Annotated in this window: 99 protein-coding genes and 1 pseudogene (1 of these 100 cut by a window edge); 54 read left to right on the plus strand and 46 right to left on the minus strand. The window is 63.0% G+C overall.

What is annotated here, in order from left to right; all coding sequences use genetic code 11:
* Window positions 1-330 precede the first annotated feature (330 nt).
* The 9 genes from mnhG to ACVNHC_RS00045 all read right to left on the minus strand — a co-directional run bounded on the left by mnhG (window position 331) and on the right by ACVNHC_RS00045 (window position 7,695).
* Window positions 331-687 (minus strand): monovalent cation/H(+) antiporter subunit G, encoded by a 357-nt coding sequence (gene mnhG / locus ACVNHC_RS00005; RefSeq protein ID WP_050471099.1) that lies wholly within the window; start codon window positions 685-687, stop codon window positions 331-333.
* Window positions 684-1,040, minus strand: a complete 357-nt coding sequence (locus ACVNHC_RS00010) for a cation:proton antiporter (RefSeq protein ID WP_050471098.1) — start codon at window positions 1,038-1,040, stop codon at window positions 684-686. The genes mnhG and ACVNHC_RS00010 overlap by 4 nt, the downstream gene beginning before the upstream one ends.
* Window positions 1,037-1,513, minus strand: a complete 477-nt coding sequence (locus tag ACVNHC_RS00015) for a Na+/H+ antiporter subunit E (protein ID WP_050471097.1) — start codon at window positions 1,511-1,513, stop codon at window positions 1,037-1,039. Before ACVNHC_RS00015 ends, ACVNHC_RS00010 begins: the two co-directional genes overlap by 4 nt.
* Entirely contained in the window at window positions 1,510-3,114 is a 1,605-nt protein-coding gene (locus tag ACVNHC_RS00020; RefSeq protein ID WP_457166106.1) for a Na+/H+ antiporter subunit D, read from the minus strand. Before ACVNHC_RS00020 ends, ACVNHC_RS00015 begins: the two co-directional genes overlap by 4 nt.
* 3 nt (window positions 3,115-3,117) lie before the next feature.
* Window positions 3,118-3,495: a Na+/H+ antiporter subunit C gene (locus ACVNHC_RS00025; RefSeq protein ID WP_050471095.1), complete on the minus strand. Its 378-nt coding sequence runs from the start codon at window positions 3,493-3,495 to the stop codon at window positions 3,118-3,120.
* Window positions 3,495-3,914: a Na+/H+ antiporter subunit B gene (locus ACVNHC_RS00030; RefSeq protein WP_050471094.1), complete on the minus strand. Its 420-nt coding sequence runs from the start codon at window positions 3,912-3,914 to the stop codon at window positions 3,495-3,497. Before ACVNHC_RS00030 ends, ACVNHC_RS00025 begins: the two co-directional genes overlap by 1 nt.
* Window positions 3,914-6,292 (minus strand): putative monovalent cation/H+ antiporter subunit A, encoded by a 2,379-nt coding sequence (locus tag ACVNHC_RS00035; protein ID WP_457166107.1) that lies wholly within the window; start codon window positions 6,290-6,292, stop codon window positions 3,914-3,916. Before ACVNHC_RS00035 ends, ACVNHC_RS00030 begins: the two co-directional genes overlap by 1 nt.
* A 298-nt stretch (window positions 6,293-6,590) precedes the next feature.
* A complete protein-coding gene (locus ACVNHC_RS00040; RefSeq protein WP_457166108.1) occupies window positions 6,591-7,025 on the minus strand; it encodes a DUF1284 domain-containing protein in 435 nt (144 codons plus the stop codon).
* Window positions 7,026-7,092: 67 nt separating this feature from the next.
* Window positions 7,093-7,695 carry a superoxide dismutase gene (locus ACVNHC_RS00045; RefSeq protein WP_050471091.1) on the minus strand — a complete coding sequence of 201 codons (603 nt, stop codon included), beginning with the start codon at window positions 7,693-7,695 and terminating at the stop codon, window positions 7,093-7,095.
* Window positions 7,696-8,169: 474 nt separating this feature from the next.
* Between ACVNHC_RS00045 and ACVNHC_RS00050 the strand changes: the two are divergent.
* A pseudogene (locus tag ACVNHC_RS00050) lies at window positions 8,170-8,475 on the plus strand (thermonuclease family protein); the annotation flags it as partial.
* Window positions 8,476-8,607: 132 nt separating this feature from the next.
* A complete protein-coding gene (locus ACVNHC_RS00055) occupies window positions 8,608-8,751 on the plus strand; it encodes a sunset domain-containing protein (protein ID WP_457166481.1) in 144 nt (47 codons plus the stop codon).
* Here the strand turns inward: ACVNHC_RS00055 and ACVNHC_RS00060 are convergent, their stop codons facing one another.
* A complete protein-coding gene (locus ACVNHC_RS00060; RefSeq protein WP_457166482.1) occupies window positions 8,752-9,114 on the minus strand; it encodes a winged helix-turn-helix transcriptional regulator in 363 nt (120 codons plus the stop codon). It abuts the gene before it with no gap.
* A gap of 255 nt (window positions 9,115-9,369) precedes the next feature.
* Between ACVNHC_RS00060 and ACVNHC_RS00065 the strand changes: the two genes are divergently transcribed.
* A complete protein-coding gene (locus tag ACVNHC_RS00065; protein WP_457166109.1) occupies window positions 9,370-10,224 on the plus strand; it encodes an SDR family oxidoreductase in 855 nt (284 codons plus the stop codon).
* A gap of 70 nt (window positions 10,225-10,294) precedes the next feature.
* On the opposite strand, the gene ACVNHC_RS00070 is transcribed toward ACVNHC_RS00065, so the two are convergent.
* From ACVNHC_RS00070 to ACVNHC_RS00085, 4 genes are all read right to left on the minus strand, one after another.
* Window positions 10,295-11,920 (minus strand): ABC transporter ATP-binding protein, encoded by a 1,626-nt coding sequence (locus ACVNHC_RS00070; RefSeq protein ID WP_457166110.1) that lies wholly within the window; start codon window positions 11,918-11,920, stop codon window positions 10,295-10,297.
* A 1-nt stretch (window position 11,921) separates the two neighbouring features.
* Window positions 11,922-13,049 (minus strand): ABC transporter permease subunit, encoded by a 1,128-nt coding sequence (locus tag ACVNHC_RS00075; RefSeq protein ID WP_058900381.1) that lies wholly within the window; start codon window positions 13,047-13,049, stop codon window positions 11,922-11,924.
* Window positions 13,050-13,058: 9 nt separating this feature from the next.
* Entirely contained in the window at window positions 13,059-13,982 is a 924-nt protein-coding gene (gene oppB / locus ACVNHC_RS00080; RefSeq protein WP_058900382.1) for an oligopeptide ABC transporter permease OppB, read from the minus strand.
* A gap of 128 nt (window positions 13,983-14,110) precedes the next feature.
* A complete protein-coding gene (locus ACVNHC_RS00085; protein ID WP_058900383.1) occupies window positions 14,111-15,697 on the minus strand; it encodes a peptide ABC transporter substrate-binding protein in 1,587 nt (528 codons plus the stop codon).
* 406 nt (window positions 15,698-16,103) lie between these two features.
* Between ACVNHC_RS00085 and ACVNHC_RS00090 the strand changes: the two genes are divergently transcribed.
* Window positions 16,104-17,915, plus strand: coding sequence for an ABC-F family ATP-binding cassette domain-containing protein (locus ACVNHC_RS00090; protein ID WP_457166111.1), 1,812 nt, complete (start codon window positions 16,104-16,106; stop codon window positions 17,913-17,915).
* Window positions 17,916-17,976: 61 nt separating this feature from the next.
* Here ACVNHC_RS00090 and ACVNHC_RS00095 read toward each other — a convergent pair whose 3' ends face one another.
* Window positions 17,977-19,980, minus strand: coding sequence for a methyl-accepting chemotaxis protein (locus ACVNHC_RS00095; RefSeq protein ID WP_457166112.1), 2,004 nt, complete (start codon window positions 19,978-19,980; stop codon window positions 17,977-17,979).
* 668 nt (window positions 19,981-20,648) lie between these two features.
* Window positions 20,649-22,652: a HAMP domain-containing methyl-accepting chemotaxis protein gene (locus tag ACVNHC_RS00100; RefSeq protein WP_457166113.1), complete on the minus strand. Its 2,004-nt coding sequence runs from the start codon at window positions 22,650-22,652 to the stop codon at window positions 20,649-20,651.
* A 121-nt stretch (window positions 22,653-22,773) separates the two neighbouring features.
* On the opposite strand from ACVNHC_RS00100, the gene mobA reads away from it, so the two are divergent.
* The 6 genes from mobA to ACVNHC_RS00130 all read left to right on the plus strand — a co-directional run bounded on the left by mobA (window position 22,774) and on the right by ACVNHC_RS00130 (window position 28,596).
* Window positions 22,774-23,400, plus strand: coding sequence for a molybdenum cofactor guanylyltransferase MobA (gene mobA / locus ACVNHC_RS00105; protein ID WP_457166114.1), 627 nt, complete (start codon window positions 22,774-22,776; stop codon window positions 23,398-23,400).
* Window positions 23,401-23,501: 101 nt separating this feature from the next.
* Entirely contained in the window at window positions 23,502-24,764 is a 1,263-nt protein-coding gene (locus ACVNHC_RS00110) for a molybdopterin molybdotransferase MoeA (RefSeq protein ID WP_457166115.1), read from the plus strand.
* Window positions 24,765-25,026: 262 nt separating this feature from the next.
* Complete coding sequence (locus ACVNHC_RS00115; RefSeq protein WP_050471080.1) at window positions 25,027-25,803, plus strand: ABC transporter substrate-binding protein; 777 nt, start codon at window positions 25,027-25,029, stop codon at window positions 25,801-25,803.
* 194 nt (window positions 25,804-25,997) lie between these two features.
* Window positions 25,998-26,711, plus strand: a complete 714-nt coding sequence (locus tag ACVNHC_RS00120) for an ABC transporter permease (protein ID WP_050471079.1) — start codon at window positions 25,998-26,000, stop codon at window positions 26,709-26,711.
* Window positions 26,708-27,541 (plus strand): ABC transporter permease, encoded by an 834-nt coding sequence (locus tag ACVNHC_RS00125; protein WP_457166116.1) that lies wholly within the window; start codon window positions 26,708-26,710, stop codon window positions 27,539-27,541. Before ACVNHC_RS00120 ends, ACVNHC_RS00125 begins: the two co-directional genes overlap by 4 nt.
* A 173-nt stretch (window positions 27,542-27,714) precedes the next feature.
* Window positions 27,715-28,596: an NAD(P)-dependent oxidoreductase gene (locus ACVNHC_RS00130; RefSeq protein ID WP_122519629.1), complete on the plus strand. Its 882-nt coding sequence runs from the start codon at window positions 27,715-27,717 to the stop codon at window positions 28,594-28,596.
* Between the two features lie 46 nt (window positions 28,597-28,642).
* On the opposite strand, the gene ACVNHC_RS00135 is transcribed toward ACVNHC_RS00130, so the two are convergent.
* Entirely contained in the window at window positions 28,643-29,032 is a 390-nt protein-coding gene (locus ACVNHC_RS00135; RefSeq protein ID WP_050471076.1) for a hypothetical protein, read from the minus strand.
* 194 nt (window positions 29,033-29,226) lie between these two features.
* On the opposite strand from ACVNHC_RS00135, the gene ACVNHC_RS00140 reads away from it, so the two are divergent.
* The 7 genes from ACVNHC_RS00140 to ACVNHC_RS00170 all read left to right on the plus strand — a co-directional run bounded on the left by ACVNHC_RS00140 (window position 29,227) and on the right by ACVNHC_RS00170 (window position 37,239).
* Window positions 29,227-31,308: a S9 family peptidase gene (locus ACVNHC_RS00140; RefSeq protein WP_457166117.1), complete on the plus strand. Its 2,082-nt coding sequence runs from the start codon at window positions 29,227-29,229 to the stop codon at window positions 31,306-31,308.
* Between the two features lie 143 nt (window positions 31,309-31,451).
* Window positions 31,452-32,507 (plus strand): helix-turn-helix domain-containing protein, encoded by a 1,056-nt coding sequence (locus tag ACVNHC_RS00145; RefSeq protein ID WP_457166118.1) that lies wholly within the window; start codon window positions 31,452-31,454, stop codon window positions 32,505-32,507.
* Between the two features lie 91 nt (window positions 32,508-32,598).
* Window positions 32,599-33,663 carry an efflux RND transporter periplasmic adaptor subunit gene (locus ACVNHC_RS00150; protein WP_457166119.1) on the plus strand — a complete coding sequence of 355 codons (1,065 nt, stop codon included), beginning with the start codon at window positions 32,599-32,601 and terminating at the stop codon, window positions 33,661-33,663.
* Window positions 33,660-34,373: an ABC transporter ATP-binding protein gene (locus tag ACVNHC_RS00155; protein ID WP_457166120.1), complete on the plus strand. Its 714-nt coding sequence runs from the start codon at window positions 33,660-33,662 to the stop codon at window positions 34,371-34,373. Before ACVNHC_RS00150 ends, ACVNHC_RS00155 begins: the two co-directional genes overlap by 4 nt.
* Window positions 34,373-35,515: an ABC transporter permease gene (locus tag ACVNHC_RS00160; protein WP_457166483.1), complete on the plus strand. Its 1,143-nt coding sequence runs from the start codon at window positions 34,373-34,375 to the stop codon at window positions 35,513-35,515. Before ACVNHC_RS00155 ends, ACVNHC_RS00160 begins: the two co-directional genes overlap by 1 nt.
* 3 nt (window positions 35,516-35,518) lie before the next feature.
* The gene (locus tag ACVNHC_RS00165; RefSeq protein ID WP_457166121.1) at window positions 35,519-36,727 is read left to right on the plus strand and encodes an ABC transporter permease; all 1,209 of its coding nucleotides are present in this window, start codon (window positions 35,519-35,521) and stop codon (window positions 36,725-36,727) included.
* 164 nt (window positions 36,728-36,891) lie between these two features.
* On the plus strand, window positions 36,892-37,239 hold the full coding sequence (locus ACVNHC_RS00170; protein ID WP_157757193.1) for a hypothetical protein: 348 nt from the start codon (window positions 36,892-36,894) through the stop codon (window positions 37,237-37,239).
* Window positions 37,240-37,314: 75 nt separating this feature from the next.
* Here the strand turns inward: ACVNHC_RS00170 and ACVNHC_RS00175 are convergent, their stop codons facing one another.
* The 4 genes from ACVNHC_RS00175 to ACVNHC_RS00190 form a co-directional block, all read right to left on the minus strand.
* Complete coding sequence (locus ACVNHC_RS00175) at window positions 37,315-37,515, minus strand: YgaP family membrane protein (RefSeq protein WP_050471068.1); 201 nt, start codon at window positions 37,513-37,515, stop codon at window positions 37,315-37,317.
* A gap of 135 nt (window positions 37,516-37,650) precedes the next feature.
* Window positions 37,651-38,334 carry a Crp/Fnr family transcriptional regulator gene (locus ACVNHC_RS00180; RefSeq protein ID WP_058900395.1) on the minus strand — a complete coding sequence of 228 codons (684 nt, stop codon included), beginning with the start codon at window positions 38,332-38,334 and terminating at the stop codon, window positions 37,651-37,653.
* 84 nt (window positions 38,335-38,418) lie between these two features.
* Window positions 38,419-39,336 carry a cytochrome c gene (locus ACVNHC_RS00185; RefSeq protein ID WP_058900396.1) on the minus strand — a complete coding sequence of 306 codons (918 nt, stop codon included), beginning with the start codon at window positions 39,334-39,336 and terminating at the stop codon, window positions 38,419-38,421.
* Window positions 39,337-39,367: 31 nt separating this feature from the next.
* Entirely contained in the window at window positions 39,368-39,817 is a 450-nt protein-coding gene (locus ACVNHC_RS00190) for a c-type cytochrome (protein WP_050471065.1), read from the minus strand.
* 201 nt (window positions 39,818-40,018) lie between these two features.
* Here ACVNHC_RS00190 and ACVNHC_RS00195 point away from each other — a divergent pair, with 201 nt between their 5' ends.
* The 5 genes from ACVNHC_RS00195 (at window position 40,019) to ACVNHC_RS00215 (ending at window position 44,775) form a co-directional block, all read left to right on the plus strand.
* Complete coding sequence (locus ACVNHC_RS00195; protein ID WP_457166122.1) at window positions 40,019-41,143, plus strand: ABC transporter substrate-binding protein; 1,125 nt, start codon at window positions 40,019-40,021, stop codon at window positions 41,141-41,143.
* A gap of 83 nt (window positions 41,144-41,226) precedes the next feature.
* Window positions 41,227-42,270 carry a FecCD family ABC transporter permease gene (locus tag ACVNHC_RS00200; protein ID WP_457166123.1) on the plus strand — a complete coding sequence of 348 codons (1,044 nt, stop codon included), beginning with the start codon at window positions 41,227-41,229 and terminating at the stop codon, window positions 42,268-42,270.
* Window positions 42,267-43,058, plus strand: a complete 792-nt coding sequence (locus ACVNHC_RS00205) for an ABC transporter ATP-binding protein (protein ID WP_123193841.1) — start codon at window positions 42,267-42,269, stop codon at window positions 43,056-43,058. The genes ACVNHC_RS00200 and ACVNHC_RS00205 overlap by 4 nt, the downstream gene beginning before the upstream one ends.
* A gap of 25 nt (window positions 43,059-43,083) precedes the next feature.
* Complete coding sequence (locus ACVNHC_RS00210; protein WP_457166124.1) at window positions 43,084-43,530, plus strand: pseudoazurin; 447 nt, start codon at window positions 43,084-43,086, stop codon at window positions 43,528-43,530.
* Window positions 43,531-43,605: 75 nt separating this feature from the next.
* Window positions 43,606-44,775, plus strand: a complete 1,170-nt coding sequence (locus ACVNHC_RS00215) for a YbfB/YjiJ family MFS transporter (RefSeq protein ID WP_244274414.1) — start codon at window positions 43,606-43,608, stop codon at window positions 44,773-44,775.
* A 12-nt stretch (window positions 44,776-44,787) separates the two neighbouring features.
* On the opposite strand, the gene ACVNHC_RS00220 is transcribed toward ACVNHC_RS00215, so the two are convergent.
* Complete coding sequence (locus ACVNHC_RS00220; protein ID WP_058900401.1) at window positions 44,788-45,645, minus strand: branched-chain amino acid aminotransferase; 858 nt, start codon at window positions 45,643-45,645, stop codon at window positions 44,788-44,790.
* A 281-nt stretch (window positions 45,646-45,926) separates the two neighbouring features.
* Between ACVNHC_RS00220 and ACVNHC_RS00225 the strand changes: the two genes are divergently transcribed.
* From ACVNHC_RS00225 to ACVNHC_RS00250, 6 genes are all read left to right on the plus strand, one after another.
* Complete coding sequence (locus tag ACVNHC_RS00225) at window positions 45,927-46,538, plus strand: LysE family translocator (RefSeq protein WP_457166125.1); 612 nt, start codon at window positions 45,927-45,929, stop codon at window positions 46,536-46,538.
* 26 nt (window positions 46,539-46,564) lie between these two features.
* Window positions 46,565-46,990: a VOC family protein gene (locus tag ACVNHC_RS00230; protein WP_457166126.1), complete on the plus strand. Its 426-nt coding sequence runs from the start codon at window positions 46,565-46,567 to the stop codon at window positions 46,988-46,990.
* A gap of 148 nt (window positions 46,991-47,138) precedes the next feature.
* Window positions 47,139-47,492, plus strand: a complete 354-nt coding sequence (locus tag ACVNHC_RS00235; protein WP_082205737.1) for a TM2 domain-containing protein — start codon at window positions 47,139-47,141, stop codon at window positions 47,490-47,492.
* On the plus strand, window positions 47,489-47,914 hold the full coding sequence (locus tag ACVNHC_RS00240) for an NINE protein (RefSeq protein WP_457166127.1): 426 nt from the start codon (window positions 47,489-47,491) through the stop codon (window positions 47,912-47,914). Before ACVNHC_RS00235 ends, ACVNHC_RS00240 begins: the two co-directional genes overlap by 4 nt.
* Before the next feature lie 255 nt (window positions 47,915-48,169).
* Window positions 48,170-48,832, plus strand: coding sequence for a haloacid dehalogenase type II (locus ACVNHC_RS00245; RefSeq protein WP_019962823.1), 663 nt, complete (start codon window positions 48,170-48,172; stop codon window positions 48,830-48,832).
* Window positions 48,833-48,942: 110 nt separating this feature from the next.
* Window positions 48,943-49,272, plus strand: a complete 330-nt coding sequence (locus ACVNHC_RS00250; RefSeq protein WP_152967445.1) for a hypothetical protein — start codon at window positions 48,943-48,945, stop codon at window positions 49,270-49,272.
* Window positions 49,273-49,276: 4 nt separating this feature from the next.
* On the opposite strand, the gene ACVNHC_RS00255 is transcribed toward ACVNHC_RS00250, so the two are convergent.
* Entirely contained in the window at window positions 49,277-49,924 is a 648-nt protein-coding gene (locus ACVNHC_RS00255; protein WP_457166128.1) for a TetR/AcrR family transcriptional regulator, read from the minus strand.
* A 219-nt stretch (window positions 49,925-50,143) separates the two neighbouring features.
* Here ACVNHC_RS00255 and ACVNHC_RS00260 point away from each other — a divergent pair, with 219 nt between their 5' ends.
* On the plus strand, window positions 50,144-50,617 hold the full coding sequence (locus ACVNHC_RS00260; RefSeq protein WP_058900406.1) for a DUF2214 family protein: 474 nt from the start codon (window positions 50,144-50,146) through the stop codon (window positions 50,615-50,617).
* Between the two features lie 74 nt (window positions 50,618-50,691).
* On the opposite strand, the gene katG is transcribed toward ACVNHC_RS00260, so the two are convergent.
* The 3 genes from katG to ACVNHC_RS00275 form a co-directional block, all read right to left on the minus strand.
* Window positions 50,692-52,869 carry a catalase/peroxidase HPI gene (gene katG / locus ACVNHC_RS00265; protein WP_050471054.1) on the minus strand — a complete coding sequence of 726 codons (2,178 nt, stop codon included), beginning with the start codon at window positions 52,867-52,869 and terminating at the stop codon, window positions 50,692-50,694.
* Between the two features lie 579 nt (window positions 52,870-53,448).
* On the minus strand, window positions 53,449-54,933 hold the full coding sequence (locus ACVNHC_RS00270) for an aldehyde dehydrogenase family protein (protein WP_457166129.1): 1,485 nt from the start codon (window positions 54,931-54,933) through the stop codon (window positions 53,449-53,451).
* A 33-nt stretch (window positions 54,934-54,966) separates the two neighbouring features.
* Entirely contained in the window at window positions 54,967-56,136 is a 1,170-nt protein-coding gene (locus ACVNHC_RS00275; protein ID WP_457166130.1) for an alanine racemase, read from the minus strand.
* A 361-nt stretch (window positions 56,137-56,497) separates the two neighbouring features.
* On the opposite strand from ACVNHC_RS00275, the gene ACVNHC_RS00280 reads away from it, so the two are divergent.
* Window positions 56,498-57,436: an ornithine cyclodeaminase family protein gene (locus tag ACVNHC_RS00280; protein WP_457166131.1), complete on the plus strand. Its 939-nt coding sequence runs from the start codon at window positions 56,498-56,500 to the stop codon at window positions 57,434-57,436.
* A 102-nt stretch (window positions 57,437-57,538) separates the two neighbouring features.
* On the opposite strand, the gene ACVNHC_RS00285 is transcribed toward ACVNHC_RS00280, so the two are convergent.
* Window positions 57,539-58,861, minus strand: a complete 1,323-nt coding sequence (locus tag ACVNHC_RS00285; RefSeq protein WP_457166132.1) for an NAD(P)/FAD-dependent oxidoreductase — start codon at window positions 58,859-58,861, stop codon at window positions 57,539-57,541.
* A gap of 355 nt (window positions 58,862-59,216) precedes the next feature.
* Between ACVNHC_RS00285 and ACVNHC_RS00290 the strand changes: the two genes are divergently transcribed.
* Window positions 59,217-59,465 carry a helix-turn-helix domain-containing protein gene (locus tag ACVNHC_RS00290; protein ID WP_019962830.1) on the plus strand — a complete coding sequence of 83 codons (249 nt, stop codon included), beginning with the start codon at window positions 59,217-59,219 and terminating at the stop codon, window positions 59,463-59,465.
* A gap of 318 nt (window positions 59,466-59,783) precedes the next feature.
* Here ACVNHC_RS00290 and ACVNHC_RS00295 read toward each other — a convergent pair whose 3' ends face one another.
* The 3 genes from ACVNHC_RS00295 to ACVNHC_RS00305 form a co-directional block, all read right to left on the minus strand.
* Entirely contained in the window at window positions 59,784-60,995 is a 1,212-nt protein-coding gene (locus ACVNHC_RS00295; protein ID WP_457166133.1) for a DUF3644 domain-containing protein, read from the minus strand.
* A 94-nt stretch (window positions 60,996-61,089) separates the two neighbouring features.
* Complete coding sequence (scpA, locus tag ACVNHC_RS00300) at window positions 61,090-63,255, minus strand: methylmalonyl-CoA mutase (protein ID WP_457166134.1); 2,166 nt, start codon at window positions 63,253-63,255, stop codon at window positions 61,090-61,092.
* Entirely contained in the window at window positions 63,252-65,240 is a 1,989-nt protein-coding gene (locus tag ACVNHC_RS00305; protein WP_457166135.1) for a methylmalonyl-CoA mutase subunit beta, read from the minus strand. Before ACVNHC_RS00305 ends, scpA begins: the two co-directional genes overlap by 4 nt.
* A 103-nt stretch (window positions 65,241-65,343) precedes the next feature.
* Between ACVNHC_RS00305 and ACVNHC_RS00310 the strand changes: the two genes are divergently transcribed.
* Together ACVNHC_RS00310 and ACVNHC_RS00315 are read left to right on the plus strand one after the other, a co-directional pair.
* Window positions 65,344-65,577 (plus strand): hypothetical protein, encoded by a 234-nt coding sequence (locus ACVNHC_RS00310; protein WP_152967442.1) that lies wholly within the window; start codon window positions 65,344-65,346, stop codon window positions 65,575-65,577.
* Window positions 65,578-65,646: 69 nt separating this feature from the next.
* Window positions 65,647-66,348 carry a LuxR C-terminal-related transcriptional regulator gene (locus tag ACVNHC_RS00315; protein ID WP_457166136.1) on the plus strand — a complete coding sequence of 234 codons (702 nt, stop codon included), beginning with the start codon at window positions 65,647-65,649 and terminating at the stop codon, window positions 66,346-66,348.
* A 92-nt stretch (window positions 66,349-66,440) separates the two neighbouring features.
* On the opposite strand, the gene ACVNHC_RS00320 is transcribed toward ACVNHC_RS00315, so the two are convergent.
* The gene (locus ACVNHC_RS00320) at window positions 66,441-66,848 is read right to left on the minus strand and encodes a DUF4332 domain-containing protein (protein ID WP_457166137.1); all 408 of its coding nucleotides are present in this window, start codon (window positions 66,846-66,848) and stop codon (window positions 66,441-66,443) included.
* 187 nt (window positions 66,849-67,035) lie between these two features.
* Here ACVNHC_RS00320 and ACVNHC_RS00325 point away from each other — a divergent pair, with 187 nt between their 5' ends.
* The 3 genes from ACVNHC_RS00325 (at window position 67,036) to panC (ending at window position 70,766) form a co-directional block, all read left to right on the plus strand.
* Window positions 67,036-68,595: a helicase HerA-like domain-containing protein gene (locus tag ACVNHC_RS00325; RefSeq protein WP_457166138.1), complete on the plus strand. Its 1,560-nt coding sequence runs from the start codon at window positions 67,036-67,038 to the stop codon at window positions 68,593-68,595.
* A gap of 148 nt (window positions 68,596-68,743) precedes the next feature.
* Window positions 68,744-69,580 (plus strand): 3-methyl-2-oxobutanoate hydroxymethyltransferase, encoded by an 837-nt coding sequence (gene panB, locus ACVNHC_RS00330; RefSeq protein ID WP_457166139.1) that lies wholly within the window; start codon window positions 68,744-68,746, stop codon window positions 69,578-69,580.
* Window positions 69,581-69,911: 331 nt separating this feature from the next.
* Entirely contained in the window at window positions 69,912-70,766 is an 855-nt protein-coding gene (gene panC, locus ACVNHC_RS00335; RefSeq protein ID WP_457166140.1) for a pantoate--beta-alanine ligase, read from the plus strand.
* A 12-nt stretch (window positions 70,767-70,778) separates the two neighbouring features.
* Here the strand turns inward: panC and ACVNHC_RS00340 are convergent, their stop codons facing one another.
* A complete protein-coding gene (locus ACVNHC_RS00340; protein ID WP_457166141.1) occupies window positions 70,779-72,164 on the minus strand; it encodes a multicopper oxidase family protein in 1,386 nt (461 codons plus the stop codon).
* Between the two features lie 264 nt (window positions 72,165-72,428).
* Here ACVNHC_RS00340 and ACVNHC_RS00345 point away from each other — a divergent pair, with 264 nt between their 5' ends.
* A complete protein-coding gene (locus tag ACVNHC_RS00345) occupies window positions 72,429-73,817 on the plus strand; it encodes a dipeptidase (protein ID WP_457166142.1) in 1,389 nt (462 codons plus the stop codon).
* 45 nt (window positions 73,818-73,862) lie between these two features.
* Here the strand turns inward: ACVNHC_RS00345 and ACVNHC_RS00350 are convergent, their stop codons facing one another.
* Both ACVNHC_RS00350 and ACVNHC_RS00355 read right to left on the minus strand, forming a co-directional pair.
* Window positions 73,863-74,609, minus strand: coding sequence for a YoaK family protein (locus ACVNHC_RS00350; RefSeq protein WP_122519600.1), 747 nt, complete (start codon window positions 74,607-74,609; stop codon window positions 73,863-73,865).
* 629 nt (window positions 74,610-75,238) lie between these two features.
* Window positions 75,239-77,401: a malate synthase G gene (locus ACVNHC_RS00355; protein WP_457166143.1), complete on the minus strand. Its 2,163-nt coding sequence runs from the start codon at window positions 77,399-77,401 to the stop codon at window positions 75,239-75,241.
* A 339-nt stretch (window positions 77,402-77,740) separates the two neighbouring features.
* Between ACVNHC_RS00355 and ACVNHC_RS00360 the strand changes: the two genes are divergently transcribed.
* From ACVNHC_RS00360 to ACVNHC_RS00370, 3 genes are all read left to right on the plus strand, one after another.
* Window positions 77,741-78,682 carry a DMT family transporter gene (locus tag ACVNHC_RS00360; RefSeq protein ID WP_122519598.1) on the plus strand — a complete coding sequence of 314 codons (942 nt, stop codon included), beginning with the start codon at window positions 77,741-77,743 and terminating at the stop codon, window positions 78,680-78,682.
* Window positions 78,683-78,763: 81 nt separating this feature from the next.
* Entirely contained in the window at window positions 78,764-81,274 is a 2,511-nt protein-coding gene (locus ACVNHC_RS00365; protein WP_050471039.1) for a cation:proton antiporter, read from the plus strand.
* Window positions 81,275-81,403: 129 nt separating this feature from the next.
* Entirely contained in the window at window positions 81,404-82,162 is a 759-nt protein-coding gene (locus ACVNHC_RS00370) for an SDR family oxidoreductase (RefSeq protein ID WP_122519597.1), read from the plus strand.
* Between the two features lie 355 nt (window positions 82,163-82,517).
* Here the strand turns inward: ACVNHC_RS00370 and ACVNHC_RS00375 are convergent, their stop codons facing one another.
* A complete protein-coding gene (locus ACVNHC_RS00375) occupies window positions 82,518-83,048 on the minus strand; it encodes a hypothetical protein (protein ID WP_457166144.1) in 531 nt (176 codons plus the stop codon).
* Window positions 83,049-83,083: 35 nt separating this feature from the next.
* Here ACVNHC_RS00375 and ACVNHC_RS00380 point away from each other — a divergent pair, with 35 nt between their 5' ends.
* Window positions 83,084-83,320, plus strand: coding sequence for a hypothetical protein (locus ACVNHC_RS00380; protein ID WP_457166145.1), 237 nt, complete (start codon window positions 83,084-83,086; stop codon window positions 83,318-83,320).
* 141 nt (window positions 83,321-83,461) lie between these two features.
* Window positions 83,462-84,946, plus strand: a complete 1,485-nt coding sequence (locus tag ACVNHC_RS00385) for an autotransporter outer membrane beta-barrel domain-containing protein (protein ID WP_122519596.1) — start codon at window positions 83,462-83,464, stop codon at window positions 84,944-84,946.
* Window positions 84,947-85,016: 70 nt separating this feature from the next.
* Here ACVNHC_RS00385 and mnmD read toward each other — a convergent pair whose 3' ends face one another.
* Entirely contained in the window at window positions 85,017-85,763 is a 747-nt protein-coding gene (gene mnmD / locus ACVNHC_RS00390; RefSeq protein ID WP_457166146.1) for a tRNA (5-methylaminomethyl-2-thiouridine)(34)-methyltransferase MnmD, read from the minus strand.
* Window positions 85,764-85,912: 149 nt separating this feature from the next.
* On the opposite strand from mnmD, the gene ACVNHC_RS00395 reads away from it, so the two are divergent.
* The 3 genes from ACVNHC_RS00395 to ACVNHC_RS00405 all read left to right on the plus strand — a co-directional run bounded on the left by ACVNHC_RS00395 (window position 85,913) and on the right by ACVNHC_RS00405 (window position 89,044).
* On the plus strand, window positions 85,913-87,061 hold the full coding sequence (locus ACVNHC_RS00395) for an NAD(P)/FAD-dependent oxidoreductase (protein ID WP_457166147.1): 1,149 nt from the start codon (window positions 85,913-85,915) through the stop codon (window positions 87,059-87,061).
* A gap of 231 nt (window positions 87,062-87,292) precedes the next feature.
* A complete protein-coding gene (locus tag ACVNHC_RS00400; RefSeq protein WP_058900423.1) occupies window positions 87,293-87,778 on the plus strand; it encodes a YbaK/EbsC family protein in 486 nt (161 codons plus the stop codon).
* Between the two features lie 81 nt (window positions 87,779-87,859).
* A complete protein-coding gene (locus ACVNHC_RS00405; protein WP_457166148.1) occupies window positions 87,860-89,044 on the plus strand; it encodes an OmpA family protein in 1,185 nt (394 codons plus the stop codon).
* A 178-nt stretch (window positions 89,045-89,222) separates the two neighbouring features.
* Here the strand turns inward: ACVNHC_RS00405 and ACVNHC_RS00410 are convergent, their stop codons facing one another.
* The 3 genes from ACVNHC_RS00410 to ACVNHC_RS00420 all read right to left on the minus strand — a co-directional run bounded on the left by ACVNHC_RS00410 (window position 89,223) and on the right by ACVNHC_RS00420 (window position 91,812).
* A complete protein-coding gene (locus ACVNHC_RS00410; protein WP_019962851.1) occupies window positions 89,223-90,530 on the minus strand; it encodes a UDP-glucose dehydrogenase family protein in 1,308 nt (435 codons plus the stop codon).
* An 18-nt stretch (window positions 90,531-90,548) separates the two neighbouring features.
* A complete protein-coding gene (cysQ, locus tag ACVNHC_RS00415; protein WP_209004791.1) occupies window positions 90,549-91,358 on the minus strand; it encodes a 3'(2'),5'-bisphosphate nucleotidase CysQ in 810 nt (269 codons plus the stop codon).
* A 178-nt stretch (window positions 91,359-91,536) separates the two neighbouring features.
* On the minus strand, window positions 91,537-91,812 hold the full coding sequence (locus tag ACVNHC_RS00420; RefSeq protein ID WP_457166149.1) for a hypothetical protein: 276 nt from the start codon (window positions 91,810-91,812) through the stop codon (window positions 91,537-91,539).
* A 320-nt stretch (window positions 91,813-92,132) separates the two neighbouring features.
* Here ACVNHC_RS00420 and ACVNHC_RS00425 point away from each other — a divergent pair, with 320 nt between their 5' ends.
* The gene (locus ACVNHC_RS00425) at window positions 92,133-92,714 is read left to right on the plus strand and encodes a transglutaminase-like cysteine peptidase (protein ID WP_050471029.1); all 582 of its coding nucleotides are present in this window, start codon (window positions 92,133-92,135) and stop codon (window positions 92,712-92,714) included.
* A 283-nt stretch (window positions 92,715-92,997) separates the two neighbouring features.
* Here the strand turns inward: ACVNHC_RS00425 and ACVNHC_RS00430 are convergent, their stop codons facing one another.
* A complete protein-coding gene (locus tag ACVNHC_RS00430; RefSeq protein WP_163001220.1) occupies window positions 92,998-93,372 on the minus strand; it encodes a hypothetical protein in 375 nt (124 codons plus the stop codon).
* A 400-nt stretch (window positions 93,373-93,772) separates the two neighbouring features.
* On the opposite strand from ACVNHC_RS00430, the gene ACVNHC_RS00435 reads away from it, so the two are divergent.
* The 5 genes from ACVNHC_RS00435 to ACVNHC_RS00455 all read left to right on the plus strand — a co-directional run bounded on the left by ACVNHC_RS00435 (window position 93,773) and on the right by ACVNHC_RS00455 (window position 100,361).
* Complete coding sequence (locus ACVNHC_RS00435) at window positions 93,773-94,429, plus strand: hypothetical protein (protein ID WP_122519587.1); 657 nt, start codon at window positions 93,773-93,775, stop codon at window positions 94,427-94,429.
* Window positions 94,430-94,467: 38 nt separating this feature from the next.
* Window positions 94,468-95,913, plus strand: coding sequence for an O-antigen ligase family protein (locus tag ACVNHC_RS00440; protein ID WP_457166150.1), 1,446 nt, complete (start codon window positions 94,468-94,470; stop codon window positions 95,911-95,913).
* A complete protein-coding gene (locus ACVNHC_RS00445; protein ID WP_457166151.1) occupies window positions 95,910-96,734 on the plus strand; it encodes a metallophosphoesterase in 825 nt (274 codons plus the stop codon). The genes ACVNHC_RS00440 and ACVNHC_RS00445 overlap by 4 nt, the downstream gene beginning before the upstream one ends.
* An 82-nt stretch (window positions 96,735-96,816) precedes the next feature.
* Window positions 96,817-98,955: a GumC family protein gene (locus tag ACVNHC_RS00450; protein WP_094462166.1), complete on the plus strand. Its 2,139-nt coding sequence runs from the start codon at window positions 96,817-96,819 to the stop codon at window positions 98,953-98,955.
* A gap of 500 nt (window positions 98,956-99,455) precedes the next feature.
* Window positions 99,456-100,361: a sugar transferase gene (locus ACVNHC_RS00455; protein WP_457166152.1), complete on the plus strand. Its 906-nt coding sequence runs from the start codon at window positions 99,456-99,458 to the stop codon at window positions 100,359-100,361.
* A 120-nt stretch (window positions 100,362-100,481) separates the two neighbouring features.
* Here ACVNHC_RS00455 and ACVNHC_RS00460 read toward each other — a convergent pair whose 3' ends face one another.
* Window positions 100,482-101,390 (minus strand): DMT family transporter, encoded by a 909-nt coding sequence (locus tag ACVNHC_RS00460; protein ID WP_457166153.1) that lies wholly within the window; start codon window positions 101,388-101,390, stop codon window positions 100,482-100,484.
* A gap of 131 nt (window positions 101,391-101,521) precedes the next feature.
* Between ACVNHC_RS00460 and ACVNHC_RS00465 the strand changes: the two genes are divergently transcribed.
* Window positions 101,522-101,959 carry an Lrp/AsnC family transcriptional regulator gene (locus tag ACVNHC_RS00465; RefSeq protein WP_457166154.1) on the plus strand — a complete coding sequence of 146 codons (438 nt, stop codon included), beginning with the start codon at window positions 101,522-101,524 and terminating at the stop codon, window positions 101,957-101,959.
* Window positions 101,960-102,100: 141 nt separating this feature from the next.
* Here the strand turns inward: ACVNHC_RS00465 and ACVNHC_RS00470 are convergent, their stop codons facing one another.
* Both ACVNHC_RS00470 and ACVNHC_RS00475 read right to left on the minus strand, forming a co-directional pair.
* Window positions 102,101-104,533 carry a methyl-accepting chemotaxis protein gene (locus ACVNHC_RS00470; RefSeq protein WP_119396610.1) on the minus strand — a complete coding sequence of 811 codons (2,433 nt, stop codon included), beginning with the start codon at window positions 104,531-104,533 and terminating at the stop codon, window positions 102,101-102,103.
* Between the two features lie 274 nt (window positions 104,534-104,807).
* Window positions 104,808-105,323 carry a hypothetical protein gene (locus ACVNHC_RS00475; RefSeq protein ID WP_050471020.1) on the minus strand — a complete coding sequence of 172 codons (516 nt, stop codon included), beginning with the start codon at window positions 105,321-105,323 and terminating at the stop codon, window positions 104,808-104,810.
* 274 nt (window positions 105,324-105,597) lie between these two features.
* Between ACVNHC_RS00475 and ACVNHC_RS00480 the strand changes: the two genes are divergently transcribed.
* Window positions 105,598-105,849, plus strand: coding sequence for a hypothetical protein (locus ACVNHC_RS00480; RefSeq protein WP_457166155.1), 252 nt, complete (start codon window positions 105,598-105,600; stop codon window positions 105,847-105,849).
* Between the two features lie 149 nt (window positions 105,850-105,998).
* Entirely contained in the window at window positions 105,999-108,032 is a 2,034-nt protein-coding gene (locus tag ACVNHC_RS00485) for a methyl-accepting chemotaxis protein (RefSeq protein WP_457166156.1), read from the plus strand.
* Between the two features lie 99 nt (window positions 108,033-108,131).
* On the opposite strand, the gene ACVNHC_RS00490 is transcribed toward ACVNHC_RS00485, so the two are convergent.
* From ACVNHC_RS00490 to uca, 3 genes are all read right to left on the minus strand, one after another.
* The gene (locus ACVNHC_RS00490; protein ID WP_050471017.1) at window positions 108,132-109,619 is read right to left on the minus strand and encodes an ATP-binding protein; all 1,488 of its coding nucleotides are present in this window, start codon (window positions 109,617-109,619) and stop codon (window positions 108,132-108,134) included.
* Between the two features lie 243 nt (window positions 109,620-109,862).
* Window positions 109,863-111,662, minus strand: coding sequence for an allophanate hydrolase (atzF, locus tag ACVNHC_RS00495; RefSeq protein WP_457166157.1), 1,800 nt, complete (start codon window positions 111,660-111,662; stop codon window positions 109,863-109,865).
* Window positions 111,659-114,034, minus strand: partial view of an urea carboxylase gene (uca, locus tag ACVNHC_RS00500; RefSeq protein ID WP_457166158.1) — the 3' portion only. It continues 1,164 nt past the right edge of the window; the window shows 2,376 of its 3,540 coding nt (coding positions 1,165-3,540); its start codon lies off the right edge, out of view; its stop codon occupies window positions 111,659-111,661. The genes atzF and uca overlap by 4 nt, the downstream gene beginning before the upstream one ends.

Genomic DNA, 114,034 nt, shown 5'->3' on the forward strand with positions numbered 1-114,034 from the left:
GCCAATCTCGTCAGCGTCCTGCAAAACTGGTGGTTCAAGTAAAACTGAAAACGCTATCTATGTCAGCCCCAAAAGTAAAACGGCCTGTTTTCAACGAAACACCTCCGTCATCTGTAGTCCAAATTTGTCCATATTGTGGTAAAAACCCGCTGTAGTGCCGTCAAGTTGCGGCTTTCCCGCATCCCGCGCGCAACCAGCCTTTGGCCGCGCCCTGCCCGGCCCTGCAAGCTTTCACAGAGCCGAAACTTGTCCCGACAAAAGTAAGGCCCGGTGTCTGACACCAGGCCTTGCAACAAGCACTTTCCTCTCCTGACCGGAAGGGCAACCCTGTCAGGTCTTCTGCTTCTTCTTCCGGTCGAGAAGCGGTGCGAGGACGTCCATTTTTGTCACCGCGCAAGGGCGGTATCCGGCAGCAAGAGCCGCCTTGGCCACAAGATGCGCAGAGATCGGAGCGGTCAGCAGAAAGAAAACAACGCCAGCGATCGCTCTGGTGATCACATCCAGTTCCCTCGCGTGCAGAGCCAGCGCGATCAGCATCAGCCCGGACCCCAGGGTCCCGGCCTTTGACGCGGCATGCATGCGCGAGAACACGTCGGGAAAGCGGATGAGGCCAAGTGCGGCAGCTGCCGCAAACAGCGCTCCGGCAACCAGGAAGAGCCCACTGGCGATTTCGATTGCAGCGTTCATTTTCCAGCCTTTCTGCGGGCGAGATCTTCCTTCACTTCCGCGGAAATGGTCGGATCGCCGACCTGCCCCCGGTTCAGAATGAAGCGCGCCAGCGCCACTGTGCTGAGGAACCCGACAAGGCCAAGCGTAATGGCGATGTCCACGTAGAGATAGAACTCGGTTGCAATGCCGATCACGGCAATGAAGCCGATCGCCGTCGCCACCAGCATGTCGAGGGCCACCACCCGGTCCGGAAGGCTCGGTCCGAGCACTGTGCGCACCACCGTCACGGCGAAGGTGAAGACCAGCAGCACCAGAGAAATCTGGATGCAGACCTCAAGGAAGTTTTCGGCAAACAGGTCAAGCGGGCTCAATGGAAGGCCTCCATGATCTTGCGTTCGAACCCATTGCGGATGTCCGCAATGGTCCCTTCCGGATCAGGAACGTCGATGCAGTGGATGTAGAGCACCTTCCGGTCCTCTGAGACATCCACGGACAGCGTTCCCGGCGTCAGCGTGATCAGATTGGCCAGAAGCGCTATCTCGAAGTCGCTTTCAACCGTCAGGGGGAACGCGATGAACCCCGGATTGAGGTCAAGTTTCGGGCGGATCACGATCCGTGCCACGCGCCAGGCCGACATGACCAACTCGTAGAGGAAGAGCAGGATCAGCCCGGTGACGCGCGAGGCACGGCGGAAATAGCCGCCGGTGTTGATCTGCTCGCGGATCAGATACAGCGCTCCCAGTCCGAGCACGAAGCCGAAAGCAAGATTGACCACCGAGAAGGAGCCAGTCACCGCCCCCCATGCGGCAGCCAGCAGGATATTGACGAGGAACAGGCCGCTCATGCTGCACCTCCGAAGACAGACAGGAAGTAACCGGCCGGATCAATCAGGCCGCCGGCACCGCGCATGGCGATGTTCATCAGCCATTCCGGCGCAAGTCCGAACAGGATGACCAGTGCCGTCAGCGCGCCAACCGGGATCCAGAGCGCCGGAGAAGCAAGGCCTGAGGCCTGCAAGGCAACCGCTGCAGAACCACCGCCTTGCAGCGCCACCTGGCCGCCGTCAGCCGTTCCCTCGGGCCCGCCGCGCCAGAACGCATAGATCCACACCCGGCCAACGGCCATTGAGGTCAGGAACCCTGTCACGAGGATGGCGGCCGCCAGCCAGGACCAGCCGGTCTCCAGCGCGGCATCGACGAGGATCAGCTTGGGCCAGAAGCCCGAGAAGGGCGGCAGGCCGGCCACGGCAAAGGCAAGGATCAGGAACACGGCTGCAAGGGCCGGGCTCTCGCCGTAAAGGCCGCCCAGCTTGCGCAGATCATTGCTGCCGCACATCGAAGCCATCACACCGGCGGCCAGATAGAGCGCCGTCATGACGATGATCGAATGCACCGCATAGAAAATGGTGCCGGAAATCGCCGCGGGCGTGCCCATGGCGATGCCCGCCAGCATCGAGCCGATGCCGGAAATGACCAGATAGCCGAGCAGACGCCGGAGATCGGACTGCGCCAGCGCACCGATAACCCCCACCAGCATGGTCAGAGCCGCCACCCAGGCAATCACTTCACTCATTTCGGCGCGGGCCACCGGCATCAGCATCACCATGACGCGCAGCAGCGCATAGACGCCAACCTTGGTCAGAAGCCCGGCAAAGATCGCCGAAACCGCGACACTCGGGGTGTGATAGGACGCCGGAAGCCAGGCATTCACCGGGAAGGCTGCCGCCTTCATCGCAAAGGCCAGCAGATACAGGGCACCGATGGTCATCACCGGGCCGGAGGGTTCTGCATTCGCCAGCTTCATGGCGGCATCCGCCATGTTCAACGTGCCCAGATGGCCATAGAGCAGGCCGGTGGCGATCAGAAAAAGGTTTGTGCCGATCAGGTTCAGCACACCGTATTTCACGGCGCCGTCCAGCTGCGCCCTGCCGTTGCCCAGCACAAGAAGACCGTAGGACGAGATCAGCAGCACCTCGAACCAGACATACATGTTGAAAATGTCGCCGGTCAGGAAGGCGCCGCAGGCACCCGTCATCAGGAACAGCAGGAACGGATAGAACCCGTAACGCCGCCCGGAGGTGTCAATGGTCCCTGCTCCGTAGATGCCCGCACACAGCGCCACCACCGAGGCAATGAAGGCAAGGACTGCGCCCAGAGGATCGGCCGTGAAGGCGATGCCAAAAGGCGGCAGCCAGTTGCCCATTACCATGGTCACGACGCCGGCCTTCAGCACATGCACCAGCAGGGCTCCGGTCGCCAGAACCAGCAGACCGAGGAAGGCCAGCGCCAGCTTCGGCTGCAGGGACGTGTTCTTGCGCAGCAGCAGGCAGAGTGAACCGCCGATGAGGGTGAGAATCGAGGGCACAACGATGAGCCAGTCCGCCGCCGTCACCGGCGCGGTGGTCATAGCCTGAGAAATATCAACCGAATAGGAAGGTCCGGCCATGGATCAGTACCCCTGCGGAGGACCGGCTTCACCCTTGGGCTCGGCGATGCGCATGTCGTTCACGTCATCGGTGCCCAGTTCCTGATAGGTGCGGTAGGCCAGCACCAGCAGGAAGGCGAAGAAGGAGAAGGAAATCACGATGGCCGTCAGCACGAGAGCCTGCGGCAGCGGATTGGCGGTTGCCTGCGTGACAGTCGCCTGATCCAGCGGGATCAGCGGCGGCACTTCACGGGTCAGGCGCCCATTGACGAAGATCAGCATGTTGACCGCGTTGCCGAGGATGACGACACCGATCAGCATCCGCACGAACATGCGCGACAGCATCAGATAGACGGCCACGGTGAAGAACAGGCCGATGAGGATGGACAGTCCGGCTTCCATCAGTCGCTCTCCCTTTCCTCAAGCGCGAGCGCGATGGAGCCGAAGGCTCCCACCACGACGAGATAAACCCCGATATCGAAGAACATCGGCGTGGACAGATCCACATCCGTGCCGAAAATATGCACGACAGCCCACTGGCTGGTCATGTAGGCCTGCCCCGTGAAAGCCGACAGCAGCCCGGCAACGGCAGCCAGCAGCAGACCGATACCGGCGAGCGTCATCGGATGCACGCCGATGGCCCTGCGGACACCCTCCACACCGCAGGCGATGCCGTAGATGGCCAGGGCGGAAGCAGCAATCAGGCCGCCAATGAAACCGCCTCCGGGCTCATTGTGGCCGCGCAGCAGTACGAAGATGGAAAACAGCACCATCAGGGCCGCGATATAGGGCGCAAAGGTGCGGAAGATGATCGTGCGCATCAGCGTGCCTCCGCAGGCTTGGTCTTCGTGGTTTTGCCGCCCTTGGCCGTCTCGGGTTCCGGCTTGGTGCGGACCCGGATCAGCGCCAGCACGGCAAGCCCGGTGAGAACCACCACCGCGATTTCGCCCAGCGTATCGAAACCGCGGAAGTCGACGATGATCACGTTGACGATGTTGCGGCCATGAGCAATCACCCGGCTGTACTGGGTGAAGAACTCGGACAGACGCGCGTCGAAGGGCTGCTGCGTGATGGCCAGCAGCACCAGCGTGAAGCCGAGGCCGACGGCACCCGCAATGCCAAGGCTGACGATCCGCGCAAGCATCGGGCGGTGGTCGCGGGGTGACAGATTGAGCCGGGTCATGACGAGGGCCAGGATCACCACAGACAGGGTTTCCACCATGAACTGGGTGAAGCTGAGATCCGGTGCACCAAACAGCATGAAGATCAGCGCCACCGCGAAGCCCTGGATGCCGAGTGTCACGATGGCCGTCAGGCGGGTGTTGGCAAACAGAACCGCCCCCAGGCCAGCCACAGCGATCAGGATCACGGCCCATTCATAGAAGCGGAACTCGGGCCATTCCGGCACCTGCGGCATGCCATTGGCAAAGACTGCCGGCAACAGCAGCGCGGCCCCCGTGGCAAGGAAGACGACGGCCATATAGGTCTGCATCGAACCGCCCTGCAGCAGGCGGGTGACGCCGGTGGAGAGCTTGACGATGGCAGCCACAAACTGGTCGAACCCCTTGTCCGGTCCCCAGCCGATGGCCTTCAGCACACCGGCCACCGCCGCACGCAGGCGGTCCAGCATCAGAAACAGCCCGATCCCCAGCGCCACGGTAATGATCGACAGGATCAGCGGTGCGGAGATGTAGCCGGGGATGAGATGCAGTTCCACGGCCGTCTGCGCGCCCATCAGGGAGGACAGCATCGGCCCGATGAACAGTTCGCCCGTCGAATGGGCCAGCAGAGCGGCGGCAAGACCGGTCAGCGACAGCACGACAGGTCCGGCCCACAGCAATGCGGGGCCTTCATGGGCATGCTTGGGCGTATGCACCTCGGGCCCGAAGAACGGCTTGATGGCGACAGCTGCCGCAATCACCAGCATCAGCGCATTGCCCGCCATAGCCACGGCGGTGATCAGCAGAGCGCCACTGGAGAGCCCCCAGGTGCCGTAATACAGCACTTCCTTGGCGATGAAGCCGATGAAGGGCGGCAGGCCGGCCATGGAAAGCCCGGCGAGCGCGGCAGCTGCAAAGGTGATGGGCATCGCCTTGCGCAACCCGCCCAGCTTCGTCACGTCGCGCGTGCCCGTCTCATGGTCGATGATACCGGCCACCATGAACAGAGCGCCCTTGAACAGGGAGTGCGCCAGCAGATAGAGCACAGCGCCCTCCAGCGCCTTCTGCGAACTGGTGCCCGTCAGCATGACGAGAAGGCCGAGCGAGGCAACCGTCGTATAGGCCAGCATCAGCTTCAGGTCGGTCTGGCGCACGGCCAGGACCGTGCCCACCAGCAGCGTGATGCCGCCAAACAGCGGCAGTACGGTCATCCAGACTTCGGTGCCGCCCAGAGCCGGATGCATGCGCATCAGCAGGTAGACACCCGCCTTGACCATGGTGGCCGAGTGCAGGAAGGCCGACACCGGGGTCGGCGCTTCCATGGCGTTGGGAAGCCAGAAGTGGAACGGGAACTGCGCCGACTTGGTGAAGGCGCCGCCCAGAACGAGGATCAGGATCGGCAGATAGAGGCCGCTGTTGCGCAGCACATCGCCGCCCGCCAGCACCTGCGACATCTGCGACATACCGGTTACCTGCATGATCAGCAGGAAACCGGCCAGCAGCGCCAGTCCGCCGCCGCCGGTCACCAGCAGCGCCTGCAGCGCAGCACGGCGCGAGGCAGCCCTCAGATGATCAAAGCCGATCAGCAGGAAGGACGTGATCGAGGTCAATTCCCAGAAGATGAACAGCGACAGCAGGTTATCGCTCGTCACCAGTCCCAGCATCGCCCCCATGAACATGAACAGGAACGAGAAGAACCGGCCCTGCTGCGGATGTCCCTTCAGATAGCCGCCCGCGTAGAGAATGATGAAGGTGCCGATCCCGGAGATCAGCATCGCAAACAGCGTCGAAAGCCCGTCCAGATAAAAAGAAAGGGTGACGCCATAGGCGGGCACCCATTCTTTTGCGACGGTATAGACTTCGCCCTCGGACACACCCGGTACGAACCGGGTGAAGTGCAGGAAGATCAGCAGCGGCACGATGGCAAGCAGCCAGGCCGCATTGTGCTTCAGCACTTTCGTGGCGAATGGCGCGATGATTGCAGCCGCGAAGGGCGCAAGCACGGCGAGAATGGTCGTGTCGAGTGCGGCGGGTGTCATGCTCACTCTTCGGCTAGGGCAAATTGCCAGTACATGCAAATCGGGACTCTCAGTGTAGCCGCCGAGAGTTAAGAATCTTGATCGAGTTAGGCTCTGTCGAGGTGCTGCACAAGGGCGCGAAGACCACTTTTCGCCATAATCGCAAGACCGCGCGCCTTCACGCTGCGGCAATTCGGAAAGGAGCACCCCGGGACGAAAATCTCCGGGTAGAAAAGCTGCCTGAACGGCACGTTTACCTGGCACTGCCCACCGAGATCTTGCCCCGCATCGCAAGGGGCCGAATCAGATGTTTGCCGGGTCAGTCCCCCGTCCCTGCCCTAAGCCGGGTCCCTTCAAACCCCGTCTCGGCAACCTTGTCGCACAGGCCGGACCACTCGCAGCCACTGCAGGCCGGGCGGAGTTCGCCCGAAACAAAGCCACGCTGCATCCGGTTCAGCATGTCCCCGTCCACGATCACCTCGCCGCCAGCTTCCAGCCGCCGTCCGAGCAGTGTTCCGGCACTTTCGAGAGCCAGCCGGTCACGTTCCACAACGCTGTCGCGGTGACAATGGGGAGCGTCACCAGCCAGAAGCGGCGCACAGATGTCGTCCGGCCCCTGAACGATCACCACAGGCTCCCCTGCCCTCATCCGCCGGATCACCCTCGCATAATTGGCGACAAAGCGGGGGGAATAGCCCTCCCCGACGAAGGTCAGCATGCACAACAGGTGATGTCCGCGAAGCCGGATGGTCATGCCTTCTACCTCCCCTTCAATGCCAAAAGGCCCGGCGCGAGGCCGGGCCTTTCAACGAAACGGAAGCTTACTTGGCCGCAGCTTCGTACATTTCCAGGACGTAGTCCCAGTTGATCAGGTTGTCGACGAAGGCCTCGAGGTACTTCGGACGGGCGTTACGGTAGTCGATGTAGTAGGAGTGCTCCCACACGTCGACGCCGAGGATCGGAGACGCACCCTGCACCAGCGGGCTTTCGCCGTTGGCGGTCTTGGAGATGATCAGCTTGCCATCCTTGACGGCAACCCAGGCCCAGCCGGAGCCGAACTGGGTGGTGCCGGCGGCGATGAAGTCGGCGCGGAACTTGTCATAGCCGCCCAGATCGCTGTCGATGGCCTTGGCCAGAGCGCCCGGGATGGACTTGCCGCCGCCATTCGGCTTCATCCACTTCCAGAAATGGATGTGGTTGTAGTGCTGACCGGCGTTGTTGAAGAGACCGGCATTCTTGCCGAAGCTCTCCTTGACGATCTCTTCCAGCGTCTTGCCTTCGAGGCCGCTGTCCTTCAGCAGGTTGTTGCCGTTGGTCACATAGGCCTGATGGTGCTTGTCGTGGTGATACTCAAGCGTCTCCTTGGACATGTAGGGGCCAAGGGCGTCATAGGCATACGGCAGTTCGGGAAGTTCGAAAGACATGGCAAATCCTCCTTCAGGAAAGCTGTGGTGCGGCCCGGCTGCATGCGTTCATGCTGGCCCGGCCCTTCCGGAGCTGCGGGGAAGCAGCTCGCGCCGGGATGCAAAATAGGCGTCTTCTCGCTCGTGGGCAATGCGTCCGGGCAAATAAAAAAATATTTTTCTTGGTTTATTAGCTGGAACCATTTCCGGCGCGCCGCGTTCAGCGCCTCCCGCCTTTCACAAGCGGCCAATCCGCGCGTCCCTTAAAACCGGAAGCAAGATCTTAACAGCCCGTTAATCCTTGCTCCCCACACTTCCCGGCGCGCCACCTCGGCCACGCCTGATTCCGGGATTACAGTCTTGAAAACAAACGCAATCCGGCCCTCTCTCCGGAGCCGCCTTCCGCTCGGCGCGCTTGTCATTGCTGCATGTGTCACTGGCGGTGCGGCCCCTCTCGCGCTGCAGGGGCTCAAGGTCACGGATGGCGACACAATCGTGCTGAACGGCGAGAAGATCCGCCTGGAAGGGATTGATGCGCCCGAGCTGGCGCAGCGCTGCCTTTCGTCTTCCGGCAGGGAATACGACTGCGGCAAAGAGGCGGCAAATGCCCTGAAGGTGCTGCTCTCACGTGGGCCGGTGACCTGCAAGGGCGATGTTACCGACACCTATGGCCGCTGGCTGGGCACCTGCTATTCCGGCGGCGTCAACGTGAACGCGGCCATGGTGGAAAGCGGTCACGCCTTCGCCTTCGTCCGCTATTCCTCCAGCTACGTGGCCGAGGAAGCCCGTGCCCGTGCGGGCCGTATCGGCATGTTCGCAGGCACAGCCCAAGCCCCGTGGGAGTTCAGAGCCGCCAAGTGGCAGAATGCCAGCACTCAAAGACACGTCCAGGCTTCGGCGGATGCGGACAGGGAATGCCCGATCAAGGGCAACATCTCCAAGAACGGCCGCATCTATCACATGCCCTGGTCCGCTTCCTACGCCCGCACCAGCATCAACGAAAACAAGGGTGAGCGCTGGTTCTGCACGGAAGCGGAAGCCATTGCCGCGGGCTGGCGGGCCGCCCACAGCAGCTGATCAACTGGTCCCCCGTAGCCGCTCCGCCTTCGCCGCCATGATGTTGGGGGTGCTGACCTCCAGCCAGTCTGCCAGCGTCTTCACCCGCTCGGCAGCCTCGCGGCCCAGCGGCGTCAGGCTGTATTCCACATGCGGCGGCACCACGGGCAGCGATACCCGGTCAATCATGCAATCCCCCTCCAGTTGCTGCAGCGTCTGCGCCAGCATCTTCTCGCTCACGCCGCCGACCTTGCGGCGCAGCTCGCTGAAACGGTGCGTGCCCTCCAGCAGCGCCAGCAGGATCAGCACACCCCAGCGGCTGGTCAGATGATTGAGAATTTCCCGCGACGGACAGGCCACACTGAACAGCGCGCCCCGGCGCATCAGCTCCGAAAGCGGCTGACCGGTGACCAGATCCGGGGCCACGTCCACAGTTCCAGCTTCGTCAGAGATTTTTTCATCCCTGTCCAAGGTACTGTTTTCCATATTTTTTCTCCTGAAAGGCACATCCAGCCGGGACACCTTTCCTCTAACTTACCAAATTGTATGTACTTTCCAAAAGAAAGTACATAGCGCATATCTGCCGCATCGCATTGACCCGGCGAGCCCGCCGGAGCAAATCAGCAGATGGAGCCGCATATGAAACTCGCAATCACCGGCGCTTCCGGTCAGCTTGGCCGCCTCGTCGCCGAAAACCTGCTCGCCACCGAACCGGCCGCCTCGCTGCGCCTGCTCGTCCGGTCCCCGGAAAAGGTGGCCGATCTTGCCGCACGCGGCGTGGAAGTGGTGGCCTTCGACTATTCAAAGCCGGAAACCCTCGCCCCTGCCCTTGCCGGCGTTGACCGCCTGCTGCTCATCTCCGGCAGCGAAGTCGGCCAGCGCGTGCCGCAGCACAAGGCCGTCATCGAGGCAGCGAAAGCTGCCGGCGTCGGCCTCGTCCTCTACACCAGCGTCCTGCGCGCCCAGCAGTCCGGCATGATCCTTGCCGGTGAACACAAGGCCACCGAAGACATGCTCGCCGCGTCCGGCCTCAACTACGTCCTGCTGCGCAACGGCTGGTATACCGAGAACTATCTCTCCGCCGTGCAGGCCGAGATTGCTCATGGCGTCGTCGGCGCCTCCGGTGATGGCCGCATCTCCGCGGCAGCCCGCGCTGATTATGCCGCTGCCGCCGCTGAAGTGCTGCGCAAGGGCGCACCCTCCGGCACCATCTATGAACTGGCCGGAGATACGTCCTTCAGCAAGGCGGATTATGCGGCTGAACTGTCCCGCGCCTCGGGCAAACCGGTGACCTACACCAACCTGCCGGAAGCGGCCTACAAGGATGTTCTCGTGCAGGTCGGCCTGCCGGAAGGCTTTGCCGCCATTCTGGCTGATTGCGACACCTGCACCGCCAAGGGCGACCTTGAGGACAACAGCAAGACGCTTTCCAGCCTGACGGGCCGCCCCACGACGTCGCTGGCCGTCATGGTCGCTGAGGCCGTGAAGGGCTGACCCCCAACCGCCTTTCACGCCGCATGTCAGCCTCTCCCGGAGCCATCCGGGAGAGGTTTTTCGTCACAGATCACGCGGCCGCATGCGCCTCGGGCAGCATGGCGGCGGCGATCAGGCGGCGGGTGTAATCCTCCCGCGGCGCCTCGAACACATCCGCCGCAGGCCCCGCCTCGACGATCTTGCCGTGCTGCATCACCATCACCGTGTCCGACATGGCCCGCACCACCGCAAGATCGTGGCTGATGAAGAGATACGTCAGCCCATGGGCGCTCTGCAGGTCGCGCAGCAGCGTCACGATCTGCTTCTGGATCGTGCGGTCCAGTGCCGATGTGGGCTCGTCCAGCACCATCAGATCCGGCTTCAGCACCATGGCCCGCGCGATGGCGATGCGCTGGCGCTGGCCGCCGGAGAACTCGTGCGGATAGCGGTTGCGCATCACCGGATCGAGCGACACCTCTTCCAGTGCCTGACAGGCCCTGCGGTCACGCTCGGCACCGCTCAGGCCCGGCTCATGCACCAGCAGCCCTTCGGTGATGATCTGGCCCACGGTCATGCGCGGGCTCAGCGAGCCGAACGGATCCTGGAACACCAGCTGCATATGCTTGCGCAGTGGGCGCAGCTCCGCCTTGCTCTTGTCCGAGATGCGCGTACCGTTGAAGAACACCCGGCCTTGTGCAGGCATCAGCCCCAGCAGCGCCCGGCCCAGCGTCGACTTGCCGGACCCGCTCTCGCCCACGATGCCCAGCGTCTGGCCCTTGCGCACGGTCAGCGAGATGTCGTTCACCGCCTTCAGGATGAAAGGTTTCGTCAGCAGGCCGCCGCCGAGGGCAAATTCCACCGACACCTTCTGCCCCTCGATCACCACCGGTGCCGACACGTCAACCGGCGCCTTGGTGCCTTCCGGTTCGGCGTCCAGCAGCATGCGGGTGTAGTCATGGGTAGGCGCCTCGAAGATCTGAGCCGTCTCGCCCTCTTCCACCACCTCGCCCTTGCGCATCACGTAAACGCGGTCCGCAATCCGGCGCACGATGCCAAGGTCATGGGTGATGAACACCACCGCCATGCCCAGCCGCTTCTGCAGATCCGCCAGAAGATCGAGGATCTGCGCCTGCGTCGTCACATCCAGTGCCGTCGTCGGCTCATCCGCGATCAGCACGTCCGGATCATTAGCCAGCGCCATGGCGATCATCACACGCTGACGCTGCCCGCCGGACAGCTCATACGGATAGGACTTCAGCTTGCGCTCCGGCTCGGGAATATTGACGAGCTTGAGCAGCTCCAGCGCCCGCGCCCTGGCCTTGGACCAGCTCAGGCCGCCGTTTTCCACCATCGGCTCGCACAGCTGGCGGGAGATGGTGTAGAGCGGATCGAGCGAGGTCATCGGCTCCTGGAAGATCATGGTGATCTTCTTGCCGCGGACCTGGTTCAGCTCGCCGGTCTTCAGGCCGAGGATATTCCGGTCCCGGTAGAGCACGCGCCCGCCGGTGATGCCGTTGGACGCCAGCAGCCCCATCGCTGCCATCATGGTCTGGCTCTTGCCCGAACCGCTTTCCCCCACGATGGCGACCGTTTCGCCGCGGTTGACGTGGATATCGACACCCCGCACGGCCTCCACCACGCCTGTATTCGTGGCAAAGCTGACCGTCAGGCCTTCGATCTTCAGCACCGCATCATTCTGGTTCTGAGATGTCGTCATGTCAGCGGTCCTTCGGATCAAGCGCATCGCGCAGGCCGTCGCCGATGAAGTTCAGCGCAAACAGCGTCGAGGTCAGGAAGATCGAGGGGAAGATCAGAAGCCACACGCCGCCCTGCAGGTTGCGCGCGCCCTCCGAAATCAGCACGCCCCAGCTCGTCATCGGCTCCTGCACGCCAAGGCCCAGGAAGGAGAGGAAGCTTTCCAGCAGGATCACCTTCGGCACCAGCAGCGTCATATAGACCACCACCGGCCCCAGCGTGTTGGGGATGACATGGCGGCGCAGGATGCCCGCATTGCCAACGCCCATGGCTTCGGCCGCCTGCACATATTCCTGCCGCTTGATGGTCAGCGTCTGGCCGCGCACGATGCGGGCCATGTCCAGCCACTCCACCGCGCCCACGGCAATGAACATCAGCACGAAGTTCCGGCCGAAGAACACCACCAGCATGATGACGAAGAAGATGAACGGCAGCGAATAGAGCACATCGACGATGCGCATCATCACCTGGTCCACCCGGCCGCCGAGATAGCCTGAGGTTGCGCCATAGATGACGCCGATGGAGATGGCCACCACCGTCGCCAGAAGGCCGATGGTCATCGATACGCGGCCTGCGATCATGGTGCGGGTCATCAGGTCACGGCCATTGGCGTCCGTGCCGAAGTAGAAATGCAGCTTGCGCACGTCTGCCTTCAGCGTCACCGACTTGCCGTCGGCCGCCATGTCCTCAAGGCGGGCATTCTGGAAGTAATCACTGCGGTCCACATATTGTACCGAACGCGGATCGATCTCGCGCGAGGAGGTAAGGCGCACGCTCACCGTGTCCCCGTCGCGCTGGAAGTTCTCAGCGTCCAGGCGGGCCCGGCGCAGCACGTTCATCAGCCCCGGCTCCACCTGTTCAGGCTGCGGATAGGGCTGCAGGCTCGCCGGCACTTTCACGAAGTCACGGTAGACCTGATCGAAGCCATGCGGCGACAGATAAGGGCCGATGATGGAGACGAGCGTCACGAGTGCCAGCACGATCATGCTCGCAACCGCCGCCCGGTTGGCCTTCAGCCGGTCCCGCGCGTCATCCCAGAGGGAGCGGCCCTTGACCGGCTGTGGTCCGTTTGCAGAGGAAGTCAGGCTCATGGCTGGTCCTCAGTCGAAACGCACGCGCGGATCAAGCAGCGCATAGAGCAGATCCACGACAAGATTGAAAAGAATGACGAAGCAGGCAACGATCACCACGGTGCCCATGACGAGCGTGTAGTCGCGGTTGAGCGCCCCTTGCACGAAGTAGCGGCCGATGCCGGGAATGCCGAAGATGGTTTCTACCACCACCGATCCGGTCAGCAGCGCAGCGGCGGCCGGTCCGAGGTAGGAGACCACCGGCAGCAGTGCCCCGCGCAGCGCATGCACCACGATGACCGTATAGGCCGACAGGCCATAGGCCCGCGCCGTACGCACATGGTTGGAGCGCAGCGCCTCGATCATCGAGCCGCGCGTCAGGCGCGCCACCACGGCAATCTGCGGCAGAGCCAGTGTCACCACGGGCAGGATTGCATAAGCGTAGTTGCCGGCCGCCCATCCGCCAACCGGCAGCCAGCCGAAATTGACGCCCAGCACCAGCTGCAGCACCGGTGCCACGACGAAATTCGGAATGGTCACGCCCAGCGTTGCGGCAGCCATCACGGAATAATCAAGGCCGTGGTTCTGGCGCAGCGCTGCGATCACGCCCAGCACACCGCCAACGATCAGTGCCAGAACCAGCGCGCTCAGGCCAAGCTGGATGGAGATCGGCAGACTGGCTGCAAACAGTTCGTTGATCGAAAAATCACGGAAGTAGAAGCTGGGGCCGAAATCCAGAACCGCGATATTCTTCAGATAGATCAGGTACTGGTTCCAGAGCGGTTCATTCAGATGATAGATCCGGTTGAGGTTTTCCATCACCTTGGCTTCCAGCGGCCGCTCCAGATCGAAGGGCCCGCCCGGCGCGATGCGGATCAGGAAGAAGGAGATGGTGACAATAAAGAAGAGTGTCGGGATGGCTCCCAACAACCGTTCAAGCACGTAGCGCAACATGCCCAGACCTTTCCTTCGCCAGAGGGAAACGCTGCCCGGCAGCCAGAAGCTGCAAGACAGCGCCCGTCATGACGCAAAACGGCCAGCTGCAGCTCCCTTTCGGAAGCCGCCGCCAGCCGTGTCCTGTCTTACTCGGAAATGCTCATCCAGCGGGTCGGATGCACGTCCATGAGGTTCGTCTCGAAGCCCTTGAGCTTCGGCGAGACGAGGTTCTTGGAGGCGTAGTACATCATCGGGATGAAAGGCAGATCGCGCATGAAGATGGTCTCTGCCTCCTTGAGGATGGCAGCGCGCTTTTCGAGGTCCGTCGTATTGGCGGCCTCTTTCATCAGGTTGTCGTAGTCCGGGTTGTTGTAGTTCGCGTAGTTGAAGCCGTCGTTGCCGGACTCCACCAGGAACAGGAAGTTCTGCGGGTCGGAATAGTCGCCGATCCAGCCGGCACGGGCGACGTCGAAGTCCTGCTTGTCACGCAGCATGGCGTAGTGGGTCGCAGTGTCCGTGTTCACCAGCGAAACTTCCACACCCAGCGGCTTCCACATGTCGGCAATGGCAACAGCCGTGTTCTTGTGGTTCTCGGAGGTGTTGTAGTTGATCGTCAGCTTCAGCGGCTTGTCCGGGCCGTAGCCAGCCTGCTTCATCAGCTCGATGGCCTGCTCCTCGCGGTCGATCTGCGGCAGATCCTTGTAATCCGCATAGGCCGGCTCACCATAGTTGTTGATGCCCGGGGGAACCAGCGAGTAGCCGGCAATCATCGTGCCGCCCCAGATCTCGTCCGCAAGGAACTCGCGGTCGATGGCCATGGAAAGAGCGCGGCGCACTTCCGGCTTGGCCAGCGCCTCATCCTTCATGTTGAGGGCGTAATAGTAGGTGCCCAGATAGGGAGCGGGCTTGAACTGATCGGCCAGTTCCTTCTCGATGAAGGCCATCTGCTCGGTCGGCACGTCATCGTTGGAATGCAGTTCGCCAGCCTGGAAGCGGCGCAGCGCAGCGCCGCGATCTTCCGTCGGATAGAACACGACGGTGTCGATGGCTACATTGGCAGCATCATGGAAGTTCGGGTTCTTCACGGCCTTGAGCTGGGCGTTCGGCGTGAACTCGGCCAGCATGTAGGCGCCGTTCGACACCATGTTGCCGGCCTTGACGAAGTCACTGCCGAACTTCTCGACGCTGGCCGGATGCACCGGCAGGCCGGTCTGGTGGGCCAGGAGGTCCACGAAATACGGGGTCGGCCGCTCAAGCGTGATTTCCAGCGTGTGGTCGTCAACCGCCTTCACGCCCAGTTCTTCACCCTGCTTCTCGCCCTTGTTGATCGCTTCGGCATTGAGGATCGGATAGAGCACGGTCGCGTATTTCGCGCCCGTTTCCGGGTTCATGATGCGGCGGAGCGAGAAAACGAAGTCACCGGCCGTGACCGGATCCCCATTCGACCACTTGGCGTTGTCGCGCAGCTTGAAGGTGTAGGTCCTGCCGTCCTCGGACTGGGTCCAGCTCTCTGCAACGCCCGGAATGATCTTGCCGGCAGCGCTGTAGGCAACAAGCCCCTCATAGAGGTCACGCAGGATATTGCCTTCATAGACCGTCGAGGTCTTGTGCTGGTCCAGCGTTTCCGGATCGGCGGAATTGCCACGGTGATAAACCATCTCCGCCATGGCAGAGAAGGAGGTTGCAGCCAGAAGCGCGGCGGCGAGCGCAGTCATCCTTGCGGACTTGAACATTTTAGTCTCCCCTCTTCAACACTTGAAGAGCACCTGGTGCCGGTGCGCTGGCACGTTCACATGCAGCCCCACCCTGTTCAACCCTGCCACGGGGGAACACGGGTTGCAGGAGGGTAAAAAAACGGATTCTTTTCGGCAGTGCCAGTCATTCGAAAAATTTTTCCTCTCCTGAAAATTTATGCATTCCGCTTAGTTATTCATCGTGCCCACAATCAAGGCGTCAGAAAAACGCCTGCATTCTGCGGCTTTTTTTCACCTGCCCCCTGCACGGACACGCTGAAAACAGAGAATCGGCCCTCCTGCGGTTTCCTCTTGCATGGCGGCCCAAGATGGCGTTCCTCTGCGCCAGACTTCGCGCCGCCCCTCCATGGCAGCGCCTCTGACACTCGACCTTTGACAGGACCACATGGCCCCTCCGCTTCTCATCCTGCGTGACATTCATCTCACTTTCGGCGCCACGCCGCTTCTGACCGGAGCCGAGCTCAGCGTTTCGGAAGGTGACCGGCTGTGCCTCGTCGGGCGCAACGGTTCGGGCAAATCCACCCTGCTGAAGATTGCCGCCGGCATGATTGAGGCCGACAAGGGCGAGATTTTCGTGCAGCCCGGCCGCACCATCCGCTATCTGCCGCAGGAGCCGGATCTGTCGGCTTACGAAACCGTGCTCGACTACGTGACCGCAGGCCTCGCCCCCGGCGATGATCCCTACCGTGCGCCCTATCTGCTGGAAGTCCTTGGCCTCACCGGCAAGGAAGACCCGAAGAGCCTGTCAGGCGGCGAAGCCCGCCGCGCGGCGCTCGCCCGCACGCTGGCACCGGAGCCGGACATCCTTCTCCTCGACGAGCCGACCAATCACCTGGATCTTCCGGCCATCGAGTGGCTCGAAACCGAGCTGAAGAGCCTCAGGTCCGCCATCGTACTCATCTCGCACGACCGGCGTTTCCTCGAAAACCTCTCCCGTGCCACCGTCTGGATCGACCGGGGCACATCGCGGCGGATGGAGCGGGGGTTTGAGCATTTCGAAGCCTGGCGCGACGAGCTTTTCGAGCAGGAAGAACGCGACCAGCAGAAGCTGGCCCAGCAGATCAAGCGGGAAGAGCACTGGATGCGCTACGGCGTCACGGCCCGGCGCAAGCGCAACATGCGCCGCGTGCGTGAACTGGCGGACCTGCGCGACAAGGCCCGCAGCCACCGTGGCCCGCAGGGCACCGCCAAGCTGGCCGCCACCGAAGGGGAAACTTCGGGCAAGCTGGTGATCGAGGCCAAGTCCATTTCCAAGGGCTATGGCGAGCGGACCATCGTCTCGAATTTCTCCAGCCGCATCCAGCGCGGCGACCGCATCGGCCTCATCGGCGCCAATGGCGCGGGCAAGACCACCCTGCTCAAGATGCTCACCGGCGAACTGGAGCCGGACAGCGGCACCGTGCGCCTTGGCACCAACCTGCAGATGGTCACCCTCGACCAGAAGCGCGAGAACCTCAATCCGCTCGACACGCTCGCCACCGTCCTCACCGGCGGGCGCGGCGATACGGTGGTTCTGGGCAGCGAGACGAAGCACGTCATGTCCTACATGAAGGACTTCCTCTTCGCTCCCGAACAGGCCCGCACCCCTGTCGGCGTTCTGTCGGGCGGCGAGCGCGCCCGTGCCATGCTCGCCCGTGCCCTCGCCAGCCCGTCCAACCTGATGGTGCTCGACGAGCCGACCAACGATCTCGACCTTGAGACGCTGGATCTCCTGCAGGAACTGCTCAGCGACTACGAAGGCACCGTGCTCCTCGTCTCGCACGACCGTGACTTCCTCGACCGCGTCGCCACCTCCGTCATCGTCTCGGAAGGCAATGGCAAGTGGCAGGAATATGCCGGCGGTTATTCCGACATGATGGCACAGCGTGGCGATGGCGTGACCGCCCGCAAGGCCGAGAAAGCAGCCAAGGCCGAAAAGGCCCCTGCCCCGGCCGCCACCGAAGCCAAGTCCTCGTCGAAGGTGAAGCTCTCCTTCACCCAGTTGCATCTTCTCAAGACCCTGCCGGAGACCGTCGACAGCCTGACGAAGAAGCTGGAGAAGCTGCAGGCCGAGATGGCCGATCCGAACCTCTACGCCAAGAACCCGGACCGCTTCGCCAAGCTCTCCGCCGAAATCACCCGCCTCACCGGTGAAAGGGATGCGGCCGAAGAGCAGTGGCTGGAACTGGAAATGCTGCGTGAGGAAGCCGAAGGCTGAGAAAACACAAAGGCCGGGCATTGCTGCCCGGCCTTCGCTGTTTGACGTGTTCGCCTGAAGCTTACGCCGCCCGCACCTGCGCGATGAAGCGGGCCACTTCCATCTTCAGCGTATCAGCATCCTTCGCAAGGCCACCGGCCGAGCCCAGGACCTGCGAGGCGGCTGCGCCCGTCTCTTCCGCCGCGCGGCTGACGCCGGTGATGTTGGAGGAGACTTCCACCGTGCCCGCAGAGGCCTGCTGCACGTTGCGGGCGATTTCCGAAGTGGCTGCGTTCTGCTCTTCCACCGCGGCGGCAATCGTCGCGGCGATGCTGTTCAGCTTGGCGATGGTGTCACCGACATTCTGGATTGCATCCACCGAAGCGCTGGTGGCAGACTGAATCTCGGCGATCTGACCGGAGATTTCCTGCGTGGCGCGGGAGGTCTGTTCCGCCAGCGCCTTCACTTCCGAAGCAACCACCGCAAAGCCACGGCCGGCTTCACCGGCACGGGCCGCCTCTATGGTGGCGTTCAGCGCCAGCAGGTTGGTCTGGCCGGCAATCTCCGAGATCATGTTCAGCACGTCGCCGATCTTCTGCGAAGCCGAAGACAGGAAGGCAATCCGCTCGCTGGCGGTCTGGGTATCACCAACCGCCTGCTGGGACATGCTGGACGACTCCTCAGCCCGGCGCCCGATTTCATTGACTGACGCCGCCAGTTGCTCAGTCGCCGAGGCAACCGTCTGCACATTGGCGGCCGCTTCTTCGGAAGCCGCCGACACCGCGGTGGATTGCTGGGCCGTTTCTTCTGCCGAAGCGCTCAGCGTGTTGGCTGCAGCCTGCATTTCCTGCGCGGCGGCCGACACGGTCTCGACGATCCCGCCCACGGCACGCTCGAAGCTGTCAGCCAGCTCGTTCATGATGCGGCGGCGCTCGGCCTCCTGCTGGCCCTTGACAGCCGCCTGCTCGCTTTCAAGCCGTTCCTTCTCGATGCCATTGGCCTGGAACACCTCGACGGCAGCCGCCATTTCACCAATCTCGTCAGAGCGGCCCGATCCGAAGACCTTCATCGTCAGGTTGCCAGCCGCAACGGCCCGCATGCAATCCGTGATCGCAGAGATGGCCCGGGAGATGGACATGCCGAGGAAGACAGCAATCGCCGTCATCACCAGCGTGAAGATGCTTGCCAGCGTCAGCGTCGTGGACAGGGTGCTGTCGATCCCGGCGGAGGCCTTCGGCCCCACTTCATTCTGTACTGCAATCACTTCATTGCTGACGGTTTGATAGGCCGTTGATATGGCCGGACCGATCTTGAAGATCCGCGCTGTCAGGGCCTCCTGCTGGGCCGCAACATTGGTCTCGACGTCCCTGGCCTGCTGCCTGACCTGCTCGAACTCCGCGACAAGCCTGCCCGTCAGCTGAGACAAGCCAGAGCTCTGCTGTGCCGAGGTAACCGTCTTCAGGAGAGGCTCTACATTCGCATAGCGGGTCTGGGCCTGAGCCAGATCCGCCGGATTTGCGGCAAGCCCATACCGCTCCATATACACCCGGGCGAGCAGGAACTCCTGCAAGACCCGCGCAGAGTTAGCCAGCACGACACTGTTGTCTTCGGCAATGGCCTTCTCGACGGTTTCCGTCAGAAGCGCCCGGAGTTCCCCATCCTCTTTCCGCAATCCTTCAAGAGCATTCGTAGCAGCGGTATTGGACGTGCGGAAATCGAGAAAGGCCCGCTCATATGCAACGACATCGCTCTCAAGCGCCTGAAGCTCGGCAAGCTGCGGGGAGCCTGCAAAGAACTGGCTGACCTTGGCCTTGCTGGCCTTGAGATCCGACAGCAGCTTTTCAGCTCGCTGCCCGTCCGTGTCATTGGGAGCAAGAGCATAACGGACCACCGCAAGGCGGGCCTCCGTCAGGATCGTGGCCGATTCAGAAATCACAAGCGACTGCCGGGCCGCTGCCCGGTAGTCATCGAAATAATTGGAGGCGGTCTGCAGGCCACTATAGCCGAGCCAGGAGACCGCAAGGAGTGCAGCGACAGATAGACCGAAGCCGCCGAAGAGTTTGGAGCGCACAGTGAGATTTAGCATTAGAACCCCCGGTTAACAGGCCTCTACAGATTGCGCCAAAACAATATAAACATGGTTAACACCACGATTTAAATCTAAAAATACATGACAATCATACTTTCAGTAGCAGAATTAAGACAAAAAATGCAAAATTAAGCGAATTTTACTCCAATATACGAGCAATAATAATAGACATATTTAAAAAATACATAGAACAAACTCTACGGAATGCAAATCACACATATTCATCTCGGAAAGGTTGTCCCAACTCGAACCGGATCAACTCCTCCGGTATGCATCGATAAAAATCTAACGGAAAACTTGATCTTTTCGGCCTCGCACCCTAGACAGCACAGGAATTAAATCGGCCCCGTCGGATTTATTGATTTTTTTCTTTTGACGAAGGAAAGTTATCCTAGGTTACCGTGAACCGTATTCACGTGGCGAGCCCGCCGAAACCTGACGTATATTTATAGTTAATTTTAACTAGTGTAAAAACTCCCTTCCGCTCCGCACGTTGCAGATGACACAACGCCCGGAACGGCCGGGGTGTTAAACAGCCAGCCACCTCGGAAGCCTGCCGCGCCAGGCATCTCCTGCCCACTGCCCCGGCGTTGGCACGCAGCCAACGGCAAAAGGCCGGACATTGCTGCCCGGCCTTTGCTGTGTCTGATATCAGCGCCTTGGTATTACGCGGCGCGCACCTGTGCGATGAAGCGGGCGACCTCTACCTTGAGGGTTTCCGCGTCCCTGGCAAGTCCGCCTGCGGAGCCCAGGACCTCTGAAGCGGCTGCCCCCGTCTCTTCGGCAGCACGGCTGACGCCGGTGATGTTGGAGGAGACTTCCACCGTGCCCGCAGAGGCCTGCTGCACGTTGCGGGCGATCTCAAGCGCGGCCGCATTCTGCTCTTCCACCGCAGCGGCGATGGTTGCGGCAATGCCGTTCAGCCGCGCGATCGTGTCCCCGACATTCTGGATCGCGTCAACGGACGCGTTGGTCGCCGCCTGGATCTCGGCAATCTGGCCGGAGATTTCCTGCGTGGCGCGGGACGTCTGCTCGGCAAGAGCCTTCACTTCCGTTGCCACGACCGCAAAGCCCTTGCCGGCCTCACCAGCGCGCGCCGCCTCAATGGTGGCGTTCAGCGCCAGCAGGTTCGTCTGGCCTGCGATGTCCGAAATCATGCTCAGCACGTCGCCGATCTTCTGTGAGGCCGAAGACAGGAAGGCGATGCGCTCGCTGGCGGTCTGGGTGTCCCCGACGGCCCTGTGCGACATGGTCGAGGATTCCTCTGCCTGGCGGCCGATCTCGCGCACAGAGGCTGCCAGCTGCTCGGTGGCCGCTGCAACCGTCTGCACATTGACTGCAGCCTCTTCCGATGCGGCGGAAACCGCCGTCGACTGATGCGACGTCTGCTCGGCCGAGGCACTCAGCGTGTTCGCCGCAGCCTGCATTTCCCGCGATGCGGAAGACACCGTCTCGACAATGCCGCCCACGGCCCGTTCGAAGCTGTCGGCCAGGTCGTTCATCAGCTTGCGGCGCTCGGCCTCCTGCTGCTCCTTGACAGCGGCCTGCTCGCGCTCCAGCCGCTCTTTCTCGATGCCATTGGCCTGGAAAACCTGAACAGCCGCAGCCATCTCGCCGATTTCGTCGGAACGCCCCGCCCCGAACACCTTCATGGACAGGTCGCCTGCCGCAATGGCCCGCATGCAGTCCGTGATGGCGTTGATGGCACGGGAAATGGATGTGCCCAGGAACAGGGCAATGGCCGCCATCACCAGCGTGAAGAGGCTTGCCAGCGTCAGCGTCGTCGAACTCGTGTTTTCAATGCCGGCTTCGGCCACCGGCCCCATTTCGTTCTGCGCATCGATCAGTTTGTCGACGGCCGCCTGATATCCGGACATGATCAGCGGCCCCAGCGTCTCGAGCTTGTTTTCGCGAATGTCAGCGGCCTTGGAAATGGCGATTTCCAGATAGGAAGCTTCGCTGATCACATCTTCCATCTGCGCGGGCAGCGGCGCCACAAGCCGGTTCAGCTCCGGCGACTTCTGTGCAAACTGCAGCCGCTGAAGCAGCGTAGTCGCTTCATCGTAATAGTCCATGGCCTCAGAGAGGTCGTCCGCGTTTCCGCTGCTCGCGTAACGCTCGACATAGATCCGCGCCAGCAGAAATTCCTGCATCGCCGGGGCCACGGTTTCAAGAACGAGGTAATTCTGCTCCTCAATGGCCTTGTGCATCACACCGGCCATATTCTCGCGGAAGGCGTCGCCCCCTTCTTTCACCTGGGTCAGGCTGAGAGCGACTTCCTCATTCACCGCACGCAACTCATCAAAGGCGGCCTGATAGGCGTCAACCTGCTGGATCAGTTCCCGAAGTTCGGCCAGCAGGGGAGATCCGGCGAAAACCTCCTCGATCTGCGATGCGCCCGAACTGATCTTTCCGATCAGGTCGTTCACCTGGGCCGCGCTGTCCGCGGTTTCCTCCAGCTGATACCGCAAGATGGCGAGCCTGGCTTCCATCAGCGCGGCCTGCGCCTCATAACCAGTCAGGCTCTGCCTCGCCGTTTCGCGGAATTGGCTGAAATAGGTGGCAGCAGTCTGCAAACCACTGTAGCCGATGTACGATACGACAAGCAGAGCGGCAACAGATGCGCCAAATCCGCCAAAAAGCTTCGCACGAACGGTCGAGATAAACATGACAGCTCCTGTTCTGGATTGCGCAACAATACGTCGTGAAATCTCTAGGTGAAGTTAACAAGCCTGTTCAACAATGCGCTGCAAAACGGCCAGCTCAAACACGGGAAAGTTAGAGGCCACGATGATCATCGGCTTTATTATTGCAGGAGGCGCCGGATCCCGGATGAAAGGTGGTCACAAGCCATCAATTCCACTTACGGAACTTCCACTGATCTCGCATGTGGCGGCAAGGCTTCAGAAACAAGTCGAGACTGTTATAATTATCAATAACGATCCCGGCTATTTGCCTGAAACTCTGAAGCTACCGGTCGCCCGTGATTTTCAGCCGGGGCGCGGCGGGCCATTGGTCGGTATTATTACGGCAATGCTTTACGCAAGGGAAAACTATCCAGAGTGCAATCATTTGGTGAGTGTTCCTTGTGATGGCCCTTTCTTCCCTGAAACACTGGTTGAGCGGCTGACCGCAGCCAGCGGCCCCGGCACCCCGGGCATAGCGGTGTCTGATGGCCGCAGGCATCCGCTGTTCGCCTGCTGGCCCGTTTCGCTGCTGCCGCAGTTGCAGGACTGGGTTGCCGTCGGCAACGCCCGCGTGGGCCAGTTCCTGAGCGAATGCGGTGCTATCGAGGTGGATTTTCCGCTCGATGAGGATGGCACAGACCCCTTTTTCAACATCAACACGCCGGAAGATCTCGCCGAAGCCCAGCGGATCCTTGCCGCGCGGGAGGGAGCGGGCCTCAGCTACACCTGACCTCTTGACGCATGATCCTGATGCGGCTTGCACGCAGGCGCAAAGCAGGGAATGTTCGGGACGGCCGCACACGGGCGGCAGAAGGACAGCGGGAAAAGCGGATGCGGGGTGAGGATTGTTTCGGCGCGGATGACAAGCGCCTGCTCCATGACGAGGCGCAGGACCTGCTCGCACGCCTGCCTCTGCCTGCGCCCGGCCATGAAACCATCAGCCTCGGCGAAGGGCGCGGCCGCATTCTGGCAGCGCCCGTCACGGCCCCGCGCAACGTGCCGCAGCACGACACCTCCGCCGTGGATGGCTACGCCTTCCGCCATCAGGACTTCGACCCCTGCGGCGGCTTCTTCCGGCTGGAAACGCGCATTCCTGCAGGCCACCCGGCCGTGCAGGCGCAGGCCCCATGGGCCGCCGCCCGTATCTTCACCGGCGGCGTGATGCCGGAAGGTGCCGACACGGTGGCCATGCAGGAAGACTGCCGCCTTGAGACCAACGGCGGCCAGAGTGTTGTTGTCATTCCGACAGGTCTGCCCAAGGGCGCCAACCGGCGGCTGGCGGGGGAAGACCTTGCGGCAGGCACGCAAATCCTTGTGCAAGGCCACCGGCTGCGGGCCCAGGACCTTGCCGCCATCGCCTCGACAGGCACCGCCCAGGTCCCCGTGTTCAACCGCATCCGTGCCGGTGTGATCTCGACCGGCGATGAACTCGTCCGTCCCGGCACTCCCCTTGGCGCGGGCGGGCTCTATGATGCCAATCATTTCCTGCTGACATCGCTGCTGGAAAGCTGCCCGGCAGACATCACCGATCTCGGCATCTGCCCGGACCGGCGCGATGCCCTGCAGCTTGCCCTGTCTGAGGCATCGGGCCGCTGCGACGTCATCCTCACCAGCGGCGGGGCCAGCCACGGAGAGGAAGATCACCTTCTGGCCGTGCTGGAGCGCATTGGTGAAGCACAGGTCTTCGACCTTGCCATCAAGCCGGGCCGCAGGCTGATCACGGGCCGGGCCGGAGACTGCCTGATCATCGGCCTGCCCGGCAACCCCGTGGCGGCGATGGTCTCCTTCCTGCTCTATGCCCGCCCCCTGCTGCTGCGCCGTGCCGGAATGGCGGCCGCCCCAGTCCAAGGTTTTCAGGTGCAGGCCGCCTTCGACCTGCCCCGGCGCAAGACCGGGCGGCGGGAGTTCAGCCGCGGGCGGCTTGTCACACATCCCGATGGCTCCGTGCATGCAGAGCTTTATCCCCGCTCCGGCTCCGGGCTGATTTCGAGCCTCAGAGAGGCGGATGGCCTCATCGAAATTCCGGAAGAAACGGCGGCCATCCACAGGGGCGATGCGGTGTGTTTTCTTCCTTTCAGCAGCTTTCTGGCATGATGTCGCGCCCTGCAGCCTCAGCCGGACGCTGCGTCACGGGGTGAATACCGGCAAAAATGTCAGTGCACATCTTCTGTGCCAGCATGTTTTTTCATCTGGGCGAGCGGTTTCTGCCGGGATATGTTCATACAATGGGCGCCGGGTCTGCCGCTTGCTGAAGTGCTGCGGACCGGTGCCTGGATGAATGAAAGAACAAGCAACCTGAGGCACAGCAGCCGCCTGCGGCCTGCTGCCGCGACACAAGGCGCGAGGGGTAAGTTACATGGGTATCAAGACGATTGCCGCAGCTGCAATCCTGTCCGTCGCCGCATTCGGTGCAGCCGAGGCGAAGGACTGGAGCAAGATCCGCATGGGCACGGAGGGCGCCTATCCTCCGTTCAACGTGCTGGGCTCCGATGGTCAGCTGACGGGCTTCGACATCGACATTGCCAAGGCGCTTTGCGAGGAAATGAAGGTCGAGTGTGAATTCATCACCTCTGACTGGAACGGCATCATCCCGGCGCTGCAGGCAGGCAAGTTCGACACCATCATTGCCTCCATGTCGATCACCGAAGAGCGCAAGCAGCAGGTCGACTTCACCAACAAGTACTACAACACCCCCCCGGCGATTGCCGTGCCGAAGGACAGCCCGCTGACGGAAGCTACCGATGCGGCCCTCGCTGGCAAGGCCATCGGTGCGCAGAGCTCCACCACCCACTCCAACTATGCGGAAGAGAAGCTTCCTTCGACCGATCTGAAGCTCTATCCGACGTCCGACGAGTACAAGCTCGACCTCGTCAACGGCCGCATCGACGGCGTGATTGACGACGTTGTCGTGCTCTCGGAATGGGTGAAGAGCGAAGACGGCGCCTGCTGCAAGATCCTCGGCACCCTGAAGCCGGACCCGGTGATCAACGGCGAAGGCGCCGGCATTGCCATCCGCAAGGAAGACCAGGAGCTCAAGGAAAAGCTGAACGCTGCCATTGCCGCCATCCGCGCGAACGGCAAGTACAAGGAAATCAACGACAAGTACTTCGAGTTCGACGTTTACGGCGATTGATGAGGCACGGGCGGGCAGGCGATCCCCTGCCCGCACCGCTTCAGACAGGTGGCCGGAACGCCGGATGCAGGTACAGGCTGGAAAGCGCGGGCAGGATTGGCCGGCGCTGCCGGTCCATCCCCTGACAGCATGGCATGTCCGGCAAAGCCAGGATCAGGGGCATGTGCCCCTGAGGCGCAGGGTCCGGGCAGCTGATGGACAAATATCTGGAACTTCTTGCATTCGGCCCCACAGGATGGGGTGATGAACTTCTCGGCGGCCTGTTCATCACGGTCAGCCTTGCATTGTCCACCCTGCCCTTCGGGCTGGTGCTGGGCTTCATCATTGCCCTGGGCAAGAAATCGCCCGAGCCGTCCCTGCAGCTTGCCAGCACGATCTACACCACGATTTTCCGCGGTCTGCCGGAGCTGCTGACGCTGTTCCTCGTCTATTTCGGCTTCCAGATCGCCATCAAAACCCTGTCCGAGCGCATGGGTTATGGCATCTCCATCGAGGTGAACAGCTTCCTCGCCGGCATGATCGCGCTGGCGCTGGTGTTCTCTGCCTATTCCAGCGAAGTGTTCCACTCCGCCTTCCTCGGCATCCCGCAGGGCCAGTATGAGGGCGGCAAGGCGCTTGGCCTCAGCCGTTTCCAGACCTTCCGCCTCGTGGTCATGCCGCAACTGATCCGCCTTGCCCTGCCGGGCCTGACCAATCTCTGGCTGATCCTTCTCAAGGAAACATCGCTCGTGTCGGCTGTCGGTCTTGTCGATGTGATGCGCCAGACCGGCATTGCCGCCCGCAACACCAAGGAAGCCTTCTTCTTCTACAGTCTCGCCTGCCTCATCTATCTGATGCTGGCGATTCTGTCCTCCCTGGTCCTGCGCCGCACCGAAGGCTGGGCCAAGCGCGCGGAGATGGCCCGATGAGCCAGACCGCCGCCCCCGCCATCAGCCGCCCGCCCCTGCCCGCCCGGCGCCCCTGGACGGCCGCACGCATCACCGGCCATGTGCTCATGGCCTTCTGGATCGTCAGCGGCATTGGTCTCGCCCTTTACCTCGGCCAGAACCTCTTCAGCACCTTCGCCAGCCAGTATCTGCCGAAATATGTCACCGGCGCGGTGGTGACGCTGAAGCTGACGATCTACTCCTTCCTCATTGGCGCCGCGCTTTCCGTGCCGCTGGCTCTGGCCTGTTCCGCAAAGAACTCAGCCGTCCGGTCACTCGGCAATGCCTATGTCTATTTCTTCCGCGGCACCCCGCTGCTGGCGCAGGTTTTCCTGATCTATTACGGCCTTGGCTCCTTCCGCAGCGCCCTGGACACGGTCGGCCTATGGTGGTTCTTCCGTGACGCTTGGAACTGCGTGCTCCTGACCTTCGCGCTCAACACCGCCGCCTATCAGGCCGAGATCCTGCGCGGCGCCGTCCAGTCCATGCCGAAGGGCCAGTGGGAGGGCGCCTTCTCGCTCGGGCTTTCCCGTGGCGTGACCTTCTTCAAGGTCATCCTGCCGCAAGCGCTGATCGTGGCCCTGCGTCCCTATGGCAACGAGATCATCCTGCTGCTCAAGGGTTCCGCAATTTCCTCCATCGTCACCATCTACGACATCATGGGCGAGGCAAACCGGGCGTTTTCGCGCAGTTTCGACTTTCAGGCCTATATCTGGGCGGCAGTTGCCTATCTCATCGCGGTGGAACTCATTCGCCGCGCCTGGGACCTGATGGAGCGGCGCCTGACCCGCCATCTGCGCCGCAACGCCTGACGTCATGCCAAGGCATTGAGAGGCTGACGCACCACGCCTTGATATCGCTCAGCACCGCACGCGCTTGACCAGCTCTCAATGAAGCAAGCGCATTGAGAGCTGGTATTATCCGTTGCACCCGGCGCGCGGCTGTGCGAGCAAAACGCAACAGTCCGCTTACCGGGAGTTCTGGCATGGCAAAAGTTGCATTCATTGGTCTGGGCGTCATGGGCTATCCCATGGCCGGTTACCTTGCCTCGCGCGGCGGCCACAAGGTCACCGTCTATAACCGCACCGCAGCCAAGGCAGACAAGTGGGTGGCTGACCACGGCGGCAAATCCGCCGCCACCCCGCGTCAGGCCGCCGAAGGCTGCGACTTCGTTCTCGCCTGCGTCGGCAATGACGACGACCTGCGCGCCGTCACCACCGGCCCGGACGGCGCCTTCCACGGCATGAAGAAGGGCGCCATCTTCATCGACCACACCACCGCCTCCGCAGAAGTCGCGCGCGAACTCCATGCCGCCGCCAGGGCAGCCGGCTGCGGCTTCGTCGATGCCCCCGTTTCCGGCGGTCAGGCGGGCGCGGAGAAGGGCATTCTCACCGTCATGTGCGGTGGTGAGGAGGCAGACTTCAACGCCGCCAAGCCCGTCATCGAGTGCTTTGCCAAGTTCGTGGGCCTGATGGGCGCGCCGGGTGCCGGCCAGCTCACCAAGATGGTCAACCAGATCTGCATCGCCGGTCTGGTGCAGGGCCTTGCCGAAGCCATCCACTTCGCCAAGAAGGCGGACCTCGACGTTCCGGCCGTCATCGCCGCCATCCGGGGCGGTGCGGCCCAGTCCTGGCAGATGGAAAACCGCTGGGAGACCATGCTGAACGGCAAGTTCGACTTCGGCTTTGCCGTGGACTGGATGCGCAAGGATCTCGGCATAGTGCTCGACACCGCACGTGAGACCGGCGCCCGCCTGCCGGTCACCGCGCTGGTGGATCAGTTCTACGGCGAAGTGCAGGACATGGGCGGCAACCGCTGGGACACCTCCAGCCTCATCGCCCGGCTGGAAAAATCCGGCAAGGCCTGAGACTTTTTCAAATACCCGCTTCACTCCACTCTGGGGCCGCCGCCTTTCACCCCGCCGGCCCCAGAACCAGCCGCACGCCTTGAAGCGCTCCGGCCAGCACCAGAAACAGCCCGCAGAGCCGCGCTGAGTACCAGGCCTTTTCCAGAAGCTCATCGCGCATCGCCGTGGCGATAAGCGGCAGGGCAACCGCCTTGGCCGGGCGGTCTTCGGGGGCCAGCAGCATCCACACTTCGGTATCCTCGACCCGCCGCCGGTGATGATAGGTCAGGCCATACCACGCCATCACCAGCCCGGTGATGCCGCAGCCCAGCGCTCCGAAGGTGAAGCAATAGGGTGGATGCGAGGCCGTGCCCATCATCACCATCAGGATGGCGAGACCGCAAAAGCCCCAGGCCCGCGTCACGGAAATACGGGCAAGCTTGGTAATCCGCTCCATCAGCCCCGTCCCCTCTGAACCAGATCCTGATGCTGCCAGATACGCCGCGCCTTGCAAGCCGGTTCACGCGGCGCGCCCGCTGAAATCACTGTGAACGCGGCAGCGAAATTGCTGCGGCCGGTTCAGCCATGCGGTAAGGTTGGAATTCGGTTCCCGCCCTTGCTTCCTTTCCGGAAAAACCCTACCTCCCCGCCATGACACAGACACTTCCCCCCCGCGCCGAAGCGCGCCCCCTCACCCTCGAAGCTCACGGCATCACCCGCCAGGACGAATACGCCTGGCTGAGGGCCGAAAACTGGCAGGACGTGATGCGTGATCCGTCCGTGCTGGCACCGGATATCCGCGCCTATCTGGAGGCGGAAAACGCCTATCTGGAAACGGTCATGGCCCCGACGAAAGAGCTTCAGGACAAGCTCTTTGCCGAGATGAAGGGCCGGATCAAGGAAGACGACAGTTCCGTGCCGATGCCGGACGGCCCGTTCGAATATGGCGTCAGCTACGTCACCGGCGGCCAGCATCCGCGCCTTGTCCGCTCGCCTCTTGGTGGCGGCGCGCAGGAGATCCTCGTCGATGGCGACAAGGAAGCCGAAGGCAAGGCCTATTTCCGCATGGCCGGTGCCATGCACTCGCCCGCCCATGACCGGCTGGCCTGGGCCTTTGATGACAAGGGCTCGGAGTTCTTCACCCTGCTCATCCGCAACCTCAGCACCGGCAAGGACCTGCCCACCCGGATCGAGGACACCGCTGGCGGCGGCGTCTTTTCCGCCTGCGGACGCTATCTCTTCTACGTGCGCCTTGATGCCAACCACCGCCCGTCGAAGCTCTTCCGCCACGAGATCGGCACTGATCCATCCGCTGATGTGCTGGTTTTTGAGGAAGAAGACGCCGGCTTCTTCATGGGCGTTGGCAAGACGCAGTCGGACAGCCACATCCTGATCGACATCCACGACCACGAAACCTCGGAAGTCCACGTCATCCCGGCAGACCAGCCGCTCGCCGCCCCGCGCCTGATCGCGGCGCGCGATACAGGCATCGAATATTCGGTCGAGGAAAACGGCGGCACCTTCTACATCCTCACCAATGCGGATGATGCCGAGGACTTCAAGATCGTCACCGCTCCGGTGGAGACGCCCGGCCGGGAGAACTGGCGTGACTTCATCCCGCATGAGGCTGGCCGGCTGATCCTCTCGCACACGCTCTACAAGGATTTCATGGTGCGGCTGGAGCGGGCCGAGGGCCTGCCGCGCATCATCATCCACCGGCTGGCGGACCACCTCGAACACCCGATTGCCTTTGCCGAGGAAGCCTATTCGCTGGGTCTTGCCGATGGTTACGAGTTCGACACGAACATCATCCGCTTCACCTATTCGTCCATGACCACGCCCGCGCGGGTCTATGACTATGACGTGGAAACGCGCCAGCGCACCTTGCGCAAGGAGCAGGAAGTGCCCTCCGGCCACAATCCGGATGACTACATCACCCGCCGCCTGATGGCGCCTGCCCCGGATGGGGAGCTGGTGCCGGTGTCGATCCTCTACCGCAAGGACACGCCGCTGGACGGCTCCGCGCCCTGCCTGCTCTATGGCTATGGCTCCTACGGCATCTCCATCCCGGCCAGCTTCAGCACCACCAGCCTGTCGCTGGTGGACCGGGGCTTCATCTATGCCATCGCCCATATCCGCGGCGGCAAGGACAAGGGCTACGCCTGGTACAAAAAGGGCCGCCGCGAGTTCAAGACCAGCACCTTCACCGATTTCATCGCCGCAGCGGTGCATCTTGTGAAGGAAGGCTTCACCGCCCATGACCGCATCGTCGCGCAGGGTGGCTCTGCCGGCGGCATGCTGATGGGCGCGGTCGCCAACATGGCGCCGGAGAAGTTCGGCGGCATCATCGCCGAGGTGCCCTTCGTCGATGTGCTGAACACCATGCTCGACGACACCCTGCCCCTCACCCCGCCGGAATGGCCGGAGTGGGGCAACCCCATTGCTTCGAAAGAGGCCTATGACCTGATCGCGTCCTACTCGCCCTATGACAACGTGGCGGCGAAGGACTATCCGGCCATCCTCGCCGTCGGCGGCCTGACGGATCCGCGCGTTACGTATTGGGAACCGGCCAAGTGGGTTGCGCGCCTGCGCGAGCGCAAGACCGGCGACAGTCTGCTGATGCTGAAGACCAACATGGACGCAGGCCACGGCGGCGCATCCGGCCGCTTCGACCGCCTCAAGGAAGTCGCCCTCGTCCAGTCCTTCGCCCTGATGCTGACCGGCAAGGCCTGAAGAAACATCCGCACCGCCCCGGTCAACCACCGGGGCGGTGCCGATTGCCCCTGAAACCTTTCGTCCTCAAACGTGTTTCAGGTCGAAATTACCGGCCGTGCCGGGCATAGTGCGGGCTCTGCTGGCCCCGCGTGATCCCCTCCATGCTCTTCATTCCCTTCCCCATTGCCGCAGCCATGGTGCTGCTGATGCTCTTCGCCGGATCGCTGCGCCGGTCCGGGGGTGAAGGCCGCAACATTCCGTTCCTCGCCCTGATCCTTCTGGCGGCCGTGCAATCTGTCCTGATTGGCCTGCGCTGGGGCTATGGCATCACGGCCATCATGCATGTCCTGCCTGTCACCGCCGCTCTGGTTCCGCCACTGGCTTATTGCGGCGTCGCCCGGCTGGTGCGCCGGAGCACGCTGTCCCACTTCCAGCGCCTTGTCCTGCACAGCGCCCCGGCGGTGCTTGTGGCACTGATGCTCGCCGTTCTGCCCATGGCTATCGATGTCACGCTGGTCGCCATCTTTCTCGGCTATGCGGCCGCGATCCTGCGGCTCATGCGCCAGGGCACGGATGCCCTGCGGCTTGCCGCCTTCGAGGATGCGTCCCGCGCCCACAAGGCCATTCTCTTTGCCGCTGCCGGACTGATCCTGTCCGCGCTGGTAGATATCTACCTTGCCCTGGATTTCGTCTGGCTTGATGGCCGGCATGCGCTTGGCGTCATCACCGGCGGCAACATCGGCGTGCTCATCATTCTCGCCATCGCAGCTTCTGCCGCCAGCCGCACGCCGGTTGAATCCTCCACAGCAGACAGGGGCCTTCCGGATGAAGCCCCGGCTCCAGAAGCAGCAGAACCAGCCGCAGACACCGCCGCAGCCGACCGTGAGGTGATGGCAAACATCGAAGCCCTGATGCAGGCCCGCACGCTTTACCGGGACGCCAATCTCACGCTGGACCGGCTGGCCCGGCGCGCCGGCATTCCCGCCCGGCAGATCTCCGGCGCGATCAACCGCACCACCAGCAAGAACGTCTCGCAATATGTCAACGAGTTCCGCATCGCAGAGGCCTGCCAGCTTCTCCAAAGCACGGACAAGCCGGTGACGGCCATCATGTTCGAGGCCGGTTTCCAGACAAAGTCCAACTTCAACCGTGAATTCCGCCGCGTGACCGGCCTGAGCCCGGTGGAGTGGCGCCAGCAAAAGACTGGCTCGGCCTGAAACTCTCCTTGCAGGTCCTCGATCACGATCTGCACCCTCCCGGATCATGATCAAGGTCGAGCCTATGACCTGACGGCGCCAGTCTGGGCTCATGACAACCCTGACAGACCAGAACCGCCAGCTCGCCGGGACGCTGCGGTCTCTCTCCCTCCCCGGTCCCGCGCCCGGCACGGAACAGCCGCAGCGCAAGCCGCGTCTTTCCCCCACATGGCTTCTGCTGACCGGCCTCGGCAGCGCCGCCCTTGCCATTGGGGCAACCGAGCTCACCGGCACGGCCTCAATCCCTGCCGCAACCGCAGTTGCGCAGCAGCAGGCGGCCATACCGCCGCCTCTCCCACCGGCTCCCCTGTCGCGGGAGATCACCGGCTCGGGCCATGTCATTGCCCTGCAATCCGTCCCTGTCTTTGCCCGCTACGAGGGGCGGATCGAAAGCGTCAACGTCACGCTCGGGTCTGAAGTCCGGGCCGGGGATGTGCTGGCCGTGCTCGCCGACCCCGCCGCCCGTCTTGCACAGGATCAGGCACACGCACGGCTGCGAACCGCGGAGCTGACGCTGACGGCACGCCAGATTACCCTCTCCCAGGCGAACGCCGATCTTCGCCGCGCCGAAGCACTCGCCGCCCGCGGCAGCCTGTCCCAAAGCGCGCTGGAAAACGCCGCCACCGCCGCCCGGACAGCCGCCAGCAGCGTTGATCTGGCCAGTGCGGCCATTGAGGAAGCCCGGATTTCCGCCGCCATCGCTGCCGAACGGGTAGAGGCCCTGACCATCCGCGCGCCTTTTGCCGGAACGGTCACGCAGCTCAATGCCCGCCCCGGCGCCATGATCCTCGACCGATCCGACAGCATCCGCGAGGCAGAGAGCCTGCTCACCCTCACCCGCATGGACAGCCTCGTCATCGAGGCGGATGTGGCCGAGCGCAGCATCGCCGGTCTCACACCCGGCCTTGAGGCTGAGGCAGAACTTGATGCCGCCCCCGGCGCGCCCTTCCCCGTGCGAATGACACTGGCCGCGCCCGAGGCGAGCCCGGCCAAGGGCACCTTCAGCCTGCGTTTCACCCCGCTCGACCCACCGGTGCCCCTGCGCCCCGGCATGGCCGCACGCATCCGCATCAGCCTTCCCTCCACCACACAGACAGCCGGAGCAACGCCCCGATGACACAACCCGCACCACAGGAAGACGCCGCTTTCATAAGCCTTCAGGGCCTTGAAAAATCCTACCCCGCTGGCGGCAGCAGACTGCCAGTGTTCTCCGGCCTGAACCTCACCTTTCCGAAAGGGGATTTTGCCGCGATCATGGGGCCCTCGGGCTCCGGCAAATCCACCTTGCTCAACCTTCTGGCCGGCATAGATCATCCCGGCCGGGGTGAAATCCGCATTGGCCGGGCCCGGCTGGACCAGATGGGTGAGGCCGCCCGCACCAGCTGGCGCGCGCATCATCTCGGCATCGTCTTCCAGTTCTACAATCTGCTGCCCATGCTGACGGTGGCGGAGAATGTGGAGCTGCCCTTGCTGCTGAAACCGCTCTCTGCCCGCATGCGGCGCGAGCGGGTGATGATGGTGCTGGAGCTCGTGGGCCTGTCCGGCCACGCCCGCCACCGGCCCTCCCAGCTTTCCGGCGGCCAGCAGCAGCGCACCGGCATTGCCCGTGCCATCGTCTCCGATCCGGAGCTGATCCTCTGCGATGAACCGACCGGCGACCTCGACCGCAAATCCGCCGATGACATTCTGGCCATGCTGCGCGTGCTGAATGCGGAACTGGGCAAGACCATCCTCATGGTCACCCACGATCCTCTGGCCGCCGCCAGCGCAAGGCGCATCCTGCATCTCGACAAGGGCAGCCTCCTTGAAGAGCGGAGGGCCGCGTGATGACCTGGCTCCGCCTTGCCCGCAAGAACGCCGCCCGCACGCCGCTGCGCCTTGCCCTGCTCGTCTTCAGCGTGGCCATCGCCTTCCTGATCCACGGCCTCACCGCCAGCTTTCTGGCCGGCTCGCAAGGCAGTTCGGCGGCCAGTGATGACCTCCTTGGTGTCATGTCCGCCGCCGGTCCCGCCCAGCCGCTGCCGCTCTCATATCTGCCCCGTCTGGAAGCAGAGCCCGGCGTTGCCGCCGTGTCCCATGTGGCCCGGTTGCGCGGCTTTCTGGACCGGGAAACCAATGTCATCGCGGTCGCGGCAGTGGATCCTGCTCGTGCTGCCGCCGTCAACGGCCCGGAGCTGGGGCTGACGCCTGCCCTCACCGCCAGCCTCAGCGAGAGCCGCGATACCCTTCTGGCAGGCCGCGCTCTGGCGCAGGCGCAAGGCTGGGCCGTGGGGGACAGCGTTGCCGTCGCCGCCTTCACCATGGCGCAGAAGGATGGCAGCCGGATCTGGCGCTTCCGCATCGCGGGCATCTTCGACGGCGCGTCGGCCAGCACCGACACCTATTTTGCGATTGCCCGGTACGATTACATCAACGCCCTGCGCGCCAGTGACTCAGACACAGCTGATGTCTTCGCCATCCGCCCCGAACCGGACACCAGCGCCAGCGCGCTGGCCGCCGCGATTGATGCACAGTTCGCCAACTCGCCTGCGCCAACCCGAACCCAATCGGAAAAGCAGTTTCTGGAAGCCTTCCTGCGCCAGTTTGCCGATGTGAAGCTGATTACCGGCCTCGTCACCTCCGCTGCCTTCATCACCCTGTTGATGATCATCACCAACACCATGGTCTTTGCCGTGCGGGAAAGGCGCTTTGAGACCGGCGTGTTGAAGGCCCTTGGAGTTCCGCCCTCGCGCATCGCCCTGCTGATCCTCGGCGAGACAGGCTTCATCTTTGCCCTTGGCGGCGCCATTGGCCTCAGCCTCACCGGCCTTGCCGCCATGTTCGGCCCACCCGTTCTGGGGCTGGCGCTCACCGGTGCCGTCATCGGCGAAGCCTTGCTGCTCATGGCAGGCCTTGCCCTTCTCACCGGCCTTCTTCCCGCATGGAGCGCCATGCGCATTCCCGTCATTGCCGCCTTCCGCACGAGGTAACCCATGTCCGCCGCAGCTTCCCTCTTCCGCCAGATGCATGCCCTCTTGCGCAGCAGCCTTCTCAGCCTGCCGCGCCGGGCAGCGCTCGCCCTCTCCATGGTGCTCTCCGCTGCTCTTGCCGTCAGCGTTCTTGCAGGCTTTCTTGCCATGGCCGCCGGTTTCGAGAAAACGCTCAAGGGCACCGGCTCACCGCTTACCGCCGTGGTTCTCGGCGGCACGCAGGTGCAGGAGACCGGCTCCAGCATATCCGCCGATGCCATCCGTACGCTGCTCGCGTCGCGGGATGATTTCGGCATCAGCAGGACGCCATCCGGCACACCGCTTGTCTCCCGCGAACTGATCATGCCCGCCAGCCTGACACGGCCGGACGGGCAGGAAGCCACCCTTGCCCTGCGCGGCATGGATGCTGAAGGCCTTCCAGCCCGGCCGGATGTGAGGCTGACCGCAGGGCGGATGTTCTCGTCCAGCGCGCGGGAACTGGTGGCGGGCGAAAGTCTCGCCCGCAGCATGTCCGGTCTTGCACCGGGCAGCAAGATCAGGCTTTCCGGCATGGAATGGACCGTCACCGGACTGTTCAGCGCAGGCGGCAGTGCCTTTGAATCGGAACTCTGGACCAGCCTTGAAGCCGTGCAGGCCGCCTTCAACCGCCCGGGAGACGTCCAGAGCCTGCGGCTTCTGCTGACTGAACCGGACGGCCTCGCACCCTTGCAGGAGAAACTCTCGTCTCTGCCCGGACCAGCACTCACAGCTCTCACCGAAGCACAGCTCTATTCCGGCCAGTCGGCCCGCACGGCAGATCTCATCCGCCTGTTTGGCTGGCCAGTTGCCGGGCTGATGGCGCTGGGGGCGGCGGCGGGCGTGCTCAACACCATGTTCAGCGCCGTCTCCAGCCGCTCCGGCGAAATGGCCACGCTGCGGGCCCTCGGCTTTGCCCGTCTGCCCGCCTTCCTCGCAGTCTGGATCGAGGCCATCTGCCTTGCGGGGCTCGGCACCGCCATCGGCGTCTTCGGCTCATGGCTTGCCTTCAACGGCTGGCAGGCCAGCACGTCCGCTGGCAGCAACACCCGCCTTGCCTTTGAACTTTCCGTCGATAGCCATGTGATGCTCACCTGCGGCCTTCTCGGCCTCGCCCTCGGCCTTGCAGGCGGCGCCCTCCCGGCGCTGGCCGCAGCCCGCCTCCCCCTGCACAAGGCGCTGCGGCAGATCAATTGAACAGGATCGTCAGAAACAGCACAAATGTCGCAGAAGCTTCTTCCCATTTGCGTTTACGCTTCCCATAACCTTCCATAAGGCTGAGCTGAGCCCGGCAGGTGCCCGCCCTGGCTGCATCATCGCAGCGGCCGGCAGATTGCCTCATGTTTGGAGAAGTCATGAAAATGTTGAACAGATCCACGCTCGCCGCACTGGTCCTCGTGATCGGGCAATCGGCTGCCATGGCGCAGGGCAGTTTTCTGGAGCATCTTCTGCTGTCCCCGACCCGCACCCCGGGGGACGTCCCGGAGACCTATGGCACGGCTTATGACTGCCGTCCGCTGAAAGCCGCCAATCAGACGGCAGGCGTCTGGCGCGGCCTGATCGGTGGTCAGGTCTGGCCGGATACAGGCCAGACGCGCCCGGTCAGCCGCGAAGGCTGTTTCAGAACCGAACAGGAATGCCAAGCCTTCCTCAACGTGATGAGCGGCTATATCGACTTCGTCTATTCGCGGGAATGCAAGCGGCTGTAAAGACATCCTCTAGACGCAAGAAAGCCGGAGCATGGGGCTGCTCCGGCTTCCGGTCTGCGGGATCAATGCAGGGGGTCAGTTTGCCCTGCAGGTCTTGATCCCGAACAGCGTATAGGCAGGGCACCAGCCAACCAGTGCGACAACGACCGGAATGACGCCGAACCAGCCAATCCACTTCCAGCTGATGTCAGCCGGGCCGAAAAGCGCGAAACCAATCAGTGCAATCCCGACCAGGAAGCGGATGGCCCGGTCGAGGGTTCCCATGTTCACAGTCATATCCCGTCCCCTTGGCTCAAGGCTTGTCCGGACTGTCCGGACGGTGAGACGACCCTAGCGCCAGTGGGACACCCCGTCTGTGACATGGTCACAAACAAAGCCCGGCAACGTAGTTGCACGTAGTGCCTCAACTGGTCAGCCGGTATCCGCGATCCGGCGCAGCGCTGCGGGGTTGAGCAACTGCACTTCACCACGCCCCTGCGCAATATGACCGGCCTCGGCCCAGCGCCCCAGCAGCCGGGCGATTACCTCGCGGGCACTGCCGGTTTCTGCCGCAAGGGCAGCCTGTGTCAGGTGAATGGCTGCCCCGTCTCCGGCCAGCTCCAGCAGCAGCCGCGCCAGCCGCGCGTCCAGCCGGTGAAACATGGTGTCTTCCATCTTCCGCAGAATGCTGGCAAGGCGGAGGCTGAAGCCCTGAAAGATGCGCCTGCGGAACATGGGCTCGCTGTCGAGCAGCCGCGCCACCACCCCGGCCGGGATCATGAAGGCCTGGCAGGCCGTTTCGGTGATGCCCGACGCGGCATAAGGCTCTTCACCCAGCAGGCAGGATGTGGTCAGCACACAGCTCTCACCCGGCGCAACGCGGTACAGGAGGATTTCCCGGCCTGTATCGGATGTCATCAGCACGCGGATGCTGCCGGAGGTGAGCACCAGCCAGCCCGGACAGGCCTGTCCGGGCGCAAAGACTTCGGTTCCAGCCGGAATGGCCATCTGCCGCAGGGCCTGTTCAACAGTCCGGCGCCCGGCCTCGGAGAGCTCCGAAAGCCCCATCAGGCGCAGCGCCTCCTCAAAACTGCGGCCCGCAATCTGTCCGCTCATGCCCCTGCTCCACCCGGTATGACTGCAACCACTCTAGCGGCAGTGGACGGGGACAGGCCAGAGAGGAAGACTGCGGCCTTTCGCCTACTGGCCCTGCGCGTGGGCGGGAATGGCCTTCAGATAGGCGGCAATGGCCTCCCGGTCTTCCGCCGTCAGCCGGGCCATGTTCTCCTGCACGGCCACCATTTCCCCGCCAACGGAGTCATAGGAAGGCGTGAAGCCGCTTTCGAGGTAATAGGCAATATCCGAGACAGACCAGTCGCCGATGCCCCTTTCACCGCCGGTGATATTGGGAATCCGGCCTTCGCCAACCGGCGCCTTTGCCCCCGCAAGCCATTGATCCAGCTTCAGGCCACCCGCCATGTCCCGGGGCGTGTGGCATTCGCCGCAGTGGCCGGGCCCTTCCACCAGATACTGGCCGCGCTGCAGCTGCTCGTCGATCCTCTGCAGCACCACGGCCGGACCCGGATCGAGATACATGAGCTTCCACAGCCCCAGTCCCCGCCGCAGGGTGAAGGGAAAGGCAAGCTCATGGCCGGGCGCAACACCCTGCACCGGCTCCAGCGTCTTCAGGAAGGCGAAGAGATCGGAGATGTCCTGATCCTTCATGCGGGCATAGGATGTGTAAGGAAAGGCGGGGTAGTAATGCTCGCCCTCGGGCGAAATTCCGGCCAACATGGCATTGGCAAAGTCCGGCAGCGTCCAGCTGCCGATGCCCGTTTCAATGTCCGGCGAGATGTTCGGGGCAACGAAAACGCCGAAGGGTGTTTCCAGCCGCAATCCGCCGCCCAGCTTCAGCTTGTCCAGCCCCGATGCGCCCGGCGCGGCGTGGCAGGAGGCGCAGCCTCCCGCCCAGAACATCGCTTCCCCCCGCCCGGCATTGCCCTCCGGCAGGGCTGCGAGCCGCACGGGCTCAATCGAGGCGGGCGCAGTCAGAGCCCAGAAACCCAATCCACCCGCCCCCAGTACGAGGGCACCGGCAAGAGCCAGTTTCTTCAGCATCGGACCACGCCTTCCACGTCTTGCTTATCTCTTATCTCTGCACCCGGTAGGCCTCATGGCAGGACCGGCAACTGGCCATCACCGGCCCCATCGCGGTCTTGAAGGCCTCCACATCGGCCGGGCCATCCTTGCCGGAGGCCTGAGCTGCAGCGCCCGTAACCTCGGAAAATTTGGCAAGTGCAGCTTCAAAGCCAGCTGCATCTTCCCAGATCTTCGGGCTGGCGGAAGAGCCTTCCGCATTCTGCGTGCCATCGGGATAGAACGCACCAAGAGCATTGGCGGCTGCATTCATCGAAGCGATCGCCGCCTTGCCCGCTGCCGGGCTGTAGGCAATGTCACCCTTCATCATCGCACCGGCAAGACCGGCATTGGCAGCCACGGACTGCATGATGGCCTTGCGGGTCGCGACAGGGTCACCGGCAGCCGATGCCGCAGTCAGGGTTACGGCCAGCAAGGCGCCGGCCACAAAATATTTGCGCATCAAAGTCTCCCTCAAAAGAGCCGGCCGCGTCACTGGCCGGTGCGCCCATTCAGACCCGACTGCGCCGCAAAACTGAAATCACGGACGCGTGAGAGCTGCTGATCCACACAAAACTACGGAGGACTACGGACAGGGAGGCTTTAAAGTTGACTCTTTTTATCAAGTTTGATAAACGGGCGCATCCTCAATCGGGAGTAGTCCATGCGCATTTTCAAGCACTTGAGAACCGGCACCCTCGCGGGTCTGCTGGGCCTTGCCGCCGCCACCAGCCTGACCACCGGCGCCTTTGCGGAAGAAAAAACCTTCACCGATGTGATCGGCCGTGAGGTCAAGGCGGACCTGCCGTCCAAGCGCGTTCTGCTCGGCTTCTACTTCGAAGACTACATGGCCGTTGGCGGCGAAGCCTCCTACGACAACGTTGTCGGTATCTCGCGTGAAGCCTGGGAAGGCTGGCGTCCGGCGTCCTGGACCCGCTACGTCAAGCACCGTCCCTCCCTCGATGCCCTGCCGGATGTGGGCGAAGTCGAAGCTCAGACCTTCTCCGTCGAAAAGGTGCTGGAACTGAAGCCGGACATAGTCGTTCTGGCCGACTGGCAGTACAAGGGCCTCGGCCTTGATGCCGACCGCATCGAAGAGGCAGGCATCCCCATCGCCGTCGTCGACTTCAACGCCCAGACGGTGGAGCGCCATCTGGACAGCGCCCGCGTTCTCGGCCTGATCACCGGCGAGGAAGACCGCGCCGCTGAGATCTCCGGCGAGTACAAGGCGACCGCCGACCTCATTACCAAGCGCATCGCCGATGCAGGCAAGCCGCAGCCGAAGATCTATATCGAGTTCGGCAACAAGGGCCCGGCCGAGCACAGCTTCACCTATGGCAAGAACATGTGGGGCGCCATGGCCACTGCGGCCGGCGGCGACAACATCGCAGCCCCCTTCGTCGAATGGTGGGGCCCGATCAACCCGGAGCAGGTTCTGGCCTCCAAGCCGGACGTGATAGTCATTGCCGGTACCGAATCGCGCAAGAACCCGACCTCCATGCTCATGGGCGAGGACGTGACCAAGGCTGAAGCGCTTGAGCGTCTGCAGGGCTTCACCGCCCGCGCCGGCTGGGATCAGCTTCCCGCCGTGCAGGACGGCCGCTTCTATGGCGTCTATCAGGGTGCCTCGCGCACGCTGGCTGACCACGCCATGCTGCAGTTCTTCGCCAAGGTGCTCTACCCGGACCTCTTCACCGACCTGAACCCGGAAGAGACCTACAAGGACTTCTACAAGAAGTACCTGCCGGTGGCGCCCGAGGGCACCTTCACCCTCGCCATCAAGGAATAAGCACCGCATCTGCCAGCGCCCGGGACCCTTGCGTTTCCGGGCGCGAGCATGCCTGCTGCCTCTTTCAGGGACTTTGAAAACCAGTGACCGGCACAACTCATGTTGCGACCGCCATTGCAAGCCAGCGCCACCGGGAACGGCGGCGCTGGCGCCTGCTTTTCGGCCTCACCCTCTTCTGCTGCGTGACCCTGGTGCTCGACATCGGCACCGGCCCGTCCATGCTCAGCCCCGCCGATGTGCTGGCCGGCCTCCTGCGGCTGGAAGGCACGGACAGCATGACCGTGACCATCGTCAACAGCCTGCGCCTGCCCATGGCGTTGATGGCCCTTGTCGTCGGCTGCGCGCTGGGTGCGGGCGGGGCGGAAATCCAGACCCTGCTGAACAATCCCATGGCCAGCCCCTACACGCTCGGCCTTGCTGCCGCGGCCGGGCTTGGCGCCGCCTTCAGCATCTTCACCGGCGGCTTCGGCCTGCATCCGGCCATAGCGGTGCCCCTGGGGGCCTTCTTCTTCTCCATGCTGGCCGCCGCCTTCCTCTTCGCGCTGGCGGCCTTTGCGCGCATATCCTCCACCATGCTGGTGCTCGCAGGCATTGCGCTTCTGTTCCTGTTCCAGTCGCTTTTGTCGCTGCTACAGTTCATTGCCTCGCCGGAAGTCGGCCAGCAGATCCTGTTCTGGCTGTTCGGCAGCCTGACCAAGACCACCTGGACCAGCCTCTGGATCACCCTCGGCGTGACCGTCTTCTGCGTGACGCTGCTGTTCCGCGATGCCTGGAAGCTCACTGCCCTGCGTCTGGGTGAGGCGCGGGCGCAGAGCCTTGGCGTCAACCTCACGCATCTGCGCGTCACCACGCTGACGCTGACCGCGCTGATGACCTCCACCGCCATCAGCTTCGTCGGCATCATCGGCTTCGTCGGCCTTGTCGCCCCGCATGTGGCGCGGCTGCTGGTGGGCGAGGATCAGCGCTTCTTCCTGCCCATGTCGATGGTGGCAGGCGCTGCCTTCCTGTCCATGGCTTCTGTCATCTCCAAGGTGGTCATTCCCGGCGCCCTGTTTCCGGTCGGCATCGTCACCGCCATGGTCGGCGTGCCCTTCTTCTTCTGGATCATGCTGGCGCGGCGGCGATGAACGATCTCACCCTTCAGGACATCACCCTCTTCCGGGGCAAGCACTGCGTCGCCCGTGACCTTTCCCTGCGCTTCGAGCCGGGCAAGGTGCATGTCATCCTCGGTCCCAACGGCGCGGGCAAATCCTCGCTGCTGCGCGCGCTCTTCGGCGAGTTCTGGCCGCAGACGGGCCGCATCGCCCATGGAGAGAGACAACTCACCCGCGAAACCCTGCGCCACTGGCGCAAGGCCATCGGCTACATGCCGCAGGACACCGCTCTTGAAGCCTCCCTCACGGCGCTGGAAGTGGTGCTGCTGGGCCGGATGGATGAACTCTCCTTCCATGTAGATGACGCAACGCTCCATGCCGCGGTCACCACCATGGAGGCGGCAGGGATTGCGCATCTGGCCAGCCACGACATTCTCTCGCTCAGCGGCGGCCAGCGGCAACTGGCGCTGTTTGCGCAGGTGCTGCTGCGCGATCCCGGCATCCTCTTGCTGGACGAACCCGTCAGCGCGCTCGACATGCACCATCAGCAGAAGCTGCTGGATATCGTCCACCGCGAGACCCGCGCCCGCAACCGCATCAGCATCCTGATCCTGCATGACCTCAGCCTTGCCGCCCAATATGCCGACCAGTTGATCCTGATCGGCGATGGCGAGCTGAAAGCCGCAGGCAGCCCAGCCGAAGTGCTGAAGGCCGATCTCATCAGCCGCACCTATGGCGTCGATGTGGAAATCCTCACCGACAGCGCCGGCGCCCCCGTCGTCCGCCCCTTGCGGTCAATGCCCGCGACACTCCACCCCTGACCCCTTGAACCTCAGGAAACACAGCATGAAGCTCACGACCCGCAACGCCCTTCTGGCCATCACCCTCTGCCTCACACCGTTCAGTGCTTCGGCTGCCGATCACGAGGTGAAGATGCTGAACTACGGAACCGAAGGCAGCATGGTGTTCGAGCCTTCGTTCCTGCAGGTTGAGGTGGGCGACACGGTCACCTTCATTCCCACGAATTCGGGCCACAATGTCCGCTCCTACGTGGCCCCGGAAGGCGTTGCGGCCTGGAACACACCGCTGGATGAGAAGACCACCGTCACCATCAGCCAGCCCGGCGTCTATCTCTATTACTGCCCGCCGCATCTGATGATGAGCATGATCGGCATGATCCAGGCCGGAGAAGCCGTCAACCGCGCCGATCTGGACCAGAAGGCCGCCAAGCTCCGCTCCAAGCTGGTCATGAAGGGTGAGCGGCTGGATGAACTTCTGGCGCAGGTGAAATAAACCTCCTTTCGGGCCACTCGCCAAGTCTGCCATCAATCGCTAGGCTCCGGCTCACCTGCCAGCCGGAGCCCTTCCGTGACCTCTGCCGCCCCCTCAGCCGCCTCTCCCGTCCGCCTTGCTCTCGGCGGCCTTCTGTCGCTGGCTGCGGCCATGGGCATCGGGCGCTTCGTCTATACACCCGTCCTGCCTTTCATGATCGCTCAGGTGCCCCTCAGCAAGGCAGACGGCGGGCTCATCGCCTCGGCCAATTTCCTCGGCTATCTGGTGGGGGCGCTTGCGGCCTCCTCCGGCTCTCTGCCCGGCAGCCGCCGGATGTGGTTCATCGGCTCGCTGATTGCCAGCTCTGCCCTCTCCTTCGCCATGGCATGGACGGACAGCATCCCGGTCTTCATGCTGCTGCGGTTTCTGGCGGGCCTTGCCAGCGCCTTCGCCTTCGTCTTCTCGGCAGCACTCATCCTCGACCGGCTGGCGCAGGCCGGGCGGCCCGGATTGTCGGCGCTGTATTTCTCGGGCGTTGGTGCGGGGATTGCGGGCTCCGCCCTCATCGTCTCCGGCCTGGCCGCACTGGGCGCAGACTGGCAGGGTCTGTGGACGGGCTGCGGCGTCATCAGTCTGGCACTGACGGTCCTGATCGCATGGATGGTGCCGGGCGCAACCGAAACAGCCCCGCCCGCGCCCGCGAAAACCGGTCCCCGCCGCCTGCCCGCCGGGCTGCCGCAGCTGATTGCCGCCTACGGCCTGTTCGGCATCGGCTATGTGGTGACGGCAACCTTCATCGCCGTGATCGCCCGCTCCGATCCAGCGCTTGCCACGGCCGAACCTTATCTGTGGCTGATCGTCGGCCTTGCCGCTGCACCGTCCATTTTCATCTGGAACCGGATCGCTGCCCGCACCGGCGTGCCGCGTGCCTATGCACTGGCCTGTGTCATCGAGGCTTGCGGCGTCGCGCTCAGCGTCACCGCAACCGGCCCTGCCGGCATCCTGCTCGCGGCTTTTCTGCTCGGCATAACCTTCATGGGCATCACCGCGCTGGGGCTCATCGAAGCCCGGCGCCTGTCCACGGGCGATCCGCGCCGCACCATCGCGCTGATGACGGCCAGCTTCGGCCTCGGCCAGATGCTGGGGCCCAGCCTTGCCGGCTTTGCCGCAGGCAGCACGGGCAGCTTTGCCCTGCCCTCGGCAGGTGCTGCCATCTGCCTGCTGCTGGCTGCCGGACTGGTGCTTGTGCCCGCCCGGCAGCGGTGATCAGCCGAAACCTCAGCCGTGGGCGAAGTCCCAATAGAGTTCCCGCGCCTTGGCCGCCACCGGTCCCGGCTGCAGGCTGCGCTCCTCGATGCGGTTCACCGGCACCACCTTGGAATAGTTGCCGGTGGAGAAGATCTCATCCGCCTCCTGGAACTCACGATAACCAATGGTGCGCTCATGCACCGCATGGCCTGCCTTGCGCAGCAGCTGGATCACCCGCTGGCGCGTGATGCCATTGAGGAACGTGCCGTTGGGCGCGGGCGTATGCACCGCCCCGTCCTTGACCATGAAAATGTTGGCGCTGGTCAGCTCGGCCACATTGCCCAGCATGTCCAGCACCACCGCATTGTCAAAGCCGCGGCCCTTGGCTTCGGCCATGGCGCGGGCGTTATTCGGATAAAGGCAGCCCGCCTTGGCATTCACCGGCATGGTTTCCATGGTCGGGCGGCGGAACGGCGACAGGGTGATCGAGAAGGAGGCACCGGCCGGCGCCATCGGCGCCTCGAACAGGCACAGGCAGAACCGGGTGCTCTCCGGATCGCCCACGATCACCCCCGGCCCGTCGCCTTCCGCCCAGTACATCGGCTTGATGTAGACGGCGCTGCCCGGCTTGAACTTGGTGACGCCCTCACGGGTCATCTCGATCATCTCGCCCGCGCTGACTGTCGGCTTTAGGCCGAGAGCCACGGCCGAATCATTCACGCGCTGGCAATGCAGGTCGAGATCCGGCGTCACCCCCTCGAAGAACCGGGCTCCGTCAAAGACCGAAGATCCCAGCCAGGCCGCATGGGTGCGCGGACCCATCAGCGGCGGATTGCCCTCATGCCAGGCGCCATCCACATAGGTCCAGGTCTCACTCCAGCCGCTCATCTTGCGCGTCCTCCGCTGTATTTTTCACTGTCAGCGAACAAACGCCCGGAAAAAGGCAAGGTCAACCGTTTGACGCCCTTCACCCGAAAATCGGAAGACTTGCTCCGGCAAGGCCGCGCCGGACAGGCTCTCATTCCTGAAAAGCGCTCTTGCAGGAAAATTGATCCGCAGCAGCGCCATCCGCCACAGCTCATCGGCGCACAAAGCCTTTGATCTTTCACGGATTCCGCCTGATCCTCCATCTGCCCGCCGCTCGCCGGGCGCCATCCGGAGCACTGACCATGGACCTCGCCACGCTCCTTGCCTTTGCTGCCGCCTTCTTCGTCTTTGCCGCCAGCCCCGGCCCGGACAACATGACCATCATCGCCCGCACCCTGTCGCATGGGGCCGCATCCGGTCTTGCCTATGGGGCAGGCACCGTGGCGGGCATCCTCATCTTCCTCTGCCTTGCCGCCTTCGGCCTGTCGCTGCTGGCCTCGGAAATGGGCACGGTCATGACCGTGCTGCGCTACGCCGGTGCCCTCTGGCTGATCTGGACGGGCATCCGCCTCTGGACGGCAGAGCCTGTGGTGCCGGCCCTTCAGCCTACCGGCAGCGGCAATCTCCTGTCCGCCTTTGCCACCGGCATCGCCCTCAACCTCGGCAATCCGAAGATGCCGCTGTTTTATGTGGCGCTTCTGCCCAATGTGGCCGGAACCGCCCTCACCCCGTTGAGTGTGCTGGAGCTTGCCGCCGTCATTCTGGCGGTTGAAGTGGTGGTCATCGGCGGGCATGTTCTCATGGCCATGCGTGCCCGCCGCCTGCTGCGCAGCCCTGCCGTCGTGCGCCGGGTCAACCGCACCGCCGGAGCCGTCATGGCCGGAACGGGTGCCACGCTCATCGTCACCCGCTGATGCCTCCAGCCCAAGGAAATCCGATCATGGAACAGCGCCTTTCCCTCATCACCCTTGCCGTCGATGATCTGGCCGAAACCCGGCGCTTCTTCGAGGATGGGCTCGGCTGGACAGCCTCCTCCGAAAGCCAGGAAGGCATCGCCTTCTATCAGCTTCCCGGCCTTGCTCTTGCCCTCTATCCCCGCGCCTCGCTGGAAAAGGACATTGGCCGCCCCGTTCCGGAAGGGCTGGGTGCAGTCTCCCTTGCCTGGAACGGCCGCAACGAGGCCGAGGTCGATGCCACCTATGCACGGGCGCTGTCGGCTGGCGCTGAAGCCGTCGTGCCGCCGGAAAAGGCCTTCTGGGGCGGCTACACCTCCTATGTGCGCATTCCCGGCGGCCATCTTCTGGAAATCGCCTTCAACCCGTTCTGGTCCCTGGATGAACACGGGGCCATCGTGCTGCCGGGCTGAGCCCTTGGCCGGGCCGTGGAGAAGCTGTGACTACCGGCTGGAAACCTGCAATTTGTGATCCTCTGGACATGACCCTGCAGCTTTCACCGTGTTAAGACCCGTCCGCTTGTTGTGAAAAGCAACTCAATTTTCGATCAGAGGTCTTCAAATGTCGTCGAGCACCGTTTCGGTCCCCAATTCTGGCATGGGTGCCAATCCGTCCATGATTTTCTGTGGCACCTGCGGCCACCAGATTGCGTCAACGGCACCGTCCTGCCCCAAGTGCGGCGCACCGAATGCCCTGGCCGCAGCACCTGTTTCCGAGAAGAGCATGGTTGCTGCAGCTCTGCTTTGCTTCTTCCTCGGCACCTTCGGCATCCACCGTTTCTACACCGGCAAGATCGGCACCGGCATCCTCATGATCCTGACGCTCGGCGGCCTTGGCATCTGGTCGCTCATTGACCTGATCATGATCATCGTCGGGTCCTACAAGGACAAGCAGGGGCTGCCGCTTAGGCGATGAGTGACACCCGTACAGAGCCGCAAGGCGGCGGCTGGAGCTTCTGCATCCACTGCGGGGACAAGATCGCTTTCCGGGCGCATTTCTGCCCGCATTGCGGTTCCCCCCAGCCGGAAGCAGGCAAAGCACAGGCCGAGAACGTCAGTGACAAGAGTTACGGCGTTGCAGTTGCCCTGTGCGGCGTTTTCGGCGTGATGGGGCTCCATCACTTCTACCTCGGCAACATCCTGCACGGCCTGTTCGACCTTGGGCTCTTCGCGCTCTGGATCTTCTGCCTTCTCGTGGCACCTGCCCAGGGCACGAACCTTATCCTGATTGGCCTTCTGCTTCTGGCCATTGATGTGCTGCACACCGTCTATGTGTTCTTCCGGCTCATCGTTGGAAAGCAGCGCGATGGCAGCGGACGGCTCGTCGCAGTGCCCTGAACGGCTCGGCCAGAGCAATTCCAGCAAAAGTTAGAACCGGTTTTGCGGCTGGAATTGCGTAAAATGAACGGAAAGAGCACTTTCGATGGCAGCGTCTTCATCGAAAGTGCTCCAGCATCCGCCGTTCAGGTCAACAGCGATATCGGCCTTTACCCTTTGTCCTGATTGCATCCCGGCAAATGATCGGCATATGTTCGGACGCTGTTCAGGAAAGCTGACGGCGGATCTTGTCCTGCGACCCCACGGAGCATCCCGATGGCCCATTCGGCCTATGTCTTTGACGCTTACGGCACCCTTTTTGATGTTCACGCCGCCGTGCGCAAACATGCCGCGAAACTGGGGCCCGACGCGCAGACCTTTTCCTTCGTGTGGCGGCAGAAGCAGCTGGAATATTCCTGGGTCCGCGCACTCATGCAGCGCTACGAGGATTTCTGGGTGCTGACCGAGCAGGCGCTCGACACCACCTTCAATCTCTTCCCCTCCGCCGACCGGGGCCTCAGGGCCGACCTTCTCAACGCCTACTGGGCGCTGGACTGCTATCCGGAAGTGCCGGAAGTGCTCACCAGCCTGAAACAGGCCGGGGCGCGGCTAGCCATCCTGTCCAACGGCACGCCGTCCATGCTGGAATCAGCGGCCAAGGCCGCCGGCATCACCGAGCTTCTGGACGAGATTTTCTCGGTGCATGACCTGCGCACCTACAAGACCGATCCGCGCGTCTATGAGCTGGTGACGAACCATTTCCGGGTCTATCCGGAAGCGATCTCCTTCCAGTCCTCGAACCGCTGGGACATTGCAGGCGCCACCGCCTATGGCTTCCGCACCGTCTGGATGAACCGCACCGCCCAGCCGGACGAATATCCGGACCTGGCCCCCAGTGCCGTTCTGTCCGACCTGACGGGCCTGCCGTTTCTGGTCTGAGTGCCATTCCGGCAAGCTCCGGGCAAGTTAAGGCGTCTAACCCTGTTACAACTGACAGGAGGATGAACGGCTGCGCATGCTGCGCGCCGCTATTGCCATTTGGACAAACCATGACCCGCGCAACTCCAGCCCGTACAGGCCACCGCTTCCGCCCGCCGCAGCTCAAGCCCGCCTTGAGGGCGCGCATGCGCGGCGGCCGCCTGAAAACGGAAGACGGCGCGGACATTACGGCCTGCACCCTGTTTGATGCGGAAAGCGGCGAGACGGGCGCCCTCATCGAGGTGAAAGTCACCCTGCCGCCCCGCGTTCTGGTGCTGGACGAGCAGGATCAGACGGTCTGCGCCGCCAGCGTTCTATGGCATCACGGCCGCCAGGCTGCCCTCAGCCTGACGGGCGAGCCAATGCTCGCCAGCCGGCATCTCGCCACCCAGGCCTTTTGATGCCCTATTGAGGGACTTCCTGCCCGCTGCGGCCCGAAACCATGCTTTCGACGGCCAGTGTCAGCGCATATTCCGCCTGCTCGTCAAACGCCCCCTGCAGCGTGCCGCCATTCGCGCATAACAGCCCCCTGGCCCGCAGATCTGCAAGCCCATGCACCAGCGCCCAGAGGCTGCCCGCAATCTTCTCCGCGTCAGCCATCTGCCCCGCCGGCAGCAGGTGCGACAGCCCTTCCGTCAACTGACGGAAGGCATGGGCCGCAGCCTCCATCAGTCCGGTATGGGACGGGCTGTAGGTCCGGCCAAACATGAGCGAATAAAGCCCCGGCTCAGTTTCCGCAAAGCGCAGGTAGGCCCAGCCCATGGCCTTCAGGCGTTTTGCAGGATCATCGCCGCCTGTCCGGGCACCAGCCTGAAGATATGCGGCAAACCGGTCGAAAGCCTCGTGTGCTGCGGCGGCCAGAAGGGCCTCGACATCCGGAAAATGCCTGTAGACTGCCGCCGGGGAGACCCCGGCGCTCGCCGCCAGCCACCGCAGAGACAGATTTGCATGACTGCCCCTGCCCGCTTCCGCCATTGCAGCATCAACAAGAGCTCGGCGCAGATCGCCGTGGTGATAGGCAGGCCTGCGGCCATTTCCGGTTTTATCAGGCATGTTGACACCGTTTACATCTGAGCCTATGTTTACAGTGTACACATCAAGCTATCCCCCTGGCAACGTGCCCTGGCAGGCTGCTCAGACTATTTTTCCGGTGCGGGGGAAGGCGGTGTGACCACAGGGCCAGTCATACCCTGCGCGCCGCAACGGCCCCACCTGCAGGTGAGGTACGTGAGGACGGGTTGCCGGGCCGTTTTGTTCCCTCTGGAGGATTGAATGGCAGACGCGTCCTTTGCTCTTTCTGGCCTTGTTCTTGCTGGCCTGCATCATCTGGCCGTCTTCGCGCTCTTCGCGGTGCTGGTGATGGAACTGGCCATCTGCCTGCGCCAGACACTCGCAGCGGAGGATCTGAAGCGGCTTGCCTTGCTCGATCTCCACTATGGCGCGCTCGCCGTTCTGGTGCTGCTGGCTGGCGGCCTGCGCGTCATGTATGGCGGCAAGGGGCCGGACTACTACCTCGAGAACCTGTTCTTCTGGGCAAAGATAGGCGTCTTCCTCGCCATCGGCCTTATCTCCATCCTGCCAACCCTGCGCATCCTATCCTGGCGGCGCCAACGGAAGGCGGATGCGGCCTTTGTGCCTTCGCAGGCAGAGCGCAGGCAGGTCCGCCGCGCGCTGGGGGCCGAACTGCTGCTCTTCCCGCTTCTCCCGCTCTTTGCCGCCGCCATGGCCCAAGGCTACGGGCTCTGACACACAAGGCCTGCAAACGAAAAACGGCGCCCCGGTTTCCCGGAGCGCCGTGGTTTTTTCCGTGACCGGACGGATCAGGCCGTCAGGTCGAAACGGTCTGCGTTCATCACCTTTACCCAGGCAGCCACGAAGTCCTTCACAAACTTCTCTGCCGCGTCATCCTGGGCATAGATCTCTGCATAGGCGCGCAGGATCGAGTTGGAGCCGAACACCAGATCCACACGGGTCGCCGTCCACTTCACCGCGCCGGTCTTGCGGTCGCGGATTTCGTAGAGGTTCTTGCCGGCCGGCTTCCAGGTGTAGGCCATGTCGGTCAGGTTGACGAAGAAGTCCGCCGTCAGCGCCCCTTCGCGGTCCGTGAACACGCCATGCTTGGAGCCGCCGTGATTGGTGCCAAGAACGCGCATGCCGCCGAGGAGAACGGTCATTTCCGGACCGGTCAGCCCCATCAGCTGGGCGCGGTCGAGCAGCAGCTCTTCCGGTGAAACCACATAGTCCTTCTTCACCCAGTTGCGGAAGCCGTCATGGATCGGCTCCAGCACGCTGAAGGAGTCCGCGTCGGTCATCTCGGCAGTGGCATCACCACGGCCCGGAGCGAACGGCACGGAGACATCGAAACCGGCGGCCTTGGCGGCCTTCTCGATCCCCACGCTGCCCGCCAGAACGATCACGTCGGCGAGGCTCGCGCCATAGGCCTTGGCGATCGGCTCCAGCACGGCCAGCACCTTGGCCAGGCGGGCCGGCTCGTTGCCTTCCCAGTCCTTCTGCGGGGCAAGGCGGATGCGGGCACCGTTGGCACCGCCGCGCATGTCAGAGCCGCGGTAGGTGCGGGCGCTGTCCCAGGCGGTGGACACCAGTTCGGCAACCGAAAGGCCGCTGGCGGCGATCTTCGACTTGATGGCGCCGATGTCGTAGTTCTTCGGGCCAGCCGGGATCGGGTCCTGCCAGATCAGGTCTTCCTTGGGCGCATCCGGGCCGATGTAGCGCACATTCGGGCCCATGTCGCGGTGGGTCAGCTTGAACCAGGCGCGGGCGAAGGTGTCCTTGAAGTACTCCGGATCAGCCATGAACTTTTCGCAGATGGCCCGGTATTTCGGATCCATCTTCATGGCCATGTCGGCATCGGTCATCATCGGCATGCGGCGGACGGACGGGTCGGTCGCATCAACCGGCATGTCCTCTTCCTTGATGCCGACCGGCTGCCACTGCTGGGCTCCTGCCGGGCTGCGGGTCAGTTCCCACTCATAGCCGAACAGCAGGTCGAAGTAGCCCATGTCGAACACGGTCGGGTTCGTCGTCCATGCGCCTTCGATGCCGGAGGTCACGGCTTCGCTGGCCTTGCCATGCTGGTTCGGGTTGAGCCAGCCGAGGCCCTGAGCCTCCAGACCTGCTGCTTCCGGCTCGACGCCGAGCGCACCGGCATCGCCATTGCCATGGGCCTTGCCGACGGTGTGGCCGCCTGCGGTCAGTGCAGCGGTTTCCTCGTCGTTCATGGCCATGCGGGCGAAGGTCTCTCGCACCTGGGCGGCGGTGGCCAGCGGGTCCGGCTTGCCGTTGACGCCTTCCGGGTTCACGTAGATGAGGCCCATCTGCACGGCGGCCAGCGGGTTCTCCATGGTCTCCGGCTTGGTCACGTCCTCGTAGCGGTTGTCGGACGGCGCCAGCCATTCCTTTTCCGCACCCCAGTAGGTGTCCTTTTCCGGATGCCAGATGTCCTCGCGGCCGAAGGAGAAGCCGAAGGTCTTCAGACCCATGTCCTCATAGGCCAGGGTGCCGGAGAGGAGGATGAGGTCGGCCCAGGAGATCTTGTTGCCGTATTTCTTCTTCACCGGCCACAGCAGGCGGCGGGCCTTGTCGAGGCTGGCATTGTCCGGCCAGGAATTGAGCGGGGCAAAGCGGATGTTGCCCGAGCCGCCGCCGCCACGGCCATCGGCCAGACGGTAGGAACCGGCCGAGTGCCAGGCAAGGCGGATCATCAGGCCGCCGTAATGGCCCCAGTCAGCCGGCCACCAGTCCTTGCTGTCCTTGAGCAGCGCCTTCACATCGGCCTTCAGCGCCTCTGCATCCAGCTTCTTCAGCTCGTCGCGGTAGTTGAAGTCCTTGCCCAGCGGGTTGGACTTGGCGTCATGCTGATGCAGGATGTCGAGGTTGAGGGCGTTCGGCCACCACTCCATGTTCGAATTGCCGGTGGCGGTGTTTCCACCGTGCATCACCGGGCACTTGCCTGCCTTGCTGGCATTCGTCGCGTCCATTGTCTCTCTCCGGTCCATATGGTTCTTGAGGCGGCCAGACGCCGCCTGTGTTTACCCCAAGCGGTACAGCCGACCGCCCGAACATTGGCCCCGGCAGCATCTCTGCCGCCTGAGGCACGTCAGCAGGGCGGCACGGCGCGCCGCCCTCTCCTTCGGCAGGCAGCGGCGGGGTACGCTGCCCGGAAATTCCACTCAGAACTCTGCCCTGCTTCAGCAGGGATCAGCCGCCGTTCCCTCTTCAGGAACAGCGCCAGTGACATGACGTTACCCAATTGCTGGAATTAGCAAAATTCGTATCTTCTGATTGTATCAATCAGATTTTCTGATCAAATAGCCGGAAACGCGGTTTGGCCATGCAATTCAGGACGTTAGGTCAGTTCCAGGCAGAGGTACGCGGGAACCCTGATCCGCCCATGCCATCCAAACCCTGCAACAGGTCAAAGATCCCGCATCGTTGGGCCAAACACCTGAGACCAGCAGTCGTCTGCTCGCCGCTCACACTGTCCCTCACAAAAGCAGACAGCGTCCGGCACGGTGTGTCCGGACGCTGTCAACAAGCAACAACAGAAGCGGCCGAACCTAGGCCTCCTGATAGTATCCCAGCACCGACTTGACTTCGAGATATTCCAGCATGCCCTCAAGGCCATATTCGCGCCCGTTGCCGGACTGCTTGTAGCCGCCGAACGGGGCGTGGGGGTCCCAGGCCGGATAGTTCAGGTGCACCTGACCGGAGCGGATCTGCGATGCCACGTGCCGGACCAGATCCATGTCGCTGCCCTGAACATGGGCTCCGAGGCCATAGACCGTGTCGTTGGCGATGGCGACGGCTTCCTCGACAGTGTCATAGGGAAGGATGCAGAGCACCGGCCCGAACACCTCATCCTGTGCGATGCGCATATCCGTGCGCACGTCTGAGAAGATGGTGGGCTTGACGAAGAACCCGGCCTTGAGGCCGTCCGGGCGGCCCTGCCCGCCAGTCAACAGCTTGGCGCCTTCGGCAATGGCCGCGCCGATCATGGTCTGGATGCGGTCAAACTGCGCGCGATTGGCGATGGCCCCGTGCGTTGCCGTTTCCACAAACGGATCCCCGACAACGATCTCGGCCGCAGCCTTGACGGCAAGTGCCTCGACCTCGGCCAGCCGCGCGCGCGGCACGATCATGCGGGTCGGTGCGCTGCAAGATTGCCCCAGATTGCGGAAGCTGGAAGCAACGCCGGGAGGAACTGCACGCGCGAGATCGGCATCCGGCAGGATAACGTTGGGCGATTTGCCCCCGAGTTCCTGGGCCACGCGTTTCACCGTCATTGCGGCAGCCTGGGCCACCGCAATGCCGGCGCGGGTGGAGCCGGTTATGGAGATCATGTCGACATCGGGATGCGCGGCGAGCGCGGCCCCAACGTCCGGGCCGTTGCCGTGGACGAGGTTGAACACGCCATCCGGGAAACCCGCCTGCTCGATGGCTTCTGCGAAGAGCAGCGCACTCAGCGGCGACAGTTCGCTCGGCTTCAGCACCACGGTGCAGCCTGCGGCAAGGGCCGGGGCCACCTTGGCCGTGATCTGGTAGAGCGGCCAGTTCCACGGCGTGATCAGCGCGCAGACGCCGATTGCCTCGCGTGCGATGGCGGTCTGGCCGCGCCGCTCGATGAACCGGAAGTCCGCAAGGACCTCACGTGCGGCGTTCACATGGGCGATGGCCAGCGGCACCTGGGCGCTCCGCGCGTAACTGATCGCGGCCCCCATTTCGAGGCTGAGGCACTGCGCGATGCGTTCGCTCTGCGCCTCGAGCTGCTGCTGCAGACGTTCCAGCAGCGCAGCGCGTTCGCCCGGCTGCGTCCGGCTCCAGCTGGCGAACGCCCCCCGCGCGGCAGCCACCGCAGCATCCACATCAGCGCTATTTCCGAGAGGAACCCGCGCGATGATCTCTTCGGTGGCCGGATTGACCACATCGGCATGGGCAGCGCCCTTGGGGGAAACCCATTGGCCGCCGATGTAGAAAAGGCCGAGATGGCCGTTGTCGGCGAGGTGCGTGAGCGGGGACACCGCCCCGCCAGATGTCAGTTTCATCTTGCTTCGTGCCTCTTGTCGTAGCGGCGGCCTTCACCAGCCGCGAATGCGTTCCCAGCGCGCCTCGATACCGGCATCCTCGCCGTCAACGACGCTGTAAAACCCGTGCTGGGCGGCCATGGCGCATGCATGGTTGGGCAGAATGCGGACCCGTGTGCCGACGGGCAGATCCGGCATGGTCTTGCCCGAGCCGGGCCGGATGGACAGGATGCCGTGCTCCTGACTTGCCTGCGAGACGATCACGTCCTCGATCACCCGCCCGGCTTCGTCGCAAACCACGCCATAGCCCTGGTCAACGCGCTGACTTGCCGTGCCGCGGTCACGCGACAGAGCCATCCAGCCGGCATCGACCAGGATCCAGCCCTTCTCCGGCTTGACGCCAATCACCGAGGCGAGCACGGAAATGGCGATGTCATCCTTGCTGCAGACCCCGACGCCGTGCTGGACAAGGTCAAAGAACATGTAGACGCCCGCACGCAGCTCCGTGACACCCTCGAGGTTCCGCGCAAAGTGGGCGGTCGGGGTGGAGCCCAGGCTGACGACCGGGCAGGCATGGCCATGCGCCCGCAGGATTCCGGCGGCCCGGACCGTGGCCACCCGCTCGCTCTCGGCGGCGGCGATCAAGGCTTCAGGCGTGTTCAATCCATAGGACTCACCGGCATGCGCCAGAACTCCGAGAAGCTTGGCGCCCGCCGCACCAACGCGCCCGGCCACCTCGATGAGCTTGGGGTCGTCGGGCTTGAGCCCGCCGCGATGATCATCGACATCCAGTTCGATCAGCACCGAAGGGACCACCCCGGCCGCTTCGCGCACCGCAGCCAGGGCATCGGCCTGTTCCACCGTGTCGAGCAGCAGTTTGAGGTCTGCGCCCGTGCGGGCGCAAAGCTCCATGGCGCGCAGGGCAGAAGCAGGCGACAGGCCCACTGCATAAGTCATGTCACGATAGCCGTGGCTGGCGAAATACTCGGCCTCGGCAATCGTGGAGACGGTGATCGGCCCCGGCCCATCCGGAAAGACACGCCGCGCCACGTCAATGCTCTTTGCGGTCTTCATATGCGGGCGCAGGACCACGCCCAACTGCCGCGCGTGATCAGCCAGCCGGTCGATATTGCGGTCGAGCTTGCTGCGGTCGAGCAGAAGCGATGGCGTGACGAGACCGTGGATCGATTGCGGGTGCGGGCTGGTTTGTTCTGCGGTTTGCATGGGTGGCGCGATCCTCATCACTGGCCGAAGGACTGATTTTCAGGGGCGGACCTGAGGGCCGTCCTGCGGCCCAGGCAGATCTTTGAAGAACCGGATGCCATTGCCCTGCGCCGGGGGAGGCGTGACGATGGTGCAACGGGGTCCGGCTTCTGTTGAAGTCACGGACAGGATGTCATCCTCCGTCAAGGCGCCCCTGCCGTTTGCCGCAGCCAAGCCAGTGGAATCATTCGTTTTTGCCGTTCAATCGGCACAATTGACGGCCGCCATGCGGGCAAAGATGCAGTCTGCCCCCTGACACTGCCGCCCCTGACACTGCCCGGTCAGCGGCCTGCGGCGTTTCACGCGCAATCGGAGACCCCGGATGATCTATGTGAGCGAAGAAGAATCCGCCGCAATGGTGACGCATGAGCTGGCGTTCGAGGCAGCGCGCCAGGCGCTCGCTGCTGCAGCCTCCGGCCAGAGCGGCGTCTTTCCGGCTGTCCTGGGACACTCCAAGGACCCAACCAACAGGTTTTCCCTGAAGTCAGGCTGGTCGGACGAGTTGACCGGCGTGAAGGTCGGCTCCTTCTGGTCCGGCAACCCGGCCATCGGCCTGCCCCGGCACAATTCGACCATCGTGCTGCTCGATCAGCGCACCGGCCGTCTGCGCGCCGTGCTTGAGGGCGGCAAGGTCAACGCCTACCGGACCGCCGCCACCGATGCGGTTGCCGCCAGCCTGCTGGCGCGCAAGGATTCCAGGACCCTTGCCGTCTTCGGGGCGGGCAATCAGGCCAGCTACGAGATTGCCGCCCTTGCAAGGATCCGGCCGGTTACGGAGGTGCTGGTCGTCTCCCGCCCGTCCGAACGGCTGGACGCCTTTGTCGGGCAAGTCTCTCAGACCGGGCTCAAGGCCCGCGCGGTTTCGGCCCAGGAAGCGGTGCAGGCCGCCGATATCATCGTCACGGCAACCCCTTCGCGTGAACCGCTGTTCGATGCCGGCTGGGTGCGCCCCGGCACGCATGTGGTCAGCATGGGCTCGGATGCGCCCGGCAAGCACGAATTGCCCGCCGGTCTCTATCCGCGTGCGCGCCTTTTCTGCGATCTGCTGTCCCAATCCGTCCAGATCGGTGATTTCCAGCACGCGCGGCAGGAGATCGAAGCGGGCACTCTCAAGGTTACGCAGATCGGCGATGTCATCGAGGGAGGGGCCCCCGGACGCCGCAGCGATGAGGAGATCACCGTTTTCGACAGTTCGGGGATTTCTCTCCAGGACCTGTTCATCGCCGATGCGCTGATCCGTGCCAAGACACAGCAAGGCTGACATGCCAGATCAGGCGGCTGCGAACCGGGGGAACGGCAGATGCCAGCTCCCCCGGCCAATATGCGGGCCGCCCGCTCAGCACTGACGCATCACGCCCGGGTATCAGATGGCGGAGACGTCCAGCTTCGAGCCATCAACCAGACGCGACAGGCGGAACGGCGCCGGATCGACGCTAGGCGTGTCGTTGACGATGAGTTCAGCAGCCAGATAGCCCAGCCCCGGCCCCAGACCAAAGCCATGGCCCGAACAGCCCGCCGCGAGCACCAGCCCCTCAACCTTGTCCACCTTGGAGACCACAGGCACCGCGTCCGGCGTGCAATCGACGAAGCCGCCCCAGGCGCTTTCGATCTTGATGCCCTCCAGCTGGGGGAAGGTCTTGCTGACGCTCTCCACCACCTGGCGGATCAGCCACTTCAACGGCGGCGGATCCAGCTCCCGGTTCTTCTCGAAGATCCGCTCATCGGTGGCCAGCAGGGCAGACAGTGAATCCGGCCCGGACAGGAACGACTTGCCAATGCCGAGTTTGACATTCTTCAGCCGGCGGATGAACTGCGGCATGAATTCCCGGCTGTAGCGGATGGCCTGGGGCGTGATCTCGAGGTTCGCCTTGCCGCTGATGGCAAGTGTGTAGCTTCCGTCCAGCCGGCGCGTGATCGTGCAATAGGGCGTGGAAATCGCCTCGCCGATGTTGACCGTCGGGGCGGAGCGCAGCGCAGTCTGGCGGATGCTTGCCTGCGGGAAGCTGACCCCAAGCGGCCTCAGGAACCGCGAGGACCAGGCGCCCGCCGAACACAGCACGGCACTGGTCTTGATATAGCCCTTCTCCGTGTGCACTCCGGCGATCCTGCCATTGGCCAGATCAATCCCCCGGGCGGCGCATCCCTGATGGATCGTGGCCCCCAGAGCTCTGGCCCCTTCCGCGATGGCTGGCGCGGCGAGTGCCGGTTCGGCCTTGCCATCGTGCTCCGAATAGGTGCCGCCAACCCATTTGCCACGCGTCTCGGGAACTCGCTCGGCCAGCTCGGCCCGGCTGAGCACGCGGGTGCCGACGCCATAATCCCTGGCGACTTCACGCCATTTTTCCCAGCCGGCGAGCACCGCTTCGTCATGGGTCGCATAGACGAGGCCGCAACGCCGGAAGCCGAGATCCCGGTTGATGTCCCGCGTCAGCTCGTCCCACAGCCGCATGGAAATCACCGAGAGCGGCAACTCCCGCCTGTCGCGGTTCTGCTGACGGCACCAGCCCCAGTTCCGGCTCGATTGTTCGCAGGCGATATGCCCCTTCTCGAGCAGAGCCACAGACAGGCCCCGCTTTGCCAGGAAATAGGCAGCGGTGGCGCCGAGGATGCCCCCGCCAACAATGACGACATCGGCCTCAGCCGGAAGGCGTTCATCGCTCGGAATGCGTTCGACTATGGGCGGCATGTTCCAATCAACCTCGGCTGCAGGACTGCGGACACAAAGGCCCGATCAGCCCTTCATCGCACCATGTCGGCAAAACAATACGCCGAAATCACCCAGGATGCCGCCAGATCTGCGGTCTTTTGGGCCGTCCGGCCGGTACGATCTGCTCACGCCCGGCAGGGTCTGGTTCTGCATCCAACGGGGTGCCCGTTTGGCCTGACACCAGCATTCAAGCAAGTCAGCGCCATACATACGCTAAAGCGTATTATTCTCATTTATACGCCACTCCGTATAACGTAGTTCTATACCTTGTAGCGTATAAATTATTTTGATACGCTGGGGCGTATAGGATGAGCAGCAGCGCCTGCGAGGCTTAATGAGCACCATTGTCCGCATCCCATTCCAGATTGGCGCCGCCATACGGCGGCAGCGCAAACTGAAAGGCCTGACACAAGCCCAGCTTGGTCAAAAGACCGGCCTGCGGCAGGCGACAATCTCTCAATTGGAAAAGGGTGAAGGCGGCGCCCAGCTGAAAACGCTGACTGACGTTCTCTCCGCCCTCAATCTCGAACTCGTCATCCAGGAGCGCACCACCTCCCCGGTCAGCTTCGAGGACATCTTCTGAATGACGCGCAAGAGACAAGATCAGCCCAGACGGCTGCCATTTCACCGGCCTGCTGGACAGTGCCTCGCATCGAGTGAATCCTAACAAAAATCATAGGCTCCAGATTGCCGGCAAGCCAGAAGCCTCTCCATCGTCATCCTCGGCCTTGTGCCGAGGATCTGCACAAGCCGTTGGCCTGCAGATGGCCGGGACAAGCCCGACCATGACGAAATAAAATATACCTGCTGGAGCAAAATATTGATCGCAGTATCCTGATATAGAATCACAATATTCAAATTCTATAGATAATCCATCACTACAATTTAAATGATTCAACGATCAACGAAAACGCTCACCTTGCCCCTCGCAATACTCTATTACTTTTTCAACCCAAGAATCAAACCAAACCCAGTTACCATAGTCTCCAATGCAACCATATCCTTTAGCCTGGCTTTTCGCATCCATTTCCTGCCAGAGTTTTGTGTGATGATAGAGTCGGAATCTCGGATAACCTGCAGATTTAACTTTTTCGACCACTTTGCTAGGAATATACCTAGATTTGTTTACGTCTTTGAAAATGATCCTTTCAATCTCTGCAGCATCATCACTACCCGCCGAAACAATCTGAACTGCTACGTCAGCAGCGCCAGGTTTTTTTGCCGCTACGGGGATGAAACCATATGACATACGATAAGCAGGATCTTTGATCTGCTCATCGGTCAAACCATGTTCAAATGCATCAATAGTAGCTTCGATGTGTTTGGGCAGACCTGAAGCCTTTTTAAAGGCCGTGCGCTGCTCAGCTCCGAAAGAAACGAATTGTAGAGCGAGAGGCAGTCTCTTTTCCAGACCGTACTGATTTCCAAATTCCCCTTTAAGAAACTCATTGAAATTTAGCGCACAAGATTGAAGCTTTGCCCCCAGTGCATCATCAATTCTATTTGTTGATCTGTGCTCAATCTCATGTCTGATCTCGATAAGAAATTGAAGATTTCTCACAATCCCGCCTTTCACAGGGCATTTCCCCTGCTTAAGGCAATGACCCAACTCCCAGTACTTGTCGGCACCTTCCTTCGTTTTCTGGCCTGGATAACGATAATCAATTCCTTCTCGACGAAACCATGCATGCAAGAGATAGGTCCATGCAATGATCGCGGTAACGATAAATAACTCTGCACGGAACGTCATCCCCGCACTGTTAAACGTCTGAACCGCAGCAATCATCGCTTCACGGCCTTTGATCAAAAGTTCGTCACCGCGTATACTTAAGCCTGTCTCGTAATCGATATCTGGCCAATTTGCCAGGAAGGCGTCCAGATCGTCGTCGTCGGCAGGCTTGATAGCTTTATGTTTTAACTCATTACGGATCTCGCTAATAAGCCGATGATTAATCGAGCGAGACGGGCGAGTGAAATACGCAAGTATGTCCTGGTCGTTTGAGAAAACCCCTCCACGACAGAACATTGCTTTCACAATCGATACCTCCCAGTTTTCGAGAGTGTTACCGCGACGACGCTTCTTACCCTTCAGTTTATCTTTGTCCGTAACCATATCGAACCTCCTAGAAAGGCAATAGCAGGCGTCGAAGCAGCTAGAAGAGTAAATTGCAGAAATACACTAGGGTCTCATGGTTACTCCTGATCCCTCACGCCGCCGCACTCCCCTCATACCCCAGCCTCGCATTCAGCTTGGCGATGAGGTCCACGGCGGCGTCGGCGATGACGGTGCCGGGGGGGAAGATTGCGGTGGCGCCGGAGGCGTAGAGGGCGTCGTAGTCCTGCGGGGGGACGACGCCGCCGACGACGATCATGATGTCCTCGCGCCCTTCAGCGGCCAGTGCCGCCTTGAGGGCGGGCACCAGGGTGAGGTGGCCGGCGGCGAGCGACGAGACGCCCACCACATGCACGTCATTTTCCACCGCCTGCCGGGCGGCTTCCTCAGGGGTGGCGAACAGCGGGCCGATGTCCACGTCGAAGCCCAGGTCGGCAAAGGCGGAGGCGATCACCTTCTGGCCGCGGTCGTGGCCGTCCTGCCCCATCTTGGCGACGAGAATGCGCGGGCGGCGCCCGTCGTTCTCCTCGAAGGCCTCGACAAGCTTCTGCACCTTGCCCACCTTGTCCGACATGGCCCCTGCCTCGCGCTTGTAGACGCCGGAAATGGAGCGGATCTCCGCCTTGTGGCGGCCGAACACCTGTTCCATCGCCTGGCTGATTTCGCCCACCGTCGCCTTCGCCCTTGCCGCCTTGACGGAAAGGTCCAGCAGGTTGCCTTCGCCGGATGCAGCGCAGGCGGTGAGAGCTCCCAGCGCGGCCTGCGTTTCGGCCTCGTTGCGCTCGGCGCGCAGGCGCTGCAGCTTTTCGATCTGCATGGCGCGCACCTGCGCATTGTCCACCTTCAGAACCTCGATGGGCTCTTCGAAGTCGGGCTTGTACTTGTTGACGCCCACCACGGTCTGCGCGCCGCTGTCGATGCGCGCCTGCGTCTTGGCGGCGGCCTCCTCGATGCGCAGCTTCGGGATGCCCTTTTCGATGGCCTTGGCCATGCCGCCCAGCGCCTCGACTTCGGTGATATGCGCCATGGCCTTGGCGGCGAGGTCCGCCGTCAGCTTCTCCACATAGAAGGATCCGCCCCACAGGTCGATGGGGCTGGTGGTGCCGCTTTCCTGCTGCAGGAACAGCTGGGTGTTGCGGGCGATGCGGGCGGAAAAGTCCGTCGGCAGGGCCAGCGCCTCGTCCAGCGCGTTGGTGTGCAGCGACTGGGTGTGGCCTTGCGTCGCCGCCATGGCCTCCACACAGGTGCGGATGACGTTGTTGTAGACATCCTGCGCCGTCAGCGACCAGCCGGAAGTCTGCGAATGGGTGCGCAGCGACAGGGACTTGTCACTCTTCGGCGCAAAATTCTGCTGCATCAGCTGCGCCCAGATCAGGCGCGCGGCGCGCAGTTTTGCCACTTCCATGAAGAAGTTCATGCCGATGGCCCAGAAGAACGACAGGCGCGGCGCGAACTGGTCGATGTCCATGCCCGCCGCCACCCCGGCGCGGGCATATTCGATGCCGTCGGCGATGGTATAGGCCAGCTCCAGATCCGCCGTCGCCCCGGCCTCCTGCATGTGATAGCCGGAGATGGAGATGGAGTTGAACTTCGGCATGTTCTGCGAGGTATAGGCAAAAATGTCCGAAATGATCCGCATCGAGGGCGCAGGCGGGTAAATGTAGGTGTTGCGGACCATGAACTCCTTGAGGATGTCGTTCTGGATGGTCCCCGACAGCAGGTTCTGCGCCACGCCCTGCTCTTCGGCGGCAACGATATAGAGCGCGAGCACCGGCAGCACGGCGCCGTTCATGGTCATGGACACGCTCATCTGGTCCAGCGGAATGCCGGAAAACAGCGTGCGCATGTCGAAGATGCTGTCGATGGCCACCCCTGCCATGCCCACATCCCCGGCCACACGCGGATGGTCGCTGTCATAGCCGCGATGGGTGGCAAGGTCGAAGGCGACGGAGAGCCCCTTCTGCCCGGCCGCCAGATTGCGCCGGTAGAAGGCGTTGGAATCCTCCGCCGTGGAGAAGCCCGCATATTGGCGCACCGTCCAGGGCTGCTGCACATACATGGTGGGGTAAGGCCCCCGTACGAAAGGCGGCAGGCCGGGGTAGCTGTCGAGATGCGAGAGCCCTTCAAGATCGGCAGCTGTTGGCACCGGGGGGACGGCGATGTCTTCCGGCGTCATCCAGCTGTCCAGGCCCTCAGGCGCTTCGGCCTTGCCGAGCACATCACGGAACGGGCGGTCGGCAAAATTCGGAATCCGGCTCACAGCAGCCCCTCCCCTGATGTTTCCGCCGCAACCGGCAATCCAAGACGCCTGTGCGCATCGGCAAGGATGTCCAGCATGGCACAGCCCTCAAAGACAAAGGCGCTGACGCCTGCATCCTTCAAGGAGGCCTCCAGTTCGCCCGGCTTTCCGGCCAGATAGATGTGCTCCGCCCCGGCGGCGGAAAGGGCCGCGGCCGCCTCCGCGCCTTGCGCGGCATAGATCTTGTCGGAAGAAACAAGGCAGACCAGCGGCGCACCGCTGGCGCGCCAGGCCTCGACGGCGGCGCCGATGCCATCCGTCTCAGCCCCGCCGGTCACCGGCAGACCGCCCGCCTCGAAGAAGTTCTTGGCCCAGGTTGCCCTTGCGGTGAAATCCGCCAGCGGCCCGAGAGCCGCCAGAAACACGGTGCGCCCGGCCGGATTGGTCAGGGCTGCGGCCTCCCGCAGGCGCTCGAATGGCTCGGACTGGCGCTCCGGCTGCGGCATTCTGGTGTTGAGGCTGATCTCGTCGATCAGCGGGCGGGACGCCATGATGTCCGTCAGCGTCGCGCCCTGTTCCAGCGCGTCGAAAATCGCCTGCATGACGGAACCCTCCCCCGGTCTCGGCAGGGCGAGGGTTGAAGAGGCGACGTCCAGCAGCAGATGCTCACCGGACAGAACCCGCACCGGCCCTTCCTGCAGGTTGGGGAAGGCGCTGACGCCGGTGATCTGCTGGCGGCGGCGGGCAATCTTCTGGCTGCGCTCCGTCCTTGCCGCGTCCACGCGTTTCTGCACGGTTCCAGCCACCATAGTCTCAACGATGCCGCCGGCCGCTTCCGTTTCCTGAAACAGTGCCCAGGCAGCAGCGGCCAGATCTTCAGTCCGGGCCTCGATGGCGCCGGAACCGGCGCCCGGATCGGCCACCCGGTGCAGGTTGCTTTCCTCGATCAGGATGGTCTGCGTGTTGCGGGCAACGCGCCGGGCAAAGCTGTCCGGCAGGCCGCAGGCGGTGGTGAAGGGCAGCACGCTGATGCTGTCTGCCCCGCCCACGCCAGCCGCGAAGCAGGCCACGGTGCCGCGCAGCATGTTCACGTATGGATCGGCCTTGGTCAGCATCCGCCAGGAGGTTTCCATATGCAGATGCAGGTGGTGTTGCGGCAGGCTGCTTTGCTCCAGCACCGCCGCCCAGAGACGGCGCATCGCCCGCCCCTTGGCAATGGTGCCGGTCTGGTCAGCCGTCGCGGCCAGCGTCATGCTGATGAGCGAGGCGGGATTGTCTCCCCCTTCGCCTTCTGCATCGAGGTCGCGCAGATAATGCAGGGCCGTCGCCAGCGTGAAGGCCAGCTCCTGCGCATCCGTTGCGCCCCGGTTGTGCCAGCTGCGCCCGTCGGCGCAGAGCAGCGGCCCACGCATCCCCTTTGCCTGTGCAAAGCGGGAGAGGTCAGCGATGCGCTTGCGCAATACGGGAATGGAATTCTTGAGCGTGCCGGTGTGCACCAGCTTGGTCACATAGTCACTGCAGGAAATGATATTCAGCTTCGACACGTCCAGCCCCATGCGCTGAGCGTGACCAATCAGCAGGGCCAGCGTCGAGCCGCTTTCATAGCCGCCATCGACCCGTATGGTGATGAGATCGGTGTAGACACCTTCGAACAGACGGTCGAACCCGGCTGCATCCTGCGCCCCGCAGCCAAAGCCATGGGCATTGGCTGAGGAGGTCAGAACCAGGTCGATGCCATCGGCACCGCCCGCCAGATCCTCCAGCAGCAGCCGGTTGGCAGCTTCCACATCCGGGTGGTCAACGCGCTGCAGGATTTTCCAGGGCTGCCCGGCCGGGCGGCCGGCGCGCGGGGAGGCTTCCGCCTTGCGCGGATACAAGGGCGCAATGGCAAGGCTGTCCTCGCTGCGCGAGACGAGACGCTCGCGCGGAGCGCCCTTCAGCGCCTTGTCAACGGCTGCCAGCCATGCAGCTTCATCAGGTGTCCAGTCCGGGTGCAATTCTGCCACGACGCTCAACTCCTCGGGATTGTCACCTTTATTTCATTTGAGGGAGAGTGAGACAAGCTCGCCCAAAGGCTGAAGCCTTTTCGCCAACGGACGCAGCGTTATCATGATGATAACCATCCAGCCGCCGTTTGCCCGTCTTTGCCCGATTGTTCCGGCCTCAGGTGCAGATTGGCGGATTTGGCAAAAACTCTGCTCATATTACGGTTGGTATTTTTATGGTTTCTGGGCTAAAAGCAAAGACAAGCTTCCGAGCAAGCAAAACGCTTGTTTCCCGGCAGCCTGCAGACCGGAAACGCTTCCCATCAAAAAACAGCGGACGGCCTGCAGACCCGAATGAGGTCAAACTTCCGGTCACCCGGAAGTATAACAACAAGCGGTTCATGCCGCCTGCAAGTGGATGTGCACAATGATGGATGAAGCTGAACTCAGCACAGAGCTGCGTACCATTTCAGAGTCGAACTCTGCCCAGATTGTCCTTGACGTTCTGGAGACAAATCTCCGCCGCCTGGGTGCGCCCCATATTCTCGTCACCGGCCTGCCGATGCCCAAGCGCTCCATCGAGAGCCTTGTTCAGCGCTACCGCTGGCCGGATGCCCGCACCGGTTCGGCTGACAATCCGCCGCTCTCGGCCAATGATGCGGTCCTGTCTCTCGGCCTTGCCTCGGACCGCACCTCGGTTTGGACCGTGTCGGCCGGTGACACACAGCATTCGCGCCTGATGGCTGCGGTTGGAGAAGGCTACCAGATCATCGCGGTGCCGGTGACCGAGCTGCAGCCCTTCCAGGCCTTCGTCTATTGCGCCGGCCCCAGCCTCAAGTCCGACAAATGCTCCCTCGCGGCTATCGAAATGATTGCGGAAGCGGCCTTCGTGAAGCTGCAGGACATGGGCGTCATCACCGCCCAGCGCCCCGGCGCATTGTCCACCCGCGAGCGCAAGGTGCTTGAGCTCACCGCCTTCGGCAAGACCGCAGGGGAAATTGCCGAGCTTCTGGATATTTCCCAGCGCACGGTGCATGCCCACCTGCAGAACGCCAGCGTCAAGCTGAACGCCTCCAACAAGACCCATACGGTCGTTGAGGCCCTGCGCTACGGCCAGATCCGCGTCTGAGCGCTGAAGGCTCCCGAACTCCAAGATTCCAAAGGCCCGCCAGTTGCATCCGGCGGGCCTTTTGTTTTTCAGGCAGCTGCGAAGCTCGGCTGTCAGTACGTGAGGATGGCCGGCAGCTGCTTGGCCTCTTCGATCCAGCGGGCCACCATCGTCTCCGACGGCACCTGGCGGACAAGTTTTTTCACCGCATTCACCTCGGCCATTTTCGCGGTCAGATTTGCAGGCACCCGGTGCTTCAATTCCTTCACCGTGTCGACACCAGCAGCTTCCAGCAGTTCGGAATATTCCTCTGCAACGCCCCTGATGCGCATCAGATCGGCCATGTTGGCCCATTTCAGGATCCGCTTGTGTTCGATGCCGGTTTCGGCGCCCAGCGCCTCGCGCCCCTTGGGATCCTTGGCACGCTCCAGCAGATCGCCGGTCGTCCGGATGCCCGCCGCGTAAAGCCTTTCTGCATAGACAGGACCGATGCCTTCAATATCAATGACTGGATAGGACATGCGCATTACTCCCTTTAGCTCCCACCGGTCCGGCGCGGCAGCGCCAGCCCCAATCCATTGAAGCCGTTGCGTCAGAAAATGCAATCACCGGTTCCGCGAGATTTTCCGGAAACAGATTTGCCTCTGGACCGCGCCCCTTACGGTGATAGAAATCACCAAGGGACATGACGCCAAAGGACGGGAAAACGTGACGGACAGCATTTTCATTGGCAGCAGCGGCAAGGATGAGGTTCTGAACCTGAAGTTTGCCAACCGGCACGGCCTCATCACCGGGGCCACCGGCACCGGCAAGACGGTGACATTGCAGATCCTGGCGGAGGGCTTTTCCAAGGCCGGCGTCCCGGTCTTCTGCGCCGATGTGAAGGGCGATCTGTCGGGCATTGCCATGCCGGGTGATCCGAAGGACTTCCTGCTGAAGCGGGCAAAGGACATCGGCTTTGCAGACCGCTATGAATTTGAAGGCTTCCCCACCGTCTTCTGGGATCTATTCGGCGAGCAGGGCCATCCGCTCAGGGCAACCATCTCCGAGATCGGGCCGCTGCTTCTGGCCCGGATGCTGGACCTCAACGAAACGCAGGAAGGCGTGCTGAACATCGCCTTTGAACTGGCCGATGACGAGGGCCTGCTGCTGCTGGATCTGAAGGATCTGCGTGCCATGATCGCCCATGTGGGCGAGCGGGCGGCCGAGCTGTCGCGCATCTACGGCAATGTCTCTTCCGCCTCCGTCGGTGCCATTCAGCGCGCCCTGCTGGTGCTCGAGCGCGAAGGCGCCGACAAGTTCTTTGGCGAGCCTGCCCTCGACATCCGCGACTTTGCCCGCCTGAGCCGCGACGGGCTCGGGACCATCAACATTCTGGCCGCCGACCGGCTGATGCACTCGCCCCGGCTCTATGCCACCTTCCTGCTGTGGATGCTGTCGGAGCTGTTCGAGGAGCTGCCCGAGGTGGGCGATCCGGAAAAGCCGAAGCTGGTCTTCTTCTTCGACGAGGCGCATCTTCTGTTCACCGGCGCCCCCAAGGCGCTGCTGCAGAAGGTGGAACAGGTGGTGCGCCTGATCCGCTCCAAGGGCGTGGGCGTCTATTTCGTCACCCAGAACCCGATGGACGTGCCCGAAACGGTGCTGGCGCAGCTTGGCAACCGGGTGCAGCACGCCCTGCGCGCCTTCACCCCGCGCGAGCAGAAGGCCGTGCGTGCGGCCGCTGAAACCTTCCGCCCCAACCCGAACCTTGATACAAGCAGCGTCATCATGGAAATGGGCGTCGGCGAGGCTCTGGTTTCGACGCTGGAAGGCAAGGGAGTGCCCTCTGTCGTGCAGCGCACGCTTATCCGCCCCCCTTCCTCCCGCCTTGGCCCCATCAGCGCGGCAGAGCGGCGCGACTGCATCCAGTCCAGCCCCCTCTTCGGCCTTTATGACCGCGCCCGCGACCGGGAGTCCGCCTATGAAATGCTGACCGAGCGGGCACGCGATCAGGCCCGTGTGGAAGAGCGCCAGAGGACGGAAGACCTGCGCACCGGCGCCTATGACCGGGAAGAGCCTGTCCACCGCACGCGCACCGGCTTTCAGCTGCCGGATTTCGGCCGCGACGACCGGCCCCGGCAGGACAGCCAGACCCAGCGGCGGCAGCGGGCCTCTTCCCGCGACACTGCACTGGAAGCAGGCATGAAATCCGCCGCCCGCAGCCTTGGTTCCTCGCTGGGCCGGGCGCTGGTGCGCGGTGTTCTGGGCTCGCTCAAGCGGGGCTTCTGAGCCCTGCTTCACCACTGCGGCGCACAATTCACTTCGCAGGCGCAAGAAAATATGCCAATGACGCAGGCCATGCGCAACGCATCGGCCTGCGGCGGCCCCGCCCGGACCTTCCGGCAGTCTCCGCCATCAGGCCTCTGGGAGGAACTGCATGAGCGCTTCGGCTTCCGTCAGCGGCCTGACGCCGCCCGAGATCAAGGCCCGCAAGGGCGGCACACCGCTGGTGTGCCTCACCGCCTACACCACCCCCGTCGCCCGCATTGCCGACACCGCCTGTGACGTGGTTCTGGTGGGCGACAGCGTCGGCATGGTGCTGCATGGCCTGCCCTCTACCCTCGGCGTCACCATGGAGATGATGGTCCTGCATGGCCAGGCCGTCCGGCGCGGCGTCGAAAAGGCCCTGCTCGTCATCGACATGCCTTTCGGCTCTTATGAGGAGAGCCCCGAACAGGCCTTCCGCAATGCTGCCCGGCTGATGCGCGAAACGGGTGCTGGCGCGGTCAAGCTTGAGGGCGGCGAGACAATGGCGGAGACCATCGCCTTCCTCACCCGGCGCGGCATTCCCGTCATGGCCCACATCGGCCTGACGCCCCAGGCGGTCAACGCTTTTGGCGGCTACAAGGTGCAGGGACGGGGCGAGGATGGCGCCCGCATTCTGGCCGATGCCCATGCGGTGGCGCAGGCCGGCGCCTTTTCGGTGGTGCTGGAAAAAGTGCCCGACAGCCTCGCGCGTCAGATCACGCAGGAGCTTGCCATTCCCACCATCGGTATCGGCGCCTCGGTGGATTGCGACGGGCAGATCCTCGTCATCGACGACATGCTCGGCATGTTCACCGCCTTCCGCCCCCGCTTCGTCAAGCGCTACGCCGAACTGGGCGACACGGCTGAAGCCGCCGTTGCCGCCTATGCCGAAGAGGTGCGCGCCCGCAGCTTCCCCGGCCCCGAACATGTCTTCGCTGACGCGCCGCGCAGCAAAGACAACGCTTGAAAGCATTGTCGGCATGTCAAAATGGCATGATTTCACTTCCACCGCACGGCCTGTCAGCTCCCCTCCCCCTCGTGGGGAGGGGTGAGGGGTGGGGGGGAAAAGCTCTTCCGGCTGGCAGAGAAACAATTGACCCCAAACAGCAGCTATTAATGATGATCTGCGTAGAAAAAATCTATCTTTCAGACAGTTGCAGCTTCAGAGCCCCCCACCCCTTACCCCTCCCCACGAGGGGGAAGGGGGCGGAGAGACCGGGCTTCAGACAGGCAAAAACATGCCGGGACGCAGGCAACTTCACGCGCTTGAACACTGACCGCTCCAAGGGAGAAAAAGCATGAGCCTTGAGACGATCAACCGCCTTGCCGCCCTGCGTGCCCGCACTGCTGGTTGGCGGCGCGAGGGGCTGACCATTGGCGTGGTGCCGACCATGGGCGCGCTGCATGACGGCCATCTCAGCCTTGTGCGCACCGCCCTCACCCGCACGGACCGGGTCATCGTCACCCTCTTCGTCAACCCGAAGCAGTTCAACAACGCAGCGGATCTCGCCGCCTATCCGCGCACGGTCGAAAGCGATGCGGCCAAGCTCGCTCCGCTCGGCACCCATGTGCTTTATGCGCCGGAAGTGGAAGAGATCTATCCCGACGGCTTTGCCACCAATGTCTCCGTCAGCGGCGTCAGCGAAGGTCTGTGCGGCGCGCACCGGCCGGGGCACTTCGATGGCGTCGCAACCGTCGTCAGCAAGCTTCTGCTGCAGACCGGCGCTGACCTTGCCTTCTTCGGCGAGAAGGACTTCCAGCAGCTGCAAGTGGTCAAGCGCATGGTGCGCGATCTCGACATCCCGGTGGAGATCGTCCCCTGCCCGACGGTGCGCGAGGCGGATGGCCTCGCCATGTCATCCCGCAATGTGCGCCTGTCAGCGCAGGCCCGCAGCACGGCAGCGGCCCTGCCCGCTGTCCTCTTCGCCGCCGCAGAGCGCCTGTCCGGCAGCGAAGCGGCAGAGCCCGTTCTGGCGGATGCCCGCGCAGCCATTGCCGCTGCTGGCTTCGGCGACCTCGAATATCTGGAACTGCGCGCCGAAAGCGACCTGACGCCCCTGTCCCGCGCCGACCGCCCCGCCCGCCTCCTCGCCGCCGTCTGGCTCGACGGCGTGCGCCTCATCGACAATGTGGAGGTGATGCCGAGGGGGTGAGCTGCCCTTTCGTCACGCCTCCACGGCGATATAGCCCGTCAGTCCGGTCTTCTGATGTTCGATGACATGGCAGTGGAAGGCCCAGTTGCCGGGGTTGTCGGCCACAAGGCCAACCTCGATGGTCTCCTGCGCCATCAACAGCGCCGTATCGGTCACCAGCGGCGGCAGCTCGCGCTTGTTGGAGCGCAGCAGCTGGAAGGACAGGCCGTGCAAGTGAATGGGGTGGTCGTTCTGCGTCTCGTTGCGCAGGCGCAGCACATAGGACCTGCCCTTGCGCAGCACTGCCAGCGGATCGACCGGCCCCGGCGCATCCCCCTGCCAGGCCACCCGGTTGATGGACCAGAAGTTCAGCCCCAGCGTGCCGCAGATGCTGGGCTGCGGCGCGGTGCCATCCGGCGTCCAGCCGAAGACGAAATCGATTGTTTCCGCCGAAGCCAGATCCGGCAGCGGCACGGGATTGGCAGGCAGCGGCTTCAGCTCCGCCAGACTGCGCTTCAGGCTCTGTCCTTGCCCCTTCAGCCGGGCCACTACGCGCGGCCCCTTCTGGGTGGCCAGCGTCACCAGCACCTCCTGCCCTTCCCCGTCCGGCATGCGCAGCGCCACATCCGCGCGCTGGCCGGGGGCAAGCAGAATGCTGTCTGCGGAAAGAGAAGCCGCCAGCGGGTTGGAATCGAGCGCAATCACCCGCGCCTTGCCGCCTGAAACAGCAAAGGTTCCAACGCGCGTCACATCCGTCATGATCAGGCGCAGCCGCACAAGCCCGCCAGCCGGGGTCTCATAGACGGGCTCTTCCTGCCAGTTTGCCGTGGAAACCGTGCCCAGCGTGCCGCCTCTGGCCGCGTTGCGCAGCTTATAGAACTCGATGAACTGCCCGTCGCTGCCCAGCCGGAAATCGCGCAGGTTCAGCGGCAGGTCGAGATCAAAGCCGGGGTCTTCCGTCTCTTCCACGATCAGCGTGCCCGTCAGCCCTCTGGCCATCTGCTCCAGTGTGTTGCAATGGGGGTGATACCAGAAGGTGCCCGCATCCGGCGCGGTCAGCTCATAGCGGAAGCTCTGTCCCGGCTCGATGGGGTCCTGCGTCAGATAGGGCACGCCGTCCATGGCATTGGCGATGCGCAGGCCGTGCCAATGCACCACGGAAGCCTCTTCCAGCTGGTTCTGCACATCGACAATGAAAGGCTGGCCCTGCTTGAGCCGCAGCACCGGCGGCACGCCCGTATCGCCGAAACCCATCATGCCGCGGGTAACGATGCCGGGGCGCAATTCATGCTCGCAAGGGCGGATCGGCAGAACGAAGTCCGCCGCCTTTGCCCGGCTTGCGGCAAGGCCGCCCGCCCCGAAGGCCGCAAGGCTTGCGGCTGTCCCGGTCAGGAATTCGCGGCGGGAGATGGAGAACATGAGTTTTTCCTTCAGCTTGTACCGGCGATCCTAGCACCGGCACGGCCAGATGCAATTTGGCCGGAAGGAACGGATTGACGCAGGGCCGGGTTTACGCAGGACCGGGCGCAGCCAACTGTGTCCTTTGTCCGCAGCACACTTGCCCCGCTGGTCCGATGCCGCCATTGTGGCGCAACCGGAGCAAGGCCCCCATGCCTTTGCCCCCCGCCTTTTGCCCCCCCGCCTTTTGCCCCGTGATGGCAGACACACCCCAGGAGCCTCTTCATGAGCCAGATCGACAAGGTTCTCGCCCGCATCGACGCGGATCTCGACAACGCCCTTGCGCGCCTCTTCGACCTTATCAAGATCCCCAGCATCTCCACCGACCCGTCCTACAAGGCCGATTGCCGCAAGGCGGCCGAGTGGCTGGCGGCTGAGCTGACCGGCATCGGCATTCCCGCAAGCGTGCGCGACACGGCCGGCCATCCGATGGTCGTCGGCCACCGCAAGTCCGGCAAGCCCGGCCCGCATGTGCTGTTCTACGGTCACTATGACGTGCAGCCGGTCGATCCGCTGAACCTTTGGGAGACCGATCCCTTCGAGCCGCGCATTGTCACCCGCGCCGATGGCTCGAAGATGATCGTTGCGCGCGGTGCCGCCGACGACAAGGGCCAGCTGATGACCTTCGTCGAAGCCGCTCGCGCCTATATCGCCGAAACCGGCGATCTGCCGGTGGATGTCTCCATCCTGTTCGAGGGCGAGGAAGAATCCGGCTCGCCCTCGCTGCACCCGTTCCTCGAAGCCAACAAGGACGAACTCTCCTGCGACCTCGCGCTTGTCTGCGACACGGGCATGTGGGACCGGGACACCCCGGCCATTGCCCTGATGCTGCGCGGCATGGTGGGGGACGAGATCATCGTCAAGGCCGCCGCCCGTGACCTGCACTCGGGCAGCTATGGCGGCTCGGCACAGAACCCGAACCATATCGTCGCCAGCATCATTGCGGGCCTGCATGACGAAAATGGCCGCATCACCCTGCCCGGCTTCTATGACGGCGTGCATGACCTGCCGGAGAGCCTCGCCGCCATGTGGTCGAAGCTCGACTTCTCGGCAGAGGAATTCCTCGGCGAGATCGGCCTCAAGTATCCGCGCGGCGAAAAGGGCCGCTTGCCGCTGGAGCACATCTGGACCCGCCCGACCGCCGAAGTGAACGGCATGTGGGGTGGCTATCAGGGGCCCGGCTCCAAGACGGTGATCCCGGCCGAAGCCCATGCCAAGTTCACCTTCCGCCTCGTCGGCGATCAGGATCCGGAAAAGGTGCGCGAGGCCTTCCGCGCCTATGTACGCTCCAAGATCCCGGCGGACTGCACGGTGGACTTCATCGCCAAGGACGGCAGCCCGGCCATTTCCATCAACCCGGACATGCCGGCCATCGCCAAGGGTCAGGTGGCGTTGAAGGCAGAATGGGGCAAGGAAGCCGCCCTCATCGGCATGGGCGGCTCCATTCCGATCGTCGGCGACTTCAAGCGCATGCTCGGCATGGACAGCATGCTCATCGGCTTCGGTCTTGATGACGACCAGATCCACTCGCCCAACGAGAAATACGAGCTGAAGAGCTTCCACAAGGGCATCCGCTCCTGGGCCCGCGTGCTGGAAGAGCTGGCCAAGGCCTGATCAGACGCCTTCTGCCTGACCGTTCCGGACAATGCTCCGGAGCGGTCAGGCCCCGGCGCCCGATGCGCCGTTCTGGCGGCTGCGCTTGCGCACATGGAAGATGGCCCGCGTGGCGATGAGGCTGAGCGCGCCGGAGCAGATGAACAAGAGCCCCGCCCCGATCTCCCGGTAGACGAGAACGCCCGCCACGCCTCCGGCGAGGAACGACAGGATCGTAGCTCCATGCAGGCGCAGCTTGGCCATGTTGTGGGCTGCGTCCGTCTGCGTATCGCGCCCGCGCGCAATATCGATGGCAACGCCGATCTCGATGCCGATATCCGTCGCCATGCCGGAGACATGCGTCGTGCGCACCCGCGCATCGGAAATGCGGGTCACCGTGGCATTCTGCAGCCCCATGAGGAAGGCAAGGCCCAGCACCAGCACCGTGCTGCGCCATTCCGCCAGCAGCCACAGGTCCGCCGCCGCCAGCGCCGCCAGCAGCACCGCCTCGCTGAAGATACTGTAGGCATAGATGCCGATATTTCCTCTGCGGCGCCCGGCGCTGATCATCAGCGCGGACACGGCAGCACCGGCGATAAACACCACGACGATCGTCAGAAAAAACAAGGCCGGCAGCCAGTTGCCCTCAGCCGCCTTGTCGGAAAACAGCGAGACATTGCCCGTCATATTGGCCGAGAAGAAGCCGACAGCGTAAAAAGCTGCCGCATTCAGCGCACCTGAAATCGCGGCAAGCGAGCAGGCCAGCGCCAGATCGATCCGTTCGTTGCGGGCAAGCCCTTCCGCAATCAGCATGGTGACAGCCCTGCTCCCATCCGCAACACCCCGTTTGCGGCAAGGCTACAGCGGGCACAGCAGAACGCAAGGTACTATACCCGTCAGATGGCAAAACACCGGGTGGTCCGCAAAAGAAAACGGCAACCCCGCTGCCGCAGCTGCAAGGTTGCCTTCTTCAAACAGTTGACCAGCCCAAGACGGACAGGCAGCGCGGTCTTCCCAGTCTCCAGAACAGGCGCAAGCCTGAATGGGACTGGAAACAAGCACTTTCCGTCCAGTCTCCCCGGCTGCTGGCCTCGCAACCGGGGCCCGGTACCGGGAGCCTTCTGGCTCTTCTCGCACCGGTGGTACAGCGTCGATGGGGCGCGTTATGCGTTCTGTACTAACGCCAAGGTATGCTTGTCCCTTTGCGCTTTCAAGCCGAATGAGAAGCACGCAGAAAACTTGTCTAGATGAATCCCACCAAAGTCTTACAATGTTTGATGAAAACGTCCAAAGACGCACCAAAACGGTACAACCGCCCTACACGCTTACGGGATGGACGAACAAGTATCGAGAATCACAGCTCATTTCAGCGGCTTCACCCCCATGAGAAAAGGCGCAGGCAACCGCTGCCTGCGCCTCCTGCTTTTCCCATGCTGCCGGTCTCAGCCGCGCTGGCGGGCCTTGGCCTCGCGGCGGCGGGCGTGCAGCACAGGCTCGGTGTAGCCATTGGGCTGCTCAACGCCCTTGAACACCAGATCGCAGGCCGCCTGGAACGCGACGGAGCCGTCGAAATCTGCGGCCATCGGCTGATAGGCCGGATCACCGGCGTTCTGCCGGTCCACCACAGCAGCCATGCGCTTCATGGTTTCCATCACCTGTTCGCGTGAGCAGACGCCATGGCGCAGCCAGTTGGCGATATGCTGCGAGGAAATGCGCAGCGTCGCCCGGTCCTCCATCAGCCCCACGTTGTGAATATCCGGCACCTTGGAGCAGCCGATGCCCTGATCCACCCAGCGCACCACATAGCCAAGGATGCCCTGGGCATTGTTGGCGAGTTCGGCCTGGATGTCTTCCGCGCTCCAGTTCGGCCGGGTGGCCACCGGAATGGAGAGAATGTCTTCCAGCTTCGCCTTCGGGCGGCTCTTCAGCTCCTGCTGGCGGGCGGCAACGCTGACCTTGTGGTAATGCAGCGCATGCAGCGCCGCGGCCGTGGGCGACGGCACCCAGGCGGTGTTGGCCCCAGCCATCGGGTGGCCGATCTTCTGCTCGATCATCGCCTTCATCAGGTCCGGCATGGCCCACATGCCCTTGCCGATCTGCGCATGGCCCGGCAACCCGCAGGCAAGGCCCACATCCACGTTGTTGGCTTCATAGGCCGAGATCCATGCGGCGGCCTTCATGTCGCCCTTGCGGATCATCGGCCCGGCCTCCATCGAGGTGTGCATCTCGTCGCCCGTACGGTCGAGGAAACCGGTGTTGATGAAGAACACCCGGTCCTTCGCAGCGCGGATGCACTCCTTCAGGTTCACCGTAGTGCGGCGCTCCTCGTCCATGATGCCCATCTTCAGCGTGTTGCGGGCCATGCCCAGCACGTCCTCGATGCGCGCAAACAGCGTATCGGCAAAGGCCACCTCTTCCGGCCCGTGCATCTTCGGCTTGACGATATAGACCGAGCCCGCCCGGCTGTTGGCGCGCCGGCCCTTCGGCCCGATGTCATGCAGCGCGATGGCCGCCGTCACCATGCCGTCGAGAATGCCTTCCGGCACCTCGTTGCCCTCCGCATCCAGCACCGCATCGATGGTCATCAGGTGCCCGACATTGCGCACCAGCATCAGCGAGCGGCCATGCAGCGTGAAGGTGTCTCCTCGCGGCGACAGATAGGTCCGGTCGCCGTTGAGGCGGCGGGTCATCTGACGCCCGCCCTTCTCGAACGTGTCTTCCAGATCGCCCTTCATCAGGCCCAGCCAGTTGGCATAGACCGTCACCTTGTCTTCCGCATCCACAGCGGCAACGGAATCCTCGCAGTCCATGATGGTGGACAGCGCCGCCTCCACCACGACATCGGCGATGCCCGCCTTGTCCGTGGCGCCGATCCGGTGGGTGCGGTCCCGCAGGATTTCCAGATGCAGGCCGTTGCGGCGCAGCAGCACCTTCTCCGGATCCTGAGCCCCGCCCGTGTAACCGGCGAACTGCTCCGGCGCGGCAAGCCCGGTCTTGCCGGACATGAGCGAACAGACCAGCGCCCCGCCTTCAACGGCAAGCCCGGTCACCTGCGACCAGGAGCCTTCGGCCAGAGGCGCCGCCTCATCCAGCACCTTGCGGGCATAGGCAATCACCTGCGCCCCGCGCGCTTCGTCATAGCCACCGCCTGCCGGTGGCGTGCCCATGGCGTCGGTGCCATACAGCGCATCATAGAGCGAGCCCCAGCGGGCATTAGCCGCATTCAGCGCATAGCGCGCATTCATTACCGGCACCACGAGCTGCGGCCCGGCGACTTCGCCGATTTCCGGGTCCACATTCTGCGTGCCAACCGCAAAATCCGCGCCTTCCGGCACCAGATAGCCAAGCTCCGTCAGGAAAGCCTTGTAGGCCTCCATGTCCGGCGCGCCCGGATTGGCCCGGTGCCAGGCATCAATGGCGGCCTGCAGCCCGTCGCGCTTTTCAAGGAGGGCCCGGTTCACCGGCGCCAGATCCGCCAGGATCTTCGCAAAGCCGCTCCAGAACACCTGCGGACTGATGCCAGTACCCGGCAGGGCCTGATCATTCACGAAGTCATGAAGCGCGCGCGCAATCTTCAGGCCATCGATTTCAATCCGTTCCGTCATGTCCAGCTCCCGGCAACTGCGCTGTGCAAACACCTCTCGCGGCAGATACCGCCGCATCATGCCCGCACTCTCTCCGCGAGCAGGCTTTGCGTCAATCCAACGAAATCCCACATGACCTTTTCCCTGAGGGAACAAATCAAATCTCCCGGCTCCCTTTCTCAAAGGGAGCCGGACCTGATGCAGATGCAAGGCAGAGAGGAATTTTCAGGTAGGGCCGCTTGCCAGCGGTGGATCAGCCGTGCAACTTCTTTGGGCACACCGCGCAACGTCCGACCTTCCAGCCAGAAGCGCCTGCAGGCGCCGGAGCCTCCTTTCGGGGGCGTCCGTCATGGAGCCATCATGATACAGCCGCTTTCACGCCTCCTGCGGAGCGCCTATGACCGTCCCGTTCTCATGCTGATGCTGGCGACACTGGCCTGGGGCGGCAATTCGGTGGCAGGCAAAATGGCGATTGGCGAAGTGTCACCGATGGTGATCGTGTTCCTGCGGTGGGCCATCGTCGGCAGCATTGTGCTTGTGACCATGCGCAAGGGCATCACCGCCCACTGGCCGCAGATGCGCCCCTATTTCCTGCATCTGACGCTGATGGCCCTCTTCGGCTTCGTGGGCTTCAACATGCTGTTCTACATTGCCGCCCATTCGACCTCAGCAGTCAATCTCGGCATCATCCAGGGCGCCATGCCCGCCCTTGTGCTCATCGGCGCAGTGATTGCCTTCGGCACGCGGGTGGTGGCGCTGCAGGTTGCCGGGATCTTTGTCACCATGACGGGCGTCGCTCTGGTGGCGGCCAAGGGGGATCTGAGCAATCTGGCGGCACTGGAGATCAACATGGGCGACGGCATTATGCTGATCGCCTGCGTCTTTTATGCAGGCTACACGCTCGCCCTACGCAACCGTCCGCTCGTGCCGGGCGCCATCTTCTTCGGCGTCATGGCACTCATTTCCGCCGCCGCCTCCGTTCCGCCGGTGATCTATGAGGTGATGGCCGGAAATGCCCTGTGGCCGACGCCCAAGGGCTGGCTGATCGTGCTGTTCATCGCCATCTTTCCGTCCTTCCTGTCGCAGATCTTCTTCATGCGCGGCGTGGAACTGATCGGCCCGGCGCGGGCGGGCATCTTCATCAATCTGGTGCCCATCTTCGGCGCCATTCTGGCCGTGCTGATCCTGAGCGAGCCTTTCCACCTCTACCACGCCCTTGCGCTGGGTCTGGTGTTCACCGGCATCTGGCTGTCCGAGCGGCGGAAGGCACCGGAGGCCGCCTCTGCGTCAGGTGAGGGCTAAGCACATAAAAAAACTGCTTTCAAAGCAGCTTGGCAGAGAATTTTAACCACATTTTGCCACATCGCCCGCCAAGATAGGCACATGCACACTCCTGTCGTCATCGCGGCCTTCGCCAGCCTCCTTGTTGTCATTGCCCTGCTGCAGCCTCTGGCGCGGCGGCTTGACCTTGCGCCCAGCGTTCTCATTGCCGCGGTGGGCGCCATGATCGGCGTTCTCGCGGCCTATCTGCTCTATACGCCGCGGACCGACACCTTCAACGCGCTGGCCTATGTCTTCGTCGATCCGCCGATCGATTCCGAGACGGTGCTCTACATTTTCCTGCCGCTGCTGCTCTTCCAGACGACGCTGACGCTGGACGTGCGGCGGATCCTGGAAGACTGGGTTCCGATCCTGCTGCTGGCAGTCATCGCCGTGCTGGTGGCCACCGCGATCATCGGCTTTGCATTGTTCCCGCTGGCGGGCGTTTCCCTGGTGGCCTGCCTGCTGCTGGGTGCCATCGTCGCCACCACAGACCCCGTGGCCGTTGTCTCCATCTTCCGCGACATCGGCGCTCCGGGGCGCCTCGGACGCCTCGTTGAAGGCGAAAGCCTGCTGAATGACGCCGCCGCCATCGTGCTCTTCGTCATTCTGCTGGGCATGCTGACCGGTGCGCAGACCCCCGAGCCGATGGCAGCTGTCGTCACCTTCTTCCGCTCCTTCATCGGCGGCATCCTTCTGGGCCTCGTTGCGGGGCGCGGAGCGGTGGCCCTCCTGCCGATGATGCGGGAGAACAAGCTGGCGCAGGTCACCTTCTCCGTCGCCCTGCCCTATCTCGTCTACGTGGTCAGCGAGCAGCTGGCGGATGTTTCGGCCGTTGTCGCCGTGGTCGCCAGCGGCATCGTCTTCAATCTCTACGGCCCGGCCCGCATCACACCGGATGCCTGGTCCTATCTGCATGATGTGTGGGAGCAGATCGCCTTCTGGGCCAGTTCCCTCATCTTCGTGCTTGCCTCGATCCTGATCCCCGAGTTGCTGACAGGCTTCCGCATGCTGGACGCCCTGCTGCTGGTCGTCCTCATCGTTGCCGCCCTTGCCGCACGCGCCGTGGTGATATTCGGGATCATGCCACTGCTTGAGGTGATGAAACTCAGCGAACCGGTCAATACACGCTACAAGACCGTCATTCTCTGGGGCGGCATGCGCGGCGCGGTGACGCTGATCCTTGCCCTGTCCATCACCGAGCACCGGACCCTGCCGGATGATGTGCAGCGCTTCGTGGCCGTTCTGGCGACCAGCTTCGTGCTCTTCACCCTGCTGATCTACGGCACCACGCTGAAGCCGCTGATCAAGATCCTGAAACTCAACACCCTGTCGCCGCTGGATCAGGCGCTGCGGCACCAGTTCCAGGCGCTTGCCCTTTCGGATGTGCGGGACGAGGTGGACGAGGCCGCGCACGCCTATTCCATTTCGGATGCCATCGCCCGCAAGGTCAGCGATGACTATGCGGCGCGTTCGGCGGAAGCGGCGGAAATCAATGCCTTTGCCGAAGACATCATGGACCGTGAACGCGTGCTGCTGGGCCTCATCGCCCTTGCCGACCGCGAGCGTGTTCTGGTGCTGCGCCATTTCCGCGAAGGCACGGTTTCCAACCGTACCATCACCAGCCATCTGGCTCTTGTCGGCCGGATCGCCGATCAGGCACGCACCAAGGGCCGGACCGGCTACAACCGCTCGGCCCGGCGGATCGTCTCTTTCGGCAAGCTGTTCCGCCTCGCCCAGTGGACCCAGCGCTGGCTGAAGATCGACCTGCCGCTGCGCATCGTCGTGGCTGATCGTTTCGAGCGGCTGCTGCTGACCCGCATCGTCCTGAACGAATTGATCGAGTTCAACAGCAACCGCATCAAGCCGCTCCTGGGCGACCGCGTGGCGTCGATCCTGCACGAAACCCTCGACATCCGCCGCGAGGACATCGTCCAGGGGCTGGATGCCATGCGCCTGCAATATCCCGATTATGCCGATGCGCTGGAGCTGGACTTCCTGCGCCGCACCGGCCAGCGTTTCGAGGAGGCGGCCTATTCCGACGCCTATACCCAGACGCTGATCGGCACCGAGCTTTACAACGACCTCAAGCACGAGCTGGCCCAGCGCCGCACCACGGGCGGCGGCCGCCCGCGTCTGGACCTTGGACTGAAGACGCGCGATCTCGTTGCCCAGAACCCGTTCTTCTCCGGGCTGAAGGATGCCGAGCGTGAGGAAATCGTCCGGCTGATGCGCCCGCGCTTTGCAACGCCCGGCGAGTACATCATCCGCAAGGGCGAAAAAGGTGACGCAGCCTATTTCATCTCGTCGGGAGCGGCAGAGGTGCGGACTGCCTTCGGCACCCATGCTGTCGGGCGTGGTGACGTGGTGGGCGAAATCGCCCTTTTGACCGGCCAGCCGCGCAGTGCCGATGTGGTCGCCCTTGGCTATTGCAATCTGCTGGTGCTCTCGGCCACCGATTTCCGCGCTTTGATGAAGCGTTCGGCGGATCTGCGCGCCCACGTGGAGCATCTGGCCCAGGTCCGCCTCGGCATGAACCAGGCAGATGCGGCAGCGCTTGCCACGCCGGAATAGCTTTCCCTTGTTGCAGAACACTTTTGCCGCCTTCCGGTCTTGCCGGAGGGCGGGCCTGCGGGCTAGCTTGCAGCCGGAGTTGTCAGACAACATGGCCGCACAGGCTTGTGGCCGTATGGGAGATGTTTCATGGATTTCACCGGCAAGACCGTTCTCGTCACCGGCGCAAGCTCCGGCATTGGCCGTGCCACCGCCATTGCCTTCCTGAAGGCCGGCGCGAATGTGGTTCTCACCGGCCGCCGGGAGGATGCCTTGGCGGACACGCTCGCCCGCTCGGGTGCTGCCGCTGACAAGGCCCTGATCCTGGCCGGAGACGTGAGCACCGAAAGCTTCACCGATGGTCTCTTTGCCCGTCTGGGCGAGCGGTTCGGCCGTCTGGACGTGGTGTTCAACAACGCCGGCATCAGCCTGCCCTCGACGCTGATCGACGACATGAAGCCGGAGGACTTCCGCAAAGTGCTGGACGTGAACGTCTACGGCGCTTTCCTCATCGCCCGTGGCGCCTTCGGCATGATGCGCCGCCAGTCGCCGCAGGGCGGGCGCATCATCAACAACGGCTCCATCTCCGCCGCCGTGCCGCGTCCGGGTTCTGTTGCCTACACCGCGTCCAAGCATGCCATCACCGGCCTTACCCGCACCCTTTCGCTCGACGGGCGGCCCTTCTCCATCGCCTGCGGCCAGATCGACATCGGCAACGCCGCCTCGGACATGACGGAAGTGATGCAGAAAGGCGTGCCGCAGGCCAATGGCACCATCGCCCCGGAACCGGTGATGGACGTCGCCCATGTCGCAAGTTCCGTGCTGCATATGGCCAGCCTGCCGCTGGAGGCCAATGTCCAGTTCATGACCGTGATGGCCACAAATATGCCCTTCATCGGCCGCGGCTGATTTTCTTCCAACATCTGACGCAGATGCCGCCGGACCTTCCGGCGGCATTTGTATTTTTCAGTCTTGTGCAGGCCACTTCTCACAGAGAGCTGAAATTACTTATCCCGTTCGCACAGGTGGTATCCACACCTAGCCTTCGTGCGAGACTTTCTTAAACCTCTTGCCCCTATCGCGCGCCCATGATCGCCCTGTTTCCAACGCGTTGGCGGAATGACAAGCCACCATGGCCTGCAGCCGGAGTAGCAGAGACGGATCACGCGGAGATTCAAACATCACTGAAGCCATGGTGGGCGGAGCAGCAGATAGCGGGTTCTTAGAAAAAATTAAAATGGGACCTTTCCGAGAACTCCAGGGGCTAACTGCGGACAAATCTAGCAGCCGGTCTTCCTTCTGTTTCGGTGATTTTTGTGAAAATCTCGGAAGCGGCGACTTCCGGAGAGATGGTGTTTTGAACCATGCATCCAAGGGATCTGAGATTACGTTCGAAGGCACGGTAAGTCTGAATCGTAAGATCTCCCAATGGTTCTCGACCTTCGCGCGTGGCTTCTCTTTCGATCACGGCTTCAATAGGTGCCCAGATCGTAAAGAGGTAAACCGGAGTGTCCGGAGGAAGCCATCGGCAAAATCTCGAGATTTTTTCCGCAGCATCAAAGACGTACTCGAAAATTATTCGCGGTGCTCCCATTCCTAAGTATGCCGACGTCAAAGATGCCCCGGCGCGGTAGGTCGAGCCAGGGCCTAGGTATTGTCCAGCATCAGGTGGCGCAAACCATCGAATGGCATCGCCCGAAATATTTATCGTCCCTGGGAGCATTCCTGCCAGCTTCAAGGAAACAGAGGTTTTCCCCACCCCGGCTGGACCATTGATGATTACGACATGTGTCAATTCGAACTTCCGTTCAACGCGCGGCTGTTTGCATCATGCTGATGGAACTTCGCCGCCGCGACAAGATGGTGAACAAGATCAACAATGGGACTGTCCCGTTTGATGGGACGGCGCAACGGCGATCTGTCAGATCAGGAAAGAATCTGTTCCCCCTGCAATTGGCATCGGAGATGCTAAGGCAATGCGCCGCCGCAATATCTGGCGTTTCCCTGAGCGAACAGGACAAGCAATATCCTAAAAACGCCCCATCTAATAAACTTCCATTTATTTGAAAATTACTTGCAACATTTTTTCTGCAAAATCGCCACATAAACACCAAACAGACAGTCCATCTTTTCAGGTAACGCAGCTTTGCCAGTTTTCGGCAAGGCGAAGACCTTGTTTTTGATTTAGGAATTCACGGAGCCAGCCCCGTGCCTCACCCGCTCTACAGCTACCGGCGCCTGCGGTACGGTCTGCTTCCGGCCGTGGTGCTGCTGCTGGCAGGAGAGGCACCGGCCAATGCACAGGCAGTCTCGCAAGGCTGCCTTGAGATCAACGCCGGGCATTTCAACGCCATGTCCGGCAATCTCAATCAGATCGAGCGGACGGCAACCGGCTTCGGCACTGGGGACACAGTGACCATCACCTTCACGCCGAACAGCGGCACGCCCTATCGCTACACCCTGTCCGAAACCGGCGAAGCGCCCAGATCCGCCGCTCCCTCCGGTGCGATGACGATCACCCGCACCATTGAGCGGGCAAACAGTGCATTGACGCTGCAGTTTCGGACTGAAGGGCTTTATTTCGACACGGTCACGGTTACCGCCGCCTGCGTTCCATCGCGAGAGACAGGCCCCTTGAGCCCGGAAGCTGCCAGCATCCGGAGTTTCCGGGAGGCACAGGGGCGGGCCTCTCTCTCCGCTCTCGCTGCCTCGGCCAGCACCATGAGCGATGTGGTGAGCGGAAGCATCGGCGCCGGCTTCGGCGGGGGAAAGTTCTTCGCGGCAGCCCCAGGCTATATCACCCTCAACCTTGGCGAAGGCATCGCCGCCAAGGAGAATGCGGCGCGCAACCGGGAGCTCTTCCGCAAGCTGCGGATGGATGAAAAGCTGGCACTTGCCGCCACCCGCCAGCCCGTGCCGGTGCAGCGCCCGTGGACCGCCTGGGCCACCGTACGCGGCAGCTGGCTGAGCGGCGGCCCGGAAAGCACCGGCAGTCAGATCAATGCCCTGTCGGGCGTCGGATACCGGGTGGCACCGGATACAATTCTTGGGGTAATGGCCGGGTCCGAGCGCTTCGATTACGGTTACAGCTCCGCAAAATCCGGCCTCATCGGCGAAGGCACCACCCTTGGCAGCTATTCCGGCTGGCGCCTGACCCCGGCGCTGACGCTCACCACCATGGCCGCATGGTCGGGTCTCACCTACAAGGGCCGCTCCGATGACATTGGCGGCAATTTCTCCGGCTCACGCTATCTCGTGGGTGCCGGCCTGACAGGCCGTCAGACATTTGGTCCCGTTACCCTTTCTCCGGAAGCGCGCTTCTACGGCGCCTATGAGCGGCACGGCAGCTTCACGGCCAGCAACGGTACCTCAATGGAGGCGATGGATGTGTTTCTGGGGCGCACGACCCTCGGCGCACGGGCCAGCATCACCCAGACACTCACCCCCTATATCAAGGCCTCTCCCTATGCAGGCGTCTATGCCAACCTGCGTTACTCGCAGGCGCTGGATCTCAGCCAACCGAATACCGAGCCAATGGTGGCCGGAGCCTGGTCTGCCCTCACCAGCGCCAGCCTCGGCGTCAACTTTACAGGCCGCCGGGGGGCCAGCCTCAATCTGGGCGGCCAGGTGTCCGACATCGGCGCCAGCAGCCAGAGCTGGAGCGCCACGGGGCGCCTCTCCATCGGCTTCTGATACCCCCCTGCGGCGCTTGAACCATTTCAAGGCGCAATGCATCCGCATCGAAAGTCTTGGCAGGAGGCGCTCAGCGCCGCATGCCGCGCATCATCTGCCGCTTGCCCGCAAAGCCCTTGATGCGCTCCACCTCGAAGCCCGCTGCCTCAAGATTTCGCCGCACCCATCCGGCTGCACTATAGGTGGCAAAGGTGCCGCCCGGTGCCGTCAGGCCATGCACAGCCGCCATCAGCTCCGGGCTCCAGAGCTCCGGGTTCTTCGCCGGGGAGAAGCCATCGAGGAACCACGCCTCGACCGGCAGCGCCGACAAAAGCCCCTCAGGCCCCTGTCCCGATGTCAGCTCGGGCAGCAAGCTGCGCGCGTCACCAATGCCAAGCCACAGGCGCGCCCCGTCCATCGCCGCCAGATGCCAGCCCGGCGTCAGGGCGCCGTCATCTGAAGCCATGCCGGCAAGCGCCGCGCGCAGCTCAGCCGCCTCCCCGGCCACATCGGGAAAGGCCGCATGCGCCCGCTCCAGCTGCGCCAGCGTCAGGGGATAAGCCTCGAAGGACAGAAAGGTCAGCTGCGGCGGCGCCTCCAGTGTCCGGATCAGCTTCAGCGTTGCCAGAAGGTTCAGCCCGGTGCCGAAGCCAAGCTCGCCGATGCTGAAGCCTTGACGCCCCGCCATGCGCTGCGGCAGGCCGTTTCCGGCGTGGAACACATGGCCCGTCTCGGCCAGACCGCCCGCGCGGGAGAAATAGGTGTCGCCGAAGCGCCCGGCACGGGGCACTCCGTCTTCCAGCCATTCCAGCTCCGGCGCTGTGCCTGCCTGCGGCAATACAGCCCTCAAATCCTCTTGCCCTGCCTGTGTCATGCGCTACTGATCGGATCGTGACAGTTGCCTTGGATTGCATCACTTCCGGACGAGATGTCAAAGCCAATCCATCCTTCTGCCCGCGCCATCAGCACAAGCCAAGGACGCCCCGCATGACCCAGCAGCCCAGCCCCGCCATCCTTCAGGGGGCACCGGATGTTCTGGTCATCGGTGCTGGCGTCTTCGGTCTGTCCACCGCAAGAGCTGCGGCAGAGGCCGGTCTGTCGGTCACGCTGGTGGAAGCAGCTCAGGTGGGGTCAGGCGCCAGTGGGGGCGTTCTTGGCGCGCTGATGCCGCATATGCCCGCCCGCTGGAACGCCAAGAAGGCCTTTCAGTTTGAGGCCCTTGCCGGTCTTGAGGGGCACATTGCCCGGCTTGAGGGCGAGACGGGCCTTGAGACCGGCTACCGCCGCTGCGGCCGGGTTCTTCCCATCACCACGGCGGATCTTCTCGCGCACCACCATGCCCGGGCGGCTGAGGCGCGGACGCACTGGAATACGCCTGTTACCGGCTTTGCCTACGAGATCGAGGAGGCGGGGGAGCACGCTGCCTGGCTTGCCCCCGAGGCCGCCCCCTTTGGCGTTGTCCGCGAGACGCTGGCCGCGCGCATCAGCCCCCGCCGCTATCTTCAGGCGCTGGCGCAGGCCTGTTCCGCGCGCGGGCGCCTCTTCACCGGCGCGCCCGTTGCCAGTGTCAGCGGCAGCGCCCCTTCCATCACCCTCGCGGATGGTGAGACCCTCAGCGCCGGTGCCATCGTTCTGGCGCAGGGCTTTTCCAGCTTTGCCATGCTGGAGGCGCTGACCGGCAAGCCGCTTGGCGAGGGCGAGAAGGGACAGGCCCTGCGCGTTGCCGCCCCGGAGCTTTCCACCATGCCCGCCGTCTACTGCGACGGCCTCTACGTTGTCCCCCACGGGGACGGCACCGTTGCCATCGGCAGCACCGCGATTGCCGGCCGTACGGACACCGAAGCGGAGGCGGGCCCCGCCGCGGCCCTGCTCGCCCGTGCCATCCGTTTCTGCCCCGCTCTTGCTGGCCGTGAGCTTGTGGAGACCTGGGCCGGCGTGCGGCCAAAGCCGTTTGGCCGTGATCCGCTGGTTGGCCGCATCCCCGGCTTTGACGGCATCTTTGCCGCCACCGGCGGCTTCAAGATCAGCTTTGGCATCGCCCACCTTGTTGGCGCCGCCCTTGCCGCCGAGCTTTGCGGCAAGGAACCTGAGCACCCCCTGCCCCCGACCTTCCACGCCAGCGCCCACTTTGCCTGACCGCATGGTTGTTGATGCTGACATTCCGGCCTCCCTATGCCCATCCGGCAAAGCCCCGGGAGGGCGCTGACATTCGCCTCCCGCTCAGGAGAGGCTTCCATTCCTAGGGACGCAGGGACGCTGCACATGTGAGGTGAGGGGCTGGACAGCCCGCCAACCGGTCACTACTCTCCCAGAAACGAACCGAACGGTTCGGTACGCAGATCATCACCAGAGTTGCAGGGGAAGACTATGAGCCTTGAAAGCGTGCGCGCCTTCTTTGCCAGCAAGGCACCGGATATCGAGGTGATGGTGAAGGACGCCAGCACCGCCACCGTTGTGGAAGCTGCAGCTGCCCTTGGCGTGGAACCGGCGCAGATCGCCAAAACACTTTCCATTGCCGTGGGGGACGAGACGATCCTTCTGGTCACACGCGGCGATGCCCGCCTCGACAACAAGAAGGCCAAGGCCGCCTTTGGCAGCAAGGTGAAGATGCTGGGGCTGGATGTGGTGGAAGAGATCACCGGCCACCCGGTCGGCGGTGTCTGCCCCTTCGGCCTCGTCCAGCCGCTGAAGGTCCACTGCGATATTTCGCTGAAGGCCTTTGATGTGGTCTATCCGGCGGCCGGTGCCGTCAATGCTGCCGTCTGCATCACCCCGGAGCGCATGGCCGAACTGACGGATGCCATCTGGGTGGATGTCTGCCGGGAGCCGGAAGCCGCCACGCAGGACGCCTGAACGCCGTCCTGCGGCTTCATCTTGCCGCCGCATTCTCTGGCCTTAATGCCGCTCCAGATTTCTATTCGCGGAGCGGACCAGATGATTTCAACCCGTTATTCTCTTGCCCGGCTCGCCGCCATCTCACTTGCCGGCGTTTCCCTGTTCGTTTTCCCGGCAAATGCCGGGAGCATCAACGTTACATTCACTCTGGCCGGCGAGGCATTCGACGGCCCGCCTGCCTACGAAATCCGATATGGTGATCAGGAAATAGCCAAGGGCACTGTTGAAAACGCAATCGATACATCCACAGACGGACCGCTCTCGAAGCTGACGGACTGGCAGGATCATCAGAAGGCAGTCACTTTCACCGTCGATTCTGCCGATCTTGAAAAGAACCAGCCCTTCTCCGTCCACTTCACCAATGACAAATGGGGCGGCGCAGGCACGGCGATGGACCGGAACCTCTACGTGCTGTCGGCGGAAATCGGCAGCGTGAAGGTTCCAGCGCAAGACATCAAGGTGCTCGACAAGGCTCAGCCCAAGGACAACGCCACCGGACCGCGCGGCGCCCGGCTTAGCAACAATTCCAGTATTGCCGTGATCGAGCCGCCGGCAACCGGCTGGCTGCCGGCCTCTGCACAGGCCGGGGAAAACACGCCTTCCGAAGGTGCGGTGCCTCCGGTCGCGGACGCGCAAACACAAGAGACGCAAACACCGGACGCGCAAATACAGGGGACCCAGCCTCCGGCCGAGCCTGTTCCCGCGGACAAGGCTCCGGAAGCACAGGCTGACGCCACTGCCGCGCCGTCCACGTCCCCGGCCGTTCCTGACGCCCCGGCCGCTCCTCAGGCCTCTGCGCCGGAAACTGCCGTGCCTGCCGCTGGTGAAAAGGTGCCGAATGCGCCGAAGTCCAAGGCATCGACCAATACGGCAACGCCGAGCCCGAAAGCCAAATGCGCGCCCAAGCGCGTTGATGTGACCGGCTTCCCGCTCAACCGCTCGGACCTGCCCGGCGAAGCGCATCTGCCGCTGAAGACGGTGGCGGAGCTGAGTGCAAAAGAGGGCTGCAAGCTGGAGGTGACCGGCTTCAGCAGTGTGGCCGGGCCGCGCAAGATGAACGAGGCCCTGGCCCATGTGCGTGCGCAGGCCGTGGCAGACTTCCTGAAGGAACAGGGCGCCAGCGCGGACCGCATCACCATTGTCACCGGCGGCGAAACCCGCCGCTTCGGCCGCACCGGCGCGCTCAACCGCCGCGTCACCGTAGAGGTCATGGACGGAAACTGATACCAAGGCTTTCGATGCTGACGCATCACGCCTTGAAGATGCTCAAGCGCCGCACGGGCTTAACCAATTCTCGATGAGTCAAGCTCATCGAGAATTGGTATGAGTCAAATCCCCCGCGAAACGGAAAATGCCCCGGCTCATCGCCGGGGCATTGCTGTTTCATGAGACCTGACAGATATCAGTAGCTGCGGCCAACACTGACGTAGTTGAAGCCGCGCTGGGTCATGTCTTCCATACGGTAGATGTTGCGCAGGTCGATGACGTTCGGCGTGCGCATGATCGACTTCAGCCGGTTGAGATCCAGCGCACGGAACTGGTCCCATTCCGTGATGATCACCACCGCATCGGCATTCTCGACCGCATGATACGGGCCGTCGCAGAACATCACGTCCGTCATGGACTTGGACGCCTCGTGCATGCTCACCGGGTCGAAGGCGCGGATCGTGGCACCGGCTTCCTGCAGGCGCTTGATGATCGGAATGGACGGCGCCTCGCGCATGTCGTCGGTGTTCGGCTTGAAGGCAAGGCCAAGCACGGCCACCGTCTTGCCGGCGATGTCACCGCCCAGATGACGGATCACCTTGTCGGCCATGGCCAGCTTGCGGTCATCATTGACCTTGATCACCGTATCGACGATCTGCACCGGAGACCCGGCCTCGTGGCCGATCTTGGACAGGGCCAGCGTGTCCTTCGGGAAGCAGGAGCCGCCATAGCCGGGACCTGCATGCAGGAACTTGGAGCCGATGCGGTTGTCGAGGCCGATGCCGCGCGACACTTCCTGAACGTTGGCACCCACCTTCTCGCAAAGGTCGGCCATCTCGTTGATGAAGGTGATCTTCACGGCGAGGAAGGCGTTGGCGGCATATTTGATCAGTTCGGACGTGCGGCGGCGCGTCACCAGGATCGGCGTTTCGTTGAGATAAAGCGGGCGGTACAGTTCGCGCATCACCTCGACGGCACGCGGATCATCCGTGCCGACGACGATACGGTCCGGACGCTTGAAGTCCTCGATGGCCGCGCCTTCGCGCAGGAACTCCGGGTTGGACACAACCGCAAAGTCAGCTGCCGGATTGACGCGGCGGATGATGTCCTCCACCTCGTCACCGGTGCCCACCGGAACGGTGGACTTGGTGACCACCACCGTGAAATCCTTGATGGCGGCGGCGATCTCTTCGGCCGCGCCATAGACATAGCTCAGGTCCGCATGGCCATCGCCACGGCGCGACGGCGTGCCCACGGCGATGAACACCGCATCGGCACCGGCAATGGCGTCTGCCGCATCGGTGGTGAAGGACAGGCGCTCTTCGCGCACGTTCTTGGCAACAAGTTCAGCCAAGCCCGGCTCATAGATCGGGATCTGTCCCTTGTTCAGGGCGTCAATCTTGCTGGCGTCCTTGTCGACGCAAATGACCGTATGACCGAAATCCGCAAAGCAGGTGCCGGAAACAAGCCCGACATACCCAGTCCCAATCATTGTCACGCGCATGGCGGTAACCTCATTTAATCAAATATGACTTGCTTTCAGAACCACCGGAGCAAGCTCCGGATCGCCGATCGCGATGAAAGCGGAATTCTCGAGCCCGCTGCCATCCCGGGAGGCGGGAGCGTGGTACGCGAGTTCCGTGGCCTCTGCCCCGCCCGGGGTCAGAGACAAAACCCTTCCGCCGGCTGCACGCAGAACCGCGTGACCGGCAGCAATATCCCATTGCATGGTCGGCGACAGGCGCGGATAGACATCCGCGCGTCCTGCCGCCACCAGGCACAATTTCAATGAAGATCCCGCAGACGTGACATCCGAGACGGGCAGTTGCTCAATCAGCTGCTTGGTGCGCGCGCAGGCATGGGAACGGCTGGCCAGCACCGTCAAGCCCCCCTCCGGCGCGGGGCGAACATGGACCGGCACACCGTCCCCCGCCTCCAGCGCGTCAGGGCTGACCCTGGCCATGCGGGCATCCGCACCGCCGGTCCAGTAGATTTCGCCTGAGGCCGGAGCATAGACGACGCCGGCCACCGGAACACCCCGGTCGATCAGTGCAATATTGACCGTGAATTCGCCGTTGCGGCTGATGAACTCGCGGGTTCCGTCAAGCGGGTCGACGAGAAAATAACGGCTTGCAGCAGCCGGCACATGCCCGGCCGAAACTGCCTCCTCCGCAATAACCGGAATGTCCGGGCAGGCATCCGCAAGGCCCTTCAGGATGACCGCTTCAGCCGCCTGGTCAGCCAGGGTCACGGGCGATCCGTCCTTTTTCTCGGCCGCGTCATGATCACCGGTATAAATAGCGAGGATAGCCCGCCCCGCCTCCAGCGCCATGCTGATCAGAGGTTTGCAGTCGATGGCAGCTTCACTCGCCGCAGCCATATGGCCAAGCTCTGTCACAGCAGATCCCCACGCTTTACACTGCTCTTCTCATACAGAGGAAAGCAGTGGAGCGCGAGCGGAAATTGGCAGCAGAAGTTGCGAATGAAATCAGCGGCTTCGCTGAAAGCTCTCAGGCCGCGAGACGTTCTGCGGGCTGGGTTGCAGCCCTTGTACGCGCCTGCTGGCCAAGGACGGGGCCAGCCTTCGGCCGCATCATCAGCGCTGCCAGCGTCGCCACCACAAGCGCAATAGGCCAGAACAGCGCGGAAACCACGGCAAGTGCGGCGGAGAAGCGGGAGGAGTTACGGGTTTCAACCAGTTCGGCAAAGGAGAATGTCAGGAAAAATCCGGCAACAATGCAATAGATCCCGCCACCGAGAAGGCTCAGAACAAGGGTTCCAGTCATCGCAAACTCCACGCCGGTCGACTGCCGATGCCAGTCTCCGTGGGCACTGCCGCCCGGTGGAGATCCTCGGCATTTGAGCAATTCGATTCATAGACTGGAAATCATTAACAAGGCTTGAACTTCCGTTGCGGCTCCACGGCCCCGCCACACTTCTCTTCAAGCGCCAGAAAAAGAGCACTTCGATAAAATTGTCCCGATCCATTTAAAATGGTTTCAGGAGGAGGCGCTGTATCAACGGAACAGGATCAAGGGAAAGTCATGCGCCGTAAGGTCTCAAGCCGATGGCTGCTGCTTCCACCATTCGAAGATGGGAAAAGGTCATGTTCAAGAAAGTACTTGCAGCGGCGGCCGCGGCGCTTTTTCTCAGCGCAACCGCATATCAACCGGCACAAGCCAGCTGGTTTGGCGGTGCCCGCACGCTCGGAGACCCGGAAATCTCGCGCATCGAGCCGAAGAACACTGTTCGCGCGCCGCTGGCCTATCAGATCTTCTGCCTGCGCAACAGTGCCGAGTGCCGGAAGTCCAAGGGCGCAACGTCTGTTCCCTACTCGGCCGCCCTTGCCGCCAAGATCGAACGGGTGAACCTGTCCGTGAACCGCTCAATGAAGTGGAAGCAGGACGAGCGCGATATCTGGAAGGTTGGCGGCGCAGCCGGCGACTGTGAGGATTTTGCCCTGACCAAGCGCAGCCGCCTGATCCGCATGGGCGTTCCTGCCGGAGCACTGCGCATGGCCGTCGTGAAGACACGCAAGGGCGAAGGGCATGCTGTTCTGGTGGTCCGCACCACCAAGGGCGACCTCGTTCTCGACAACACCAAGGATGAAGTCCTCACCCGCGAACAGACGAACTACCGCTGGATCGGTCTTGCCTCTGCCGACCCGCTGAAGTGGGAACGCCTCTGACACGGGACATGCGACACAAACGCATTGTGCCCTGAAGTGCCAAAGCGCCGCCTGGCTCCGCCTCAGGCGGCGCTTTTTTTCCAAATGGTGCTGCGGGAGATCATGCATGTTCTCTCTCGCGGGCTGCTTGCGATCCCCCGCCCTCCCGCTGCACGCAGCGGTGTGAGGCCGAATGAGGAAAAGGCGTGCCAAACAAAAGAAAAGCGCGCCAAATGGCGCGCCTTTTAGTCTACCGCAAAGCGGCAGGAATTCGCATCAAGCCTGACGAGGTCCGGCAGCAGCATCAGCTTTCGCTGGCAGCTGTCTCAATGTCAAGGCCACCGGCGTCTGCGCTGAGGGTGCTGGCGAGGTTTGCAAGCTGGGTGCGCTGACCGGCATCCGGGCTGTATGCGGCGGCGGCCTGAATGCCGCGGGCCACGTTTGCGCCGGCACCCGGAATTTCTGCAAGGCGCGCTCCGAGATTGGCGATCGCGGCGACACGGCGGGCAGCCGGCACACTGGCGAGGTACGAATTGACGAGCGCGGCACAATCACTGCCGGACGCGCAGCCTGCAACGACTGCCTCGACAGTCAACGCCTGCTGAGCATGCGCCGGAACAGAAACACCTGCGATCATTGCGGCTGCGGCAGCAACCTGAACCATCTTCAAAAGAGCCATTTTGTGTCTCCTAAACTATAAATTTCATTACGCAACGGAGCGCATGCCGTAAAGTCCGGCAATCTCGGACTCTTGTATGCCATACCTTTCAAAACTTGTCATCAGTTTTTAAAGATTCCGTTAACCCATGCAAGGATCATGGTTACCTGCCGTTTTCCGCGAAGGAAAGTCCGGCTGGCGGCACTTTCTGGGGACACTGCCCTCCGCCACCCTTCCGCATCTATTTAGAATTTTGGTGTAATACGCAATAACGTGATGCCAATGACAGATTTTGCCGTGTCAGACGCATCAGGATGGGTTTGTGTTCACGTCCTGCAGGCACTGCAGGCAACAAAGCAGAGCAACTTTAGCCTTGAAGTCTCGTAAAGGAAATTTCCCAACCGGGCGCCGGCCGGCGCGTTTGGCGCTTGCCGGCTGCATCGCCGGTCTCGGCCTCGCCCTTGCCGGGCTGGATGCGGTCATCGGCGAAAGCAGCGCCTTCTTCACCCGGTCGGGCAATCAGGCCGAACGGCTGCAGCCGCTTTATGATGGCGGGGCCCGGGCCAGCTTGTCGACCTACTCGAACAAGCTGCTGATGCGGGACTGCGACGAAGCCCTGTCCTCCGTTTATGCCCGTCTTCTTCCTCAGGAGCAGCGGGAGGCCGGAGCGCGCAACTGCCTTGCCCTTGCACGGGAAGTGACAGGCGGCTCGCCTGCCAGCGGCGTGGCATGGCTCATTCAGGCAAAGGCACAGGACGTGCTTGGAGATCGGGCAGCGGCGGCGGCGGCGATCCGGCGCTCCCAGGAGGCTTCGGCGGGAGAAGGCTGGCTCGCCGTTTCACGCATCCGCTTTCTGCTGCCGAGACTTTCGGCGATGGGTGAGGAGGGACGGACCATCCTTGTGCCTGATGTGACATTGCTGGCGATGTCACGCAACGGTCCGGCCCGCCTTGCGGAACTCTACCAGCAGAACGGTGAAAACGGTCAGGCGCTGATCGGTATAATCGACAGCTTGCCGAATGAGCCAAAGACGCAATTCTTGCGGCAGCTACGCGCCCTGTCGCGTCAGGGCGCCTGACGCGGTCCATAAGAACGACGTTATTCAGAGACCCATAAATGTTCAGCAGCAGGCCCAGAGCAACCCGGGACAGACTGTCCTCAGGCGGCAGCGGCACCACCCGTCTCAATGACACCGCCGGCAGGGTTCTCCTTGCCGTCATGCTTGTGGCCCCGGTGCCATTCGGCAGCAACAGGCCTGTTTTCTGGGCGCTCTGGGCCCTGGTGCTCGGGCTTGTGCTCGCCTGGTACTGCTTGCAGTTCAGCCGCTCCGGCAGCGTCAGCCTGCGGATGCCTCTTTCCGCCACATGGCCGGTGACGATCCCGTTTTTCGCCGTTGCTGCCTTCATGCTGGCCCAGATCCTGCCGCTCGGCAGTTTCACCTTCACCGGGCAGACCGGTGCCGTTTTCGAAAGCCGCAGCATCAGCCTTGTGCCGGGCGACACATTTCTCGCCCTGTTGCGCTGGCTGTCCTATGGCGTGCTTTTCTTCCTCGCAGTACAGGCAGGCGTGCGCAAGAACCGCGCGCGGCGGATCACGCTGTTTCTGACAGGCATCGTCACGGCCCAGGCGCTCTATGCCATCATCGCCCTGCTTTACCTGGGTGATGGCGTGCTGTTCGTCGAAAAGTCGCAGTACATGGGCGATGCCACAGGCACATTCATCAACCGGAACTCCTTTGCGACTTTCATGGGGTTCGGCGCCATTCTGGCTGCGCTGCTTGTCCTGCCACCGGCTGAGAACGAGCCCGGCTCGCCCCCGCCGCAGTTGCGCGGCGTCGGCGAGCGCAGCGGCCTGCCCAAGCGGGGCTTCAGGATCTCATCCCAGCAGGTCCTGGCAGCCACCGCCTTCCTCATCATCATAGCGGCACTTGCCGCCTCCAATTCGCGCATGGGTCTTTTTGCCGGCGGCTGCGGCGTCGCAACCGCCGTGCTCCTGCGCCTGCCCTCACTGCGCAGCCGCCTCATTGCCTTCAGCCTGCTGATAGCGGGCGGACTGGCGATCGTTGCCGTTTATGGCCAGGGCACGCTGGAACGCAGCCTGACCGTTGAACGGGATGCCGACGTCCGCTGGGCAGTCTACGAAAACACCTTCAGAATGATCGGCGACCGTCCCCTTCTCGGTTTCGGCGCAAGCACGTTCGAAGCGGCCTATCCGCTTTACAATGTCATGCCCCGGTCCACCTCCGTCGTCTTTGACAAGGCGCACTCCACGTACCTCGCACACTGGAGCGAGATGGGCCTCCTGTTCGGCAGCCTGCCGATCGTCATCGTCCTTGTCATTGCCGCCTCGCTTCTGCCGGCGGCTCTGTTTCGCGGCAACCGGCAGATCGAAATCTGCGCTGCAACGGGAGCCATCGTCCTGGGTGCCGTTCACTCGCTTGTCGACTTCAGCCTTGAGATCGAAGCCGTCACCTTCCTCTTTGTCATCATGCTGGGCCTTGGCTATGCCGCAGCGCGTGAACGCGCTGCGCGCGCCGTAGGAGATGCAGGAGGCAGCGCATGAGGCGCCTGCTGACTGCATTTGGCGGCCTCTTTTCGGGCAGAGCGCGGGAAACCGGAGGCGTCAATCCGCGCGTTATCCTGCGCGAAGACCGGCCACAGGTGCTCTATGCCGTAGGCGACATCCACGGATGCCTTGATCTTTATGAAGAGCTCGAGGCCTTGATCCTGGAGGACGCGGCCCAGTTCTCCGGCCCTGCAGACCTCATTCTGCTCGGCGACCTCGTCGACCGCGGCCCTTCGACCGCGCAGATGCTCGATCGCATGCTGACCCCGCCTCGCGGCGGCATGAGGCGCACCATTCTTGCGGGCAATCATGAAATGATGATGCTCGGCTTCCTGGAGGATCCGAAAGCGAACATGGCCTGGCTGGCCCACGGCGGCAAGGAGGCGCTGTTTTCCTACGGCATGAGCGCGGAAGAAATTGACAACCTCCGGCGCAATCCCAGAACGGCTGCAATGCTATTGCGCAGCTACATCCCGGAAGAGCATGTGCAGCTGCTGGACAGCCTGCCGACGGCATACGCGATGCCCGGCATCATATTCGCTCACGCGGGCATCCGCCCGAATGTGCCGCTTGCGCTGCAGGACGATCTGGATCTGGCCTGGATAAGACAGGATTTTCTGTCCAGCACCGCCGACCATGGTGCCATCGTGGTGCATGGGCATACGGTCGTTCAGGCGCCCGAGGTCCATAGCAACCGCATCGCCATCGATACCGGCGCATATGCAACCGGTATACTGACGGCTCTGCGCGTGACCTACGACGGGCATATTTCATTCCTGCAGGCAAGCGCTGGACGCAAAGGCGCTGCTCAAGTATGACTTTGCGCGATAATGTTTTGTCTCCAATCATTGACCCAAGATCTGAGCCCTCCCCTCAGTCTGACAGGAAAGATGTCTTTTCATGGATGACGCAGAGATTGATTTCCGCCGCCTTTTTGGCATAGTTCGCCGCCAGCTCAAGTTAATCATTGCGACAATTGCAATCATCCTCGCCATTGCGAGCATCGCACTTTTCTCGATTACACCGCTCTACACCGGAACCGCCCTGGTTCTTGTCGATCCCAGCCGCAAAAACCTTCTGGATCCCAGCAATTCCATGGGATCTTCGGCAGCTGACAGCGCGCGCGTCGAGAGCGAAGTGGAAATAGTCGATTCCGACGCTGTTCTTCTTTCTGTCATTGCTGAAAAGGGGCTTGTGACCGATCCCGAGTTCGGTGTGAAGATTGGCCTTCGGGACAAGCTGCTCGCATTCCTGCGCATCAGAGACATAACGATTCCGACGGGCGAAGAGGCACTTGGCTCGGTTCTGGCCAAGCTCAAGAACAATGTATCCGTGTCCCGCCGCGGCCTCACCTATCTGATTGCAGTCAGCGTTCGGTCAGAGAATCCGGCCCGTGCTGCCGAGCTCGCCAACACAATCACCACGACCTACATCCGGTTGCAGATCGAGTCCAAGACATCGAATACAAGAGAGGCGCGCGATATCGTGCAGCGCCAGGTGGCCGATGCTGAAAATGCCGTCGTCACCGCCGAGAAGGCCTACGACGATTTCATTCTCTCCAATGTCAACGCAATTGCCGAGCAGACAGGACGCACTGATCTGACCAGCATGCGCGGGCGGATCGATCAGCTGATCGCGGACCGGTCCTCGGCAGAAAGCCAGGCCATGGCGTTGCGCCAAAGCGTGGCGCGGAGCGACTGGCAAAGCGTTGCCGACAATCTCCAGACGGCTGCCGTAGCCGAGCTGAACCGTCAGCGCATGGAACTGGAGCGCAGCCTGGCACAGGTAGAAGGCGGCTCTGCACGGGCCATCAATCTGCGCGAGGAACTGGACAAGATCAACGCCAGCCTGCAGCAGGAAACGACCTCGGCGCTGCAACAGCTCCAGAACTCCGCATCTCAGTATGACCAGGAAGCTGCAACGCTGCGGCGGGACCTCAGCAGCGCCATCCTCAACAGCAATCTGCCTGCTGACATGCTGGCGCAGATCTACCGGCTCCAGCAGATCTCCCGTAACGCGACTTCCCAATACCAGATGCTTCTTGCCCGCTCGCAGACACTGGAAACGGAAGCCGCCCTGCAGATAGCCGACAGCCGTGTCGTCTCTCCGGCTTATCCGCCGAACAGGCCCAGTTCGCCGAAAGTGCCCCTGATTCTCGGAGTGGCTGTTCTCTTTGCCATTGGCGCCGGCCTTGCACTGGCTTTCATCTTCGAGAATTTCGTTGGCGGCTTTACGGACGAAGAGCAGGTTCAGGCCGTGACACGCCTGCCGCTTGCAACCGTCGTCCCCCGGCACAACAGCAATGTAGCCGACATGCACTCCATTTCAGATGCGCTTGTCGACAGTCCTTTGTCCATGTATGCGGAATCCATCCGCAGGCTCCGGGCGACACTCGACAATGCGCTTCAAAGCTCCTGGGCACAGCAGCCGGAAGAGGCCCGCAAGTCTGGCCGTGTGATCATGCTGTCTTCAGCCATGCCCGGAGAAGGCAAGTCGACTCTCGCCCTGTCACTGGCACGCACGCTCGCTCTTTCGGGCGCCAGCACGCTGATCATCGACTGCGACTTCCGCAAGCCGAGTATCCAGCGCCATCTGAACATCGAGCCCTCCAATGGGCTGGTGGACTTCCTGATTGGTGACATCGGCTCGGATGAGCTGCTGCAGAACATCGTAAGGTCTGATCCCAAAACGTCGCTCACGGCCGTGGTCGGCGCCCGCCGGGCAGACGTGCCGACGGATCAGCTGCTGACCCGGGAGAAGTTCTCCCGCCTCATTCAGACCGCACGTCCCCGCTTTGACTATATCGTGCTGGACTCCCCCCCGATCGAGCCGGTGGTCGATGGCCTTTATCTCGCAAAATATGCGGATGTGATCACCTTCGTCATCCGCTGGGCCCGGACGCCGCAACGCATGTGCGTCAACGCCATCCAGCGCCTCAGCCAGACAAAGAGCGAGCATTGCCGTATTCTGACCGCCCTGAACCAGCAGGAAGGCAAGACGACCTTCTACAACACCTATTCCGACTACTACACGGAGTAGGTGCGGGCGCAGGCGGCGGCTTGTCCGCCAGGGGCCGGCGGACAAGCCGGTTCATCAACGGCCGTTGACAATCAGCCACGCAACCGGCCGGCTGCGGTTCCGCAGCCGGTTTTTTCGTGGCCGGAGGCTGCCCGAACCTACGTCAGGTTCCATCGCCGCGCAGACTTCCCGCGCCGGATGCAGATTGGCTGCAAAGTCGGCGTATGGACCGGTGCCCGATGAGCCTGACGCAGCCAGTACCGGTCCAGCCGGCGCGGCCCGTGAGCAATTTCAAGGCGTGATACGCCAGTATTTCAGCGCCTTAAAGGAGACCGTGCCTAAAAGTGCCGCATCCCGCCGATTGCGCTGCGGTGCGGAATATGTTACCAAAGACCTAAAGTAAGTCTGAGAATTGATTTAAATTGATCAACATCCGCGCCGGTTTTGAAGCGGAGATCGCATCGGACAGAACGCCGTTCAGGCACCTGACGTGTTAATTTCTTGTGAGTTTGGAGATTGCAATGGTGCACGAGTTTATTGAAGGTGAAGCACGCAAGCGCCCCACCCCGCAGAAGCCCGCGAAACGCCTTCCCTTTCTCTCCAGAGCCCTTTCAGAGCGTAATCTGGCGCCTGCCCGGCATCTTGGCCCTTTGGCCGCCGGCCGGCAGCATGGCGTCACCCACACACCGGAACTGGGCGCCCCACTGGCAGCACAGTCCTCAGGCGTGGGACAGGCGCTTCACCCTTCCATTCCGGCACCTGAAGAGGCGCTTCAGGATGCTCTAGCCGCTGCGAGCGGTATTCAAAGCGGCCTTCGCAGCCGTATCCGTCCTTTCCTGAAGCGCAGCATCGACATTGCCGGCAGCGCTGCGGGCCTCATCCTGCTGAGCCCCCTGCTCGTCGGTCTTGCCATTGGCGTGAAGCTGTCGAGCCCCGGCCCGGTAATCTTCCGTCAGGCACGCTACGGACGGAACAACGAACTGTTCATGGCGCTCAAGTTCCGCTCCATGTATGTGGCCAAGCAGGATGCCACCGGCGTTGTCCAGACCCGGAAAAACGATCCGCGGATCACGCCGATCGGGCGTTTCCTGCGCAAGTCGAACTTCGACGAACTGCCGCAGCTCTGGAACGTGCTGAAGGGTGAGATGTCTCTCGTCGGCCCGCGCCCGCATGTTCCGGGTATGCTCGCCGCCGGCAAGCTTTATGAAGAGTTCGACACCCGCTATCTGTCCCGTCATCAGGTACGCCCCGGCATCACCGGCCTTGCACAGGTCAACGGCTTCCGCGGCGAGACGACCGACCCTTACCATGCGTCCATGCGTCTCGAATATGATCTCGAATATCTGAAGTCCCAGAGCACGCGCGGCGATCTGAAGATCATCGTCATGACCGTGGTCAACGAATTCACGCGCGGCTCGGGCTACTGAGCCCAGGCATTTGCGCCGCACCATCAAAAAGGGCACAGCCTTGGCTGCGCCCTTTTTTGTTATGCAGACAGCGTGATCCCTGTCGTGGCACAGCGACACCGTGCTCTGGGCGGTTTCCGTTTAACAAGATCCTGTCCGCTCAGCCGGGCGGCCCGTAAGGGACCAGCCGAATGCGGCACCGGCTGCAGCCAGCAGGATAACGGCCACGCCAGCCATTTGCAGCGGCCCCAGCCTGATCCCGAAAACCAGAAAATCCGCCACGATGGCAACGGCCGGATAGATGAACGACAGCGATCCGGCAAGGCTGGCTGGCAGTTTCTGAATGGCACCATACAGCAGCACATACATGAACCCGGTATGGATGACGCCCAGCGTGACGATAAGCGCCCAGGCATGAAGGTCCGCCGGCATCTGCCCGAAGTCCGCCAGCGGCGCCAGCATCAGCAGGCCCGTGGCCAGTTGAATGAGTGCAATCAGATGCGGCGGGATGCCCTTGAGCTTCTTGGCAATGATGGCGGCGGCCGCATAAAAGAACGCCGCTCCCAATGCCAGCCCCACCCCCGCCAGATAGCCGCCTGCCCCGGCCCCGGTCACCGCTCCGGGGCGCCCCTGAATGATTGCAAGCATGCCAGCGAAGGCCATGACCATCCAGCCGAGCCGCGATGCCGTCAGCTTCTCCCCGAAAATGACGGCCGCCATGACCGCCAGCATGAAAGGCTGGGTGTTGTAGACAGCTGTGGCAACGGAAATCGAAGCCCGCGGGTAGGCGGCAAACAGCAGGATCCAGTTGATGGCAATGGCAACCCCGCCAAAAGCTGCCAGTCCTGCCTGCGGCAGGCTGATCCGCCTGCGCCGGAACAGTCCCAGGCCCGCGCAAACCGCCAGAAGAACGCCCGCGCCAAAGACGCAGCGCCAGAAGACAATGTTGAGAACCGGCTGACCGGAGAGAACGACGAAGAGGCCGACCGTTCCGGAGATGATCATTGCGGCGGTCATTTCGGCCGTTCCGCGGGCATGAGTGCTTGTCATTGTGGCGCTCCATCCTGAAGGCCCTCATGATAAAGGCAGACAGAAGCGCAAAACATGATCTAGAGTAGGTTATATCTCACCCAAGCCTTATTTACGAAGGCGAAACAGGCCAGACACCTGATAGAGAACCGATGCTTGACGACACTGACCGCCGGATCATTGACATCCTCACCCGGGACGCACGCGTTTCACTGAAGGCACTGGCGCAAGCCGCCGGCCTGTCATCGCCCAGCACATCGGAGCGTTTGCGCCGTCTTGAGGAGCGCGGCATCATCCGCGCCTTCACGGTAGATCTCTCCCACGAGGCGTTGGGCTATACCTTGCAGGCCATCGCCCGCATCCGCCCCCTGCCGGGCAAGCTGCATATCGTGCAGCAGATGATTGCCGATCTGCCTCAGGTGCTTGAATGCGACAAGGTGACGGGTGACGACTGCTACATTGCCCGCATTGCCGTGCGGTCGATTGATGAACTGGACAAGCTGCTGGACCGGATCGCCGACAAGGCTGAGACCAACACCTCGATCGTCAAATCACAGCCCGTCAAGCGCCGGAATCCGCCCCTCGGCTGACGCCACCTCTCGATGAGAACGACACATCGAGAGGTGGTTAAATCCTTGCGGCGCTTGAGCAGTTTCAAGGCATGATGCGTCAGCATCATAAGGCTTGGTATGACGCCCGCGCTTGCGGCAGCCGCGCATCACGCCTTGGCATCAGGCCGCCGCGATACCGTTGAGGAACCGCTCCACTTCACTGCGCAGGTCCGAGGTGCGGGCGGCGAGCTTTTCGCTGGCTTCCAGCACCTGGCCTGAAACTTCGCTCGCCTGTTCCACGGTGGCAGACAGGGCGTTCATGTTGCCGCGCACGGCCTGCGTGCTTTCGGCGGCCTTCTGGACGTTGCCGGAGATTTCGCCCGTTGCCGCCCCCTGCTGCGTCACGGCTCCTGCAATGGCCGTGGTGTAGCTGTTGACGTCCGACATGGTGCGGGCAATTCCCGCGATGGCATCGACGGCAGCCCGGGTGGAATCCTGAATGGCGGAAATCTGTCCTGAGATTTCCTCGGTTGCCTTGGACGTCTGCGTCGCCAGTTCCTTCACCTCGGAGGCAACCACCGCAAAGCCGCGGCCGGCTTCACCGGCACGGGCCGCTTCGATGGTGGCGTTCAGGGCCAGAAGGTTGGTCTGCTCGGCAATGGCGCGGATCAGGGTCACGACCTCGCCAATGCGGTCGGCCGCTTCCGACAGGCTTTCGACCTTGCGGTTGGTGTCGTCCACGGAGGCGGCTGCCATTTCAACAACCTGGCTGGTGCGCTGAACCTGGGAGCCGATCTCGCCGATGGAGGCGGCCAGTTCCTCGGCAGCGCCTGCAACGCTTTCGACACTGTGGGCCGCAACGCCGCTGACATCCAGCGTATCGCCGGCCTGGCGCGCGCTTTCGCCTGCGATCCCGGCCAGCGCCTGCGCAGTGCCTTCCATGCCGGACGCGGTTTCACCCACAGCCGCCAGCGTTTCCTGCACCCGGTCCCGGAAGCTGGCAATCAGGGCCGTCATCCGTTCCTGCCGCTCCACCTGAGCGCGGGCCTCTTCTTCATTGGCTGCTTCAAGCCGCTGACGCTCGAGAATATTGTCACGGAAGACGCGGATGGTGCGCATCATGCCGCCGAATTCATCCCGGCGCGCCTCCTGCGACAGGTCAATGTCCGTGCGCCCTTCCGCCAGCCGCTCCATCTGCACGCCAATGGCGCGCAGCGGCCGGGTGATGAGCATGGCCAGCAGGACCGCAAGGCCGATGCCTGCGGCAATGGCAAGCGCGACCGCACCACCAATGGTGCCCAGAGCGCCGTTGGCGGCGGAAAACGCAGCCTGGGACTGGGCGCTGGCGAGCTGGCTGATCTGCTGGCGCACATCTGCCGACAAGGCATCCAGCGCCGTGGCCGTTTCGGCCAGTTGCTGCAGGGCGCTGGTCAGGCTGGCAAATTCGGCGGCATAGACATCCACCTCGGCCGTAATCGCTTCCACGGCGGGCTTGATTTCGGGAAAGGCACCTGCGTCCGCGGCCAGCGTGTTGGCCAGGGTCCGCAGGGATTCCATCCGGTTCAGCACCGGATCGGGCTTGAACGGCCCATCTGCGGCCAGCGTTTCCATCGTGGCCGAGCGCAGCTCCAGCACGGCGCGGGTCAGCTTGTCCACGTTGCTCTTGACCAGATCCACGATCCCTGCCCGGCTCTGGGCAGAGGCTGCCGACTTGCGGGCGTCATCCTGAACTGCGTAAAGGCTCTGCTGCAGGCCGGAGGCCTGCTTGCGCACGCCCTCCAGTTCACCCGCCAGCACAGCCACCGCCGCGCGGCGGCCCCAGGGGTTGTCCATGGCACCCAGCGGCTGCAGACGGGTGGCAAAGGCCGTCAGGCCTTCGGTCAGTGCAGTCAGGCTGGCAGGCTCAATGCCGCTGCCCTTGACCTTGGCAATCGCCCCGGCAGCATCCGTGAGATGTCCACTCAGGGAGACGGCCTCGCCGATCAGAGTGAGATTTCCGTCGCGCCCTGCCCGCAGCAGCGTGATCTCGACCATCAGCAGGTTTTCCAGCATGCCGGACAAGGGCCGCACCACGCGGTCGGCCCGGTCACGTGTGCCGCCAGCCTTCTTGCTTTCGTCAATGGCGGCGCGCTGCGCCTGCTGCATCTGGTCACTGATGGAGGTCACCAGTGTGTCGAGCTTGCCTGCAGAAGCCGTCAGCCGCTCAAGCTGAGCCTGACGGGCAGCGATGGTGCCGACCACTTCGGTGAAATTCGCCTGCAACTCCGCGACAGCGCCCGACGCCGCCTGAGTCGCGGCGCGGGCCTGGCCGTCAGTAAGACGGGACTGGAGCTGGGTGAGCTGGCCCGCCAGTGCCGAAAGCCTGTCTTCTGCCGTTTGTGCAGCTTCCGCGGCAGGCGCTGCCAGATAGGCCTGACTGGCTGCCGACGCCTCCTGAAGCGCGGCAATCGACTCCGTTGCCAGACCGCTGACCGCCTGCTTGTCCTTGAGGTCCAGCACGGCCAGCGTGCCTGCCCCGCCCGCTAGACCCGTCAGGAGGATCATGGCGGCGAAACCGCCCGCCAGCTTGGTGGAAACTTTCAGATGGGAAAAAACCCCGCGCAGCCCCGGCATACTCAACTCCCGTTACCCTTGCAGGAATTACGGGGTATCGGAATAAAAATTCAGTAAATTCCTCCAGGTTAAATAAATCAGGCCTTATGCGCAGCAGAGGGCACAGCTTAAAAACCGCACTCTTCAGCGGATTGACTCTGCTCCGAGCCCGGGGCTGCGCAGCCTCGACTCAAGAGAAGGCGCTTGCCCGAAATAAATAACGCAACAGGATTCTGACGGCGGAAGGTTAGGAAGGCCTACCGCCTGCCATTTCCTGACCTCCCGCAAGGGAAGCTTACTGACCTGCGGCAGCGCCCAGTTCCGCCTTGATCGAGAAGGGCGTGCCATCCATCGACAGCACGATGTCATCGACCACCGGCTTGCCGTTCTCGACGATGACCTTGAACAGCGTCTCGTTATAGGCCTGATATTCGGCCTCCTGACCGAAGCAGGTCACGGCCTGAAAACGGGCCTTCACATCTGTCACGGCACCCTGCGGCGGAGCGGCGGTGATCGTGACATTCTTCAGCGGACAGCCATCCTGACCGTTGACGATCACATCATAATCAAAGGGCGAGCCGCTCTCGCGGGCATATTCGCCCTGCATCGCCTTCTCGTAGCGGGCAGCAAAATCGGAGCTGAACAGCACCTTCAGCCGGCTGGCGTCAAAGATGTCCTGATACTCAGCCCCGCTCTCGGACCAATTCGCTTCCGTCATCCTCATGATCTCGCGCACCGGCGCGGTGGCATCGGCGGCAAGAACGGCTCCCGGCAGGACAAGCCCAATTGCGAACACGGCTGTCTTCAGCATTTCCGGCACTCACCCCATCTGGCGCACCCGGCCTCGCCGGGACTGCAGCATGTTTTAAAGCGGCAGAATCCCTGCCATGCCGCTTTCTCTCTCAGGCGATCATGTCAGCCTTGCGGCAAAGCGCAAGCCGGGAATGGACAGGCATTGATACTGATCCGGCAGGAGCTGATCGGGTGGATCCAGACAGGAGCGGAGACTCCTCTTGCCTGTCTTGAAGGAACGGAGTATAGGAACAAAAAGAGAACGAACCAGAGTCACTGCCATGGACGGACAGATGGATATCAGCATCACCCGCTTCGAAGTGGAAGACGTTGCGCGCTATCTGCGGGCAACGCTCAATCAGGCCAGCCGCATCCGCAGCAACGCCCCGGCCGGAAGCTACCTCGACACAGTGCTCGCCCGCACCATTGAGGGGTTGGAGCTGGAACTGGCACAACTGAAATTTTTACTGGCGGACCCGGAGTTTCCGGTTCCATCAGCACAGCCTTCCTCGACCCCCATGACACGGATGCGCCGTGCGCAATAAACTGTGGCAGCCCCGTCTTACGCTGAGGAATACTGGACTATATATTCAATAGCCGACTATCGAATTTATATTTATTCCTGAAGGGTTACACTTTTTTCACCGCACACACGCAGAATTCCGGCACTTGTTCAAGATGTCTGGAGCATTCCATGTCGCTGAAGGGCCGCATCTTCATTTCGGCGAGTGCCGTATTCATCATCGGGTTTGTCGTGGTCATCGCGGTGATCTCGGCAATGATGCAATCGTCTGCCCGCAGGTCAGGCGAAGAGCAGGTTGAACAGGCAACGCTGTCGCTTGCCACACAGGTCAGCAAGACCGTGGCCGAAGCTCAGCTGGCCGCACGCTCTGCCGCAGATGCGATGGAAGGCCTGCTCCATGCCGGGATCACGGACCGCAATGCCTATGGCGCGGTCATGCAGCAGATCATTGCCCGCAACCCGCAGTTTGTCGGCGGCGGCGCCATCCTGGAACCCGATCTCGCCGGCCTTGATGCGGACAACAAGGGAACCGGCTTCTCTGACGGAAACGGCCGTTTCATTCCCTATTTCTATCATGCGGACGGCAAGGTGGCGATGGAGCCGCTGATCTTCGGCGGCGACAGCGGATCGGAGGACTGGTACGACAAGCCCCGCCAGCTGCGGCAGGACACGGTGACCGAGCCCTATCTCTACCCGGTCAACAACGTTGATGTGCTCATGGCCACCGCGTCTTCTCCCATCATCGATGTCAGGGGCAGCGGCGCAGGCGGCGCCACCATCGATGTGTCTCTGGAAGGACTGCAGAAGCAGGTCGCCTCCTTCGATCCCTACAAGACAGGCTACGTCGGCCTGATCAGCGAGGGCGGCGTCTGGGTTTCCCATCCCGACAGCAGCCTGCTGGGCAAGACGGCGGACCAGAGCCTGATCGCCCGCCTTTCGCAGGCTCAGGACGGCATCAGCATGAAGGAGACGGATGGCGTCTATGAAGCAATCCGCGCCATTCCGCTGGTCAACACCAGCCAGAAGTGGTTCGTCATCCTCACCGTTGAGGAAAGCGAGCTGCTGGCAGCCGCCATCACCACCCGCAACACCGCCATCATCCTGGCTCTGGTCATTCTGGCGGCGGGCACGGCATTGATGTGGCTGCTGGGCGGCAATATCTCCCGCCCCATTTCCCAGCTCACCCAGCGCATGCGTGCCCTTGCGGCCGGGGATGTGGACAGCCCCGTTGCACACCGGGAGCGGAAGGACGAGATCGGCATGATGGCCGGTGCTCTCGGCGTCTTCGTGGAAAATGCGATCGAACGGGTGAAGCTCCAGGGCGAAAGCGAGGCAGCGCAGCAGGCGCGCCTTGCCCGGCAGGAGCATGTCGAGGCGCTGATCCAGGACTTTGAGGCAGAGGTCCGCCAGGCCATTTCCGAGGTATCGGCCAACTCGGGCCGGATGGAACAAACGGCAGGTGCACTGACCTCGATTGCCCAGGCGACCTCCAGCAAGGTTTCCACCGTGGCTGCCTCCTCTGAAACGGCCCAGATCAGCGTGCAGACGGTTGCCTCTGCGGCGGAGGAGCTGTCCGCTTCCATCGGCGAAATCAGCCGCCAGGTGGAGCAGACCAAGGGCGTGGTGGAAGCTGCGGCCCGCGCTGCAGCCCTCTCCAACGAGCGGGTCGGGAGCCTTGACACCGCGGCCCAGAAGATCGGCGAAGTGGTGCAGCTCATTCAGGCCATTGCCGAGCAGACCAATCTTCTGGCCCTCAACGCCACCATCGAGGCGGCCCGTGCGGGCGAAGCCGGACGGGGCTTTGCAGTTGTGGCGGCGGAGGTGAAGGAACTCGCCAACCAGACCGCGAAAGCGACCGAGGAAATCTCGTCGCAGATCAGCGGCATCCAGTCCTCCACCCGCGAGGCGGTTGGCTCGATCCAGGAAATTGCCGAGACCATGGGTGAGGTGAACCAGTTCACCACCACCATCGCCGATGCCATTTCCCAGCAGGGAGAGGCAACGCGTGAAATCACGGTCAACGTTCAGCGCGCCGCAGATTGCACCAGCGACATGAGCGGCAGCGTCGGCAATGTGATGCAGTCGGCCCAGGAGACCAGCGGTTCGGCCAGCGATGTTCTGCAGGCCTCGCAGGATGTGACCCGTCAGGCGGCAAAGCTGGAAGAGACAATCGCGAGCTTCCTGCAGCGCGTGCGCGCCGCCTGACAGGCAACAACTATCGTCATAAGGAACCGAAGGGGCGCTGCGGCGCCCCTTTTCATGTCAGGGGAGCGAGGTCTGGCGCGTCAGGCCTTTAGAATGCTCTCAGGCTGCCGCTTCCGCATCGCCCGGGGCTGTCTGCCAGCCCAGATCCGTCAGCGTGACAATGCGGTTGCCGCGCATGTCGGTGGCGCAGAGCAGGAAGCCCCGCTCCTCCATATGGGCCAGCAGCCAGCGGGCACGGCCCGGCGAGCGGGTGCCATAGGCCTTGGCGATTTCCGCATTCGGCGGGCACGGCGCCTTGGCGAGCGCCGCTTTGGCCAGCAGCAGATAGACCCCGCGCATGTCCTCCGGCAGCTCGGCGGCAATCAGTGCCGCCCGCTCCCAGTCATTGGTGTCCACCTCACCGCTGTCGACGCCGGCACGGGCCACCGACAGCTTCTCGCGGAAGACGGAGAGATCCGGCACGCCGCCGGGCACCTTGGCGATACGGCAGCGGACCTGAAAGTCCTGATAAAGCGCTGCCACCGGCTGGAAGGCCGCCTCGGGCTCCGCCAGAATTGCCGTCATGATTTCGTCGATTGCCGCATCCCGCTCGGCCGTGTCCACCGGCGGTTCGTCCGGCTGAGGTGCGGGCTGGTTGCGGGCGCTTTCCATGCGGCCCGCAGCCGACAGCTGCGTCAGGATTTCCGCCGTCGAAACTGGCTCCGGCGCACGCGGACGGATGCGCAAGGCCTCATCCGGCATGGGCGTGAAGATCAGATCCTTGGCGTCTTCCGCCGGCTTGTCCGGCAGCGGCGTCAGCTTCGGTCCGCCGCCGCGGCCGGAGGTCTCCACCGGCCCGATGCGCACCGGCACCGGACGGCGCGACATGGCTGGTCCCAGGGCAATGAAATGGCCGCGGTCGAGATTGCGGAAAGCTTCCGCCTGCCGCCGCTCCATACCGAGAAGATCGGCCGCGCGGGCCATGTCGATGTCCAGGAAGGTGCGGCCCATCAGGAAGTTGGAAGCCTCCGCCGCCACGTTCTTGGCAAGCTTGGCGAGGCGCTGCGTCGCAATGATGCCGGCCAGCCCGCGCTTGCGGCCGCGGCACATGAGGTTCGTCATCGCGGTCAGCGAGCGGCGGCGCGCCTCTTCACTCACTTCACCGGCAGCCGCAGGGGCAAAAAGCTGCGCCTCGTCCACCACCACCAGCATCGGATACCACTGGTCACGGTCCGCATCGAACAAGCCGTCAAGGAACGTTGCAGCCGCCTTCATCTGCCGGTCGGCGTCCAGACCTTCCAGATTGAGCACGACGGAAACCCGGTGCGCACGCACGCGGGCAGCGATCATCTGCAGGTCGCGCTCGGTTCCGGCAGCATCCACCACCACATGGCCGAATTTCTCGGCAAGGCTGACGAAGTCGCCCTCCGGATCGATGATCGCCTGCTGCACCCAGCTGGCGGACTGTTCGAGAAGACGGCGCAGAAGATGCGATTTGCCAGAGCCGGAGTTGCCCTGCACCAGCAGGCGCGTTGCGAGCAGTTCTTCCAGATCCATCAGCGCCTTTGCGCCGCCTGACATTTCGCCGATATCGATGCTGACCGTCATTCCCCGTCCCGTGCCGCTGAAATCCGGTTAGGTCTAAAGACCTCGGGCATGGCATTGCCGCCGCCTGAGACTTGCCGGTCAAACCCGGTCGTCCGGCGGTACTCCCTCAAGGTGGGCAAGGTCAATGCTCTGCGCCGCAAACATAGCGATTTTCAGGCAGGGGTGAAGCCGATTCCCCCGCTCTTCTGCGATCCCCTTGTGGACGAGCGGCGGCAAGGCCCTGCCCTGCCGCTGCTTCTGCGTTCAATTCCTCTGCGCGATATAGGCGCGCCAGCCGCCGAGGCTGGTGATCTCCTGCGCTCCGGCCACGGCATGGCTCTCGCACAGGAAGCCGGAGACGGCGCTGCCGTCATCAAGCGTCACCTTGCCGATGCCGAGCGGTGCCGGGATCTTCTGGACGAACCGGCCGAAAGCCTCCGGCGTCACCTTCCACACTTCCACCTCAAGCCCGCTTCCTGCAAAGCCCGGCTCGCGGATGAGGCCCGGCTTCGGCGGCGTGGTGCCCGGCAGCACGAAGAGGCGGTAGTCGCCCGCCGTGCGGCAGGTTTTCACCAGCTTGCCGCCCGGCCCGGTCAGTTCGTGATTGAGCGGCATGCCGGTCAGATGCGCGCCAACCACCACAACCGGGACCAGCCCGTCGTCGGGCTCCGGCACGCGGCTGGCCTGAGGCAGCTCTGCCGTCTTGTCCTTGCCCATGCCGCAGGCCGCTGCCCGGTGCAGGGCATCGGCGAAGGGAGCGAGCGCATCATCGCTGAAGGCAGGACCGAACAGGGTCACCCCGCCCGGCAGGCCATCCGGGCCGAACCCGGCCGGCACGGCAATGGCGGCATAGCCGAAGAGATTGGCAAAGTTGGTGTAACGGCCAAAGTGGCTGTTTCTGGTGACAGGATCAGCCAGCATCTCCTCGACCGTATAGATCGTGGGCGAGGTCGGCAGCATCAGCACATCCACCTTCGCCCACTCGGCTAGCGTCTTCTGGCGCAGGTGGCCCAGCCTGTACTGGCCCTCGAAAGCGGCAAGCGCATCATAGGCCCTCGCCCCTTCGATGATGGCGCGCACCGTGGGGTCGAAGTCAGCGGCATTCGTGGCGATGAAATCCTTCACCGCCGCCAGACGCTCCGCCACCCAGGGGCCGTTGTAAAGCAGCTCCGCCGCCTGCCGGAACGGCGCATAGTCGAAAGGCACGATAACGGCCCCCAGCCTCCACGCCCGCTCGATGGCCCTATCATAAAGCGCCTCGACGCTGGCATTGCCGAAGAATTCCCGCTCTGGACCTGCCAGCACGCCGACACGCAGCCCGGAGACGGGCAGGCTCACAGGCTCTGCCTTGCGGGAATAGGGATCGCCCGCGTCAAAGCCATCCATCACCTTGCGGATGGCAACGCCATCGCCCACAGTCGCGGCGAACACCGTCACCACATCAACGCTGCGGCAGGCGGGCACGACGCCAGTGTTGGGCACCAGTCCCGGCGTCGGCTTGATGCCGGCGAGATTGTTGAAGGCCGCAGGCACGCGGCCAGATCCTGCCGTATCCGTACCCAGCGCAAAACTGACAAGCCCCGCCGCCGTGGCAACCGCCGAACCGGAGGAAGAGCCGCCGGAGACATAGTCCTTGTTGAAGACGCAGCGCGGTGCACCGTGCGGAGAGCGGGTGCCGTTGAGCCCGGTGGCAAACTGGTCAAGATTGGTCTTGCCCACCACCAGAGCCCCGGCAGCCTTCAGCCGCGCCACCACCGCCGCATCCGTCTCCGGCTGATAGGCATAGGCCGGGCAGCCTGCGGTCGTCGGCAGGCCCGCCACATCGATATTGTCCTTCACCGCGAAGGGAATTCCCCAGAGCGGCAGGCTGTTGGGCTCCGGCGCCCGCGCCATCAGCGCCATGGCGGCGGCCCGAAGATCCTCGTCCTTCGCACGCGTGATGAAGACCGCCGGGTCATCACAGGCATTGCATCGGGCAATCACCTCTTCCACCAGAGCAAGCTGCGTCAGGCCATTCTGGTAGGCCGCCCGCAGGGAGGCAAGGTCAAGCATCACCGGGATCATAGTGCATCCTCCAGTACCACCAGCACGTCACCGGCCCGGATGCTGCGGCCGGGGGCGGCACGCAGCTCGCTGACCCGTCCGGCCACATGGGCGGTGACCGTGATTTCCATCTTCATTGACTCGATGATGGCGAGCGTTTCGCCAGCTTCCACTTTCTGGCCGGCCTCCACCAGCACTTTCCAGACATTGCCGGGCACGGCGCTTTCAACGCCCGTGCAGCCTTGCGGAATGTCACCGCCAAGGCCCGGCCCGCCCCCCTCGTCCGCCACGAAACTGTCCAGCCCCGCGTCCTTCCAGCGCTGGCGCTCTGCCTCGAAGGCAGCCTGCTGACCCTGCTTGAAGGCGGAGATACTGGCCGCATTGGCCGCAAGGCCAGCCTCATACTCTGCCTGCGAGAAGATGCCCTCCTCGATCCTCAGCGGATAACCGCCATGGGGAAAGGCGGCCCGCGCTTCGGTCAGTTCCTGATGCGAGACGGGGAAGAAGCGGATCTGGTCGAAGAAATCGAGCAGCCACGGCTTGTCCTTGCCGAACACATCCGTCTGCCGCCATGTGTTCCACATCTGGATGGTGCGCCCGAACAGCTGATAGCCCCCAGGCCCTTCCATGCCATAGATGCACATATAAGCCCCGCCGATGCCCACCGCGTTCTCCGGCGTCCAGGTGCGGGCCGGATTGTACTTGGTCGTCACCAGCCGGTGGCGCGGGTCGACAGGCGTTGCCACAGGTGCGCCGAGATAAACATCCCCCAGCCCCATCACCAGATAGGCTGCGTCGAAGATGGTGTCCTTCACCGCCTGCTCATCTGCAAGGCCGTTGATGCGGCGGATGAACTCGATGTTGGAGGGGCACCAGGGCGCATTGGGGCGCACCAGTTCCTGATACTTGCGCATCGCCAGTTCCGCGTCCGGATCGTTCCAGGACAGCGGCAGCCAGACGGTGCGGCTTGGCACCTTCACCTGCGAGGCTGGCGGCAGGGTCTGCTCGATCTCCGACAGAAGCCCCAGCAGGCGGCGGCGGGTCAGGCTCGTGCCGTCATAATGGATCTGCAGCGAGCGGATGCCCGGCGTCAGGTCGATCAATCCGGGCAGCTTCGCCGCTTTCACCGCTTCCATCAGCAGGTGGACACGCATGCGGATGCCGATGTCGAGCTGCATCGCGCCATATTCGATCAGCAGGTTGTCATCGCCCTGACGGCGGTAGACAACGGGAACGGTCCCGGCCATGCCCGTTGCCAGAACAGGCGACCCCGCCTCCTCACCCAGCTTGCGGACAGCAGGCCCCGCCAGCGGATCGCCCTCGCGCCCGGCCGCATGGAAACGGATCCGGTCGCCGGGCTTGAACTGCCCCATCTTCCACTGCTCATCCCGGGCGATCACCGCCGGGCAGACGAAGCCACCGAGGCTGGGGCCATCCGGCCCCAGGATGATCGGCATGTCGCCGGTGAAATCGATGGCCCCGATGGCATAGGCATTGTCATGCAGGTTGGAAGGGTGCAGCCCCGCCTCCCCGCCATCAGCCCGTGCCCACTTCGGTGCAGGGCCAATCAGCCGCACGCCCGTGCGGGCCGAGTTGTAATGCACCTCGTAACTGGCCGAAAACAGCGTCTCGATGTCTTCCTCAAGGAAGAAATCCGGCGCGCCATGCGGGCCATAGAGCACGCCCACATGCCACTCCCGCGTCAGCTCCGCAGGTGCACCGGCAGGTTTGACCGGAGCCTGCTCCGCCCGCGCCAGCCGCAGCACATGGCCAGCCCGCAGGGTGCCGGTGGCATTGCCGCCGAACTGTCCGAGGCCAAAGGTGGCGCGTGAGCCCAGCACCACCGGCGCATCAAGCCCGCCTGCAACAGCAAGATAAGTCCGCTGTCCGGCCCCCTTGATGGCTCCGATGGAGAGCGTCTGGCCTGCCAGCACCTCGAAGGCCTCGTTGTGCGGCACCGGCGTGCCGTCCAGCGAAGCAGGCATCAGGGCTCCGGCCAGCGCCACACGCACATCCGAGAAGAACCGCAGCACCGGGCCGGCAACGGTCAGTTCCAGCGCTGCCGTCTCATCCGCATTGCCCACCAGCCGGTTGGCATGGCGGAAGGAGCGTTCGTCCATCGGTCCCGAGGGGGGCACCCCCACATGCCACAGGCCAAGACGGCCCGGCAGCTCCTGCAGGCTAGACTGAGCCCCCGGCGCGATCACCTCGATCACATCCGGCACAAAGGCAAAATCCCTGAGCGCCGTCGTCGCCACCTGACCGCTGCGGAACAGGTCCGAGGCGGCAATCGCCTTCAGATAGCCGAGATTGGTCTCGATCCCGCACAGGGATGTCTGTGACAGTGCTGTAGAAAGGGCTTCAATGGCCGAGGCCCTGTCCTTGCCGCTGAC

The sequence above is a fragment of the Pannonibacter sp. Q-1 genome (assembly GCF_054073275.1).

Excerpts from the sequence above, each read along its gene's own strand:
- mnhG (WP_050471099.1), bottom strand. The coding sequence starts at position 687 with ATGAACGCTGCAATCGAAATCGCCAGTGGGCTCTTCCTGGTTGCCGGA.
- ACVNHC_RS00015 (WP_050471097.1), bottom strand. The coding sequence starts at position 1,513 with ATGAGCGGCCTGTTCCTCGTCAATATCCTGCTGGCTGCCGCATGGGGG.
- ACVNHC_RS00020 (WP_457166106.1), bottom strand. The coding sequence starts at position 3,114 with ATGGCCGGACCTTCCTATTCGGTTGATATTTCTCAGGCTATGACCACC.
- ACVNHC_RS00025 (WP_050471095.1), bottom strand. The coding sequence starts at position 3,495 with ATGGAAGCCGGACTGTCCATCCTCATCGGCCTGTTCTTCACCGTGGCC.
- ACVNHC_RS00030 (WP_050471094.1), bottom strand. The coding sequence starts at position 3,914 with ATGCGCACGATCATCTTCCGCACCTTTGCGCCCTATATCGCGGCCCTG.
- ACVNHC_RS00035 (WP_457166107.1), bottom strand. The coding sequence starts at position 6,292 with ATGACACCCGCCGCACTCGACACGACCATTCTCGCCGTGCTTGCGCCC.
- ACVNHC_RS00040 (WP_457166108.1), bottom strand. The coding sequence starts at position 7,025 with ATGACCATCCGGCTTCGCGGACATCACCTGTTGTGCATGCTGACCTTC.
- ACVNHC_RS00045 (WP_050471091.1), bottom strand. The coding sequence starts at position 7,695 with ATGTCTTTCGAACTTCCCGAACTGCCGTATGCCTATGACGCCCTTGGC.
- ACVNHC_RS00060 (WP_457166482.1), bottom strand. The coding sequence starts at position 9,114 with ATGCGCCGGGGCGCGCTGTTCAGTGTGGCCTGTCCGTCGCGGGAAATT.
- ACVNHC_RS00065 (WP_457166109.1), top strand. The coding sequence starts at position 9,370 with ATGAAACTCGCAATCACCGGCGCTTCCGGTCAGCTTGGCCGCCTCGTC.
- ACVNHC_RS00070 (WP_457166110.1), bottom strand. The coding sequence starts at position 11,920 with ATGACGACATCTCAGAACCAGAATGATGCGGTGCTGAAGATCGAAGGC.
- ACVNHC_RS00075 (WP_058900381.1), bottom strand. The coding sequence starts at position 13,049 with ATGAGCCTGACTTCCTCTGCAAACGGACCACAGCCGGTCAAGGGCCGC.
- oppB (WP_058900382.1), bottom strand. The coding sequence starts at position 13,982 with ATGTTGCGCTACGTGCTTGAACGGTTGTTGGGAGCCATCCCGACACTC.
- ACVNHC_RS00085 (WP_058900383.1), bottom strand. The coding sequence starts at position 15,697 with ATGTTCAAGTCCGCAAGGATGACTGCGCTCGCCGCCGCGCTTCTGGCT.
- ACVNHC_RS00090 (WP_457166111.1), top strand. The coding sequence starts at position 16,104 with ATGGCCCCTCCGCTTCTCATCCTGCGTGACATTCATCTCACTTTCGGC.
- ACVNHC_RS00095 (WP_457166112.1), bottom strand. The coding sequence starts at position 19,980 with ATGCTAAATCTCACTGTGCGCTCCAAACTCTTCGGCGGCTTCGGTCTA.
- ACVNHC_RS00100 (WP_457166113.1), bottom strand. The coding sequence starts at position 22,652 with ATGTTTATCTCGACCGTTCGTGCGAAGCTTTTTGGCGGATTTGGCGCA.
- mobA (WP_457166114.1), top strand. The coding sequence starts at position 22,774 with ATGATCATCGGCTTTATTATTGCAGGAGGCGCCGGATCCCGGATGAAA.
- ACVNHC_RS00110 (WP_457166115.1), top strand. The coding sequence starts at position 23,502 with ATGCGGGGTGAGGATTGTTTCGGCGCGGATGACAAGCGCCTGCTCCAT.
- ACVNHC_RS00115 (WP_050471080.1), top strand. The coding sequence starts at position 25,027 with ATGGGTATCAAGACGATTGCCGCAGCTGCAATCCTGTCCGTCGCCGCA.
- ACVNHC_RS00120 (WP_050471079.1), top strand. The coding sequence starts at position 25,998 with ATGGACAAATATCTGGAACTTCTTGCATTCGGCCCCACAGGATGGGGT.
- ACVNHC_RS00125 (WP_457166116.1), top strand. The coding sequence starts at position 26,708 with ATGAGCCAGACCGCCGCCCCCGCCATCAGCCGCCCGCCCCTGCCCGCC.
- ACVNHC_RS00130 (WP_122519629.1), top strand. The coding sequence starts at position 27,715 with ATGGCAAAAGTTGCATTCATTGGTCTGGGCGTCATGGGCTATCCCATG.
- ACVNHC_RS00135 (WP_050471076.1), bottom strand. The coding sequence starts at position 29,032 with ATGGAGCGGATTACCAAGCTTGCCCGTATTTCCGTGACGCGGGCCTGG.
- ACVNHC_RS00140 (WP_457166117.1), top strand. The coding sequence starts at position 29,227 with ATGACACAGACACTTCCCCCCCGCGCCGAAGCGCGCCCCCTCACCCTC.
- ACVNHC_RS00145 (WP_457166118.1), top strand. The coding sequence starts at position 31,452 with ATGCTCTTCATTCCCTTCCCCATTGCCGCAGCCATGGTGCTGCTGATG.
- ACVNHC_RS00150 (WP_457166119.1), top strand. The coding sequence starts at position 32,599 with ATGACAACCCTGACAGACCAGAACCGCCAGCTCGCCGGGACGCTGCGG.
- ACVNHC_RS00155 (WP_457166120.1), top strand. The coding sequence starts at position 33,660 with ATGACACAACCCGCACCACAGGAAGACGCCGCTTTCATAAGCCTTCAG.
- ACVNHC_RS00160 (WP_457166483.1), top strand. The coding sequence starts at position 34,373 with ATGACCTGGCTCCGCCTTGCCCGCAAGAACGCCGCCCGCACGCCGCTG.
- ACVNHC_RS00165 (WP_457166121.1), top strand. The coding sequence starts at position 35,519 with ATGTCCGCCGCAGCTTCCCTCTTCCGCCAGATGCATGCCCTCTTGCGC.
- ACVNHC_RS00170 (WP_157757193.1), top strand. The coding sequence starts at position 36,892 with ATGTTGAACAGATCCACGCTCGCCGCACTGGTCCTCGTGATCGGGCAA.
- ACVNHC_RS00175 (WP_050471068.1), bottom strand. The coding sequence starts at position 37,515 with ATGACTGTGAACATGGGAACCCTCGACCGGGCCATCCGCTTCCTGGTC.
- ACVNHC_RS00180 (WP_058900395.1), bottom strand. The coding sequence starts at position 38,334 with ATGAGCGGACAGATTGCGGGCCGCAGTTTTGAGGAGGCGCTGCGCCTG.
- ACVNHC_RS00185 (WP_058900396.1), bottom strand. The coding sequence starts at position 39,336 with ATGCTGAAGAAACTGGCTCTTGCCGGTGCCCTCGTACTGGGGGCGGGT.
- ACVNHC_RS00190 (WP_050471065.1), bottom strand. The coding sequence starts at position 39,817 with ATGCGCAAATATTTTGTGGCCGGCGCCTTGCTGGCCGTAACCCTGACT.
- ACVNHC_RS00195 (WP_457166122.1), top strand. The coding sequence starts at position 40,019 with ATGCGCATTTTCAAGCACTTGAGAACCGGCACCCTCGCGGGTCTGCTG.
- ACVNHC_RS00205 (WP_123193841.1), top strand. The coding sequence starts at position 42,267 with ATGAACGATCTCACCCTTCAGGACATCACCCTCTTCCGGGGCAAGCAC.
- ACVNHC_RS00210 (WP_457166124.1), top strand. The coding sequence starts at position 43,084 with ATGAAGCTCACGACCCGCAACGCCCTTCTGGCCATCACCCTCTGCCTC.
- ACVNHC_RS00220 (WP_058900401.1), bottom strand. The coding sequence starts at position 45,645 with ATGAGCGGCTGGAGTGAGACCTGGACCTATGTGGATGGCGCCTGGCAT.
- ACVNHC_RS00225 (WP_457166125.1), top strand. The coding sequence starts at position 45,927 with ATGGACCTCGCCACGCTCCTTGCCTTTGCTGCCGCCTTCTTCGTCTTT.
- ACVNHC_RS00230 (WP_457166126.1), top strand. The coding sequence starts at position 46,565 with ATGGAACAGCGCCTTTCCCTCATCACCCTTGCCGTCGATGATCTGGCC.
- ACVNHC_RS00235 (WP_082205737.1), top strand. The coding sequence starts at position 47,139 with ATGTCGTCGAGCACCGTTTCGGTCCCCAATTCTGGCATGGGTGCCAAT.
- ACVNHC_RS00240 (WP_457166127.1), top strand. The coding sequence starts at position 47,489 with ATGAGTGACACCCGTACAGAGCCGCAAGGCGGCGGCTGGAGCTTCTGC.
- ACVNHC_RS00245 (WP_019962823.1), top strand. The coding sequence starts at position 48,170 with ATGGCCCATTCGGCCTATGTCTTTGACGCTTACGGCACCCTTTTTGAT.
- ACVNHC_RS00250 (WP_152967445.1), top strand. The coding sequence starts at position 48,943 with ATGACCCGCGCAACTCCAGCCCGTACAGGCCACCGCTTCCGCCCGCCG.
- ACVNHC_RS00255 (WP_457166128.1), bottom strand. The coding sequence starts at position 49,924 with ATGCCTGATAAAACCGGAAATGGCCGCAGGCCTGCCTATCACCACGGC.
- ACVNHC_RS00260 (WP_058900406.1), top strand. The coding sequence starts at position 50,144 with ATGGCAGACGCGTCCTTTGCTCTTTCTGGCCTTGTTCTTGCTGGCCTG.
- katG (WP_050471054.1), bottom strand. The coding sequence starts at position 52,869 with ATGGACGCGACGAATGCCAGCAAGGCAGGCAAGTGCCCGGTGATGCAC.
- ACVNHC_RS00270 (WP_457166129.1), bottom strand. The coding sequence starts at position 54,933 with ATGAAACTGACATCTGGCGGGGCGGTGTCCCCGCTCACGCACCTCGCC.
- ACVNHC_RS00275 (WP_457166130.1), bottom strand. The coding sequence starts at position 56,136 with ATGCAAACCGCAGAACAAACCAGCCCGCACCCGCAATCGATCCACGGT.
- ACVNHC_RS00280 (WP_457166131.1), top strand. The coding sequence starts at position 56,498 with ATGATCTATGTGAGCGAAGAAGAATCCGCCGCAATGGTGACGCATGAG.
- ACVNHC_RS00285 (WP_457166132.1), bottom strand. The coding sequence starts at position 58,861 with ATGCCGCCCATAGTCGAACGCATTCCGAGCGATGAACGCCTTCCGGCT.
- ACVNHC_RS00290 (WP_019962830.1), top strand. The coding sequence starts at position 59,217 with ATGAGCACCATTGTCCGCATCCCATTCCAGATTGGCGCCGCCATACGG.
- ACVNHC_RS00295 (WP_457166133.1), bottom strand. The coding sequence starts at position 60,995 with ATGGTTACGGACAAAGATAAACTGAAGGGTAAGAAGCGTCGTCGCGGT.
- ACVNHC_RS00310 (WP_152967442.1), top strand. The coding sequence starts at position 65,344 with ATGATGATAACCATCCAGCCGCCGTTTGCCCGTCTTTGCCCGATTGTT.
- ACVNHC_RS00315 (WP_457166136.1), top strand. The coding sequence starts at position 65,647 with ATGATGGATGAAGCTGAACTCAGCACAGAGCTGCGTACCATTTCAGAG.
- ACVNHC_RS00320 (WP_457166137.1), bottom strand. The coding sequence starts at position 66,848 with ATGTCCTATCCAGTCATTGATATTGAAGGCATCGGTCCTGTCTATGCA.
- panB (WP_457166139.1), top strand. The coding sequence starts at position 68,744 with ATGAGCGCTTCGGCTTCCGTCAGCGGCCTGACGCCGCCCGAGATCAAG.
- panC (WP_457166140.1), top strand. The coding sequence starts at position 69,912 with ATGAGCCTTGAGACGATCAACCGCCTTGCCGCCCTGCGTGCCCGCACT.
- ACVNHC_RS00340 (WP_457166141.1), bottom strand. The coding sequence starts at position 72,164 with ATGTTCTCCATCTCCCGCCGCGAATTCCTGACCGGGACAGCCGCAAGC.
- ACVNHC_RS00345 (WP_457166142.1), top strand. The coding sequence starts at position 72,429 with ATGAGCCAGATCGACAAGGTTCTCGCCCGCATCGACGCGGATCTCGAC.
- ACVNHC_RS00350 (WP_122519600.1), bottom strand. The coding sequence starts at position 74,609 with ATGCTGATTGCGGAAGGGCTTGCCCGCAACGAACGGATCGATCTGGCG.
- ACVNHC_RS00355 (WP_457166143.1), bottom strand. The coding sequence starts at position 77,401 with ATGACGGAACGGATTGAAATCGATGGCCTGAAGATTGCGCGCGCGCTT.
- ACVNHC_RS00360 (WP_122519598.1), top strand. The coding sequence starts at position 77,741 with ATGATACAGCCGCTTTCACGCCTCCTGCGGAGCGCCTATGACCGTCCC.
- ACVNHC_RS00365 (WP_050471039.1), top strand. The coding sequence starts at position 78,764 with ATGCACACTCCTGTCGTCATCGCGGCCTTCGCCAGCCTCCTTGTTGTC.
- ACVNHC_RS00370 (WP_122519597.1), top strand. The coding sequence starts at position 81,404 with ATGGATTTCACCGGCAAGACCGTTCTCGTCACCGGCGCAAGCTCCGGC.
- ACVNHC_RS00380 (WP_457166145.1), top strand. The coding sequence starts at position 83,084 with ATGCTGATGGAACTTCGCCGCCGCGACAAGATGGTGAACAAGATCAAC.
- ACVNHC_RS00395 (WP_457166147.1), top strand. The coding sequence starts at position 85,913 with ATGACCCAGCAGCCCAGCCCCGCCATCCTTCAGGGGGCACCGGATGTT.
- ACVNHC_RS00400 (WP_058900423.1), top strand. The coding sequence starts at position 87,293 with ATGAGCCTTGAAAGCGTGCGCGCCTTCTTTGCCAGCAAGGCACCGGAT.
- ACVNHC_RS00405 (WP_457166148.1), top strand. The coding sequence starts at position 87,860 with ATGATTTCAACCCGTTATTCTCTTGCCCGGCTCGCCGCCATCTCACTT.
- ACVNHC_RS00410 (WP_019962851.1), bottom strand. The coding sequence starts at position 90,530 with ATGCGCGTGACAATGATTGGGACTGGGTATGTCGGGCTTGTTTCCGGC.
- cysQ (WP_209004791.1), bottom strand. The coding sequence starts at position 91,358 with ATGGCGCTGGAGGCGGGGCGGGCTATCCTCGCTATTTATACCGGTGAT.
- ACVNHC_RS00420 (WP_457166149.1), bottom strand. The coding sequence starts at position 91,812 with ATGACTGGAACCCTTGTTCTGAGCCTTCTCGGTGGCGGGATCTATTGC.
- ACVNHC_RS00425 (WP_050471029.1), top strand. The coding sequence starts at position 92,133 with ATGTTCAAGAAAGTACTTGCAGCGGCGGCCGCGGCGCTTTTTCTCAGC.
- ACVNHC_RS00430 (WP_163001220.1), bottom strand. The coding sequence starts at position 93,372 with ATGGCTCTTTTGAAGATGGTTCAGGTTGCTGCCGCAGCCGCAATGATC.
- ACVNHC_RS00440 (WP_457166150.1), top strand. The coding sequence starts at position 94,468 with ATGTTCAGCAGCAGGCCCAGAGCAACCCGGGACAGACTGTCCTCAGGC.
- ACVNHC_RS00445 (WP_457166151.1), top strand. The coding sequence starts at position 95,910 with ATGAGGCGCCTGCTGACTGCATTTGGCGGCCTCTTTTCGGGCAGAGCG.
- ACVNHC_RS00450 (WP_094462166.1), top strand. The coding sequence starts at position 96,817 with ATGGATGACGCAGAGATTGATTTCCGCCGCCTTTTTGGCATAGTTCGC.
- ACVNHC_RS00455 (WP_457166152.1), top strand. The coding sequence starts at position 99,456 with ATGGTGCACGAGTTTATTGAAGGTGAAGCACGCAAGCGCCCCACCCCG.
- ACVNHC_RS00460 (WP_457166153.1), bottom strand. The coding sequence starts at position 101,390 with ATGACAAGCACTCATGCCCGCGGAACGGCCGAAATGACCGCCGCAATG.
- ACVNHC_RS00465 (WP_457166154.1), top strand. The coding sequence starts at position 101,522 with ATGCTTGACGACACTGACCGCCGGATCATTGACATCCTCACCCGGGAC.
- ACVNHC_RS00470 (WP_119396610.1), bottom strand. The coding sequence starts at position 104,533 with ATGCCGGGGCTGCGCGGGGTTTTTTCCCATCTGAAAGTTTCCACCAAG.
- ACVNHC_RS00475 (WP_050471020.1), bottom strand. The coding sequence starts at position 105,323 with ATGCTGAAGACAGCCGTGTTCGCAATTGGGCTTGTCCTGCCGGGAGCC.
- ACVNHC_RS00480 (WP_457166155.1), top strand. The coding sequence starts at position 105,598 with ATGGATATCAGCATCACCCGCTTCGAAGTGGAAGACGTTGCGCGCTAT.
- ACVNHC_RS00485 (WP_457166156.1), top strand. The coding sequence starts at position 105,999 with ATGTCGCTGAAGGGCCGCATCTTCATTTCGGCGAGTGCCGTATTCATC.
- ACVNHC_RS00490 (WP_050471017.1), bottom strand. The coding sequence starts at position 109,619 with ATGACGGTCAGCATCGATATCGGCGAAATGTCAGGCGGCGCAAAGGCG.
- atzF (WP_457166157.1), bottom strand. The coding sequence starts at position 111,662 with ATGATCCCGGTGATGCTTGACCTTGCCTCCCTGCGGGCGGCCTACCAG.